Raw genomic sequence first — 113,950 nt, 5'->3', positions numbered from 1 at the left:
CCTACCGCCGAATTCGGGCTCAGAATCTGCTGCATGGGGTGGGCGTTGTTGCTCTTACGGCCCATGTTTCGGAAAGTGATCAAAACCGTATTCTCAAAGCTGGATTTTCCGAAGTTGCGACCAAACCTATCAGCCGCAAAGAGTTAGAAAAATTGGTTTCGCGTCATACAAGCGTTGAAACCGCCGGTCTTCGCTAAAAGTACATTTTAGAGATGCAGCCTAGCGGGGTTCTCTCGTTCAATTCAGGGGGCATCTGAGGCTCCCCGCCGTTGGGTTTTGGGCAAATTTTCAACGTTGGTGGCATAAACAAAGGTTGAAAAGCACCAGATTGAATTCACCGATGCCATTTCGTTTTTCGACCCAATAGCCTAGCTTGCGTTCATGATCTTGTCCGTTGGCCGCTCATATGTCTTTATTCATATCCCCAAGACCGGTGGCACCGCGCTGGCACTGGCGCTGGAGGCGCGCGCTAAAGCTGATGATATCATGTTGGGTGATACCCCCAAGGCGCGCAGACGTCGGCATCGAGTCAGAGATGTGCCGACCCGCGGACGTAAATGGAAACATTCGACACTGGCAGATATCGAAGGTCTGGTGCCAGATCAGACATTGCGAGGATTGTTTGCTTTTACCCTGGTGCGTAATCCCTGGGACCGAGCGGTGAGCTACTATCACTGGCTTGGAGAGCAGAGTTTTGAGCACCCAGCAGTTGGTTTGTCACGAGCTCTGAGCTTTTCAGAGTTTATTTGTCATCCGCAGATCAAGGCGACATTTCGAGCGACACCGGCTTCAAGCTACATGCGGCATGTTGATGGGGTAGAACAATGTCAGAAGTTTATCCGGCTCGAGCATTTTTCTTCTGACGCGCAGCCTCTGTTTGATCACTTGGGATTTGATCTGGACCTGCCTATGGCCAATAGTTCGGCACGGCTGCGCGACTGGCGGGGATATTATGATGATCGGTCGATTGAAGCAGTGGCACAAACTTGCGCAGAAGATATCAGACGATTTGAATACTCTTTTAACGATTAAGCTCTATCCCATGGATAAGAGACTGAACCGTTGCCGAACAACAGGCGTTTAAACCACTGCTTTTGCGTGTTTTAAATTCGCTTTGGTGACAATGACCCGGAGATGCCTTGTTTCGGCCCACTTGCGGCCTGAAAATCCGGCTTTTTAGGGTTAATAAGACTACAGCGCGCTTTTGCCGAGGGGCAGGGCCGTCTTTTTAGAAGGAAAAGGCGATGTTTGACTGGATCACCAAACGCAAGGGTACGCCCATGCCATCGGTACAAAGCACAAATTATCCCATGGTTGCGACGGGACAAGGTGGCTTCTTTGCCGGTACACATCTGGCCTCTAACTTAGGTTGGCGGCAGGTAGAAGCTTTGGGCGTTGGTGACAGGGTCCTTACGTTTGACCACGGCATGCAAGTCATTGTCGAAATGCATCGGGAAACTCTGCTGGTTCCCGAGGGAGATATGGCAGATACACAATGTCCGCTGCTGGTGCCGCAAGATGCGTTGAACAATCGTGTTTCGATGTGGGTGATGCCGGATCAGGGTATCTTGCTTGAAAGTGACCTGGCGGTGGATACGCAGGGAGATCCCTTTGTTGTTGTTCCTGCGTGTACCTTGGAAGGCTACCGTGGAATTCAACGAGCCCAGGCAGGGCAACGGTTGGAGTTGGTAATGCCGCGGTTTGCGCAGGATGAGGTGGTCTATTTGGAGGCTGGATTGCTGGCCTACAGCCCAACCCCCAATAGTATCCTTGAAACAGTAGGAACAGAGGCCAGCCTTTACCGTGTACTACCACAGGACGCTGCGCGTGCGTTAGTTATTGATATGATTGCAGAGGAAGATTTCTGGACAGTTGATCGACCTGTAGAAGCTGGTGGATTCAATGATGTTCAGTTTGTTTCTGTGCGATGAGCTAACTGAGAGATGTCGCTCAAGAGCGTCATACCTCAAAATAGCATGAATATGTAAAATCACCTGGAAAGCGGTAGCTGCTTTCCAGGTGATTTGTCGAGAAATGTAAAAGGCTATTTAGACCTAAATAGCCTGATTGTGCTAATCTGATGTGGTTCAGGCCGCTGTTTTTGCTGGATCAAACCGTTTGTAGAAGGTTTGCCCCTTGGCTGCCATTTCGCGCAAAAGCGGCGGGCAGGCGAAACGCTCGCCAAACTGCTCTTCTAGTTGGTCACATCGTTCGGCGGCGTAAGGTGTACCTAGAATGTCTAGCCAGCTGAGGGGACCTCCAGACCAAGGGGCGAAACCCCAGGCCAAAATTGCCCCAACATCGCCTTCGCGGATATCTTCTAAGACGCCTTCTTCCAGTGCGCGTACAGCCTCCAATACTTGAACAAACATCAACCGTTCCTGTACTGCAATCAGATCAGGCTGTTTATCCGCCATCGGATATTTTTCCTGCATTCCCTTCCAGTACTCAACGCGCTTGCCTTTGTCGTCGTACTCAAAGAAACCCGCATTGGCCTTGCGGCCCATCCGTCCCAGATCTTCCATCCAGAAAATCAGATCGTCGCCCGGGCTGTCGGGATAGTCGTCTCCCATTGCAGCCTTGGTGGCGCGGGCAATCTTAGCGCCCAGATCAATAGAGGTTTCATCGTTCAGCTGCACAGGTCCCACAGGGAAACCCAGTTGACGAGCTGCGTTGTCGATCAGGGCAGGTGAGACACCTTCGGTCAACATGCGCAGCCCCTCGTTGATATAGGGAATGATGCAGCGGTTGCAGTAGAAGAACCGTGCATCATTGACCACAATTGGCGTTTTGCGGATTTGGCGCACATAGTCCAAAGCCTTGGCAACGGCGCGATCCCCAGTCTTTCCACCCTTGATGATTTCCACCAGGAACATTTTCTCAACAGGTGAGAAGAAGTGGATGCCGATGAATTGTTCTGGGCGCACCGAGGCTTCGGCCAGATCGGTAATGGGCAGCGTCGAGGTGTTGGAGGCAAAGATGCAATCCTCGGGAATGATCGCTTCGACCTTTTTGGTCATCTCAGCCTTGACGCCGGGGTCTTCGAACACGGCTTCGATGATCAGGTCGCAACCTTTCAGCTGGTCCAGATCCGGTGTGGCAGTGATCCGCGCCAACAGGGCGTCTTTCTTCTCAGGGGTGGCTTTTCCGCGCTTGATCCCCTTGTCCATATAGGTCTCGGCGTAGGATTTACCTTTATCGGCAGCAGCTTGATCCCGGTCAATCAGAACCACTTCCATGCCAGCCTGGGCCGAGACTAGCGCAATACCAGCCCCCATCATGCCAGCACCAAGCACCCCAATTTTTTGCACGCTCTGGTCTGGGATGTCCTTGGGGCGAACCGCGCCTTTGTCCAAGGCTTCTTTGTTCAGAAACAGCGAGCGGATCATGGCGCCGGAAGACGGGTTCATCAACACTGATGTAAACCAGCGGGCTTCGATTTTTAGCGCTGTGTCGAAATCTACCAGTGCGCCTTCATAGACAGCACTGAGCAGGGCTTTGGCGGCGGGGAAGGCTCCTTGAGTTTTGCTATGAACCATGGCGCTGGCACCAACAAATGTCATGAAACCTGCTGGATGATAGGGCGCGCCACCGGGCATTTTATACCCTTTGGCATCCCAGGGTTTGACGATATCGACGGGTTTCGCATTCAACACCCAATCACGGGCTGCTGCCACCGGATCTGCGGTGACTTCATCCACCATGCCTGCACCTTTGGCCTTTTTGGCCTCTAGCATCTTACCTTCCAGTAGCAAGGGTGAGGCGGCCATAGCGCCAAGTTTGCGGACCAGGCGGGTGGTACCGCCAGCGCCGGGGAAAATGCCTACCATGATTTCAGGCAAGCCGTATTTTGCCTTTGGATTATCACTGACAAAGATCCGGTGGGTAGCGAATGGCAGTTCCATGCCAATACCAGCAGCGGTGCCGGGCAGGGCGCTGGCAATAGGTTTACCACCCTTTTTGGTTTTTGGGTCCATGCCTGCACGCTCAATTTTGCGCAGCAGAGCATGGATTTTCATGACGCCTTCAAACAATCCACGCGCAGGTTCGTCGCCTGCGTCATCCTTCATTTTGGCCAGCAGGTTGAGATCCATCCCGCCTGCAAAAGATCCATTCTTACCGGAGGTGATGACCACGCCTTTGATGTCATCATCCGCCAGCGCTTGATCAACACAGGTATCCAACTGCGCCAGACCTTCGAATGACATCACATTCATTGATTTTCCGGGCACATCCCAGGTGATTGTTCCAACACCGTCTGCGTCTTTGCTCAGAGTGAATTCGGTCATTGTTCGTCTCCGATCTGATCAGCCGTCAGGGGGCTGCCGTCTTTGCGGGTAAAGGCGAAACCGTCTGGGTCGACGGTCACCATCATGTCCAAATCGCTATAGTAAGCGGTCTCGTTTTCTGTACGCGTTCCAACAACCAGAAATGCGGCTGGTGCGTCTGTCTTGTTCACCAGATGGTGGCCATTGGCATCGCCAGCAGGAAAGCTGGCGCAATCACCCGGCAGCATGTCGTGTTCGCCGTCATCATCGATCAGGGTCAAAGCCCCTGTGGTGATCATCACAAACTCGTCCTGTTTCATGTGGTAGTGGCGCAGTGAAGACAAACCGCCGGGCTCAATATGCACCAGGTTGACGCCAAATTGGGTAATGCCACTGGCGTCTCCCAGTCGCTGACTACTGCGACCCGCCATTTGGGCGTCCAGTATGCCGGGGTAAACGGATCCGCCGCGGCGGCTGATATCTGCAAGGTTTAGTTTGGGCATTAGACGCGCTCGATTATTGTTGCGGCACCCATTCCGGATGCGATGCAGAGGGTGGCCAGGCCAGTTTCTTTGTCCTGACGTTCCAGTTCGTCCAGCAAGGTGCCGATGATGATTGCACCAGTCGCGCCCAGAGGGTGCCCCATGGCGATTGAACCACCGTTGACGTTGACGACATTTGGATCGACATCAAATGCCTGTTGAAAGCGTAGGACGACCGACGCGAAGGCCTCGTTGACTTCGAACAGATCAATGTCACCAATTGCCATGCCATTATCAGACAGAATTTTTTGTGTCACCGGAACCGGACCCGTCAGCATGATGGTGGGGTCTGTACCTATTTTGGCGGTGGCTTTGATGCGTGCACGCGGCGTCAGGCCATATTCTTCGCCAAATTCCTTGTTGCCGATCAGAACCGCAGCGGCCCCATCGACGATTCCGGAGGAGTTGCCAGCGTGGTGGATGTGATTGACCCGTTCCATATGCGGGTACTTCAGCATTGCGACCTTGTCGAAACCGGGCATCACTTCACCCATCATCTGGAACGCAGGGTTCAGCGCGCCCAAACTTTGCATGTCTGTGCCGGGACGCATGTATTCATCGCGGTCCAGGATCAGCAAGTCATTCTGATCTCGGACGGAGATCACTGACTTATCAAACCGCCCATTATCCCAGGCAGCTTTCGCGCGGCGTTGCGATTCAACAGCCAGCGCGTCAGCCTGATCACGAGAGAATCCGTACTCAGTAGCGATGATATCAGCTGAGATGCCCTGGGGCACAAAATAGCTGTCCATGGCCAGAGATGGATCCACCGCAATAGCAGCACCATCGCTGCCCATCCCCACGCGGCCCATCATTTCAACACCACCAGCGATGTAAGCGTTGCCTGCGCCACCTTTGATTTGGTTTGCCGCAAGGTTCACGGCTTCCATGCCTGAAGCACAAAAACGGTTGATAGACAGGCCGGGAATGGACTGGTCCAGATCCGATGCCAACACGGCCGAACGGGCCAGACAACCGCCTTGTTCCATCACCTGTGTAACATTGCCCCAGATCACGTCTTCGACAGCGTGGCCGTCCAGATTGTTCCTGTCTTTGACGGCGTTGAGTGTCAAAGCGGACAGGCGTAGCGAGGTCACTTCGTGCAGGCTGCCATCTTTGCGGCCCTTGCCACGCGGCGTGCGTAGCGCGTCATAGATATAGGCTTCGGTCATGTTGTTGCTCCGGCTTTGGATTTTTGTGCTATCCGGTTGAATAGGTTTGCCCGGTTAGAAGCATCAGGCATTCGAAACTACGTTAGGCTCTATCCGACGGATTGCCGGGCATTAAATCATATGGGTGTTTCCAGCCGGGCAGGTCGCTGATACGATTCAGCCAGGCGTCGATGTTGGGATAGTCTTTGCGATCAAAACCAAATGGCTCTTCGTAAAACAGGTAACCGCAACACGTCAGATCCGCATTGGTCAGCTCGTCGCCAACAATCCATTCGCGACCTTCCAGATGGTGGTTCAATGTCTTGAACGCGGCCCTAAGTCGCCCAAGCATGAAACCGATCACATCAGCAGGGCGCTTTTCCTCAGGTAAAAAGTTCATTAGAAAGCGGGTCATACCCACTTGGCTGGACAGCTTGTGATTGTCCCACAAGACCCAACGAAGCACCTCATACTTTTCCTCGGGTTTGCCGCCGAATTTGCCGGTTTTGTCTGTGATGTACTGTTGGATGACGCCAGATTGTGACAGAAGAACGTCTCCATCTATCATCACCGGGGCCTCGGCCATGACGTTCAGGTCTCGGTATTCACTCGTACGGTGAACGCCACTGAAGAAGTCGACAAAAACGGGTTCCCAATTTTGTCCTGCCAGTTCGAGTGCAAGCGCGGCTTTGTAGGAGTGGCCGCTTTCGCCAAAGCAATGTAGTTTAATCGTCATTGTGTACTCCTGAATCCTTCCTGGTGCAGGTTTTTGACCTGCGTTATTTTTAAAGGCTGCGAGAAATCAGTTCTTTCATGATTTCGTTGGTGCCGCCGTAGATCCGCTGCACCCGAGCGTCAGTCCACATCTCGCCAACGGCGTACTCTTGCATGAACCCATAGCCACCGTGCTGTTGCAAGCATTCGTCCAGCACTTCGCCCTGAGTATCGGTAATCCAGTATTTGGCCATTGCGGCTTTTTCGACGGTCAGTTCACCACGCAGATGGTCGGCCATACATTCATCGAAAAAGGCACGCGCGACTTTGGTTTTTGTCAGGCATTCAACCAGTTTGAAGCGGGTGTTCTGGAACTGGGTCAGTGGGCCGCCAAAGGCTTCACGTTCTTTGCAATAGGCGATGGTGCGTGCAACGGCACCTTCCATTGCGCCAATTGCACCAGCTGCGATGATCAGCCGTTCTTGTGGTAGCTGCTGCATCATCTGGTAGAACCCTTGACCCTCGGCATTGCCAAGGATGTTCTCGGGCGGGATTTCGACATTGTCGAAAAACAGTTCTGATGTGTCTGCCGCGTGTTGGCCAATTTTCTCAAGATTGCGGCCGCGCTGAAACCCCGTTGCCCCATCGGTTTCGACAACGACTAACGAGACGCCTTTGGATCCCAGTGATGGGTCAGTTTTGGCGGCGACGATGATCAGATTGGCATGTTGGCCATTGGTGATAAAGGTCTTTTGTCCGCTTAGCCGATAGGCATTTCCGTCGCGGATCGCCTTGGTTTTGATGCTTTGAACATCGGATCCGGTAGAAGGTTCGGTCATGGCCAAGGCGCCAACCTTTTCACCGGACACCATTTTTGGCAGCCAGCGCTGTTTTTGCTCTTCACTGCCGTAGGCGAGAATATAGTGCGCAACGATACCGGAGTGAATGCCGGCGCCCCAGCTTGCCAGGTTAGCTCGGCTACTTTCGATCAGGATTGCAGCTTCGTGGCCGAAATCGCCCCCCGCACCGCCATATTCTTCGGGGATGGAGGGACATAAGAGGCCCAATTCACCGGCCTGATCCCAGGTATTCCTGTCCAGCATACCCTGTTGGCGCCAAGTGTCGTATTTGGGCATCCATTCGTTGGTAATAAACTGGGCGGTCATGTCAGATAACATCTGATGTTCGTCGGTCATCCAGGCGGACTTTGTCACGGTCATTGATCTCATGTCTCTCCCTTAGGCGTGCTTGTGTCAGCACATGCCTATCTTTTTCTGTCGTCCAGATCGGCGTTGAACAGGCGCAGCCGGTGGGTCAGGTTTTCAGTATCGGTTACGCTGTCGAAGTTTTCGAACAAGAATGACAGCGCTTCACCTTCATCGAGCCCCGCATCTGAGGAAAATCGTTTGAGACGGCGATAGCCGTCTTCTGTCATGGCCACTGGAAAGCGGCGGGTCAGGCGGAACCGTTTAGGCATGTCTCATCCTTGGGCCGTGTGTGGAAGGGCGGGAATATCCCGCCATCCCGTTAAAAGTGAGCCGCATCCAGCGCCATAACTGTGTCAGCACCGCTGGTAATGCGGGTGAGATGCAGGGCTGTGGCAGGCAAGCGACGTGCCATGTAATAACGGCCAGTGACTAGTTTTGTCTCATAGAACGCCGCGTCAGAGGACCCGGCGTCAAGCGCGCTCTGTGCCGCTTTGGCCATCTGTGCCCACATCAGCCCCAAACACACATGACCAAACATATGCATGAAGTCATAGGACCCAGCCAAAGCATGGTTAGGGTTTTTCATCCCGTTTTGCATGAAATACATGCCAGCGGCCTGCAGGTCCTTGCTCGCCGATTTAAGCGGTTCAATAAAGTCGGTGGTAAAAGCTTCGGAAATGGTGCCGTTTTCCTTACAGAAGGTTTTGACCATTTCGAAAAATGCCATGACGTGCTTGCCGCCATCAACGGCCAGTTTGCGACCGACTAGATCCAATGCCTGAACGCCATTTGCACCTTCATAGATCTGGGCAATACGCGCATCACGCGTGAACTGGCTCATTCCATGTTCTTCGATATAGCCATGGCCGCCAAACACCTGCTGGGCGCGTACGGTCATGTCATAACCTTCGTCGGTTAGAAATCCCTTGATCACCGGTGTCAACAACGACACCAAACCGTCGGCGTCCTTGTCATTACTTCGGTGGGCCGCGTCGATCATGCTAGCCCCCCAGAACAGGAACGCGCGCCCCCCTTCGGTAAAGCTTTTCTGATCCATCAGTGAACGCCGGATGTCAGGATGCACGATCAGCGGATCGGCGGGCCCATCTGGATTCTTGGTGCCAGTCACATCTCGCCCCTGCAAACGATCCTTGGCGTAGACCACTGCATTTTGATAGGCAGCTTCGGCTTGAGATACGCCTTGCATACCAACGCCCAGCCGAGCCTCATTCATCATGGTGAACATGGCACGCATGCCTTTATGCGCCTCGCCCAGCAGGTAGCCGGTGGCGTCGTCATAGTTCATTACACAGGTTGAGTTCCCGTGGATGCCCATTTTCTTTTCGATATTGCCAACTGACACACCGTTGCGCGCGCCCAAGGTGCCATCATCCTTGACCAGAAATTTGGGAACAATAAACAGGCTGACACCTTTGATGCCATCTGGTCCACCGGGGATTTTGGCCAGTACCAAATGGATGATGTTGTCGGCCATGTCATGTTCACCGGCAGAGATGAAAATTTTCTGGCCCGAAATTTTATAGCTTCCGTTTTCTTGTGGCTCTGCCTTTGTACGCATCAGACCCAAATCGGTACCACAATGTGGTTCGGTCAGGTTCATGGTACCCGTCCAGTCACAGGAGACCATTTTCGGAAGATAGGTGTCCTTTTGGGCGTCTGTTCCATGAGCCAAAATGGCTGAGGCCGCGCCATGGGTCAGCCCCTGGTACATTGTAAACGCTTGGTTGGAGCCGGAAAACATTTCGCTTATTGCGGTGCCGATAACATATGGCATGTTCTGGCCACCGTATTGCTCGGGCATGTCTATCCCGGTCCAGCCGCCTTCTTTCATCTGATCAAATGCGGCCTTAAACCCAGAGGGTGTCCGGACCATACCATTCTCCAAGACGCAGCCTTCGGAATCACCAATGATGTTGAGCGGTTGTAGCACTTCACTTGAAATCTTGCCGGCTTCTTCCAGAATGGCATTGGTGAACTCTGGGTCCAAATCGCTGTAGCCAGGAACGTTGGAGGCAGTGACTTTCAAAACGTCGTGCAGCAAAAACTGCATGTCTTTTGTAGGGGCGGTGTAGATGGGCATTTGGTGCTCCCTCGTAACAAGATACGGTGGTATGTTAGTTGCCCCCCAGCAGGGTGGCTATTTATTGTGAGTAGGCTGGCCTATTCGGCGGCTTTTTTGCTAATTTTTGCCGAGGCGATGACTTTCTCACCCCACTTCAATTGCTGCTTCAGGTCTTCGATGGCTTCATTCAGCTCATCCCGCTGGCGTTCCATATCTGCCAAGCGGTCGCAGGCAATGTCGTAGGTGCGTGACAGCTGAGTGTGTTGTTGATCCCCCATGTGGTAGAGATCGAGCAGCTGCCGGATCTCTTCCAGGCTAAAACCAAAACGTTTGCCGCGAAGGATGAGTTTAAGACGGGCTCTGTCTCGCTTGGTGAACAGTCGTTTCTGGCCTTCACGAATTGGAAACAAGAGTTCCTTGGCTTCGTAGAATCGCAGGGTTCGTGGCGTTACATCGTATGCATCGCACATCTCGCGAATGGTCATGGTGTCTTCGGTCATCTTGATCCCTCTCGCTGCAATGCAGTCTTCATGCTGTGCACTTCGAGTGTAACATACAGTACAATCTTGACGTTTACGTAAGTTGTACGCAACGTCAGTTTGATTTGTGACGTTGGGTTCAATTGCGCCAGCCCTGCTTTCTAGGGCGATCACACCGTTAAAACACATAAAAGTGCCGCGCGCAGAGGCGATTAAGACTGTGGGTGGGTTCAAGAACCGAAAGAGGTATTGCCGAGTACTTGGTAGGCAATTGCATCTACAGTGTTACAAGACCAGATATCAGGTAATCTCGCGAGCTGCGGTCTCACGCAGGCTGGTCAGTTCACTCAAGGCTTCATCCAGCTGCTCACGTTGCGCTTTAAGCTCGATCATCTGGCGGTCGGCCATTTCCAAAAAAGCTTGGGCTTGGGCTTGATCGCCCTCATTTTCGTAGATCAGTAGCCACTGGCGAATCTCTTCCAGCTGAAAACCAAACTTGCGTCCACGCATGATCAACTTCATCCGGGCGCGTTCTCGGGCAGTATAGAATCGGGATCGGCCTTCGCGGTCGGGCTGGAGAAGTTCAATGTATTCATAATAGCGAAGGGTACGTGGCGTTACATCAAACGCCGCGCACATCTCTTTGAATGACAATCTGGCTTCGGTCATCCACGATCCTCCTTTTGAGGGCAACCTATGCACTTGCATTGTGTAGTGCAACAGGTGGGGTTGCTCATTCAGTCAGGTGCAGCGCATAAAGCTATGCGCAATTTGAAAGGGACAGCTACATGGGTGACAAAACGCAACTGGCCCGCCAGTTTATTCAGGCCATCCCTCATGCTCAGGAACTGGGCCTGGTGCTGACCGAAATTGGTGATGGTATGGCGAAAATCACCATGCCCTATGATACCAAGTTGATTGGCGATCCCAAAACTGGGGTTATTCATGGTGGTGCGGTGTCAGCTTTGATGGATACCTGTTGTGGTGCGGCAGTTATGAGCCATCCTTTGGCGCCTGGTGGTACAGCGACAATTGATTTGCGTATCGATTACATGCGCGCTGCAACGCCGGGACAGACCATTACCACCAAAGCCACCTGTCACCACATCAGTCGCAATGTTGCATTTGTGCGCGCAGTTGCTGTCGACGATGATGCTGAACGCCCGGTGGCTACCGCTTCGGGTGCGTTCTCGGTGGAGGCAGGGTTTTGAGCCGCCCCCGTCCGGAACCAATGCAGGTGGTCAAACAACGCCGTGACGCAGCGCTAACGGCATTGGTCGATTCGGTGCCCTATATTCGGTTTCTCGACATCAGTTTTGATCGTCGTGGCGACGAGCTGACCGGCCAGCTCAATTTTGACCAAAAACTGATCGGCAACCCCTATCTGCCAGCAATCCATGGAGGCGTAACTGCGGCCTTTCTAGAGGTCACAGCGGTGATGACGTTGAACTGGCTACATCTTTGGCCCAAGATTGAAGCCGGAGAATTAGATCCTTCAGAGATGGCAGCCGGTAAGCTGCCTCGACAGCCAAAAACCATCGATTTTACTGTGGACTATCTTCGCTCTGGTCTACCCCGCGATGCCTATGCGCGGGCCACAGTTGCACGTTCCGGTCGTCGTTTTGCCAGCGTCAGGGTCGAGGCCTGGCAAGATCACAAAGATAAGCTGTTTGCACAGGCAACGGGTCACTTTCTGATGCCTCAAGGGGGCGAGAAGAATGACGCAAACACGTCCTGAACCTGTGTTGGGGCATAGGCGGGTACTAAAGATTGCACTGCCGATAGTATTGTCCAACGCAACCGTCCCAATTTTGGGCGCGGTAGATACTGGCGTGGTAGGCCAGATGGGGGCAGCAGCGCCCATTGGGGCCGTCGGTCTGGGTGCGATCATTCTGGGTGCTCTCTACTGGATGTTCGGCTTTTTACGCATGGGCACCACCGGTCTGGCGGCTCAGGCGCTGGGCAAAGGCGACCATGGCGAGGTCGCTGCGTTGTTGACCCGCGGGTTGATGATTGCCGCCGCAGCTGGGCTGGCGCTGATTTTGTTACAATTGCCATTGATCTGGATGGCGTTTCACTTTGCGCCAGCCTCACCCGAGGTAGAGGGAATGGCGCGGGATTATTTGCAGATCCGGATCTGGTCAGCCCCTGCGGCGATTGGGTTGTTTGCCATCAATGGGTGGCTCATTGCGCAGGAGCGCACGGGTGCGGTGTTGGTTTTGCAGCTCTGGATGAATGGCATCAATATCGTGCTAGATCTGTGGTTTGTATTGGGGCTCGGCTGGGGTGTCAGTGGCGTCGCAGTTGCAACTTTACTTGCGGAAACTTCGGGATTGATGCTTGGGCTATGGTTGTGTCGGGCGATCTTTCGGCTGCCGGATTGGTGCAATTGGGCCCAAGTGTTCGACCGTGCGCGGTTGCGAACCATGGCTTTGGTCAACCGCGATATCCTGATCCGCTCACTGTTACTGGAGGCGATCGTAGTCTCATTCATGTTCTTTGGGGCCGGTTTCGGCGACGAGGTGCTGGCAGCCAATCAGGTTCTGCTACAATTTTTGATGATCACAGCCTATGGCATGGACGGGTTTGCTTTTGCAGCCGAAACGCTGGTCGGGCAGGCGATGGGCGCGCGCAAGCGCGCAGCCTTGCGGAGCAGCGCCCAACTGGCAGGTCTTTGGGGGTTGGGGCTTGGTCTGTTGACAGCCTTGGGGTTTGCGGTTTTTGGGGGCTGGATCATTGATCTGATGACCACGGCTGATCTGGTGCGCAGCGAGGCGCGGGCTTATCTTCCCTGGATGGTTGCGATGCCACTGCTGAGCGCAGCCGCATGGATATTTGATGGGATCTTCATAGGGGCCACTGCCACTCGCGACATGCGCAATATGATGCTGGTTAGTTTTGCAGTTTACGTTGTGGCAGTGGTTACGCTGGTTCCAATGCTGGGCAACCACGGGCTATGGCTGGCACTGATGATTTCGTTTGTGGCGCGTGGGATCAGCTTGGGTCTGCGTTATCCGGCGCTAGAGGCGCGTGCTGCCTGATTTTAAGTCGTGAAGTTCCACACCGCGAGCGTGAATAATGCGGTGTGGACAGGATTAAAGTAGGGCCTCGATTGCTTCAGTCGGGCGACCAATTGCGGCCCGGCTGCCAGATATGGCAATCGGTCGTTCGATCAGTGCCGGATCAGCTGCCATGGCTGTTTGCAGCTTGGCCTCGGAGCTGTCTTTACTCAGACCTAACTCTTTGAACCGCGCATCAGAGCTGCGCATCATTGAAATAGCAGATACACCAAGTGCGGATTGAACCTGTTTGATCTCCTCCAGGCTCGGTGGGTCCTGCAGATAAAGTCGAATTTGCACTTCAGCGCCTCGCTCTTGCAGCAGTGCCAACCCGGCGCGGGACTTTGAACAACGGGGGTTGTGCCAATAGGTAATCACAGCCAGTCCCCCCGTTTGCTGCCCACGGCCTGAGCGACATTGTCAAACCCATCGCGGGCCAGCAGATCGTCGAGCCCACGGGCAATGTCTCCGGCTAGCGACAAGCCCTGATAGATCATTGCGGTATACAGTTGCACCGCACTCGCTCCGGCGCAGATCTTGGCATAGGCCTGTTCCGGCGTGCTGATGCCACCAACACCGACAAGTGGCACCTTGCCATCCAGCAGCTGCGAGACTTGCGCCAGAACCCGGGTTGAACTCTCAAACAGCGGTGCACCGGACAATCCCCCGGCTTCACCCTTATGCGCGCTTTGCAGTCCAGTACGCGACAAAGTGGTATTGGTGGCGATCACCGCATCTACACCTGTTTCCACAGCAACAGCGGCGATATCTTGTATCTCATCCGCGTTCAAGTCAGGTGCAATTTTTAGAAACACTGGAATTTTGCGGTCAAGCTCGTTGCGGGTCTTAATCACACCCGACAACAGCGCCGAAAGGGCGGCCTTACCTTGTAGGTCACGCAATTTTTCTGTGTTGGGCGAGGAAACATTGACAGTGGCAAAGTCCAAATGAGCTCCGCAGTGTGCTAGTACCTTGGCAAAATCATTGGCCCGGTCTTCGCTGTCTTTGTTGGCACCTAGGTTCAGCCCAATCACCGCTCCCGTGGGACGCAAGGACAAGCGTCGCTCGATAAGGTCCATACCCTGGTTATTAAACCCAAACCGGTTTATGGCGGCTTTGTCTTCGGTCAGACGAAACAGTCTTGGTTGTGGGTTTCCAGGTTGTGGGCGAGGGGTGGCTGCTCCCACTTCGATGAAGCCAAAACCGGACTGGGACAAAGGTGTCAGGACTTCAGCATTTTTGTCAAAGCCTGCGGCGAGGCCCACAGGGTTGGGCAGATCAATTCCAGCCAACGTAGTTTTCAACCTTGCCGAGGTGACTGGGCCCGGTGCTGGAGATAGGCCCATCTTAAGTGCCTTGATGGCCAGCCCATGCGCGGTCTCAGGGTCGATGCGATGCAGGGCAGCTAACCCTATTTTCTCTACGAAGTTCATGCCAGGTCTGCCGGAAACTGATGGATGCCATCCACTAGCGGCAGTGGTTTTACCCAAAGCATTTCCGATAGTTTGAGGGGACGGTACAAATGTGGGAACAGCGCATTGCCGCGGGAGACTTCCCATTTAAGCGCTTCACCTAGTGTATCGGCACTATAGGCCAACAGCATCAGATCCGTTGCATCAGCAAAATGCTTGGCTGCGGTTTCAGCAGCTTGTTCAGCTGTTGAAAAATGAATGAACCCGTCGCTTAGGTCGATCGGTGCACCCAGAGTTTCCCCTTGGGATTCGAAGGCCGCCCATTCGTCGGCACGGAAAATTTTGTAAATCAGCATGTCAGCCTGATGCCCTGCGGGTGCAGCCGGGTCAAGAGATTGGCGTGCAAGATCAGAAAAACAACGGTTAAAGTGTCATAAGACCGTCGCGCTCATTGTCTAACTCGGGGTTACATTGGGCTTGCCGTGACAAGAGCCTTGCGATTCCGCAATCTGGGCGCGAATATGTCATATTCCCCAATGATGACGCCGATCGTCGCCATAGGGCGAGAAAAATAAGAACAGGGAGAACCTCAATTATGATGATGCGTATTCTAACTTCGGTCGCAGCCTTGGGGCTGACAGCTGGTATGGCTGCTGCTGACTATAATCTGACCATTCTACATACCAATGATTTCCATTCCCGCTTTGAACCCGTCAGCAAGTATGACAGCGGCTGCCGTGAAGGTGATAACGCAGAGGGGAAGTGTTTTGGTGGGTCTGCCCGTTTGGTGACAGCTATCGCTGATGCCCGCGCACGCAGCAATAATTCGATCCTTGTAGATGGTGGTGACCAATTCCAAGGTTCGCTGTTCTATACCTACTACAAGGGTAAAGTTGCGGCCGAGATGATGAACAAGCTGGAGTACGACGGTATGACCGTTGGTAACCACGAGTTCGACGACGGCCCAGAGGTTCTGCGTGGATTTATGGATTCGGTTGGCTTTCCCGTACTGATGTCCAACGCTGACGTCAGCGCCGAGCCTGCACTGGCTGATGTTCTGAAAAAATCCACCGTGATTGAGCGCGGCGGTGAAAAAATTGGTCTGATCGGTCTAACACCCGAAGACACCCCTGATCTCGCCAGTCCGGGTAAGAACATCACCTTTGGTGATCCGGTTGCAGCAGTTCAGGCCGAAGTAGACCGCCTGACAGCTGAAGGTGTGAACAAGATCATCGTGCTCAGTCACTCCGGTTATGTTGTCGACCAAAAGGTCGCAGCAGAGACAACCGGTGTTGACGTAATTGTTGGCGGCCACTCGAACAGCTACCTGTCGAACGTGTCCGACCGTGCTGTTGGTCCTTACCCAACAATGGTCAACGACACAGCGATTGTTCAGGCCTATGCTTATGGCAAGTTCCTGGGTGAATTGAACGTGACTTTTGACGATGCTGGCAATGTGGTTGAAGCCAAAGGTGAACCCTTGAGCATGGACGCCACCGTGGCCGAAGACGAAGCCACAGTTGCGCGTATTGCTGAGCTGGGCACACCGCTGGAAGAGATCCGCACCAAAGTTGTGGCTGAATCAGCTGAATCCATCAACGGTGACCGTGCTGTTTGCCGCATCCAGGAATGCCAGATGGGCAACCTTGTTGCTGACGCAATGTTGGCTCGGGTCAAGGATCAGGGCGTAACAATCGCGATCGCAAACTCAGGCGGCATTCGTGCCAGCATGGAGTCGGGCGAAGTCACCATGGGTGAAGTTCTGTCGGTTCTGCCGTTCCAGAACACCCTGTCGACCTTTGAACTGGATGGCGCAACGCTGGTTGCTGCCCTAGAAAACGGTGTGAGCCAAGTAGAAGAGGTCAAAGGTCGCTTCCCACAGGTTGCCGGTCTTAAGTTTAGCTGGGACGCAAGCGTTGCTGCCGGTGAAGGCCGTGTTCAGGACGTGATGGTTGCTGATGGTGACGGATACGTAGCTGTTGATCCGGCCAAGACCTACATGGTTGTAACCAACAATTATGTGCGTGGCGGCGGTGATGGCTACAAGATGTTCGCAGGTGACGACAAAAACGCCTACGATTTTGGCCCCGATCTGGCTGATGTTCTGGCTGAATACATGGCAACAAACTCGCCATATAAGCCTTACACAGACGGTCGTATCTCTCAGAAGTAAGAGTTTCGAAACTGAGATATTATGAGCAGAGATTAAGCCCAGCTGACCAATTCAGCGGGGCTTAATTGTACCGGGCGAATGCGTTCTGTTGAGTTTAGCTGGCCATCACAGATCATACTCGGGCCAGAGGTCGAAATCGAGTTCGTCCAGAAACGGCTTTAACTCATCCGCAGCCTGTTGCCAGCTTCCTATCGATTTCGTTGAAATCTTGTTCCGAACTTGGTCGACGCTGGCTGTTTTAACTGTACCTGTGTTCCGTTCGGGGGAGATCATTGCCGGGTCCCAGTTTATTCCACAGTGTTGCGCAATACGCTTACTCACATTCTCTGGGTCGCGAGTAAGCTGTTCATATTGAACATTGAGAATTTTGGATGCAAAAGTCGTCCGCCACAATTCCATGTAGCGACGATACAGATTTGCACTGTGAGCCATTGAAATGAGGTCATTTGCGTAGCGTATTCCGCCTACGGGGAAGCGCTGAATCCATGTTGAAAGAGCTGTGTCTCGGGGATCCCGTAGAATATTGACAATCTTGGCATTTGGGATGGCGGACAAAATATAACCCAGTATCTGATAGTTGTGGGGCATTTTGTCGACAGTTGCTAAGCTGTTTTCGGCTGGATTTGGTAGATTACTAAAATAATGTTGGGCCAACTCAGCCGCATCTGAAGCGTTGAACTGATGGTTGGACTCTTGAAAGGTTTTGCAAAACTGTCTGGCAGCGCCCAATTCACCGCAGCCATGGACCTGTTCGCAAGATGAAAGCATCATTTCCAGCAAAGTGGTTCCAGACCTTGGTTGGCCAACGATGAAAATTGGTATTCGTGCCTCTACTTCAGACAAGTTCACTGTTACGTTTTTCGTTGCGAATTGTTGCTCAGCGAAACTGAAGTCCTTGTTTTCCCTTTCCGCCTCGTAAGGGAGGTGGGAAAACCGGATTGCGTTGGCCCTAGCATATACCGGCAAGGCACTAGTTAGGCCTTTGGAAATTTTGATAAGATTGGCACGGGCGAAGTGCAATAGGTCCGCTTCCGGAACCTCATCTTCAGAAATCTGTTCAATTAGCGCTAAGAGTTTACCTGCATCCTTAGCTGTCGCTAGCAGAGAGAGGTCGTAAATCGCCTCGAGGTCTTTTGGATTTCTGCCTACAATTCCGGTTAGTACTTTCTTCGCCTCAGCTTGGGCACCTTTATGATGAAGGGCCTGTGCAAACAGTCGGGCGGCCATTGGATGTGTTGGTGACAGTTCATAAGCTGAGAGCCGGTCATTGAAGCTTTCATTATAAAGATTCAAACGGCTGTAAGCTGTGCCACGTAAAGTCAAAAGTTCAATTTTTTCAGGAAATACACTTAGGCTGTTTGTGGCGAATTCTACCAGCTCATTCCATCGTTCTTGCCGCGCCAACAGATTTCCGAGAAGGCTATAAGCGTGAAGTATGTCGGGATACCGAGCAATCGTTTGGGTTAGGTATTTTTCGGCTGCTGGTATTTGGTTTGACATCTCAAGAGCGGAGGTCAAATTTTCGATATCTTTTTCACTACGAGGCCGAATTTTGGCTGCCCCTAAAAAGAAAGGGACAGATTTTTTATATTGCCCTTCTGATTGTAGCACAAAGCCTGCCAGTGAACGGAAATCGGGGTCCTTAGGAAATTTTTTAACGCCTAGTTTTGCCTTTTTTAGGGCTTGGGAATTCTTAGCGTTCTCTATGTCGAGGAGTATCTTGGATTTCAGAGAGGCTGCGGGCGACGAAGGCATGAAAGTGAAATATCCTTGAAATTGGTCTGGACATAGTTTCGTTGGTTGTGGATTTTTGAACCATGTGCGGACGACTTGCAAACACTCTTCCCAATGATGCGATGGCTCAGCTGTTTGCTGCACAGCCTTCTAACAGCTTGCCCGAGATTCCCAATTTCAACGTTTGTCCAACAAACCCAGTGCATGTCGTACGTAGCGGAGAAAATGGACGCCACTTGATCCCTATGCGTTGGGGATTTGTACCACATTGGTACCAAAGTGTTTCTGCCGGTCCGCTGCTTATTAATGCACGGGCAGAGACCATTGCTAATAAACCAGCCTTTGGAGAGGCCTGTCGCAATCGCCGCTGCATTATTCCAGCGACCGGTTTTTTCGAATGGACCAAAGACCTACAGGACCGGAAATTACCATGGTACTTCCAGCGACGTGATCGCGCGCCTATCGCCTTTGCTGGTATTTGGCAGAGTTGGGGGCAAGAGGATCCAATCAACACCTGTGCCATAGTCACGACCCAAGCCAATCAGAACGTGTCTTCGATCCATCACCGGATGCCAGTGGTTCTGGAACAGAAGGATTGGCCGTTGTGGTTGGGGGAGGCGGGGAAAGGAGCCGCGACACTAATGCGACCCGGCGGTGAAGCCGTGCTGGAATTTCACCGGGTAGACCCGAGCGTAAACTCGAACCGTGCGTCGGGGCCAGAACTTATAGAACCCTTCGAAGCGGGAGATGACCGGGCTGACCCTCTTATTTAGAACCTGTTCTGTTATCGTCCGTCTTGTCCAGCCCGCGGTGGGGTGCCCGGCTTAAATCATTGCCAGCAAGTATTAATTTTTGCAGCAATGCCACGAACTGCGCTTGTTCTTGCGCGCTTAGTCCTGACAGAATGTCAGGCTGGGCGGCTTTCACCAATGGATGCGCTTTGCTCAGCAATGTCTCACCATCAGACGACAGGAACAGTTCACGCGCCCGCCGGTCTGATTTGGACACTTTGCGCAACACAAGTCCTCTCGCATCAAGACGGTCTATGACTTTGCCGAGTGTTGCCCTGTCGTAGGCAATCAACCCTGCAACGGATGCCTGATCAATACCGGGGTGGTCATGGATGGCGCAGAGAGCAGCAAATTGTACCGGCGTCAGGGACAACCCTGCGGCGGTGACGTGTTCCATGAATTGGGCAACCGAAATCTGGTTCAGCCGCCGGATCAGGTGGCCAGGCATGCTGTGAATGTCCAGGGGGGATAATTCCATTTTATACTCGCAGTAATAGCCTAGTTTTAGGGTGGAAGGGCACCCTTCGGAAGTATTGGTGAAAATACCTGCATTAAGATTACTTTTCATTACTTCGATTACGCAAGCTGCTTTTATCATATCGCGTAAAACGAGACTTTCCCTTACATCCTGCTGCGGCTAGAGGTGGCGCATGGCTTTGACATTCCCCTCGCTGCTCGACCTTTTGGATCACTCCTATGATAGTGTGATTGATGTCCGCAGTCCTGGTGAATTTGCTGAGGATCATATCCCCGGCGCAATCAGTCTGCCGGTTCTGGATAATAGTGAACGTGCTGAAGTTGGTACGATGTATGTCCAGAAAAGCCGGTTCCTGGCCCGCAAACTTGGTGCGGCAATGGTGTTTCGAAACTCTGCCCATCACATAGAAACCGCACTGGCGGAAAAGGATGGGGGGTGGCGACCCTTGGTCTATTGTTGGCGCGGTGGTCAGCGATCGGGCTCTTTCACCTGGCTTATGCAACAGGTTGGCTGGCGTGCTGAGTTGATCGAAGGCGGCTATCAAACCTACCGGAGATTGGTGAAGTCTTATCTGTACGACCAGCCGTTGCCGCACAGTCTGGTGGCATTAGATGGTTATACCGGCACCGCCAAAACCGATCTTTTGCAACTGGCAAAAGATCGGGGCGCGCAGGTGCTGGACTTGGAAGGCTTGGCGAACCACCGGGGGTCATTGCTGGGCGGTATGGCAGGACCTCAGCCAAGCCAAAAGGCGTTCGAGACCGGTATTGCGTCTTGCCTGGCACGGTTTGATCCAACACGCCCAGTTCTGGTGGAGGCTGAATCCAGTAAGATTGGTGATAGAGTCATTCCTCCATCGTTGTGGACCGCGATGAAAGCAGCCCCACGTATTCAGATCGATGTGCCTGTGGCAGCACGTTGTCGTTATCTGATGCAGGCCTATGATGATATCCTGTCTGACGCCGATAAGTTACGCCGCAAGCTGGAACCTCTACGCGCACATCGGTCCAATGCGGTGGTGGACGCTTGGCTTGAGATGATCCGCGAGGGCAACAAGGTCGCGTTGACGGAGTCGTTGATGGTTCACCACTATGATCTGGCCTATTCCAAATCACGCCAGTTGGTGGATGCTGAGATAGTGGCAGAGGTCCAGGTGGCAGACCTGGACGCCGCTGGGTTAGACGGTGCAGCAGACAGGATTACTGTTTTACTGCAGCAATTTGTACCTGCCTAAATCAGTTCTATCCGGTAATGCCCTGACGTCATTGTCCCAATCACGGCCGCTGATTCACCTGCGTGTTGCAGCTCTTTCAATAGCGTTTCGGCATCGTTTGCAGATACCGCAGCTAGTAACCCTCCAGAGGTTTGTGGATCAAACAACAGATCCTGCGCTGAAGAGGTTTGCAGATCAGGCGCCAGCGCTCGGTTGTCGGCAAACAGGGACGAGCGAATGCCCAGGTCGGCCAGTTGCGCAGCGCCTTGCATCAGCGGCACTGCACCGGTGTTCAACCGGGCCCCAAGGCCAGAGGCTTCGCAGATGCCAGACAGATGCCCATAAAGCCCAAACCCCGTCACGTCAGTCATGGCGTGGGCGCAGTTCAGGATCTCAGATGCCCGCGCTTGCGGGCGCGACATCTGCGCCAAGGCGGCAGAAACCCATTCTCCATTGGCCTGGCCTGCCATTTCCGCCGCCATGATCACACCTGATCCAATGGGTTTGGTCAGGATTAAAACATCCCCCGGCAGGGCTCCGGCCAGTGTGATCGCAGGGCGATGACATAGTCCGGTGACGGTGAAGCCAATGGTTAGTTCGTCACCAAGTGAGGTATGGCCTCCGACAATTTCAGCACCGGCCGCTCTCATCAATTGGCTGGCTGTGGCCATAATTTCTCGCAATGTACGTTCCTGTAGTTCGGAAGACATCCGGGGCAAGATCAGATTGGCTGTCGCCGCCTGAGGCTGCGCCCCCATAGCCCAAATGTCGCCCAGGGCATGTACCGCTGCGATGCGAGCCATTACCACAACGTCGTCGGTTAATGACCGCAGGTGATCCGAACTGATAACTTGTTGCACACCGCCGGTCATTAGCAGTGCGGCGTCGTCACCGGGCAGAGGTGTAATGTCGTTTCGTTCTGGGCTGGGCAGCGGGGCAAGGGCGGCGCGCAGGGCATTGCGCCCTACCTTGGCTCCGCAGCCGCCACACATTGGTTTGTCGCCGATGGCCTCCGACATGCCCAAGGTGTGAAGTGGGGGCAGGGTGGGTTGTTCCAGCACTGGATAGTCGCGAAACTTCGCCATGAATTTCTGATCGATCCGGTTCTTCCAACGCCACATCATTGGGCCGGACAGCGTTCGGCCCAGTCGTTCAGCCAAAGCCGATTTCTGCCCCAGTGAGATCAGCTTAAGATAGTCTTTTTGAGGCTGATAGGGGCGCAGCTTGCCGCCGCTCAATACCGCGCGCAGATTGTCGAACAGGACGGGGGCTTGACGTACGGCATAGACCCCGGCTTTCGGACGCGGCGCGTGGGTCAGATGGGCGCAATCACCGGTGGCGAATAGTGCTGGATCTGAACTTTTCAGGTTGGCATCCACGCTGATGAACCCTTCGTTCAAGGCCAGCCCGGTTTCAGAAATCCAACCATAAGGGCGCGCGCCTGCTGCGCCGGTGGTGAAATCAGAGAGCACCTCGCGACCATCTTGCAATCGGATATGGTCGGGTTGGATGCTTTCAACGCCAACCCCTTCGAGCAGTGTCACGCCTAGTTCTGTCAGTGCTGTACGTAGTTTGTTACGGGCCGTGGCACCAATTGCGGTTAGGGCTTCAGCGCTGTCTATCAGGGTGGCCTGAGCCAGCCGTCCCTGTGATTTTAGCGCATATGCCATTGCCAATACCAACTCAACACCAGCGACACCGCCGCCGATGACGGCAATGTGGGCTGGGACGAGACCAGCGCGAAAGGTATCCCACTTGGCGGCAAAAGCCCCCAATGGCTTAGCTGGAACTGCATGGGCCGCAAAACCGGGCAGGTTCGGCATTTCTGAGGTAATACCGATATCAACGGAGGCAACGTCATAGGCAATCGGTGCACGCCCGGGCACCCGTATCATGCGGGCAGCAGTGTCAATTCCATCGGCAGCGCCAAGCACCACCCGCGCCCCGGCAAAACGCGCAAGCTTTACCAGATCAATATCCAGATCCGAGCGCTGATAGTGGCCTGCTACAAATCCTGGCAGCATGCCGGAATAGGGTGCGGTGGGACCGGGGTTGATGACGGTCAGGCGGGCCCCAGGCAGGGGCGACATGCCCCATTTTTTCAGAACCAGCGCATGGGCATGACCGCCTCCGATTAAAACCAGATCTTTGGTCAACGGCAGCTGGGAGTTCTTCATCGTTAGATTGGCCTTATCGCGGGGCCCGCGCAGTGTATGCTTGGGTTGTCATGTGGAATTCGCCGGTGTAACCGCTTAACCCTCGTCTGTGTCTGGCAGGTTTTTAGTTGCCCAGGCTCCGTCTTCACCCGCTGTTGGCAAGCTATTGCGACTTTCCCTCTGGTGGATATGCACCTTGGCAATGAAATTCGCCGTAATAGGGGCTGTCAGTAGCAGGAAGAGGGTGATCATCAGTTCATGCACCGACAAGTACGGCCCGTTTGCATAGGCATTGGCCATTGAAGCGAGTAGAACGCCGCCAACCCCCAACGTGGTCGCCTTGGTGGGGGCATGCAGCCGTGACATCGCGTCATTCAACTTTAGAAGGCCAAACGAGCCAACCAGTCCAAACAGACCAGCCATGATCAGGAATGCGGTGATCAGCAGTTCGAAAAACTGTTCCATGTCGGTCTCACTCGATGATGTTGCCGCGCAGGATGAAACGCGCGTATGCAACCGTTGAAACAAAGCCAAGCATGGCAACAATCATTGCCGCTTCAAAATAGATCCCGGTGCCCAGGGCGATACCATAGAGCACCATCAGGGCGATGGCGTTGATGAACATGGTGTCCAAAGCCAGAATACGGTCGGCGATTGCATCAGCAAACAACACCTTCCAAAGGTTCATCAGAATGGCCAGTGCAAAACAGCCAAAGGCGAATATGGCGGCATAAAGGATCATTCGAAAATCTCCATCAGGCGGCGCTCGTAGCGCTGTTTGATATCGTCACGCACAGCTTCGGGGTCTGGGGCGTCGAGGCAATGCACCAGCAGGGCGTGCCCCTCGGCTGAGACATCAGCGGTCAGGGTACCGGGCGTCATGGTGATGGTCCCAGCCAGTGTTGTGATGGCTTCGGGGGTGCGCAGGTCCAGTGGGATTGTAACCCAGTTGGGCTGGCGGTTGGCGTTGGACTTAAACACCACAATCTTGGCCACCACCACATTGGCCACCACGATATCGTAAAGCACCAGCAGAATATACTGGATGACCTTCAGCGGTTTGACCAAACGGGGGCGATCAGGCCAAAACGGTTGAGTGAAAAACGGGATCACCAATCCTAGGCCAAATCCAAACACCAGCGAGTTGAGCGAGAATCCGTTCACCAACAGCAACCACGTCAGGGTCAGCAGCAGCGTCAGAATTGGGTGAGGTAACAGTCTTTGCAGCAATTTCATTGCTCAGCCCTCCTCAGAACGGCGTCAATGTAGATGTTTGGGTCAAACAACTGTGCGGCAGTGGCAGTTGTATAGTCCATCATGGGGCCGGCGAATATAGTCAGGAGGACCAGGCTTCCAACTAAGGCAAAGCACGCGACAAACGGCAGCGCCCTGGCATTGGGCGCAGGTTCCTCAGGAGGGACTTGTGTATCGTCATCAGCTATTTCTGGTTCTGCTTCACGGATGTGGCTGTCATCGTGACTTTTCCAGAATATCTCGGACCCGGCACGGGCCAGGCCGATGATGGTGATCAACGATCCTGCCAGAATAACCGCCCAGATGTACCAGACCAACTCATGATCCCGTGCCGCATCCATCACCAGCAGCTTGCCGACAAAGCCGGATAGTGGGGGCATACCAGCCATAGCGATGGCGCCGACAAAGAACAGGGTTGCAATCAACCCGGTCTGCGCCATTGGTCGTTGTGCGATGATGGCGCCGCCGCGGCGTTCAATTACAAGATCTGCAATAAGGAAGAGAAGCGCTGCGGCTAGAGTGGAGTGTACAGTATAGTACAAGGCTGCCGCGGTCGCCTGAGGTGTGAACAGGGCCACCGCAATCAAGAGTGTCCCCATCGAGGTTATGGCTCCAAAAGCGACCAGTCGACCTATTTCACGCGATCCCAGAACACCAAGAGCTCCAACGGCCAATGTGAGCATGGCTGCAGGTAGCAACCAGTCACCAACCAGGCCAGCCGTGGCTGCTACATCGGGTCCAAAAACCAGCGTGTACATCCGCAAGATGGCATAGGCCCCGACCTTGGTCATGATTGCAAATAGGGCTGCCACTGGAAGCGGAGCGTAGGCATAAGAGGCAGGCAACCAGAAGTGCAGTGGCAGAACGGCGGCTTTGATGGCAAACACCAGTAGCAGCATCACCGCACCCACGCGTAGTAGAGCTGTGTCATCTGGTGATAACTCGGCTACGCGTACAGCCAAATCAGCCATGTTCAGGGTGCCAGTCACAGCATACAGGGTGCCAAGCGCCAGCAAAAAAAGACTGGAGCCAAGCAAGTTGTAGACCACATATTGCACACCAGCCTGTAGCCGCTTGGCACCGCCACCGTGGATCATCAATCCGTAAGACGCGATCAGCAACACCTCAAAGAAGACAAACAGGTTGAACGCGTCACCGGTCAAAAACGCGCCCAAAATGCCCATCAGTTGGAACTGTAACAGCGCGTGAAAATGGCGACCACGAGCGTCCCAACCAGATCCGATCGCGTAGAGAACAACCGCAAGCGCGAGTCCGGATGTCAGCAGCAACATTAAGGCGGACAGCCGATCCAGCACCAGAACAATACCAAATGGCGCGGGCCAGTTGCCCAGCTCATAGACTTGAACAGTACCATCGGCAGCTTGCACTGCGAGAATCAGCGTGATGGCAAGGAGGGCCACGGTACAGGCGAGCGAGAATATCCGTTGCAGGCTAAGATGATGGCGCAGCACCATAATGATAAAGGGCGCAACAATGGCGGGCAGCACAACGGGCGCAATCAGCAAGTGGTTCATGCGTCGTCTCCTGCACCATCGGCATCTTCAATCATGTCGATATGGTCATCCTTGGCCGACAAGTAGGCGCCAAGCGCAATCATCACCACAACAGCTGTCATGCCAAAGGAAATCACGATAGCCGTCAGCACCAAGGCCTGTGGCAGTGGGTCAGTATAGGCAACTTCGGCATATTTGTTCAAAACCGGTGGGGCGTTGATCATCAACCGGCCGGTGGCAAATAAAAACACGTTAACCGCATAAGACAGTAGCGACAGCCCCAGGATAACCGGGAACGTACGCTTGCGAAGGATCAGATAAATCCCTGCAGCAGTCAGGACGCCAACAGCAGAAGCAAATAGGATCTCCATGCTCAGACCTCCTCTTTCAGTTTAGCCGCGTCATCGCGGGCCGGGTTGATATCCATGGCATGTTCCGAGTTCATTCCCGGCTGCCAAGCCAAGCGGGCGAGGCTTTCCAGTGTCAGCATCACGGCTCCAACCACAGCGAGGAAAACTCCGAGGTCGAACAGGGCAGCAGTGGCCCATTCGAACTCTTCCAGCGGCGCCCAGTGCAGGTACCCAAAGGCGCTGGTCAGGAAAGGCTGACCGGCCAACCAGGCACCCATACCGGTGGCAGCAGCGATCAGAACGCCTGAACCAATAATGCCGTGGTAGTACACCTTCTGCCGTTCAGCTGCCCAGCTAAAGCCAGAGGCCATGTACTGCATTAGCATCGCGATTGCGGCGATCAGACCGGCTATGAAACCACCGCCGGGCAGGTTGTGACCGCGGAAGAAGATATAGGCTGCAACCATCAGCGCCAATGGCATCATCACACGTGTAGCCACCACCATCATCAAGGGGTGAGGGTCGCCGTCCTGAGGTGAATCCGGTTTGCGGTTCAGCAAATAGGCTCGTACTTTTGAACCAAGGATAGCTTCGGTCAGGGCGTAGATCACCAGTGCGGCAATACCCAACACGATAATTTCGCCAAAAGTATCATACCCCCGGAAGTCAACAAGGATCACGTTGACCACATTGGTGCCACCACCGCCTTTGTATGAATTGGCGAGATGGAATTCCGAAATCGAAGGTGCACTGAAGTCGCGGGTCATCAGGGCGTAGATCAATCCACCAACGCCGGTACCGGCAACTATGGCAATAACAGCGTCCCGTGCTCGAATGGCAAGTGGGCTTTCGACCGGCGTTTCTTTTGGGAGGAAGTTCAAAGCGAGCAACATCAGAATGATTGTAACAACCTCAACCGAGATTTGGGTCAGGGCTAGATCGGGGGCCGAAAGATAGTTGAACGACAATGAAACGATCAGACCCACCACGCCAATGAGAACCAATGCTAGCAACCGGTTGCGGTGGTTGAGCACGATGAACCCGGTTGCGGAGACCAGACAAATCCAGCCTATCACCGGTAATGCGCCAGCTTGTTGAACGGCACGTGTGGCCTCAGACGCAACACCACTCTGGTAGGCATACAGCGATATCGCGATTGTGAAGGCCACCATGATGGCAGAGTAGCGGGTGATTGACCCGTTGTGCAGCGCGTCTGTTACGCCACGGCTGGCTCGGGTCAGGGTGCCAAGCAAAGAGTCGAAAATCACCTTGGCTTCCGGTCGTGGGGCTGCGTTCCACATCTTTGACAGACGAGGATGCAGCCACAGCAACAACAGACCACCAGTGACCGCCGCCAATGACATCCACAGGGCTGGGGTAAACCCATGCCACAGTTTCAGTGAGAAGTAGGGCAACTCACCACCAATCACCGCACCTGCGGCAACTGAAACCAGTGGTCCAACGATGTGGTTGGAGCCGATGCCAATTGCGATCACCAGGAACACCAAAAAGGCAGGGGCCAGCCAAAGCCCGGTGCCAGGATCGTGGGGATGGGCAGGATAGTCGTGGCGCTTGGGTCCTAGGAAGACATGGACGATGTAGCGGAATGAATAGGCCGCAGAAAACAGGGCTGCAAAAACAGCCAGACCGGGGATGAAATAAGGAGATCCCATCCAGCTGGTGTGAAAGGCCTCTTCCAGCATCATTTCCTTGGATAAGAAACCGTTGAAAGGCGGCAGACCTGCCATCGACAGACATGCAATTAAGGCGATGGTAAAGGTGATCGGCATCAGGAACCGCAATCCACCCAGACGTTTGATGTCGCGGGTATGGGTTTCGTGATCGATGATACCTGCGGACATGAACAGCGCTGCTTTGAAGGTGGCGTGGTTGATGATGTGGAACACCGCTGCCACCGCGGCGATCTTGGTACCAAAGCCCAGCAACATGGTGATCAGGCCTAGATGACTGACGGTAGAAAACGCAAGCAGTGCCTTAAGATCATCTTTGAACAGGGCAATCACTGCCCCCAGCACCATGGTGATCAAGCCCGTTGTGGCAACAATGTAGAACCATTCTGGTGTTCCGGCCAACACGGGCCACATTCGCGCCATCAAGAACAATCCAGCCTTCACCATGGTGGCCGAGTGTAAGTAAGCGGAGACCGGAGTTGGTGCGGCCATCGCGTGTGGTAGCCAAAAGTGGAACGGAAACTGCGCCGATTTGGTAAAGGCGCCTATCAGGATCAAGATCAACGCGGGCAGGTACAGCGGGGAAGCTTGGATCATCTCTTTGTGTTGCAAGATTACAGTAAGATCATAGGAACCTACGATATGGCCGAGAATTAGCATGCCAGCGATCATTGCCAGGCCACCAGATCCAGTTACCGCAAGCGCCATGCGGGCGCCTTGACGCCCTTCGGGTAAATGCTTCCAGTAACCGATTAGCAGGAAAGAACTGAGCGAGGTGAGTTCCCAGAACACCAGCAAGAGCAGGATGTTGTCGGAAAGGACGATGCCGACCATGGCGCCCTGAAACAGCAGCAGATATGTATAGAACTGCCCCATCGGATCCTCACGCGACAGGTAAAACCGTGCATAAAGGATGATAAGAAGGCCAATCCCCAATATCAGCCCGGCAAACAGTAAGCCCAACCCGTCGAGAAAGAAGTTGGTGTTCAACCCCAGGCCCGGCAACCAGTCCAGCCGTGCCTGTATCACTTCACCGCGAAGGACAGCAGGTGCGTTTAGCAGTAAGCCGACAAAGGCCAGAAACGTGGTGAAACCAGCCGAAGCCGCAGCGGCATTTCGCCCGGCGCGGATCAGCAACGCAGGAAACAGCGCGCCAAGAAAAGGCAGGGCCGCAATCAGAAACAGGGACACGTGATGTTCTCCGGGCTTGGGCAAGGCAAAGTTATAGTTGCCTAAGCAATTTTTGGCTTCTGTGCCAGCCCTTGCAGCCCTTGGAAGGGGCTGATTTTTTCTGACACGCCACGTTTTGATGAATTCTGCTGCTTAAGTGGTGTCGGTTGGCGACGTTGACAAGAACTTGATGACCTTGTCAGAGGCTTTTTCTGACCGGTGTCGCAGAACATGTTAGGTCGAAGCAATTCAAAGTGTTGATCCGGAGAGCCCATGTCGCAGTTTCACCTTTCCAGACGCCGCCTATTGGTTGGTGGCAGTGCAATGGTTGCAGTTGTGGCATTTGGCACTTGGTGGAGCAGACGGGCGCCGGATCACGACCGCCCACGGCTGACGGTAGCAGAGGCCTATCAACGGGCGCAGTCGGGTGAAATCACTCTGGTTGATATTCGCACCCCCCTCGAATGGCAAACTGTTGGGGTTCCGGTTGGCGGGCATCAAATAGATATGCGGCGCCGAGATTTCATTGATGCGGTCGCCGCAGTAGCCAGCGAAGACCTGTCCGCTCCTATCGCGCTGATCTGTGCACGCGGCGTACGTTCAGCGCGGATGACGCTGGCGTTGAGTGAAGCTGGGTTCACCAATATCATTGACATACCGGAAGGCATGCTTGGCTCACGCGCAGGTCCGGGTTGGGTGGCCAGCAACCTGCCGGTTGCACGGTGGCAGCAATGAAATGCATAGCATTGGCTCTGGCCTTGACACCTTTGGCCGGCGCTGCGGCGGCCGACTGCGCTGGCCAGCCAGGGATTTGCGAAATTAGCGGTGGGGAATACCATATCGCCTTACCCGAAGGAGCGCAGCGACCGGTGCCGGTGGTGATGTTCCTGCACGGGTATGGCGGGTCAGGTGCTGGCACGATGGGCAATTCCAGAATGGTCGATGCGCTAAAGGCGCGCGGTTACGCCGTCATCGCGCCCAATGCCACGCGTCGGCGCAATGGCAACCGGTCCTGGGTGTTCTTTCCTGGGTGGGAGGGGCGCGACGAAGCCGCCTTTTTGCGCGATGTCATGGCGGACGCTGGCGATCGGTTTGGCGTGTCGAAAACGGACACTGTTCTGGCGGGGTTTTCGGCGGGTGGCTTTATGGTCAACTATCTGGCCTGTTCCAACCCGGGCGACTTTGAAGGCTATGCGTCGATTTCAGGAGGGTTCTGGCGACCTCAGCCAGAAAGTTGTGCAGCGCCGGTACGGTTGTTTCATACCCATGGCTGGGCGGACAAAACCGTGCCGCTTGAGGGGCGTTACCTTGGTGGAAAGCAGTTCCAGCAGGGCGATATCAATGCTGGTTTAGAACTATGGCGCGACACCAACGGCTGTGAAACCCATGCGCCCGACAAGGCTTGGCAGGACGGCACTGTCCTGCGCCGCCGTTGGGTGTGTGGAGAGGGCGCAGACATTGAATTTGCGCTATTTCCGGGAGGGCATACCGTGCCTAACGGGTGGGCTGATTTGATGCTGGATTGGTTTGAGGCGAATTAGCGTTCCTGTTTAGAACAGGCGTCACTCGGTCAACTTGGCGTTCGATCCCCGGTTTAGTGAACCCAAAAACCCAATTGATCTTCCCGTCCTGAAATAAGGGCGCGCGCCACTTCTTAGGTTGGGTCGACAGCATAGCAGCCAACGGTTGCTGTGCTGTCGGATCTATCATTGCCGTGGGGAGCCTTTGAAATCTTAGGCCGTCAGCCTTCATTGATGAGCCGCTATTCTGCGGCGCTGGAACTTGGGCTGCCACCTTCGAGGATGTTTCTAAGGCTGGTTCTGTGCGTGCGGGCCGTGCGGGTTATCTGAGGTTCGGTGATCACCTCGCGGGTGCCCATCCAAAAATTGATCCGATGCAGAACCGGTAGTCCGGACAAAGCTGACAATGGCACCGCTAACACCAGAGATAGCGCAATTGGCAGCAGCCATAGTGAGACCATGCCAGTTAGAATTCCTGCCCATAACGCAATGCCGCTGATGGTTTCCAGGGCATGACAGATTATCAGAGTACGCCAACTGTACTGCCCGCCATCCCGGGCTTGGGGTGCCCAGCCTCGTTGCAACCCCAGTGTTGTCCGGATTACGGCAATCATCTGCTGCACCATCAGAATAGGCGCATAGAGAATAGCCAACAGTATTTCAGACACAAAGGACAAGGCAAAGGGGCCAGCCCCGCCATAGTCAGCAAAGCGACTACCCGTTAGTGGCAGGGCTGCAATTGCTAGCAGTTTGGGGGCGAGGAGCATGGCGTAGATGAGCAGGATCACCAGCACATGGCGTGGCTCGCTCATATCTGGCCAGGATGGCATCAGGGGATTGGCCTCGCTGAAATAGGTCAGCACCGAGGCCTCTTCGCCCCGACCAATCAGGGCCCAGATCACCAGAAGGGCAAACCAAATAGGGGCCATAAGGTAACCAATCGCACCGTGCAGGAGGTGGAACCTGGAAATGGCTCGAAACCCGCGTGAACCCAACAGGTTCAAATGTTGTAAGTTTCCCTGGCACCAGCGGCGATCACGTTGGATGTGATCTATCAGCGTTGGCGGAGTTTCTTCGTATGATCCGCGAATGCGGGGCAGAAAACGAACTGACCAGCCCGCGCGACGTAAAAGTCCAGCCTCTACAAAATCATGGCTCATTATTAGTTTACTTCCACGACCTAACCGGCTGTGCAAATGGGGAAGACCAGCGCAGGCCGCAAATGCGCGGGTGCGGATGATGGCGTTGTGGCCCCAGTAATTGCCTTCATGCCCGACCCAACGCGCCAAGCCTTCTGCCAGTGCTGCGCCATGCACGCCGTTGGCAAATTGTTGCATTCGACCAAACACCGATTGTGCTCCGATCAGTTGTGGAAAGCTTTGGATCAACCCAGCGCCGGGATCCCGGGACAGTGCATTGGCCAATCTGGTGATCGCACGCCCGGTCATCAGGCTGTCTGCATCCAGCACCAGCATGGCCTCATACCCAGAGCCCCATCGACCAACCCAATCGGCAATATTGCCGACCTTACGGTCGGTGTTTTGATCGCGTCGGCGATAATACAGTTCGATCTCTGGTGGCAGCATTGCACGCAGCGCATTCACTGAAATCAACTCTTGCGCCGCAATTGCATCGTCGCGGGTGTCAGATAGGATGAACATGGCGTAATCATGTACGCCGCCACGCCTGCGCAGCTCTTCGAGCATGGTTTGGGCATTTCCCAGAACATACCACGGCACCTCGTTATAGACTGGCATTAACAATGCCACCTTCATCTTGGTGGCGGGGGCTAAGCGACGAGTCTTGGGGCGTTGAGACAGCGAGTACAGACCCAGCAACACCGTAGATACGGTGAAACAGATCCAGAAAAAATTAAACGCGATCAGCACCAGAAGCACGATTTCCAACTCTGAAAAGCCGCCATCTGCAAACCAGTCCTGCATGACCCAGGTCAGCAGGCCAGTGCCGAGCATGGCAGGAGAAAATGCCAGCAGACGCCACAGCGCGACAGACTGCGGAGCGTTTTGATCTGGCGCCGCACTGTCGTGAAAATGCGTAGCAAAATCCTGAGTGGGCATTGCAAGTGGCTGCTCAGGTGGCATCAGGGCTGGGCGGCTCATGTGGTCCACCTGTATAACCAAACCTCAGAGGCCGCGGCTCCGTTTTTGCGGAGCTGTGCCCGCAATTCCACCAGGGTTTTCTCCTCAGGTTCAAATGAAAACGCCAGCCTCAAGCCGCCTGTTTCGGGGTTGCGTTGCAATACCCCTTTGCTGGTATCCACATGTGGAGAGGAGATAAGAAGGTCGAATTCGTCAGGGTTGCCATCAAGCAAAGGGTGATCGGCAAAATCCAGTGTCACGATACGACCAGGTGTGCCAAAAACTCGCGCGCCAGCCGCAGTGTTAATCACGCGTGGCAAATGCAGGTCTGGTTCATGCCCCCAGTGAAGCCGGTAAGACAGATCCACTTGCGTTCCTGCGGCATAGGCCTCTCGCGGGCGCCAGTAGGCGACGATGTTGTCATAAATCTCCTGGTCCGCTGGAATTTCGACCAGGGTCACAGCGCCTTGGCCCCAGTTGCCCTTGGGTTCGACCCAAAGGCAGGGTCGCTTGTGGTAATTGGCCTCAAGGTCCGCGAAGTCGGAAAACTTACGGGACCTCTGCATCAGACCAAAGCCATACGGGTTCTCATCAACGAAGGATGAGATTTGCAAATGTTTGGGGTTGGCGAGCTGTCGCCATAAGACCTCGCCGTTGCCATTGTGGATCAACAAACCTTCGCTGTCGTGCACAGCAGGGCGAAAGTCGTCAAAATGGTTACGGTTGGTCTGGTCAAACAGGAACATAGAAGTCAGAGGCCCCAATCCTACATGGGTCAGCTCATTGCGGGCAAACAGGGTTGCCTCGACATCCATTGTGCAGTTTTCGCCTGGCAGGATGTCAAACCGGTAGGCCCCGCTTACCGACGGGCTGTCCATCAGTGCGTGAAGCACAATGTTTCGCTGGCCGGGGGCAGGGGTTTCCAGCCAGAATTCGATGAATTCCGGGAACTCCTCTCCCATTGGGTCACCGGTTTTAAGGGCCAACCCGCGGGCGGACAATCCGTAGGTATTGGCGAGACCAATAGCTCTAAAATAGCTGGCCCCCTGAAACACGCAAAACTCGTTTTTTAGTCCGGGCTGGTCAAGCTCCGTACGCAAGCGAAGGCCTGAGTAACCCAGATTTCCCTTCTCGCTTAAGTCCGGCGCCTTGTCGGTTTTGTCGAATAGCGACAGGTCAAATGGCACCAGTTCAGAGGTATTGTTATCCACCGTATTGATCTGGACCGCGCGTGGGAAATACAGCCCCGGCAGGAAAAAATCGACATTATAGCTGCTTGGGGTACCCGCCCACAGGGCGTCACTGTTGCGGAACCATCTTGTCTGATAATCCTGATAAGAAATATCAAGCCAGTCCTGAGGAACCTTAGCCCGTGGCGCATAGCTGCGGGTGGCCAGTTCACGAGCAAGCGCGGTCACTGTGTCGCGTGAAAATGCCGGAATTCCCGTGGCATGGGCAGGCATTGCCAAGACAGATGTGCTGGCTAGAGCAGCAGCTAGAAACGAGCGGCGTGACAACGGGGTCATCGCTTTGCCCTCCAGGGTTGAGACTTGAACCAAGCAGCGGCAAAAGCGACTAAAATAATCAGACCATATCCAAGCAAGTTCGCAATGGCGGTGGTGGTGATCGTGCGATCCGTCTGATCCAGCGCGAAACCGATCAGACGGGCTAATGCCATCGAGAACACAAACACGGCCAGAGACTGTTGACCAACCTTGGTGATCAGTTTGAGCAACACAGCCCAGATCCGGGCCCCAAGGGAGTGACCAGACGCGATCAAGCGCTTGCCTCCGTCGCCAGCAATAACCCAGCCCAGATAGGCCAACGATAAAAAGTGGATAAACCGCAGAAGACCGAAATCGCTTTTGTTGCGCCATTCGCTGGTCAGTGACCAGACCGGGCGGATTGTATCTGCCAGATCTTGATTCCAGACTTCAACCCAGCGGAATACTTTCCAGGCACCAAACGGGGCCGAGAACACCACAAAACATATGGCCGCAGTAATGAGAAATTTGGTCACAGGCGGCTTGGGTAGCCAACCTTTCATGAAGGCAAAGCCAGTGAAGAACAGCAGCTGCCAACCAAATGGATTGAAAAACCATTTACGATCAGACCAGGGTTCAGCAGGCAAGGACAGCCCGTCTGGGCCCAGCCCAATGACGTAGGGATTGGCCGCCAGCCAGATCGCGATTGAGGTTGCAGCCACTGCCCATAGGCTAATTTTCTCCATAGCCATCAACAGTGGCATCAACCCCAGGACCACCAGATACATCGGTAGAATGTCAAAATAGTTCGGCACGTAGGTCAAGGTGAACAGCCCCACGAGTTGGGGCATCGTGTCTTTGAAGAAATGTCCAAGGTTTAGTGAATTGACATAGTTTTTCTCAAACCCGCCATAGGTATCCAGCGCTGCCATCATCATGGCAATAAGGAAAAACAACCCGATATGGGCCCAAAATACTTGCCAGACACGGAAACCAACACGGGCAGATCCCATCAACCAACCACGCCGGGAATAGGACCCGCCGAAAGCAATTGCAGAGGCCATACCTGAGCAAAACACAAAAATCTCGGTGGCATCAGAGAAACCAAACCGGGCCGGAATCCACCCGGTCCAGCGGTTGCCGGGGATATGGGCAGTCAGAATGATGAACATCGCGATGCCGCGATAAAAATCGAGTCTTGGATCGCGACTTCGAGTGGGGGTTTGTACCGGCGCCGCTGCCTGATTGGCGGCTGCGCTGGGCAGAGAGGTAACCTGAAGGTCTGGCTGAGGCAGTGGAGGGGCCATCTGAATTACATGCCTTTCAAATTATTCTGCAGGCATGCTGTGTGCACTATCAGTGCCACGACCTGCGGTAATCAAATTCCGTCGTGCCAATGCGTAATTGTCCTCAGCACCACCTCGTTTTGCACGGCGGTCATCCAAGAGTGTTTCAACTGCGTCCAGTCGTCCGGCGCGCAGGCCTGCGTCAATTGTGATGCGTTCAAACACATCACGTTGGGCATGGCTACCCCCAGCCAGCTGTAGCGACCCGTGGGCGCCAGATAGATGGTTGAAAGCACCGTTATAATCACCGTCCCCAAAGGCTTCGAGGCCAGACGCCATTGCGCACCCTGGGTCCGCCATGCGTTGTCCCATGTCGTCGGGACGGTTTTGCGCATCCGCATGGATACGCTTCACCAGTCGGTTGGTGGCGCTTTGCTGGTCGTGACCGACCAGCGCCAACAGATAATGCAGATCAGCAAATATCAAGCAGCCGTCCTCGGTTCGGTTGGCCGAAAGTTCTGACAGTTCTTCCCAACGGTTGCCGACGTTTATTCCGTCAAGTTGCAATCGCATCAGAAGTGAGGTGGCATTGGAAATGTCGCGATAGTCGTCGGTTTTGTCTTTGCGCACTTCGTGATCATACAGGTCAAACACATGGTCAAACTGGCCCAAATCCAGATGCATCAGCGCCTTATGCCACCAGACGTGGTAGCGAAAATTGTTGCAGTGCGCCCAGGCCGCTTCTCGCCCTTGCAGCCATTCCAGCCCAGCTGAGGCATTGCCAGTCATGTCATGTACATGCGCAACTGCATGTAATCCCCATGCGTCATCAGGTGCCATCCACAGCGCCTGTCGCCCAGCAATCCCAGCTTTTTCATACGATCCGGTTTCTTCCAGAGCAAAGGCGTGACATCCGAGCAGATACCCCCGTCCGGGGTGTTCTGGGGCATATGACGGCATGACCCGTTCAATGGAACGCCGCATGCCCGCTGCATCGCCAAGGATAAACCGGATCGAATGGCTCAATTTCATAGCCAGCGCATCTTCGGGGTGGTTGCGAAGTACGTGTTCCATTTTGGCGATGGCGCCCGAAGGCCGCCCGGACAGCCAGATTTCTAACGCTTCGATATACAGTCGTTCACGGGGGAGGGCACTATCATAACCTGCTTTAGCTGCGGTAAGAGCCTCTTGTGCTATGCTGATTAACTCTGAGCGCCCTAACAGCAAATAGAACATACCCTTGCAGGCCTGACCCAAGGCAAACCCTGGCTCTGCGGACAATAGGGCCATTAGATGTGTCGGCGTTGCGGCCGCATGGGCAAGAACCCCCATCTGCACGGAATTCCAGTCGCGAAGTGCAGACTGTTCTGTCAGGCTGGTGTCTTGTCCAAAGATATCTTGCATCATAATGGGTCCCATCTTTGCGAATACAGGTTTTGCTATTGTTTGAGAGAACTTTAAATCATGGCTGTGCTGCCGGCGACGCCCGCTCTCGCATTGGTGAAGGGGCGTGTGTATCTGCACCGAAATTGTTGCGGTTTATGTCAATGATAAGGGGTTTTACGCCAAAGCCGCGCCCCCTTACTGCATTTGCGTGCAGGCAGGGACGCGGCTTTGTTCATTTCTGTAACACTTGACCTGTTAAAATGTGACAGGCTGTTTGGGCTTAGATATCAAACGGACTTTCAGAAGACAGAATCTCGTCGCTGTCAGCGCCACAGCACTTCGGCGCATACCGATAGGTCACTGGGGTTCGCGAGAGCTTCAGCGGATTACCAATTAAATGTACGGGTCCAGCATCCGATTGCATTTCAATTTTCATACCGCGTGCTGCCACTTGATCCGAACTAAAGAGTGTCTCTAAATCCTGTACCGGTCCGGCAGGAACTTTGCGGGCTTCCATCGCAGTGATCATGTCTTGAGTTGTGTGGCGTTGTACGGCCGGGATCAAAACATCATCCAGCGCCAACCGATGTTCGAGCCGGGCCGGATTGGTTGCAAACCGAGGATCACCGGCCAACCCTTGAAGACCTAGAAATTCGAGGAACCGGCCAAACTGGCTGTCGTTTCCCACTGCCAGAATCACGTGACCATCAGCGGTCTGGTAAACTCCGTAGGGCACGATGTTTGGGTGACCGTTACCACGTCGTTGAGGCAGATCCCCTGAAGTCAAATAGTTGACGCCTTCGTTGATTAGCCAGGCAATCTGACTGTCCACCAACGCAATATCAACCTGCTGACCTTCGCCGGTTTGATCTTGGTGACGTAAGGCTGCAAGGATGCCAACGGTTGCATACATGCCGCACATCACATCCGCGATGCCTACACCAACCTTCATCGGTTCGCCCTTAGGCTCTCCAGTGAGTGACATGAGCCCGCCATACCCCTGCGCCATAAGATCGTAGCCAGGTTTATGGGAGTGCGGACCGGTCTGGCCGTATCCTGAAATTGAACAATAGATCAGCCGGGGAAATTCACCTTTGAGGCTATCATAATCCAAGCCGTATTTCTTCAACCCGCCGGGTTTGAAGTTTTCGATCAGTATGTCCGCTTGTGCGGCCAGCTTTCGGATGAACTGCTGCCCATCCGCACTGGCAATATCAATGGCCACAGATCGTTTGTTACGGTTGGCAGACATGAAATAGGCCGACATATCCGTGTCGTTGCCATCTTTATCCATTACATAGGGCGGGCCCCACTGGCGGGTGTCGTCACCGCCGGATTTTGGGTTTTCCACTTTGATCACCGTCGCACCAAGATCTCCCAGCAGTTGGGTGCAGGTTGGCCCAGCCAAAATACGCGACAGATCAAGGACCTTGATCCCGTGCAGTGCGCCATGAGGCAAGAGTTCAGATCCGGCCATCATAGCCTCCAGGTTCGATTTCTGCTGCAATTACAGTAAAGTGCTGCGCAGTCATGGCATCAGTCAAAGCTGCGCGCAACTCTTTGCGATTGCGTACCGTGACACCGTTACCGCCAAAGGCCCGTCCCATAGCTGCAAAGTCGTGACGACCAAAATCCACTGCTGCATTGGCCATTTGTCGTTGACGTTGTTTCAACTCAATCAGCGCAAGGCTGGCGTCGACAAAGACCAGAAAAATGGGTGCGATCTGCATTTCTGCTGCAGTGGCCAGCTCACCCGCCACCATCAGGAAACCAGCATCACCGGAAAAACTGATGACAGGCCTATCGGGCTGCGCCAGTTTGCGGCCAATGGCCATCGGCACTGCGCAGCCCATGGTGCACAGGCCGGAAGATTGTATCAATCCGCGCGGTTCTTCACAGTCCCACATTTGCGACAGAAGGATACGGTGGGCACCGCTGTCTGCAGTGGCCAGTGTCCCCTTCGGCAACACCGCACGGGATTCTGCGATGACGGCAGCTGGCCCCCAATTATCATCCTGAGGGAAAGCCTTTTTCAACGCGGCCTTGGCGGCTTCGGGCTGACCATCATCCCGAATAGCATGTGTCGTCGTTCCCGCGCCTAGCGCGGTTAGTGTGGGGGAGATGGCCGTGACAAAACTCAGCTGCGCCTGATGCATGTAGTGCAGGTTAGGCTCTGGGGTAATGTCGATGACGTTTTGCCGGGTTAAGTCCCAGACATCGCGCCAGCCGGGGCGCATTTCTATTGGGTCATAGCCAATACAAACCACCAGATCGGCATCATGCAGAAGGGGCAGAAGGTGGGTGTCGGCCAAAGGCGACAAGCCCGCTCCCCCCAAGCATAAGGCGTGGTCCTCGGGCAGGATACCCTTGGCCTTGTAGGTTGTGATAAAAGGAATCTGGAAGGTTTCCAGAAACGATTTGATTGCGTCGCCAGCATTTTCTTGCAACGCGTCCAGGCCAATAATAGCAATAGGTCGTTTGCTGCCGGATAGCCAATCACGCGCCTGCGCTAAGGCCGCGCTGTCTGGCACAGTAGCTCTTGCAGGCGCGCGGCGAATGCCGCCGTCTGTGGCGGGGGCATCGGCAACAGATATTGGGACATCAATATGAACGGGTCCGTTACGCGGGGTTGTTGCAATAGCAACGGCCTTGTCTGCGATCAAATCTGCGGCTTCGGCGTTGAGCCGAAACGTGGCCTTGGTGATCGGAGCAAACACGGCTTGATGGTCAAGCACCTGATGGGTGTAGTTGAGCTCTTCAGCGGCATCGACACATCCGGTCAGCACCAGCATTGGCACCCGGTCCTGATGAGCATTGGCAACCACATTGACACCGTTCAGCGCACCAGGGCCAAGGGTGGCAACCAAAATGGCTGGGGCACCATCACTGTGATGGACCGCTTCGCCCATAAATCCGGCGCAGTTTTCGTGTTTGGCCAAGTGGAACGTGATGCCAGCCGCTTGCAATGCATCCACAAGTGTTAGTACCTCACCTCCTGGCATTCCAAAGGCGTGACGGCAACCGGCTTGATACAGCCGCCGGGCCAAAACATCCGCTGCGCGGGTGGGGGTGGTCATTATGCGCTCTCCGTTGTTCGCTAGGGTGCGAGATTGCGGAGTAGCGACTTAGGTGCAAGCCCAATCACGTCAGTGTGACCAAATGTATGCATCGAAACGACATGGACCGGGCTTGTGTCGTGCGACATTTGTCGCTGGTTATGGTTCGTTATTCGACCGCTTGCTGAGTGATTGTGCTAAATTTTTGGTCCAGTTCATTTGCCAAAGTAACCAACTCAATACCACCTTCGCTGAAGTAGGGTGAAAAGACATGGCTGGGCATCTTGTAAGATAGGGTTGCATGGCCGTCAGTCTCTTCTGTGACATAAAGACGGATTGGGGCCTCAATCATGGCAGCCGTAGATGTGGCAAGGACCCTAACCGCAAAATCATTGTTGAAAATGCCAATGACCCGGTTACCCGGGATGGCTATTCCGCGATTTGCGGCGGCTTTGGTTGGACCTGCCTGAGTGACTATGCCCATGCCGTTTGATTTGGAGGCGGTTTTCACGTCGTCAATCAGTTGGCTATACGTTTTGGTGGTTTCCAGGACCACCCAACCCTCACGCGGTCGGAGATTGCCAGCCAAAGACCCGCTGGCAACAGCGCAAAGGAGCACTGTGGGTAAAAGGAATTTCAGGTTCATGGTGTAACTCCGAATAAGTCTTGCCATTTTATACAAAAAAGCAGGCCGCTTGGGTCACACATGCGTGTGGGGGCGTGAAGTCATAGACTGGGATTTTAGCTGGTTAGCTTAAAGCCTTCAATGAGCTGACGCAGGCCAATTGCAGCGCCGACGAAAATTGCCAGAAAGGTGACTGGTGCAGATATCGACAGTACCGAAAATGCAGATAACCCCTGTCCAATTGTACAGCCCATGGCGACCACCGCACCAACGCCCATGATAGCGGCCCCGATGATCTGGCGGCGTAACTCACGCGGATCATCGCAGGCTTCCCAGCGAAAATGGCCTTTGATCAATGATCCGACGAAGGCGCCAACCCAAACTCCTACGACCGATCCAACCGCAAAGGACAACGGTCGCAGGCTGCCGGTCATGGTCCATAAGATGGTTTCGCCCAATGGGGCTGAAAAAGAATGTGAGACAACCGGCAGCGCATCAAACCCGTTCAGGTGTATGTAATAACTGCCAGCCCAACCCGTAACGACGGCAACCCCAACAACGACCGACCAGAATATCGCGCTATAATCTTGGCGAAATTCAGCATTTGAGAGAGCGGCGATGACAATTACAAAACCGGCGCTGATACCAAGCCCGGCCAAAGGTAAACCGGTCAAGGTTGCCACATGGTGGATCAGGCCCGGCGGCAACTCAGACGTGACGGCTTCTTGCAAGAATAGGTAATTGCGCAGCGGTGCCAAAGGGCCGGCTAAAGCAACATAGGTGGAAACGCCCATCACCAATACAATGACAAAGCTGCGGAGATCTCCTCCGCCCAGCCGGGCAATCGCGCCATATCCACAGTTGCCGGACAGCGCCATGCCGTAGCCGAACATCAGACCACCCAAGATCGAGGCGGCAGGCATCCAGCGGATCGACAGGTAGAAAGTTTCAGTTTCGTCCAGCAGTCCTTGACTGATCAAGGAAAAGCTGCCGATTACGGCCACACCAATCGCCAGGACCCACATTCGCATACGTAGACTGGATCCGCCGTATAACAGATCTTCGATCGCACCAAGAGTGCAGAACCGTCCCAGTCGAGCTGCAAGACCCAGCAAAAGGCCGCCGATCAAACCAATAATGGCAACGGTTTGACTGTCAGTCAGGAAATCCAGCATGGACGGGGTCCCCCAGTAGGTGCCAAAATCATATCCAAGCACATAGTGCATTTTTTGAATGTTTGTTTGCAAGGTAGAGTTTTGGTGGATGACAGAATTTATGTCGGCCGCAGACAGGTCAGGGCCCTAATTGGTGATCAATTCCCCCAATTTAGCGGATTGTCTATTCAGGCAATCCAGCCCGGAGGGTGGAACAACCGCAGTTTTCGACTTGGTGATAGTTATGTGGTACGTGTGCCGTCCGCGAAGCGATATGAACCGCAGATCAAACGTGAAAAACTGGGGCTATGTCGGCTGACTTCCCAACCATCGGTTCAGTTGCCAAATTTTTACGCTATGGGGCGGCAGGGTATGGATATCCCTATTCGTGTTCCATTTTGCATTGGGTGGAAGGTGCCCCAATTGACGCTACCGCGTTGATTACAGATCCGATCTTAGCGCGCGATCTTGGCCAGTATCTCGGTAAGCTGCAGCAGAGCCCTACACTAACTGGTCTGCTGCCCGGAGTTGAAAACTTTTACCGTGGCGGAGATCTGCGAGTTTACGAAACTGAGACCCTGTCGGCCTTGAAACAACTTAAGACACAGTGTCAGGGCAGCTTATTACGGATCTGGGAGCAAGCCTTGACTAGCACTTGGCAGTCCCCACCTGTTTGGGTGCATGGAGATATAGCTCCCAGGAATTTGCTGACTACGAACGGGCGCTTGTCTGGCGTGATTGACTTCGGGTTGGTGGCGGTAGGTGATCCAGCTTGTGATCTGGTGATTGCCTGGACGCATCTGGACAAAACTTGCCGCAAAGAGTTTGCATCGGCTTTACCACTGGGGTTGGATTGCTGGCAGCGCGCTATGGGGTGGGCATTGTGGAACGCTGCGATTGTTCTGGCTGGGGAGGCCGCCCCTGCGGAGCAGACGGCTGTGGCCAAACGGGTTCTGGATCTGCTGGCCGAGGATCAGTCGTTTTTGCAGAACAATTCATAGACCACTTCAAGAATGCGCCGAGGGCGTTCATCTGCCAGCCGATAGTAAATCACTTTGCCGTCGCGGCGGGGAATCACCAATCCCTCGAGTCGCAACCGCGACAGTTGCTGCGATACGGCGGCCTGACGGGCTGACAGTAAATCTTCCAACTCGGTGACTGATTTCTCGCCTGTTACCAGATGGCACAGGATCATCAGGCGGCCTTCATGGCTGATCGCCTTCAAAAAATTGGAGGCCAGTGTTGCATTATCGACCATGGCGTCCAATTCGTCCGAAGCCATATCAGAGGAAAACTGAGGTAGTGCCATCTGTGTCTTCTCCTTATCTGGGCTCGCACTCGCCGTCAGACATGCGAAACGGTGCCATTAGCTGCCGGGATCCTTGGGTGTTGCATCCTCTGCAACATACCCGGCATGCTTACTTAACAACTGAGCGATCACCGGCCAAAAGAAATCTTCGCCTGGATAGCCTTCCAACCGGCCAATTTCACGTTGATCTTCAATAATCAAGAACGTTGGGGTGAAGTTAACTCGGCGTGCAACGTCTAGTTCACCGGGCAGATCACGCAGATCTACCCGCCGCAGTGGCGCAAAGCGGCCTTCACTGGTTTTGGGATAGATTGGGCCGATTTCCTCGTCCCAGCGTGCGCACCATTCACAGTTAGGCTGTTCTACCATCACCAATTCCGCGGCTTGAACGGGTAGGGTAAGCAGTATCCCAGCAGCCATTGCGGCGGTAAATGCTCGACGGGTGGTCGAGAGAACATTTGGAAAGACCATAGTCCACCTGTTGTCGTTTGTGGTTGCGCATTCCATGATGTAATTTGAATATGTGAATAATGCAAGCTGCCTCACGTCTCTGTTGGGTGGTCATTAGAGGAAACCCCGCATGCTGGAAATTACGCTGCTTGGCGCATTGTTCGCTGGTTTACTCAGCTTTTTTACGCCCTGCGTGCTGCCAATGGTCCCGTTCTACCTGTCTTATATGGGGGGGCTTACAGTGGGAGAGCTGCGTGATGATGGTGGGATAGTGCCTGGGGCCCAGCGGCGGTTATTGGTGTCGGCGATTAGCTTTGCGGCAGGTGTTACCAGTGTCTTTATGCTGCTGGGGATGGGGGCCACTGCACTGGGCCAGTTGTTTGGACAGTACTTAGATTCGTTGTCTTATGTGGCTGCTGCAATCCTGTTGATATTTGGTCTCCACTTTCTGGGCGTGATTCAAGTGCCGATGCTGTACCGAGAGGCGCGTCTTGAGAGTCGCATTCAGGCCACAACGGTTGGTGGGGCCTATATGATGGGATTGGCGTTTGGCTTTGGTTGGACGCCCTGTGTGGGGCCTGCATTGGCGGCAATCTTGATGATTGCATCAGGGCTGGGTGATATCTGGCGTGGCGCCCTGCTGCTGATGGTCTATGGAATCGGAATGACCTTTCCCTTTGTTCTGGCAGCGTTGTTCGCGCGACCATTTCTAGCCTGGGCGTCCCGTCATCGCAGCTTGGTCGTCATGGTGGAAAAGGCGATGGGCGCGATGCTGATTCTCTTTGCGGCGCTTATTGCTACTGGTGGCGTTCAATGGATTGCTTATGCCTTACTGGGCTGGCTGCCGGGGGCTTCCGCGCTGGGTTGAGCACAGTTCCGTCGCGTTACTGTTACCAGCGTTGATGTTTTTGTGAACAGTTCGAACCAATTCGAATTTGTGAATTTGTTGTTGCCTTCTAGCCTATCGGTAGCCTACGGTATGCAAAGCTAAGCACGTCAGACAGCGTGGCAGCTAACGGGAGGAACTATGAAACTTACATCTCTGACTTTGGCTGCGGCCCTTATTGGCGGCGCAGCACTGGCCGGCGAAGTAGCGCCGAAAGACGTTCAGTACGACGAATCTGGTGCGGTTGCAGCGTCGCTGACCGGCGGAGCTGGCGATGCCATAAATGGCGCCATGCTTGCAGGCACCAAATCCAAAGGCAACTGCGTAGCATGCCATGCCATCACCGCATTGGCTGATGTGCCATTCCACGGTGAAGTAGGCCCCTCGCTTGACGGTGCTGGAGAGCGCTGGAGCGAAGCGGAGCTGCGTGGTTTGCTAACCGATGCCAAAATGACATTCGACGGTACTGTGATGCCTGCATTCTACAAGGTGGATGGCTTCACCCGTCCAGGCAACGCTTATACCGGCAAAGCTGCTGAAGAGGCGCTGACGCCGATCCTGTCGGCGCAGGAGATCGAAGATGTCATCGCCTTTTTGGCGACACTAAAAGAAGAGTGATGCACTAGGGGTCCCCCTACAGCCTCTAATATTTCCAAAGGAGAGAGAATATGGAATTCTCACGTCGCGACACCCTGGCTCTGGGCCTGGGCGCAGCGGTTGTTACCGTGCTGCCATTCAGCGTTAATGCTGCAGCCGATGACGTCATCGCCACCTTCACCGGTGGTGCTGATATGGGTGATGCCGGTATCGATTTGACCGCACCTGAAATCGCAGAAAACGGCAACACTGTTCCCGTTGAAGTCAGCGCACCAGGCGCCAGCGCCATCTTGCTGGTCGCAACTGGTAACCCAACACCGGGCGTTGCTCAGTTCAATTTCGGTCCTTTGGCCGGTTCGCAATCAGCCTCTACCCGGATCCGTCTGGCCGGTACTCAGGATGTTGTTGCAATCGCCAAATTGGCAGATGGCTCTTTTGCCAAAGCCAGCTCGACCGTGAAAGTGACCATTGGGGGCTGTGGCGGCTGATCGCTGTCCAGTCACAGATCCCGAATTAAGGAGAATTAGATATGGCATCCGGTGTAAAACCCCGCGTCAAGGTCCCCAAAAAGGCCGCAGCTGGTGATGTTATCACCATCAAGTCCCTGATCAGCCACAAAATGGAAAGTGGTCAGCGCAAGGACAAAGAGGGCAACCTCATCCCGCGTTCGATCATCAACCGTTTCACGGTTGAATTTAACGGTCAGTCTGTTCTGGACATGACTATGGAACCGGCAATTTCGACCAACCCATACGTTCAGTTCGAGGCAACAGTGCCTGAGGCCGGTGACTTTGTGTTCACTTGGTATGACGATGACGGATCGGTCTACGACACTACGAAATCTGTCGCAATCGGCTGATTTCGCGGCTCAGGGAGGACTACGTATATGACAAAGCCAATGGGGAAAACCCTCACAGCCATCACTCTGGCAGCCGTTGCTTTCGGCTCAGTTGCCAGCGCAGACGAGACCGCCGAACTGGTTGTCAATGGTGACCTGAATATGGTCACCCGCACAGCTGCACCGGCGCACCTGTCCGATGTTCTGGACGAAATCAACTCGGGCTGGCTCTACCGTAAGGATGAGACCCAGTCGTTGCAGACTGACGATTTCGACAATCCGGGCATGATCTTTGTTGATCTGGCGCAGGACGAGTGGGACACTGTTGAAGGAACCGAAGACAAATCCTGTGCGTCGTGCCACGACGATGTCGAAGACTCGATGAAAGGTGTCCGCGCCGTCTATCCCAAGTGGAACGAAACCGCCGGCGAAGTTCGTACACTGGCCATGCAGATCAACGACTGCCGTGTGAACCAGATGGGTGCTGACAAATGGAAGTACACTGGTGGCGATATGGCAGGTATGGAGGCGCTGATCTCAGTTCAATCACGCGGGATGCCGGTTGATGTTGCTATCGATGGCCCTGCTCAGTCGACTTGGGAAGAGGGTAAAGAGATGTACTATACCCGTACTGGTCAGCTAGACCTGTCCTGCGCCAACTGTCACGAGGAAAACTATGGCAACATGATCCGCGCCGACCACTTGTCGCAGGGTCAGATCAACGGTTTCCCAACCTACCGTTTGAAAAATGCCAAGCTGAACACCTCGCATGCTCGCTTTAAGGGCTGTGTCCGTGATACACGTGCAGAAACATACAAACCTGGTTCTTCTGAGTTTGTTGCCCTTGAGCTCTATGTCGCTTCACGCGGCAATGGTCTCTCGGTCGAAGCACCAGCGGTCCGCAACTAAACACCTTACCCCGCGTTCCAATTTGGGATGCGGGGTATCCTCCTCTTATCAATATTCACACATGCGAATATGTAGCTTGTGTTAAAGTGAAGGCAGATCCCCATGATCTCACGTCGTGATTTTCTTCAGGTCTCAATGGCGGCTTCGGCCATGGTTGGTGCATCGGGCTTTGGCAATTGGTCACGCCTGGCGGCGCAACAATCGCTGACACAGGATCAATTGCTTCAGTTTGACACCTACGGCAACGTTAGCCTGATCCATGTCACAGACATACACGGTCAGCTCAACCCGATTTATTTCCGCGAGCCATCGGTCAACCTGGGGATCGGGGCCGCCAATGGTCAGATGCCACATATTACGGGTGCTGATTTCCGCAAAGCCTATGGAATCGCCGATGGGTCCCCTTCGGCCTATGCGCTGACTTATGACGACTTTTCCGCATTGGCACAGTCCTATGGTCGTGTTGGAGGGCTGGATCGCGTCTCAACCGTTATCAACTCAATCCGGGCGGAACGGCCTGACGCATTGTTGTTAGACGGTGGTGACACATGGCACGGCTCCTATACTTGTTACAAAACCGAAGGCCAGGACATGGTCAACGTGATGAACGCGCTTAAGCCAGACGCAATGACCTTTCACTGGGAATTCACGCTGGGGTCCGAGCGGGTCAACCAGATTGTCGAAGAGCTGCCGTTTGTCGCATTGGGGCAAAATATCTTTGATGCCGAGTGGGATGAACCAGCCGAGCTGTTCAAGCCTTACAAATTCTATGAGACTGGCGGTGTGAAGGTTGCGGTGATTGGTCAGGCCTTCCCCTATATGCCAATTGCCAATCCCGGTTGGATGTTCCCGGAATACTCGTTTGGTATCCGTGATGAAAACATGCAGAAAATGGTCGATGAGGTCCGTGCCAAAGGGGCTGAATGTGTCGTGGTGCTGTCGCACAACGGCTTTGACGTCGATAAAAAAATGGCAGGCATTGTCAGCGGTATTGATGTGATTCTGTCAGGCCATACCCATGACGCGTTGCCTGAGCCGGTGCTGGTTGGTCAAACCGTGATTGTGGCCTCTGGCTCCAATGGTAAATTCGTATCCCGCGTTGATCTCGACATTCGCGATGGCAAGATGATGGGCTATAAACACAAGCTGATCCCTATTTTTGCAGATGTCATTGCGCCAGATGCCACCGTAACCAAATTGATCGAAGAGCAGCGGGCGCCTTACTCGGCCGACCTGGAAGAGGTGATTGGCCATACGGACGATGACTCGCTGCTGTATCGTCGCGGCAACTTCAATGGCACATGGGACGACCTGATCTGTGATGCGCTGATGTCCGAACGTGAGGCCGATATTGCCATGTCGCCCGGCGTACGCTGGGGGCCATCGATCCTGCCGGGACAGGCGATCACACGCGAGGACATCTTTAACGTCACGTCGATGTCTTATGGCAAGGCCTATCGCACCGAAATGACCGGTGAGTTTATTCATGTCATTTTGGAAGACGTGGCTGACAACCTGTTCAATCCGGATCCTTATTACCAGCAGGGTGGCGATATGGTCCGTGTAGGTGGTCTTGGTTATCGCATTGATGTGACTAAGCCACAGGGCGATCGCATCACCGAGATGACGCTGCTGAAAACCGGTGAAAAAATTGACCCATCCAAGACCTACACCGTAGCGGGCTGGGCCAGCGTTAACGAAGATACTGAAGGTCCCCAGATTTGGGATGTGGTTGAAAACCACATCAAGAAACTCGGCACCATTTCAACTGTTCCCAATACCTCGGTTCAAGTCGAAGGCATCTAACCTCACTTTGGCCGGGATGCGGTGCCGCGTCTCGGTCAGTCAGTGATTTTTTTTACCCATACGAATTCACACATGTGAATTTGTCTCTAAACTTAGGAGGCCATCAAATGAGTGATAGCTCCAAACACAATTCTCCATCGCGCCGTCAGTTTCTGACTGGTGCGGCCGCTGCCGGGGCAGGGGCTGTGGCGGCGGGTGCTGCCAAGGCAGCTGGTCCTGATCCCTTGATCACAGAAGTTCAGGATTGGGCTTCGTCTTTCGGTGATGGCGTTGATGTAACGCCATATGGCCTGCCAATCCAGTTCGAACAGGACGTGGTACGGCGCAACGTGGAGTGGCTGACCGCCGATACGATTTCGTCGATCAACTTTACACCAATCCATGCATTGGACGGCACCATTACACCGCAGGGGTGTGCATTTGAGCGCCATCACTCGGGCGCAATCGAGATGCGCAAGGAAGACTACCGCCTGATGATCAATGGCTTGGTAGATCAGGAATTAGTGTTCACTTACGAGGATCTGGAACGGTTCCCACGGGAAAACCATGTCTACTTCTGTGAATGTGCTGCCAACACCGGCATGGAGTGGGCAGGGGCTCAGTTGAACGGGGCGCAGTTCACGCACGGTATGATCCACAACATGGAATATACCGGCGTATCGCTGCGAACTTTGCTAGAAGAGGTTGGCGTCAAACCTGAAGGCAAGTGGATCTATGTCGAAGGGGCGGATGCTTCGTCGAATGGCCGTTCCATTCCGATGGAGAAGGCACTGGACGATGTTCTGGTCGCGTTTAAGGCCAACGGCGAAGCTCTGCGCAAGGAACACGGATACCCTGTGCGATTGGTTGTACCGGGCTGGGAAGGCAACATGTGGATCAAGTGGCTCCGTCGTATCGAGGTCAAGGATGCCCCGGTGGAAAGTCGCGAAGAAACCAGCAAATACACAGACAATCTGGCCAATGGCATCGCGCGCAAATGGACCTGGGTTATGGATGCCAAGTCCATTATCACCTCGCCCAGCCCGCAAGCGCCGATCAAACACGGCACGGGTCCGCTGGTTATCACTGGCCTAGCCTGGTCTGGGAATGGGGCTATCACTGGCGTTGATGTTTCAGTTGACGGTGGCAAAAACTGGATCGAGGCACGTCTGGCTGCCCCGGGACAGGACAAGGCGATGACCCGGTTCTATCTGGACCACAATTGGGATGGTACGGAAATGTTCCTACAGGCGCGCGCCAAGGATGCTACCGGATATGTACAGCCAACCAAAACCCAGCTGCGCGACGTGCGCGGTCTGAACTCTATCTACCATAACAATTGCATCCAGACCTGGTGGGTCAAGGAAAGCGGAGAGGCCGAAAATGTCGAAGTATCATAAGCTTACCGTTATCGCCTCACTGATGACATTACTTGCAGCCCCAGCTTATTCCGAGACCTATGGTTTGGGTCGCCCGGCGTTGCCAGAAGAAGTTGCCGCTTGGGATTTGGATGTTAGCCCTGATGGCACTGGCCTGCCAGCTGGATCGGGATCTGTTCTGGATGGAGAAGATATCTTTGCCGAACAATGTGCCGTTTGCCATGGTGACTTTGCCGAAGGTGTTGGGAACTGGCCAAAGCTTGCCGGCGGGGCAGGGACGCTGGACCACGAGGACCCGCTGAAAACCGTTGGGTCTTACTGGCCGTACCTGTCGACCACATGGGACTACGTGAACCGGTCAATGCCGTTTGGCAATGCGCAGTCGCTTGAGCCGGACGAGGTCTATGCCATTGTTGCCTACATCCTGTATTCCAACGATCTGGTAGATGAGGATTTTGTATTGAACAAGGATAACTTCCTTGAGGTCGAAATGCCAAACGCTGGCGGCTTTATCTTGGATGACCGGGCCGAAGCCGAGTATGTAAATTTCAACGATGCTTGCATGACCAATTGTAAAGACAGCGTAGAAATCACCATGCGCGCACTGGTACTGGATGTAACGCCCGAAGAAACGGCTGCCAAATCCGGTACAGCAGCCGAAGACCAAGTGACTGAAGCCGATGCTGAACAGCCTGTGCAAGAGCCTGTGGTCGAAACTGTCGCTTTAGACCCAGAACTGGTGGCCAAGGGCGCCAAGGCGTTCAAAAAGTGCAAAGCCTGTCATCAGGTTGGCGAAGGGGCCAAAAATCGAACGGGTCCGATTTTGAACGGAATCATTGGCGCAACTGCTGGACAGGTCGACGGCTTCAAGTATTCCAAACCAATGATGGCTGCAGCCGAAAGTGGGCTGGTCTGGAATGAACAAGAGCTGGCAGCATTTTTGGCCAAACCCAAGAAATATATGAAGGGCACCAAGATGTCGTTCTCGGGGCTGAAAAAGGAAAAAGATATCGCAGCAATTCTTGCGTATCTGCAATCCGTTTCTCAGTGAGAAGCTAAGAGAATGAATAAGAAAACGAAAAGCCCCGAACCGCGTTCGGGGCTTTTCCATTCAAAGTCGAAAATTCACAATTGAGACCTGAACCCAAGCGAAAGGCTGGTTTTTTTACAGCCAACTGGTTGGTTGTTTCCGAGCTTTTTTAAACCGGTAGTTTGAATTCGTTTGCTTCGGCACGGCTCAGCTGCTCGCCCTGTTTGCGCTGCAATAGCACGTCGCGAGCGACAGCATATTCATCACCTTGCCAGAATATCAAACAGCCATTGCAGCCTTTGCCACAACAGCCTTGTGTGCCCACGCGGTTGGTTTTGAACCGCTTCTCGTTGGTGTCGGCCTCGATGGCCTCAACCAATGCATTGCGACGACGTTTATAGGCGGTCTCACCTGTGCTGTCGCGCACTTCCATAGCCTGCGCAGTCTTGTCCAGTTGCAGACGTTTCCACTGTTCATCGCTTAGCGCGCGTTCCTTGCGGATTACCGTGAAGGCAGGAAAGTTGCTGCGCAGATCGTTCTGGTCTTCTTGCTCGAACAGCGAGAAAGGGAGGCGGATCACGGATTTGGTCGACCCATGCACCACGTCTTTACGTTGGCCGCTGGCAGCGATTTCATAATCATAAGCCCGCAGCAGAATAGTATTGCGGGCTATGGGCGAGACCATCTCCAGTACATCACCGGGCTCCAACTTGTTCTTGACCTCAACCAAGAACGCATCTTCGGTTACTTCGCTCACAACACCTGCATACTCCCAAGTGGCAATTGCTGCGGTGTGTTCATATCCGTGGGACAGATTGGTCAGCCGGCCCTTGTGGAAGGCTAGTGTGTAGCCTCGGTTGCCGACGGTTTCCAATTCACCCATGTAGTCGGACGCATCCCAGTTTTCTGGATCGGCATAATAGTCATCAATCGCCATACGATAGGCGCGGGCTACAACTGCTGCATAGTACTCCGACTTGCCGCGACCTTCGACCTTTAGGCTATCCACACCGATGCGCAGATAATCGTCGAGTTTTGGCATCAGGCACAGGTCCTTGGAGTTCAGGATATAGCTGCCGCGCTCATCTTCCTGAATGGGCAGAAACTCTCCGGGTCGCACGCCTTCTTCCAGTAGGAATTCGAACATGTCGTGATTGCTGTCATCAACGATCAGCTCCTGCACGGTGCCGTCTTTCAGACGCATGTGGAACTTGTAGTTCCAGCGACAAGAATTGGCGCAGTTACCCTGATTGGCACCACGTTCCGCCATAAAGTTCGATAGCAGACATCGGCCAGAATAGGTCATGCACATGGCGCCGTGAACAAAGGCCTCGAGTTTGATATCAGGGCATTTTTCGCGGATTTCTTCCAGTTCAGGGAAAGACACCTCGCGCGCCAGAACCGCCAAATCGGCGCCTTGCTTCTGCCAGAACTGTACGGATAACCATGAACAGATATTAGCCTGGGTCGAGACATGCAGTGGGATTTCTGGCGCGCGTTCGCGGACATACTGAAAAACGCCTGGATCCGCGATGATTAACCCGTCTGGTTTCACCTGTCTCACGGTATCAATGTACTCATCCAGCTTGGGGATGTCTTTGTTGTGCGAGTACAGGTTCAAAGTCAGATAGGCGCGGCGCCCATGCTGATGGCAGAAATTGACACCTTCGATGACGTCTTCCAGAGAAAACTCGGATTTGGTCCGCAAGGACATATCAGGCGTGCCCAAATAAACGGCATCAGCCCCGTAGAGGATCGCAATTTTCAACTTACGCAGATTACCCGCAGGCATTAGCAGTTCGGAGCGGTGTTGGGACATGTGACCAGCCGGAGTAGGGATGAAAACCGCGTTTTAGGGTAGTTGCTGCAGCTTGTGAACCCAAATTTCCCGAACAGGACCGTTCCGCAAACGCGCCCAGAGCCTAACCTGAAAAAGTATGTTAGTCCTACTTTTTGTCGCGTGCGGCTTTCTCTTCTTTGGTTAGCTTGTTGTTCCAAGCGTTGTTGCTAATGCTCAACTCGCTTGGAAGAGGTTTGGTTTTACCAACGCTGACTTTGCCGCCTTTATTTAGAAATTCCTGAATAAGGGCATCGTCGGTAGTTTTTTTGGGTACATGTTTCATATGGCTGACCGTATCGCCTATCCAGAAACTAGGCAACATGAGCCGTGGGGTTTGGGACTATTGGATAATATTTGAACCTGAGAGCCTAAAGCGCGTCCGCCTGCAGCGCCATTTTTACTGCAGCAAAACTGTGTCTAAGCTCTTGGGACGGTTTCCAGCACGCGTTAAACCCTATAGAAACAGCTGCCCCATCCCGGTTGATCAAACGACGCGCGCAGGAAACATTGGCCACTTTTGATGCCGGCAGCAATGCTATGCCAATCCCTAACTGCGCCCATTTTTCCAGAATAGAATAGCCAAGCGCCTTACCTTCGTATTCAACCAATGGGATTTGATTGACATGAAATAAGGTGCGAATGGCGACGGATAGGCCACAGTCTTCTCCAACGAGTAGAATTTGTTTGCCTGACAGGGTCTCAAGTGTAGCCGGTTCGTCGGTCCGTTCACTTTGGGTGGCAGAGACATATAGCAGGGGCTCGCTGTAGATGGGTTTGGAAACCAGGCTGTCTTCGTCCCAAGGTTCAGGGCCAAGACCAAAGTCAATCTGACCGGTGTTTAGGGCAGGTTGGATGTCAGCCTTGTTCATTTCCGACAGGATAATGTTCAGGCCTCCATCTAAGTTTTCGATACGGGACAACATAGCTGCAACAAAGTCATCGCTGATCAGTGGTGAAATGCCGACCCTGACATTACGATCATCGCGCGTCAGATACTCGGATGCCCCTACCATCAGCTGAGATTTGGCATCAATAATGTGCCGAATGTCATTGATTAGTATTTGCCCAAAGTCAGTTAATGCGACTGACCGGGTTGTCCGATCAAACAGCTTGCCACCCAGTTCTTCTTCCAACTGCGCGATAGCGTTTGAAAGGGCGGGCTGCGTGACGCAACAAAGATCTGCTGCACTGGTGAACGAATGCGTCTCAGCGACGGCCACCACAAATCTAAGTTGTTGGAAATTCATGTTTCATCCCATCGTTCATCACGTAGTCACGTTAACGGTTTGACCGCGCCAGAATTAGTTCTTTCTGTGAATGATATCATTCACAGAAGCAATTTCTCTCTACGATGGCCGTCTGGCAGCCTGATTGGACTGAAACAGAATTTAAGGAATACGTCTATGACCCCACTTCTGAAGTCGATCGTGTTGAGTACGTCTCTCATGGCAACCTCAGCGTTTGCCGACCCGGGTTCGTTTTTGGAAATCACTTTGTCGATCGCACCGGAAAACCGGGCAGCGGCAGCGGCTATCTATGCGGAATACAAAGAGCCCTTCTTAAGCAGCATTGATGGGGCTGAAACAAAAACGCTGCTGGTACGGGATACTGATGTGCAAGTATTGCATGGGTTTGCAACAAACGAAGCAGCAGAGAAGTATCTCTCCAGTGACTTGTTTACCCAAGATGTTTTTGTCGCGCTGAAACCCTACGTCTTGGCTGACCCCGATATTCGTATTTATCAGGCCCATTGATCTAATTCAGATCAAGTCATAGCCAAGCGAAGTTTGAAGCAAATTTCAGAGTTCGTACAACTTCATTTACGACTACAAAAATTAGATCCAGCCCTTTCTGAAGAAGTGAGGGCTGGCCCCAAATTTGCGTTTGAACAAGCGAGAAAAATGTGTGGCGCTGTTGAAGCCAGAGGCTAGTGCAATCTCGGTTACGGACATCGATGTTTCGTTCATCAGACCGTAAGCATGGCTTAGGCGCATATCGGAATAGACCTGCATTGGGCTTTGGTCCAAATAGCGAGAAAACAGCCGCTCCAGTTGCCGTCGTGAAATATCCAGTTGATCGCAAAGTTCTATGATCGACAACGGGTCCTCGATGGCCTCCTGCATCAGCTGTAATGCAGTGAGTAACCTTTGGTTTCGACTGCCTATAGCCACAGCATAGTTAGATTTCTGCGGCGCCATCTGCCCCCCGGACCGCACATGCAGGCACATATCGGCAACGATGATGGCCAGTTTCTTGCCGTGGCGTTCCTGTATCAGATTGAGCATCATATCGGTAGCGGCATTGCCCCCCCCACAGGTCACTAGGCTGCTGGAGATTTCGTAGATATTGGGCGAGGGGTGAAGGTCGGGGAACATCTCCGAGAAACCGGGTTGGTTCTCCCAGTGTAGGGTGAATTCCTGCCCCCTCAGCAAACCAGCCTGGGCCAGAGCAAAAGCGCCAGTACATATACCGCCAAGACGGCGACCAAACCGGTGTTCCCGTCGCAACCAGTTTATTGTTGGCTCACCCGCCGCGTGTTGCGGCTCAACACCCGAGCATACAAACACCTCAGCGTCTTGTTGTAATTGTTCCAACGCCAGATCTGGTGTGACTGTCATTCCGTTTGAACAGGTGACTGGCGTGCCGTCTTCGCTCATGGTGTACCATCGGTACAGTTCTGTGTTGGTGACCTGGTTTGCAATGCGCAGTGGCTCTATCGCCGCCGCCACAGGTAACATCGTTGCCTTGGGAAGCAGCAGGAAGTAAAAGTCCTTTGGCGCACCACTAAAGGGGATCGCTAGTTTGGCGGCTGCGCCTTTTTGGACAAAGCTGTCAGTCTGCATGATGAGATCCTGTGGCGTCGGGCACTGTAATCAGTGGCTACAAGGCGTATCTAACAGCGTGGTAAACTGAACTTACGCAGACCAACCACCAGTTTGCGACGGCGAATTTGGGGAATGCGACGGAAATATTTCAACATCGGCGGTGAAATGCATTTTTTTTGCTCCCTCTTGCAGCCCTTTGGCCGCGATACTAAGAATCAAGTAACACTCTGTCGGGTATGGTCCCGATTACATTCAAAGCAGGCAGGCCCAAATGTTCGATCCAAAAGAAACCTACATGAACACCCTCGTCCCCATGGTTGTGGAGCAGACCAGCCGCGGTGAACGGGCATATGATATTTTCTCACGCCTGTTAAAAGAGCGGATCATTTTCCTGAATGGTCCGGTGCATGACGGCATGAGCTCACTTATCGTGGCGCAGCTGTTGCACCTTGAAGCGGAAAATCCATCCAAAGAAATTTCGATGTACATCAACAGCCCGGGTGGCGTGGTGACATCTGGCCTATCGATCTATGACACCATGCAATACATCAAACCCAAAGTTTCGACATTGGTGATTGGTCAGGCGGCATCAATGGGGTCGCTGTTGCTGACCGCAGGTGAAAAGGGCATGCGCTTTTCGCTGCCCAACTCGCGTGTCATGGTGCACCAGCCTTCTGGTGGGTTTCAAGGGCAGGCTACTGACATCATGATTCACGCCGAAGAGACGCTGAAACTGAAGCGCCGTCTGAACGAAATTTATGTGGAACATACCGGCCAAGAGCTGGACAAGGTCGAAGCCGCGCTGGAGCGCGATAATTTCATGTCACCTGAAGAAGCCAAAGAATTTGGCCTGATCGATGAAATCGTGGCTAACCGGCCCAAAGGTGATGACGAAGAGAGCTGAAGCTCTCTCTAGCTAACCACTGCGCCCCAGACAGGCTGGGGCGCACTTTACGATTGTAGCGGCTGAGGCACTGGCTTAAGCTGTTTTTGAAGCGGGAGACGCCTGTGGCGGGCAGCTCCTGGCGCGGACTGAAAGGTAGACCATGGCGACGAACTCGAGCGGCGACAGCAAAAATACGCTTTACTGCAGCTTCTGCGGCAAAAGCCAGCATGAGGTGCGCAAGCTGATTGCGGGCCCGACTGTGTTCATATGCGACGAATGTGTCGAATTGTGCATGGACATCATCCGCGAAGAGACCAAGGCCTCGGGGCTGAAAGCTACCGATGGTGTGCCGTCTCCTAAGGATATATGCGGCGTTCTGGATGACTATGTGATTGGTCAGGCAATGGCCAAGAAGGTGCTGTCAGTGGCGGTGCACAATCACTACAAGCGTCTGAACCACGCCCAGAAAGCGGGATCAGAACTTGAATTAGCGAAATCCAATATCTTGCTGATCGGCCCAACTGGTTGCGGTAAAACACTGTTGGCACAGACACTGGCCCGGATTTTGGATGTGCCATTCACAATGGCAGATGCGACCACTCTGACCGAAGCAGGATATGTGGGTGAAGATGTTGAAAACATCATTCTGAAACTTCTTCAGGCCTCTGAGTACAATGTTGAACGTGCCCAGCGTGGTATCGTCTACATTGATGAAGTCGATAAAATCACTCGTAAGTCTGAAAACCCTTCGATTACCCGCGATGTGTCGGGCGAGGGCGTACAGCAGGCTTTGCTGAAGCTGATGGAAGGTACCGTTGCCAGTGTTCCACCACAGGGCGGTCGCAAGCATCCGCAACAGGAATTTCTGCAGGTCGACACCACCAATATCCTGTTCATCTGTGGCGGCGCGTTTGCCGGTCTGGACAAGATCATCGCGGCACGTGGCAAGGGTTCAGCAATGGGCTTCGGTGCTGATGTGCGTGACAATGACGAACGTGGTGTCGGTGAGGTCTTTCAGGATCTGGAACCGGAAGACCTGCTAAAGTTTGGACTGATTCCAGAATTTGTTGGCCGTTTGCCTGTTCTGGCAACGCTGGAAGATCTGGACGAAGCTGCATTGGTCACCATACTGTCGGAACCCAAGAACGCGTTGGTTAAACAGTATCAGCGACTGTTCGAGCTTGAAGAGACCGAACTGGACTTTACCGACGATGCATTGAGCGCGATTGCTAAACGCGCCATCGAGCGTAAGACCGGTGCGCGTGGTTTGCGGTCAATCCTCGAAGATATCCTGCTCAACACTATGTTTGAGCTGCCCGGAATGGACAGCGTCACCAAGGTGGTGGTGAACGAAGAAGCGGTGAATTCAAAAGTTGAGCCGCTGATGATCCACGCAGATGCTGAAAAAGAGCCTGCGTCGGCCGGGTAAGCCATAGGGTACCTGACTTATCAAACACGGCGCGGTTTATCCCGCGCCGTTTCCTATTGGGAGAAGAGAAGTTGATCACACGTATTTCCTCGGGCGGTGAATTCGAGAGCAAAGTGGGCTATTGCCGCGCAGTTGTTGCAGGCGGGTTCGTACATGTGGCAGGAACTGTGGGGCAGGGGGAGGGAGCCCTGGAACAGTGCCGCTCAGCGCTTGAGATCATAGGTAAGGCACTGGATGAATCTGGCAGCAGTTTTGCCCAAGTCGTACGTGTAAACTACTACTTGCCTGACCGAACGGAGTTCGCGCCCTGCTGGCCGATTCTCGCGGAAACTTTTGGTGACAATCCGCCCGCCGCTACGATGATCGAATGTGGTCTGATTGATCCCAAATATCGCATTGAGATCGAGGTGACGGCGTTACTACCTTAACTGAAACTGGATCATCCCCTCATTTGCCGACTTGGACGTGGGAAAAAACAGGCGTCCTCTACGTCCTGCGTACTCTGAGAGGGCACAGCATCTGGACCTTGGCCCCAAACTAGGTCATATCAAGACTAACTTTGCGGAGATACCTATGGGAATTCTGAATACTCTTTTGCGCGCCGTTACCTGGTGGAACGGTCAGACACTGAACACTCAGCTTTTTACCGCCCGCAAGGGTATTAAGGTTGGCGATGATGATCAGGGCAACGTGTACTACCATAATGCTGATGACAGCAAACGCTGGGTCATCTTCAATGGTGAGATTGAGGCGACGCGGATAAATGCGGACTGGCACGGTTGGTTGCACCGCACCTTCGACGAATTGCCCTCTGAGAAACCTTTGAAACACAAGGATTGGGAAAAACCGCATCAAGAAAACTTGACCGGTACTGCTCTGGCCTACGCGCCTGTAGGATCGATTCGCCGGGCTGCAGAGCCTGCCTCTCGTCAGGACTATGAGGCATGGGTGCCGGAGTAATCCGCCCCCTGTAGAGGCGAAGTAATATGTCCCATAATACCACCGAAGTTTTGGTCGGCGGCGTTGTACTGGCTGCAGCAATAGGTTTCGCCGTTTTTGCAGGGCAGGCCACGGGATTGTCGCGTGGTGGTGAAGACTACCAACTTAATGCCTCGTTTCGCTCTATTGAAGGGGTCGGCGTCGGTACTGACGTCCGCTTGGCCGGCGTCAAGATCGGTACAGTTACAAACGTTGTCTTGAACCCACAGACATTTCGAGCGGACACTGGTTTCTCGGTGCTTCAGGGTATCGATATTCCTGATGACAGCGCTGTGGTGGTGTCATCCGAAGGTTTGTTGGGCGGCAACTTTGTTGAGATCATGCCTGGTGGTTCACCGTTCAGTTTTGAACCGGGGGATGAAATCGAGGACACTCAGGGCGCTGTCAGCTTAATTACTTTGTTGCTGAAATTTGTGTCCGGCAGCGGGGAAGAATCGTGATCCGATTGACGTTATGGTCCGGTCTGCTGTCGCTGGCACTGGGTTCAGCTGGCTTGGCACAAGACAATGGAGCCGTATCAGGAACTGGTGCGGTGTTGCGCGGTCTGGACAAGGTCAACGGTCGCACAACTGATGCCGAGCTGCCAATTGGTGGCAGCGCTGAACTTTTTGGTCTGTTGGTGACTGTCGCTGATTGTCGTTATCCGGCAGAAAACCCTACAGGGGATGCCTTTGCCTTTCTCACAATACGAGAGCCGGACACTGGTGCGGTCCAGTTTGAAGGTTGGATGATTGCCTCCAGCCCCGCACTTAGCGCGTTGGACCACAGCCGCTACGACATCTGGGTATTGCGCTGCAATAGCTCCTGAGCAGTGGGAAGCTCGGCAGTGGTGAAGCATTTTTGTTCCTGCACAGCCTCAAACAGCCGCCTGCGATAGGCTGCGCGGCTGATTTCTATCCCGCCCAGTGATGCTAGGTGTGTGGTCAGGAACTGAGTATCACACAGCGTAAATCCGGTCTGATTGAGACGATCAACCAAGTAGGCAAGTGCAAGTTTTGACGCATTGGTACGACGCGAAAACATGCTCTCTCCAAAAAATGCCGCCCCCACAGTGACGCCGTAGATACCGCCACTCAGCACACCATCCTGCCAAATCTCGAGCGAATGTGCGTGCCCCATTTCGTGCAACTCAATGTAGCGCTTGTGGATTTCATCGTTGATCCAGGTTTCTTCACGATCGGCGCAGGCTGTAACAACGGCCTGGAAGTCGCGGTTCACAGTCACTTGATAGGCTGTTCGTCGGATGTGCCGTCTAAGGGAGCGGGACATGTGAAAACCGTCCAGCGGAAGAATGCCACGGCGTTTGGGGTCCACCCAAAAAATTTCTGGATTGTCGCTGGTTTCGGCCATGGGGAATACACCCACAGAATAGGCGTGCAATAACAAATCTGCAGACAGCGTCATCATACCAGAACAAAGAGGTGGGTAGGGTGCGTGCTGGCACGCACCGCCACCAAGGTTTTAGCTGGCCAGATTATCGTCAAGCCAACGTTCCAGCCAGTGAATGTTGTAATTGCCAGACTGGACGTCCGCTTCGGCCAGTAAAGCATGAAACAGAGGAACCGTGGTATCGACTCCATCAACAATCAATTCGCCCAGGGCCCGGCTCAGGCGGGCAATGGCCTCATTTCGGTCGCGGCCGTGCACGATTAGCTTGCCGATCAGGCTGTCGTAATAGGGCGGGATCGAGTAGCCGTCATACAGCGCCGAATCCATCCGAACACCCAATCCGCCTGGGGCGTGGTATTGGGTGATTCTACCGGGGCAAGGGGCGAAGTTCGGAAGCTTCTCAGCGTTGATCCGTACCTCAATGGCGTGGCCATTGATTGTAAGATCGTCCTGAGCAAACGACATCGGCAAACCTTCGGCGACGCGAATTTGTTCACGTACCAGATCCACACCAAAAATGGCCTCGGTGACCGGGTGTTCCACCTGCAGGCGGGTGTTCATCTCGATAAAGTAGAACTCACCGTTTTCGTACAGGAACTCAATGGTGCCGGCGCCAATATAGTTGATATTGGCAACCGCATCGGCGCATATCTTACCGATCTTGGCGCGTTCCTCGGGGCTAATGCTGGGGCCGGGGGCCTCCTCAAACACCTTTTGGTGACGGCGTTGCAACGAGCAGTCGCGCTCGCCCAGATGCACAGCCTTGCCCTTACCGTCTCCGAACACCTGAATTTCGATGTGGCGCGGTGTGGTCAAATATTTCTCGATGTAGACTTCATCGTTGCCAAAGTTGGACTTGCCCTCAGCACGCGCGGTGCGAAAAGCCATTTCCATATCAGCCGCAGTATTGGCAACTTTCATGCCCTTGCCGCCGCCGCCAGCTGTCGCTTTGATGATAACGGGATAGCCGATATCAGCGCCAATTTTTTGCGCTGTTTCCAGATCTGGAACGCCACCATCTGAGCCGGGGACACAGGGTACGCCCAGTTCTTTCATGGTGTCCTTGGCTGTGATTTTATCGCCCATGGTGCGAATGTGCTGTGCAGTGGGGCCGATGAATGCCAGGCCGTGATCCTCGACGATCTGCACGAAATTGGCGTTTTCAGACAGAAAGCCATAGCCAGGATGGATTGCCTGCGCGCCAGTGATCTCACAGGCTGATATGATGGCCGGGATCGACAGGTAGCTGTTGATACTGGACGGCGGGCCAATGCAAACTGATTCATCAGCCATGCGCACATGCATGGCGTCGGCATCTGCAGTCGAGTGTACTGCAACCGATTTGATGCCCATTTCACGCGCCGCGCGGATCACGCGAAGGGCGATCTCACCGCGATTGGCAATCAGGATCTTGTCAAACATGTCTGATCCTTACTCGATGATGACCAGAGGCGTTCCGAATTCCACAGCAGCACCATCTTCGACCAGAATGCGTTTTACCGTTCCAGCCTTGGGGGCAGGGATGTGGTTCATGGTCTTCATGGCTTCGATGATCAGCAAGGTATCGCCTTCGCTGACTTTCGCGCCGACTGAGATAAAGGCTGGAGCACCCGGTTCTGCTTGAGTGTATACTGTACCGACCATGGGTGACGGAACCGCGCCAGGGTGGCTGGCGGGATCATCCGCTGGCGCCGCAGCAGGAGCCGCAGCCGCAGCGACTGGCGGCGCAGCTGGTGCGGCGGCAGGGACCGCTACCTGAACAGGAGGAGCAGGCATTGCGGCAACTTGACGAGAGACACGCACATTCAGGCTGTCGTCATCGCCATAGTCACGTTTGACCTGCAACTCGGTCAGGTCGTTGTCGCGCAGCATTTCGGCCAATGCCTTGATAAAGGCGACGTCTGCTTCGTGAGTTTTGTTTTTCATATTGTCCTCAGCCGGTTCTCAGAGACCTGCTGACAATGCAGGTCGAAATTTAACGCGCTTATAGGGCATGGTCGCCCGCAAGGAAAGCACCCTAACAGAGCGCTAACATGGGCTTTCAGCATCAGATTTGCAATCGGTCCTGATCTAAAGAGGCATACCTGTTAGTTTTGCCACCAATTCTGGAAGTTTTCGGGCTGCGAATTTCTTAAGCAGATTGGCCCGGTGGGTTTCAACTGTGCGGTAGGACAGGTCCAGCTCCACGCCGATTTCTTTTGCAGATAGACCGCGGCAAGTAAGAATCGCGACGTCACGTTCTCTGGGCGTTAGAGAAACCATCGGCCTATCGTCGGAAATGTCAGCAAATGACCATATTCCAGCGCGGAAAGGCTGATCTGGGGTCAGCGACCGACCGCGGACCCGACACCAGAACAATTCGCCAGTACATCTCCGCATAATGCGCTCATCATCGTACCGTCCGGCTTGAGCGTCCTCTTGCTGCAGCAGGTCACCGATCCGGTCAAAGTCCGCGCGGCTTGGGTACAAAGCGGAAATCTCCATGCCGATAAATCCTGCGGGTGTGTCCCCAAAGGTTTCGGCAAACTGCAGGTTGCAGCGTCGGATGAAGCGGTGCTCCAGTTGGGCTAGCCCGACGGGCGCAAGGTCAAAGGCTATATCAGTCATGGGGCATATGTGGACTGAATTTCCTCTTATGGAAAGGGTACACGCTGTGGCTGCGGGACGGGTTCTGGAAAACCTGACTTTATGTGCTGATGATTGCGGTGCTATGTGGTGTTTTTGTTTTGTTAGTTTTGGGTATTTGGATATGTCGGGCAATTTTGAGCAGTTGACGCATTTGGTTTACGAGGCGTCGTTGGATAATTCTCTATGGCCTGAATTGATACTTGAGCTGACAGAAGAAGTTCAGCGTGCGCGCGACAGTCGCTTTTTGGAACATAACGACAGTAAGGGGCTAGAGAACCTTTCACAGCACTTCCGACGAGCTTTTAGTATTTCCAAACGCATGGTCGATTTGCAAGAACGCGAGACCTATTTGTCGTCGGTCCTGAACAGTTTTGCCTTTGGAGTAGCGCTGTTCGGGGAAACAGGGCAGCTCTTGATGGCCAACCGGTCAATGCAGGAAACACTGCGGTTGGGGGCGATTTTGCCCAACGGTGAACTCCCGGGGCTCTTGAACGACAAAGGCGAACAATCGCTGGCCTCGCTGGTTGGGGCCTGCATACAGAACGAAGTATCGCATGAGTTCCAATTGCCTGGAAGCTGCCAAGAACCAATGATGGTTTTGCCACGCCAGGAAGCGGAAAGAATAGGATTTCCGTCAATTGCCTCAGCAGTTCTGATTTCTGCAGGACGAGGCAAAAATGATGCGCTGCGCAGCTTCTCTCACACTCATCATTTTTCTAGGCGGGAGGCTGAACTGTTAGGCGAGCTTAGTCAGAAGGGGGACCTGCGAAGTGCGGCCGTCGAGATGGGATTGTCCTATGAAAGTGCGCGTACGTATTTGAAGCGGATCTATGATAAAACGGGGTTTCATAATCAGGCCAGTCTGATCGCTGGGCTAGCAGCGACACCAATGTCTGCCCTGCGACGCAGTGAATTGTTTAAGGGGGAACGTCAGAACGTGCGGCGGATGATCACTCTTAGAGATGGCCGCAACCTTGAATACTTCTGCCTTGGCCCTGAAACCGGGGACCCTGTGTTGGTCTTCGATGCGCTGTCGGGGGTTGCAATCGATGTGGTCGGGTATCCGGATCTTTGTTCGCGCTATCTGGAAAGGCACAACATTCGTCTTATAACCCCCTGTCGCTCCGGCGCATTTCGGTCAGAGGCCAGAGATATGGACAGCCTGCGGGATTTCACATCAGATGTAGAACAGCTGATGGAACAACTGGACCTAGACAATGTAGGTATTCTGGCCCTGTCCTTCGGTTCAGGCAGCGCATTGGCCGTGGCGCATGGGTTAGGACCGCGTGTTAGAAAAATCGTGCTGTCTTCTGCTGCCTATCCTGTTTACCGCCACCCAAATTGGCGTGAGTTGGATCAGTTTTATCATATGTCCAGTATTTTAGGACGCCATTGGCCCGCGATGCTTCGGCAGGTGATCCCATTTCTGGTGCGATCAATTTTGCAGAACCGGGACAACTATTTTGACCGGTATTGTAAGCGTACACGCAGCGCTGACGATGTGGAAATTCTGTCGCATCCGGTGATTCGGCGCCGAACAGCAGAAATGCTGGCACAGCGCACCGCCATGGGCATGGAAGGCATGGTGGAAGAGAACCTGTTGAATGCTCAGGGCTGGGACTTCCCTGTGCAGGATATCACAGTTCCGGTTGAAATTTTTCAGGGTGATCTGGATAATGTAGCACCCGTGCAAGGGGCCGAGCTCTTGGCTCAGCACTTACCGGATGCACATCTGACTGCGATGGCTGACAAAGGGCACTATCACCACATTACGAACTGGCCTTGGCTGCTGGCGCGTGCGGCTGGACGCGATGTGGAGCCTGGCAGTGAAAGGTATAGTATTCCAGACCTTTGAGTGTTTTGTCCCCAAATGGGAATAGGTCGAAATAGCGAGGTTTTCTAGATACCGGACGTGGTTAACGAGTAACTTCTTTTTAAGGCCTGTCCAAAATGATTGTTGAAAACATCTATGACGTATTTGCGTCTCTGCCTGCACAGGTTTCCACTGGTTGTGGGGTAGTTGGGTTTCTCCTGTACCTGACCAACTACACGCTGGTGACCTTTCGCGTCATCGACAGCCAGGGGATAGCGTTCTTTCTGATCAATATATGTGGTGCATGCCTCATATTGATCAGCTTGGTGCAGAACTTCAATCTCGGCTCAATGTTGATCCAGGTTTTCTGGATTTGCCTGGGGATAATAGCAATTGCTATTCGCCTAAGGGCACGGGCGGCATGGCGTACCAGCAATGCGCAAATGGCGGACCGAACAGTAACAAACCGTTCTTTGGCTGAAACCAGTCATCATATTTGATCCAGCTCTCTCCCGGTTTGGATTAGATAGAACGGGAGCAATCGGACTGAATATTCTGGTCAGTTTACGACGATTTACCAACCTTCATGCGAACAAAAATAAGGCCGACCCTGGTAAGGTCGGCCTTATACACTTGTTACCGTAAAAACGGAATTTCATAGTGCCTTAGATCGCCAGATATTCGGCGCGCAGTTCTTCATTTTCCAACACCTCAGAGGCCACACCGTCAAACACGATACCTCCGGTGTCGAGGATCACAGCGCGGTCGGCCAGTTCCAGCGCCCGCACCGCGTTTTGCTCAACGATGATTGTCGTGATGCCCTGTTCCTTGATGTGGATGAGCGTCCGTTCGATCTCATCCACGATTACAGGTGCCAGGCCTTCATAAGGCTCGTCTAGCAGCAAAACTTTGATATCGCGGGCAAGTGCGCGGGCAATTGCAAGCATCTGCTGTTCGCCGCCCGATAGGGTGACGCCTTCTTGCTTGCGGCGTTCACCCAAGCGCGGGAACAGTTCGTACAGACGTTCAAGCGACCAGCCGATCGGCGGAGCGATCTGGGCCAGTTGCAGGTTTTCCTCGACTGTCAGACCTGGGATGATGCTGCGATCTTCTGGCACCAGGGCCAACCCGGCCGCCGAGGCCTGATAGCTCTGCATTGAGTGCAGAGGCTGGTGGTCTAGCCAGATTTCACCCTTGTTGATTTGAGGGTCGTCCATCCGGGCAATGGCGCGCAGAGTTGAGGTTTTGCCAGCACCGTTACGGCCAAGCAGGGCGAGGATCTCGCCTTCGTGCACGTTAAAGGAAATGCCCTGCACGATATAGCTTTCACCATAATAAGCATGCATGTCCCAAACCGACAGAAAGGCCGGGGCTGTGGTCGCCTGGTTGGCGTTCTTGGAGAAATTAGGTTTGACGTTCATTTGGTTCTCTCCTTAGCCCGACTCACCCAGGTACGCTTCGCGGACCTTGGGGTTGCCTCGGATGTTTTGTGGCTCATCTTCGACCAGTGGTGTGCCCTGGGCCAGAACGGTGATCCGGTCGGCCAGAGAGAACACAACATGCATGTCGTGTTCGATGATGGCGATGGTAATGTCGCGTTCGTCACTGATCTGTTTCAGCAGGTCGATTGTGTTGTTGGTATCAGCCCGTGCCATACCGGCAGTAGGTTCATCCAACAGCAGCAGACGAGGTTCCTGAGACAAGCACATGCCAATCTCAAGACGCCGCTTGTCACCACGCGACAGAGAGGCCGCGTTCATGTGCCGCTTGTCTGCCATGTTCATGTCTTTCAACATTTCCTCGGCTTTTACGATGATGTCTTTTTGGCTGAGAACAGACCCGATGGCGTTCATTTCAAACGCACCGTCGCGTTTGGCAAAGCAGGGGATCATCATGTTTTCCATCACCGAAAGTTCACCAAAGATCTCGGGTGTTTGGAACACACGGCTGATGCCCATCTGGTTGATCTCATAAGGCGCTCGGCCCAGCACCGATTGCCCGTCGAACATGACTGACCCAGTGTCGGGGATCAGCTTACCCACCAGACAGTTCAGTAGGGTGGATTTGCCTGCACCGTTTGGACCGATGATGGCATGGACCGAGTTTTCCTTGACGCTGAGGTTCACATCCCCCAACGCTTGGAGCCCGCCGAACCGCTTGTTTACGCCTTTGACTTCAAGAATTCCCATCTTGTGTCTCCTTATTCCGCAGGTTCGGTTGTGCTGGTGGGCTTGTTACCGCCCGCCTTTTTACTACGTATCCAAGCTGTAACGCGTTGGCCGCCTTCAACCAAACCACCGGGCAGGAACACCACAACCAGAACAAACAAGATGCCAAGCGTCATATGCCAGCCTTTGCCTACAAAGGGGTAGACCATGGTAACCAGCAGGTCCTCAAGCCCGTCGGGCAGCGCGCCAAACCAACTGTGGAGTACGCTTTCGTTGATCTTGGAGAAGATGTTTTCGAAGTACTTGATAAAGCCTGCGCCCAGAACCGGACCAATCAGGGTGCCGGCCCCGCCAAGGATCGTCATCAGAACCACTTCGCCAGAAGCTGTCCACTGCATACGTTCAGCGCCTGCCAGAGGATCCATCGAGGCCAACAAGCCACCGGCCAGACCAGCATACATACCTGAGATAACAAAGGCAGCCAGCGTGTAGGGGCGGGTGTTCAGCCCGGTGTAGTTCATCCGCTGCTGGTTCGATTTAACAGCTTTCAGCATCAGACCAAAGGGTGAGCGGAAGATTCGGATCGACAGATAGAAGACAGCCAGCAGGATCAGCGCACAGAGGTAGTACCCCGCGTTGAACTGGAAGGCCCATGGGCCAACGACCATTTCAAAAGTCGAACGCATTTCCAAACCAAACAGATTGGTAACCGGGATGGATCCATCTGCAGTCTGCGACACGCCCAGAACCCGAGGATCATCGAGGCTAAGTTGCAGACCAGTCTCACCATTGGTGATCGGGGTTAGCACTGAGTAGGCCAGGTTGAACGACATCTGTGCAAAGGCCAGCGTCAGGATCGAAAAGTAGATACCCGACCGTCGCAGCGAGACGTAGCCAATCAGCAGGGCAAACACACCTGCCATAACCACTGACAACAGGATGGCGGGGATGACGTTCATCGCCAGAAGTTTGAACATCCAAACCGCCGAGTAGGAGCCGACACCCAAAAAGGCTGCGTGGCCAAAGCTGAGATAGCCGGTGAGGCCAAACAGGATGTTGAAACCAATGGCAAAGATGCCAAAAATCACAAACCGCTGCATCAGATCCGGGTAACCGGCGTTGAACTGTGCCAATCCGCTGTCCGTGGGGAAGGGGTTCAGGATAAAGGGTGCTAGCATCGTCAATGCAGCGACGAGCAGCAGCATTGTGGTGTCGTTTTTGTTCATTCCGAGCATGTTTTTAGTCCTCCATCACGCCTTTGCGGCCCATCAGGCCTCGGGGGCGGGTGAGCAGAATGATGATTGCCACCACATAGATGATAATTTGGTCGATACCTGGAATGATTGATTTGATCTCATTCATCGAGGCAAAGCTTTCGAGAATTCCCAGCAGGAATCCTGCAAGTACCGCTCCGGGCAGCGAGCCCATGCCACCAACAACCACCACAACAAAGCTGAGAACAAGGAAGTCCATGCCCATGTGATAGTTCGGCGAGTTGATCGGGGTATACATCACACCAGCAAGACCCGCGACAGCAGCGGCGATGCCAAACATGACGGTGAAGCGTTTGTCGATGTTGATGCCCAGAAGACCCACGGTTTCACGGTCGGCCATACCGGCGCGCACAACCATACCAAAGGTGGTGAATTGCAGGAACGAGAAGATACCACCGATAACCAGAAGCGAGAACAAGAAGTAGACGACACGCCAGACAGGATAGACGATATCCATGCCTACGATGGCGCCGAGATTGACAATTCCGCTGAGTGCCTCAGGGGCAGGAGTCTGGATCGGGTTGGCACCGTAGAAATATTTGATCACTTCCTGCAACACGATGGCGAGGCCAAAGGTCACCAGGATCTGGTCGGCGTGTGGACGCTTGTAGAAGTGCTTGATCAGCCCGCGTTCCATCGCATAGCCAACAAAAACCATGATCGGGATGGCAAACAGGATCGCTAGTGGGACTGCCCAGTCGATGATCGCTCCACCCATCTGAGGGCCAAACCAGGCCTCGACATAGGGGGTTTTGACCTTCAGCGCATTGCCAAGAAAGTCGGTTTGGGTCTCATCAACTGTCTCGAAGCTGAGATTGAGGAGCCGTTGAAGGGTGACGGCGCAGAAGGCACCAATCATGAACAAGGCCCCATGGGCAAAGTTCACCACGCCAAGCGTGCCAAAAATGAGTGTCAGTCCCAGCGCGATCAGCGCATAGGCAGAGCCCTTGTCGAGCCCGTTCAAGATTTGCAATAGGATTGCGTCCATAGCCCCCACCTTTGGGTTTGTCGTCTTGTCTTTGTGAGTGTCCGGCGGCCTCGGGATGATTGTCCCGTATCGATCTACAAGATCCGGCTGCTGGGTGAAGGGGCCGGGCGCAGATTGCGCGCCCAGCCCGGCCATATGGCCTTAGCCTGCGTTACAAGAGCCCAGGGCTCCGCCTGCAAACATTGGGTGATCGATCGGGTAAGTAACCTGAGCCGCCGGAGTGACTTCGACAACTTCAAGAAGGTCGAACTCCGATGTTGGGTTTTCTTTACCGCGCACAACCAGCACGTCTTTGAAGCACTGGTGATCGCCAGCACGGTACAATGTTTTACCATTGCCCAGACCGTCGAACTCAAAGCCTTCCAGAGCTTCGCCAATACCACATGGGTTGAAGGTACCCGCGCGTGTGGCAGCATCGGCATACAGCAGTGTCTGACAGTATACAGTGTGCGCCGCCTGCGACGGTGGGAAGCCATATTTGGTGCCGAAGGATTTAACGAATGCCTTAGAAGCATCATCCTGCAGCGACCAGTGCCAGTTGGTGGAACCGTGGATGCCTTTAACGTTGGCACCGGCACCCTTGGCCATCAGACGTGAGTACAGCGGAACAACGATTTCGAAGTTCTTGCCGTTGACAACTTTTTCACGCAGACCAAACTGAACAGCGTTGGTCAGCGAGTTTACCATGTTGCCGCCGTAGTGGTTCAGCACCAGAACGTCAGCACCCGAATTCAGAACCGGAGCGATGTAGGAGGAGAAGTCAGTCGAGGCAAGCGGTGTGCGCACCTTGTTGACTGTGTTCCAACCCATGGCCTCGGTTGCGGCAGCGATCGACTCTTCCTGTGTCCAGCCCCAAGTGTAGTCAGCTGTCAGGTGATAGGCGCTACGGTCGGTGCCATACAGGTTCTTAAGAACCGGAGCCAAGGCCGCAGCAGACATGTAACCGTTAAAGAAGTGACGGAAACCATTGGCTTTCTTATCTTTACCGGTTGTGTCGTTCGAGTGGGTCAGGCCAGCCATGAAGATTACACCAGCTTCTTGACACAGACCTTGAACAGCAATCGCAACACCCGAGGATGAGCCACCAGTGATCATCACTGCGCCGTCTTTTTCGATCATCGACTTGGCCGATGCGCGTGCAGCGTCAGATTTGGTCTGCGTATCGCCTGTGACGAACTCGACCTTTTTGCCCAAGATGCCGTTGCCCTGCAGCTCTTTGGAGCTGAAGGTGTTCAGCATGCCGCCGTCGCCTTCTCCGTTCAGGTGCTCAACTGCCAACTGATATGCGCGCAGCTCGTCCGCGCCTTCGTCAGCGTAGGGGCCAGTTTGTGGTACGTTGAAACCCAAAGTGACAGAACTACCAGTGGGTTCATTGGTGTAAGCCGCGACGGACGACGCGGTAAAGATCGTTGGCAATGCAACACCTGCGCCGGCAACAGCGCTGGTTTTCAGCATGCCACGACGCGTGAAATTCGAATTGGACATATAATCCTCCCTTATATGATTGACGCGTCGCGGCTCCTCTACTTCCACGATGCGCAGGCACTATTGTGCAAATGCAGTATGAGGCAGTGTTGTAAAATTGCGCAATAATCGCCTTGTTTTTCTGAATAATTCTGTAAATAAATGCACAGAGGTGCGCTTGGAGTTGTAAAGTTTTTTATGTTGCAGCGCAGAAAACTGTTGAAAACGTATAGATCAATGAGGGCTGCAAAATGACAAGGGACACTTTGACGGGTAGTCGAATTCGTGAACGAAGGCTGTTTTTGGCGTTGCGACAGGCGGCGCTGGCGCGACAGGTCGACATATCTGCGTCTTATCTTAACCTAATTGAGCACAATCGCCGTAGAATCGGTGGCAAGCTATTGGTGGATATTGCCAGAGTGTTGGGGGTCGAACCTTCAATGCTTACCGAAGGCGCTGAAGTGGCACTGATCTCAACCCTGCGGGAGGCCGCTGCGGATGCCGAGAAGCCGGTGGCAGAGCTAGACCATGTGGATGAGTTTGCGGGAAGGTTCCCAGGCTGGGCTGAGGTGCTGGCTGGTGAACATCGTCGGGTGGCCACGCTGGAGCGAACAGTGCAAGTGCTGTCAGACCGGTTGACACATGACCCGCAACTGGCGGCGTCTCTGCATGAAGTGCTATCAACGGCTGCTGCAATTCGCTCCACCGCGTCAATCTTGGCGGAAACGGGAGAGCTTGAGCCGGAATGGCGGGATCGTTTCCATCAAAACCTCAATGTGGATTCACGTCGACTGGCCGAAAGCAGTAGGGCGCTGGTAAATTTCCTTGACGACAGTAGTACAAACACCACTCGACGTGGTGTGCCGCTGGAAGAAGTGGAAGCGTTCTTTAGTGCGCATGATTTTCATTTTGAAGCTATTGAACAGGGGCAGGTATCACCTGCGGAATTGGTAGCGGATGCGTCAGAGCTGCAAAGCGATGCAGCCAGAACGGACGCCATGGCTGCGTTGGAATTGTATCGCTTGGATGCTGAAAAGATGCCTTTGGATGAAATAACCCAAGCAGTTGCCAACGAAATTGATCCAATGGCCCTTGCCGAAACATTTAGCTGCGAACTGCCCTCAGTCTTGCGGCGCCTGGCAACGCTGCCTGAGGATGTTCTGGGCAAGCAGTCAGGGTTGATTTTTTGTGATGCGTCGGGGTCCATTCTTTTTCGCAAACCGATTGATGGATTTGCTCTTCCAAGGTTTGGAGCGTCCTGCCCGCTGTGGCCTCTATACACTGCATTGGCCCGGCCACAGGTTCCGCTACGTCGTCAGGTGGTACAGCATGGTCGCCATGCCACGGGCTTTGAATGCCTGGCCGTCGCTTGGCCACAGGCGCAAGTTGGATTTGATAAAGATCCCATGTACCGTGCAGTAATGTTGATCTTGCCGCAGACAGCCAGCCCGGCAGATGCGCTGGCGGTGGGGTCAAGCTGTCGGGTCTGTACAGCAAAGAACTGTCAGGCGCGGCGCGAGACATCAATCCTTGACGAAGAGTTTTGACAGTTATGTGACCTCAGGTCTAGTCTGGCCTGAACTAGGGGAATTAGCGCTAGGTCTTTGTGGGCCGGAAGTTGGCGTTGAGGGAGGAATTTCTGCATATGGGCAGGCATGTTGTGTTGATTGAGGATGAGCCAAATATTATTGAGGCGATCCGGTTTCTACTGACCCGGGAAGGCTGGACTGTTGAGGCTCATTCCGATGGGCAAAATGCGATTGAGGTGATCAAGGCGGCAAAACCAGATTTGGTCATTCTTGATCTTATGCTGCCAGGCAAAAGTGGAATGGAAATCATTAAGGATCTCCGGGAACAGGAAAAAATGACCGAACTGCCGGTGCTGATGTTGACAGCGCGCGGTCAGGCGAGAGATCGGGAAATGGCTGAGAAGGCTGGGGTCAGCCGTTTTATGACCAAGCCGTTTTCCAATACAGAAGTGCTAGCGGCAGTTCGGGATTTGCACGCGCAGGCCAATCAAGCATGAGCCACAGCGGCGACGACTGGGGCGAAGGCAGGCAGCGAACGGCGCTATTTGTTGAACGAAAGGCCTATCGGCGTCGTCGTCTTATGGACATTGCACGACTGCTACCTTTGTTTGGGGCGCTACTTTTTCTGGTGCCGCTGATGTGGCCAAATCCTGATCCCTATCCCGCACCGGATACGTCAGGTGGGAAACCTATTTCCGAAGCCATAACCTACCTGTTTACGATTTGGACGCTGTTGATTGCTGCCAGCTTTGTGTTTGGGGTGGCAGTACGCCGGTGGGCGGAAAACTGGACTGAAGGTACCGATAAACCTGGTGAGGAAGCGCCCTAATGGCTTCGCTGAATGTGCTCGTTGCGGTGTGTTTGGTCTATGTCGCTCTCTTGTTCATTGTGGCCTTTGCCGCTGACCGCAAGGCCAGTAGGGGACATCGGTCCGCCTGGTTGCGGTCACCGTTGATCTACACACTGTCGCTTTCGATCTATTGTACAGCTTGGACTTTTTACGGTGCCGTTGGGTATGCGGCGCGATCTGGGCTCGAGTTTATTACAATCTATCTAGGGCCAACGCTGGTAATGATCGGTTGGTGGTGGGGGTTGCGCAAACTGGTCCGAATAGGGCGCAGCCAGCGGGTCACTTCGATAGCTGACCTGATCTCCGCGCGCTACGGAAAGTCAAACACGCTTGCGATATGCGTAACCATCTTGGCCGTAATTGGCGTGACGCCGTATATTGCGTTGCAATTGCAGTCGATCACACTGTCATTTGCCACTTTTGCCGAGGCTGATCCCGCACGGCAGCTCTATGAAACCACAACAGTGTTCTGGGTTGCTGCGGGGTTGGCCGTGTTTGCCATTTTGTTTGGAACCCGTAACTTGAACGCAAACGAACGCCACCATGGGGTGGTGACTGCTGTGGCTCTGGAAGCAATGGTTAAGTTGGTGGCCTTGCTGGCGGTTGGAATTTTCGTGGTTTGGGGCCTGTCCGATGGAATTGGTGAAACCATGGCCCGCGTGGATGCCTCGCAGATCGGTCAATGGCAGATGCAAGGCGACCGCTGGGCCACCATAACGTTCTTGTCTGCAGCAGCCTTTGTCTGCCTGCCACGCATGTTTCAGGTTATGGTGGTTGAAAATGAAGATGAACGGCATCTGCGTGTCGCGGCATGGGCTTTTCCACTATATCTGCTCTTGATGAGCCTGTTTGTTGTCCCGATTGCTGCAATAGGGTTAGAACTGTTGCCGGTGGGGGCAAATCCCGATCTGTTTGTTTTGACCATCCCCCTTAGCCAGGGCCGTGATGGACTGGCTATGTTGTCTTTCTTGGGTGGGTTTTCGTCGGCGACCTCGATGGTCATTGTCGCGGCGATGGCACTGTCGACCATGGTTTCCAACCATATCGTGATGCCGATCTGGTTGCGGATGCAGGGGCATGGGGCTTCAGTCTCAGGCGATGTTCGCAATGTGGTTCTGCTTGCGCGCCGGGTGTCGATCGCAGTGATCATGGCTCTGGGGTATTTCTATTACAGGCTGGCTGGCCAGGACGCTGCACTGGCTTCGATTGGTCTGATCTCGTTTGCTGGGATTGCGCAAATTCTGCCTGCGCTGGTGGGGGGGCTGTTTTGGCGTGGCGCTACCCGGACGGGGGCACTGGCTGGGTTGTCTCTTGGGTTTTTGATTTGGCTTTATACAATGCTTCTTCCTGCGTTGGGGGGAGGCCTGTTGCCGGATGCAGTCCTGACTGATGGATTGTTTGGCTTTCCCTGGCTGCGCCCGCAGGCTCTATTTGGGATTGAGGGGCTGGATCCAATCGTTCATGCGGTCCTGTGGTCTATGGCGTTGAACGCAGCGGCTTTTTGCATTGTATCACTGGCAACGTTCCCCAACCCGTTAGAGCGGCTACAGGGCGCGCAATTCGTCAATGTTTTTGATCATTCAGCGGGGCCGCGTGGCTGGACCGGGTTGGTGGCGCAAAGCGAAGATTTGATGGTGATGTCGCAGCGGATTCTAGGGGCAGGCGAAGCACAGGACTTTTTCCAGAGCGAAGCCATCCGTCAAGGAAGCCACCGTGGGCTCCCAGAACCAACGCCAGCGTTTCTGGAGCGATTGGAGCGAGAGTTGAGTGGCTCGGTTGGTGCCGCAGCGGCGCACGCGATGGTGGGCCAGATCGCCGGAGGGTCGTCGGTCTCGGTAGAGGACCTTTTGGCTGTGGCGGATGAAACAGCACAGATGCTGGAATATTCTAGCCAGTTAGAAGTGCAATCCAAAGAATTATCGCGGACTGCCAAGAAGTTGAGGGAAACAAATGAAAAACTGACCCAGATCTCGCAGCAAAAGGACGCGTTTCTAAGCCAGGTGAGCCACGAATTGCGCACACCTATGACTTCGATCCGGGCGTTTTCAGAGATCCTGCGCGACACCGAAGGAGGGAGTGAAGAAGATACTGTTCGCCATGCGAGCATTATACATGATGAAGCCCTAAGGTTGACTCGATTGTTGAACGACCTGCTGGATCTGAGCGTTCTGGAAAGTGGTCAAGTGAGCCTAAACATGACTGTTGGTAGCTTGGGTGAGGTGCTTGACCATGCGGTGTCAACTGCGCTGGCAGGATCAGATAAGCCATTGAACGTCATTCGCGCACCTTCGACGGAAGTGGTGCGGATTTCGTCTGATTTGGACCGCTTGTCACAAGTTTTTATCAACCTGATCGCCAATGCACAGAAATATTGCGATGCTGAGAACCCGGAAATCAGCATCGTGGTGTCAACCAGATATGGGCGGCTGCGGATTGATTTTCTCGACAATGGCAGCGGAATACCGCGGGCTTCGCAACAACTTATTTTTGAGAAATTCTCGAGGGTTAGCCCCGAAAAGGCCGGTGGAGCAGGACTGGGCCTAGCGATTTGTCGTGAGATTATGCTGCGTTTGGGGGGCGATGTGCGTTACTTGTCCGGGCATCCTGGTGGCGCCTTTCGGGTTTCCTTGCCATTAGCACCAGATTTGGTCACCTAAGACGTCATTTATAAAGACTATAGTAACCAACTACGCGCTAAAAGATATCTAAAGGGGCGCAGAAGGTGTTGGTTGGGAGCCTATGTCAGACATTACAACAGCAGAAACAGCGGACGGCGGTGCAAGTGTTCTTGCACGCAAACTGGCTGTTGCACGCGAGGGGACCAGCGGAATTTCCAGCTCGGTCACTCTCAAGGCGTTGCGCCGTTCGCTTGCGAGAGCGGCTGCTGATCTGTGCGAACTCCCAGTTGCGGTCATTGCGGCGCGTCAGGTAAATTGTGCACCTGAAGACCTGAACCGACATCTGTCTGACGAAGATCTGCTGGTGGTGCTAGATGGCCCAAATGGGCGTATCGGTTCGGCAACGCTGGATGCTGCGACGGTTACAGCCCTTATACAGCAGCAGACCATGGGGCAGGTGATGGGCAAGGCGCCCTCTGAACGTCACTATACATCGACTGATGCAGCGATGACCGCCGAATTTATCGATCGGGCGTTTGCCAAAGCTGTGACGATGCTTGAAACTCAAGCTGACCTACCTCTGTTCGATGGATTCCGTTTTGGCGCCCGGATAGAAGATACGCGGAGCCTCTTGCTTGGTCTCGAAGCAGATGATTACCGTGTCATCGAAATGACTCTGGACTTGTCTTGCGGCGCTATGCAGGGCGCTATGACGCTGATCCTGCCCGAGCCAACAGACGAAGATTTAGGCAAAGATGGCCAAGCGAGTGCAATTGATTTTGGGCCGTCTCTTGGCAGCAATATGGGGAACATGCGGGTCGATTTGAGCGCAGTTTTGTGTAAGATGCAGGTCCCTTTAAACGAGTTCTCTAACCTCCAAGTTGGTGATGTGCTGTCTTTGGATCAGGCCTTTCTATATGAAACCGATCTTATTGCCATCAATGGGCAAAGCATTTCTGGGGGACGGTTAGGGCAAATTAACGGTGCCCGTGCTGTTAGATTGAATGATTCCGGTAGCGGCCTGGACGGAGGCAATGCCACAGAAGGACAAGCGTTTTCATCCGCGATCGGGTCTGATCTACCAATGGAACAAATCAACGAGCCCGCACCGCTTGATCTTGGCATCGCAGCTCAAGGTCTTCAAGATCCTGCGGATGGTCTTGGAATGGCACCGATGGGTGACTTACCAGCGGGCGATTTACCAATGGGTGACTTGCCGATGGGCGACCTTCCGATGGGTGATTTGCCAATGGGCGACCTACCATCAATGGGCGACCTACCACCAATGGGCGACCTACCACCAATGGGTGACTTACCAATGGCAGGTATGGACGATATGCCCGCCCTGTTGGGCACTGGCTCCGAGGGCGATCTGGGTGGTTTTGATCAGGGTGACGCGATGGCAGAAATTTCAGAATTGGCCGGTTTGGGCGATGGCCTTCCGGATCCTCTCTGACCGTTACCTAGATGTTCGGTAAATAGAAAACGCTCCGGCTGTTAAGTCCGAAGCGTTGCTTTGCTAAACAACAACAATAGATTAGCTTTTGACGTGCAACTCGTCCAAAGCCGGACGTAGGTTTTCCAGCTGATATCCTGCTGCGGCAGTCATATTCAAAATTGTGTCCGAATTCATCTCGCTTGCGTGACCTAGTGCCCAAACCACAGAACAGCGGGTGCCAGAGGCGCAATAGGCCAGCACAGGCCCGTCACAGACCTCTGCCAATCGCCGTTGTTTGTTTACATTGTCGGCCGTCATGGTTTGGTGTGTGAGCGGCAGTTCTTCAAACCTCAGCCCTGCGGCTTCAGCGGCAGCACGGATTCTCTCGGCCTGATGGCTAGGCGGCACCTCAGCATCGGGGCGGTTGCAAATCACTGCCTTGAAGCCAGCCTTGGCCAGCGCGGGCAGATCCTCGGCCGCAATCTGCGGCGAGACGAAATAGCGGGGGGTGATAGAACGTGGATCCATATCAGAACCTTTACGCCTTTGCCGCTATTTGGTCTAGTTGTTCGCCAATTTTAGGCGCAACTACCATGCCTGCAATCATTGAGAGCATGAACAACACGCCTTCCCACCCATTGTAGGTGATCGATGCGATCACAGGTCCGGGGCACAATCCCACCAGCCCCCAACCCATACCAAACATGACAGATCCGGTAATCAGCCGGTGGTCGAGTTCTGGACGGGCCGGTGATGGAAATGCACCGCCCAACAGTGGAGCACGCCCCTTGGTGAACCGCCAGGCAATGAACATTGGTATGATGGCGCCCCCCATTACAAATGCCAGAGTTGGATCCCAATCGCCAAATACGTCTAGCCATCCCTGTACCTTAATGGTGTCGGTCATGCCTGAGATAAAAAGACCAGCGCCAAATAGCCCGCCGGCCAGAAAAGAGAAAAACATCCGCATTAGATCACTCCCAGAACATGGCGAAAGAGAACCAGTGTCATGCCGCCTGCCAGAATATAGAAAACAGTGGCCACGATGCCGCGCAGTGACAGGCGTGAAATGCCACAAACCCCATGACCAGATGTGCAGCCATTGGCAATGCGGGTGCCAAGACCAACAAGCAGGCCTGCGGCAATGATGAGCGGCACGTTGCCGGTCATATGGGTATTGGTTTTGACCATGAACAGCGAAGACAGAACCAAAGGCAGTAAAATAACACCAGCGAGAAAAACCAGCTTTTCGGCCGCATCTTTGCGGCCACTGCCATCGACCAGCCCGCCCAGAATGCCACTTGCTCCCATGATGCGGCCATTGCCAAGCAGATAGACAGCGCCACCCATTCCGATAAGCCCGCCGCCAGCAAGCCCCCAGATCCAATCTGTTTCCATGACGTAAGTCCTTATTGTGCGCGAAGTTATGGTATTGTCCGGATTGACCGAGCTAGCGGTTAATCTCAATGTCGCGGGTACTAGATTTTGTTGATGGGCAACTTCAGAAACACATCACCCTGTTCATCAGGTTCAGGCATTTGACCTGCGCGCATGTTTACTTGTAACGAAGGCAAGATCAATTTTGGCATGCCCAAAGTTGCATCGCGCGAATCACGCATCTTGGTGAAATCTTCGATGCTGCGCCCATTGCCAATATGGACGTTTAGAGCTTTTTGCTCACCAACAGTTGTTTCCCAAGCAAACTCATCCCGGCCTGGTGCCTTATAGTCATGACAGACAAAAATCCGGGTCTCGTCAGGTAATGCCAGGATTTTTTGGATCGAGTCGTAAAGCTGTGCGGATGAACCGCCAGGGAAATCACAGCGCGCTGTGCCGAAATCTGGCATGAAGAGGGTGTCCCCCACAAAAGCGGCGTCGCCAATTACATATGTCATACAAGCTGGCGTATGTCCGGGTGTGTGCAGTACGTCTGCCTGCATCTGACCTATGTGAAAGCTGTCACCATGGGACAAAAGGGCGTCAAACTGACTGCCATCACGTTGGAATTCGGTGCCCTCGTTGAAGACCTTACCAAAGGTGTCCTGTACCACAGTAATGTTTGCGCCGATGCCAATTTTTCCACCTAGTTTTTCTTGTAAATAGGGGGCGGCAGATAGGTGATCGGCATGGACATGACTTTCCAGAACCCAGTCCAGTGTCAAGGCTTGTTCGGTGATCCAGTTGATGATGATGTCCGCCGAGGCTGTATTGGTGCGACCAGAAGCATGGTCAAAATCAAGCACCGGGTCGATGATGGCACATGCATTGCTTAGCGGATCGCGAGCGACATATGAGACTGTATTTGTAGCTTCGTCAAAAAATGCTTTTACAAGTGGCGTCATCGTCTCTCTCCGTTCAGTCAACTAATCATATAGCGATATCGGAATGTGTATCAAGAGGCATGTTAGGTAGGTAGAGCACAAAGGTGTCATTGGTCCCGCCAACAGAATGAACGGTCTGAAATTGTGACATTTGAATTAGCGGGCAGAGGGGATTTTCATCTTTCGTCGCAAGGCCATCGTAAATAAGGCCCATAATAGTGAAGAAGTCGTTGGATTTGTATTTTCAGTAGGAAACGGCGTGTCATTCTGAGTTGAAAAAAAGGAGGGGCCGTCAAATGAAGACAACCGAGCTAATGCAAGCCGCCGAAAGGCTAGAAGAGCGCATCGTTGGCGCCAGTATGACGGCCCGACAGGCCTTGCAGCCGGAATTCAATGAAGTATTGAGCCAATTGCGCGCGAGCGGCATAGAGGTGCCATCACGGTTGACTAAGCTGGATAGAGAATTGGGCGAAGAGGCGATCGAAGCTTATTTTGAGAGCTATACGGCGTGAAAAAGCTCAACCGAGTAAAACGCCAACTATGACCAGCATGAGACCTAACATCGAAAGTAGAAGGGCACCCAGGTTGTAGGGCAAAACCGACTGCACCACTGCGCGCAGCGTTTCGTCGTCCAATTTCTGTTTACGGGCCCGCATAACGCGTAGGATGCACCAGATCAGGCCAAGCAAACCGACTATGGAAATGGCGGCGCCTATCCAGACTAGAATTTCAAACATGGCCGGGCTCCTATGAACTGTCCGCGATCGCGCCTAAAGGATTGGCGAAGAACCTGCAAGGGCCGCCAGTCCAATCGCAGCTTGCAGTGACAGGTGATGGCCTGTATTCCGACCTCAAATTTCCTACCGCGACGGAGCTGATGATGGATGTGACCGAACAAGAAAAAAGCGACAGCTATCGTGTAACAGCCGGGGAGCTGCGCCAATTTGTCGAGCGGCTGGAACGGCTGGATTCTGAAAAGAAAGACCTTGCAGAGCAAATGAAAGAGGTCATGGCAGAGGCCAAAGGGCGCGGTTACGACACCAAAGTAATTCGCAAGTTGGTGGCGCTGCGCAAACGCGACAAGGATGACATTGCCGAAGAAGAGGCGGTGTTGGAGATGTATAAAGAAGCGTTGGGAATGTGAATTTCTGCGTTTGGTGTTTTGGGGCCTAAATTTCCCACGAAACACAACACACAATGCTTAGAAGGGCGGCCATTTAGGCCGTCCTTTTTTCTTGAAAGCAAGAGTTTGTGAGTCCTTCGATGTTTTAAGCTTGAAATATATTTTCAGATGCAGGATTACTGTAGGGGTAACACTGTGAAAGGAAGACGCGCCATGGCTACAATTTCTGTACACCCCGAAGGGTGGAAGGTGGCCAAGGGCTATGCCAATGGCATGATAGGCGAAGGTCGTGTTCTGTTTGTTGGTGGGCAAATCGGCTGGACTGCACAGCAGGTGTTTGAGGTGCAGGATTTTATCGGCCAGATGAGCCAAGCCTTGCGCAATATTCTGGATGTGGTCGAGACAGCAGGTGGAACGGCGAGTGATATTACCCGGCTCACATGGTACGTGACTGACAAAGCTGAATACATGGCGCACCAAGCCGAGGTTGGCCAAGCCTATAGAGCGGTGATGGGGTATCATTTCCCGGCGATGACAATGGTTGTGGTCGCGGGCCTAGTTGAAGATGAAGCCAAGATTGAGATCGAGGCGACGGCGATGTTGTCCCATTGATCGGGACATTGGCTTTCTGACCACTTTATTGTGATGCAGCTTTTGCAGGTCCGTCGTTGTACTTAACTCTGTGCAAATCAGATGGAGGATGTAATGCGGATCAATGCCGATTTTGAGCAACGTGCAGTGGTGCGTTTTGCTGATACCCCATGGGTGCCTAGCCCTGCAGCAGGGGTTGAGCGCAAGATGTTAGACCGTATTGGTGAGGAAGTGGCGCGAGCCACTACTATTGTACGCTTTACACCAGGGTCGTCATTTGATGCCCATACCCATGATGGCGGCGAAGAATACTTGGTTTTGGAAGGTGAGTTTCAGGACGAGACTGGCAACTTTCCTGTGGGGGCCTATGTTCGTAATCCTCCAACGTCGCGCCACACCCCAGCAGCGTCGAAGGGGGCAGTGATCTTGGTGAAGTTACATCAATTTGATCCTGCTGACCGGCTCACCGTCCATGTTGACAGCGACGCAAGCAATGATCCGGTTGTGGCGCTGTTTGAGGATGAAAGCGAACAGGTCAGTATAGAGACCTGGGAACCTGGGCAGCGTATTTCACGGCTGGCTCCGTCGGGAATGGAAGTCTTTGTTCTTGAGGGCGGGTGTCGCGAAGGAGATGATTTTCTGTCTCGCTGGGACTGGTTGCGCCTGCCTCCTGAGGGTGGATTTGAAGGACAGGCAGGTCCCGAAGGGGCCCGCGTGTGGATCAAAACGGGACATTTGTCGCAGATGGGCGAAAAATAGGTCATCCGTTTTGGTTTAGAAAACAGCTGGTTAGGATCTGAAGTCGGGTAGGTGTGGTAGGTTTTTCCCTGTTTCAAAATTTTACCAGTTGATAAAAAATTGAATTGTGGCACTCTGGATGCAACAAGAACACATCCAGGGAGACACCCAATGGCGAGTAGCCATCAGGCATCCGGCATTCAGGCAGGGCGTTTGTCCAGCCAAGATATTGTCGATAACTTCGGCGATTTGCATCCTGCTTATGACGCGCACGAGGCATCAGTCGCAGCAGATCGCTGCTACTTTTGTTATGATGCGCCTTGCATGACCGCATGCCCAACCAGCATTGATATCCCGCAATTCATTCGCGAGATTCAGACCGGAAACCCCGAGGCCGCCGCGCGTACGATTTTGGACCAGAATATCCTTGGCGGAATGTGTGCCCGTGTTTGCCCAACCGAGACGTTGTGCGAAGAGGTCTGTGTTCGGGAAACAGCCGAAGGCAAGCCGGTCGAGATTGGTCGCCTTCAACGTTATGCGACTGACGCATTGATGGCAAAAGGTGGGCACCCGTTCGCACGTGCTGCTAGCACTGGCAAGCGTGTTGCCGTTGTAGGCGCCGGCCCGGCCGGGCTGTCCGCCGCGCACCGCTTGGCGATGCTGGGGCACGAGGTTGTTGTTCATGAAGTGAAGGGCAAGTCTGGCGGGTTGAACGAATTTGGTATTGCTGCCTACAAAAGCACCAATGATTTCGCAGCGCGTGAGGTCAGCTGGCTGATGCAGATCGGCGGCATCAGCGTTAAACATGGCGATGGTCTGGGGGCTGGATTAACTCTGGACGCATTGAAAGCAGACTTCGATGCAGTGTTCCTGTCAATTGGACTGGCCGGTGTTAACGCATTACGCGCACCTGGTGAAAACAAAGACGGAAGCCGAGACGCAGTAGAGTTCATTGCTGAGCTACGCCAAGCAACCGATCTGTCTACATTGGCAGTTGGGCGCAACGTCGTGGTCATTGGCGGTGGTATGACAGCAGTTGATGCCGCGGTGCAGTCGAAGCTTCTTGGGGCGGAAAATGTTACTATAGCTTATCGCCGTGGACAGGACGCCATGGGGGCGAGCCGTTTTGAGCAAGATCTGGCGACGTCCAAAGGGGTGAAACTGATGTTCAACGTTATGCCTGTCGCGGTGCATGGCGAAGGCGCAGCCAGTGAGATCGAGTTAGAGTACACCAGTATTGTTGATGGTAAAGTGTCTGGCACCGGTGAAACATTGCGTCTGGCAGCTGATCAGGTGTTCAAGGCGATTGGTCAAACTCTGGAAGGTCAGCCGGAAGGTTTGGTTCTTGAGGCGCGCAAGATCAAGGTCAACGACACAGGCCGCACGTCGGTTGCAGAAGTCTGGGCAGGAGGCGACTGTGCTTCGGGCGGCGAGGACCTGACAGTGACAGCGGTTGCCGAAGGTCGCGATGCCGCAATGGATATTCATTCCAGCCTGATGGGCTGAGCAAGCCTTGGGGCCTGCTGAAGTGCCCCAAGCTAGCAATTCAAGGAGCAGATAAATGGCTGATCTGACATCAGAATTTTTAGGGATCAAATCTCCCAACCCGTTTTGGCTGGCCTCCGCGCCACCAACGGACAAGGAATACAACGTGCGCCGCGCCTTTGAAGCCGGATGGGGGGGCGTGGTTTGGAAAACGCTGGGTTCGGAAGGACCTCCGGTGGTTAACGTGAATGGCCCCCGCTATGGCGCGATCTTTGGCGCAGATCGTCGCTTGCTGGGGTTGAACAACATCGAGTTGATCACGGATCGACCGTTGGAGGTGAACCTGGAAGAGATCACCCGGGTCAAGAAAGACTATCCAGATCGGGCAATTATTGTCTCGCTGATGGTGCCCTGCGAAGAGCAGGCCTGGAAGGACATCTTGCCCAAGGTTGAAGCCACCGGTGCTGACGGCATTGAGCTGAACTTTGGCTGTCCGCATGGCATGGCCGAGCGCGGAATGGGGTCGGCTGTTGGCCAGGTCCCGGAATATATCCAGATGGTCACCGAATGGTGTAAAAAGTACTATTCTAAGCCAGTTATCGTAAAATTGACACCAAATATTACTGATATTCGTCAACCTGCCCGTGCGGCAAAGAACGGCGGAGCAGACGCTGTAAGCCTGATCAACACCATCAATTCGATTGTTTCCGTTGATCTGGATATCATGGCGCCTAATCCAACCATTGGTGATAAGGGGACGCACGGTGGGTACTGTGGACCAGCGGTTAAGCCGATTGCAATGAACATGGTTGCTGAAATTGCGCGCGACCCGCAGACCCATGGCCTCCCAATTTCGGCAATTGGTGGCGTGACCAACTGGCGCGATGCCGCTGAGTTCATTTCATTGGGCGCTGGCAATGTTCAGGTCTGCACCGCAGCGATGACATATGGATTCAAAGTTGTCGAAGAGATGATTTCCGGTTTGTCACAGTGGATGGACGAAAAAGGTCATGCGTCGATTGCGGATTTCATGGGGCAGGCGGTTCCGAATGTCACAGATTGGCAGTACCTGAACCTGAATTATGTCGCCAAGGCTGTGATCAATCAGGACGACTGCATCAGCTGTGGTCGTTGTTTTGCAGCATGTGAAGACACGTCGCATCAGGCGATCGCGATGTCCGAAGACCGAGTTTTCACTGTCAAGGATGATGAGTGTGTTGCTTGCAACCTGTGTGTGAGTGTTTGCCCGGTCGAGAACTGTATTACGATGGAACAAGTCGCCCCTGGCCAGTTGGATGAGCGGACGGGTGAAGTCGTTTCAGAAGACTATGCCAATTGGACCACTCATCCCAACAATCCCTCAGCAACTGCAGCCGAATAAGGGGAACGCTGATAGCCGCGGTTATCGGCAAAACCAACTCAGATGTAAGAAAGGGCGGTCCGAGAGGGTCGCCCTTTTTTGTTAGTTATCTGATGGAGTTAACATACGCCGATACAGGGTATCCAGATATTCGGGAGCTGCATCAAATGGATCTTCACCAGCCATTAAGGCACGAACCTGAACATCGAAATCTGCATAATGCTGCGTTAGCGACCAGATCGAAAACAACAGATGCTTTGGGTGTGCAGAGTTGATTTTTCCAGCTTGCATCCATCGTTGCAAAAGCGCGGATTTTTCTTCCACCAGAGCATTCAAATCAGTGGCAATTGTACCCAGTAGACGCGGGGCACCTTGTACGATCTCATTGGCATAAAGGCGGCTTTCACGCGGAAAATCGCGGCTCATTTGTAACTTTCTCTGAACATAGGCCAGGATTTCTTCCAATGGATCGCCATCGGGGTCTAGGGATCGCAAGGGGTCTAGCCAGGTGCCCAGAAGTTGGGCCATCAATTCGTTGAAAATGGCCTCTTTTGAAGGGAAATAGTACAACAGGTTTGGTTTGCTCAGCCCGGCTTCGGTAGCAATCTGATCCACCGTTGCACCGCGAAAACCGTGAGTTGAAAACACTTCCAGTGCAGCCTCGAGAATGGCAGCGCGATTCTTTTTTTGGATCCGGGTGGGTGCGCGGTCTTTGGTCATAGCAGTGTCTTTGGTCCTGACTCGGGCGGCGACCCAGTGATGCCTCAAAATTCAACATTTCCCCATGTTTTTTGGGGTTTTTCCAGCTGTAGCGCCGCAATTTCTTGACTAGTGCCTGACCCGTGATAGCGTGAGTTTTACCAGTTGGTCAAATCAAAGCCGCGACATGCGGATGGGCTAACAAAACAATACCGCCAAAAGGCGGACAGACGGGGAAGGATCACACCATGGCTGCGCTTGGTCAAAATCTAACAATCAACAGCGAACGGCTGTGGGACAGCCTGATGGATATGGCTAAGATCGGGCCCGGTGTCGCCGGGGGTAACAATCGCCAGACGCTGACAGATGAGGATGGTGAGGGGCGGGCCCTGTTCCAAAGTTGGTGCGAAGCTGCTGGCTGTACGATGGGGCTGGATCAGATGGGCAATATGTTTGCCCGCCGCGAAGGCTCAGACCCAGATGCGTTGCCGGTTTATGTTGGCTCACATCTCGATACCCAGCCAACGGGTGGTAAGTATGACGGAGTGTTAGGTGTGCTTGGCGGGTTGGAAGTCCTCCGGTCACTTAACGATATGAATATAAAAACAAAACACCCCATTGTGGTGACCAACTTTACCAACGAAGAAGGCACGCGATACGCGCCCGCGATGCTGTCATCTGGGGTGTTCGCCGGCATTCATACCCAAGACTGGGCCTATGATCGCGAAGATGCCGATGGCAAAAAGTTCGGCGATGAGCTGAGCCGCATTGGTTGGCGTGGCGACGAGGAAGTTGGTGCCCGCAAGATGCATGCCTTCTTTGAGTTGCATATTGAGCAAGGCCCAATTCTGGAAGCAGACGAGAAAGACATTGGGGTTGTGACCCATGGTCAGGGGCTCAGCTGGACCCAGGTGACTGTGACCGGCAAAGATGCACACACGGGGTCCACCCCGATGCCAATGCGCCGCAATGCCGGCCTTGCCATGGCGCGGATGCTGGAGGCGGTGGATGAGATTGCCTGGCGCAATGCCCCGCATGCTGTCGGTGCGGCAGGACATATCGATGTCTACCCCAACTCGCGCAATGTGATCCCCGGAAAGGTGGCCTTTACCGTCGATTTCCGCAGCCCCGAGCTGGAGGTGATCGAAGATATGGAACTGAATTTCCGCGAGCAGGCTCAGGACATTGCAGACGCTATGGGCGTAACGGTTGAGTTTGAAAAGGTTGGCGGATTTGATCCGGTCAAATTTGACGACACCTGTGTCACCGCGGTGCGTAATGCAGCGGACCGGCTGGGCTATTCTCATATCGATCTGATATCGGGGGCTGGCCACGACGCTTGCTGGATCAACCGTGTAGCCCCAACGGCGATGGTGATGTGCCCCTGTGTGGATGGGCTGAGCCATAATGAGGCAGAAGAGATTAGCCCGGATTGGGCAGCCGCTGGAACCAATGTGTTGTTCCATGCGGTGGTGGAGACGGCGGAAATTGTGGAGTGAACTCAATTTCTAAAGTTGTCGAAATCGACGGGAGTGCTGTTGTCGACTGGTCAAGTTTCCACGATCAGTTCTCGACCAAAATGGGGTTCCCGGCTTTCTATGGCCGAAACGGTAACGCTTGGATTGACTGTATGACTAGTGTGGATTGTCCGGAAGACGGGTTAAGTTCGGTTACGGTTATAAAAGGCGCTACGCTTACGCTGCAAGTTTCTGAAGCCTCGAGTTGGGCAACCCGCTGTCCAGAGGTATGGGCGGCATTTCAAGAAATGATTGCATTTGTGAACTGGCGGCGCATCGAACAAAATGAAGGGGCTGTACTGGCTCTTTCTTATTACGCTTAGGGGAGAGACCATCATGGTCACGAAAGTCATCAAAAATGGCACGATTGTTACTGCGGATCTCACTTACAAGGCAGACGTCTTAGTTGAAAACGGGGTGATCACCCAGATCGGCCCAAATCTAAAAGGCGACGAAGAGCTGGACGCAACCGGTTGTTACGTGATGCCCGGTGGGATTGATCCACACACCCATCTCGAGATGCCGTTTATGGGTACCTACAGCTCGGATGATTTTGAAAGCGGCACGCGGGCTGGTCTAGCTGGCGGCACCACTATGGTGGTGGACTTTGCCCTGCCAAGCCCCGGTGAGAGCCTGTTGGATGCGCTAAAGCGGTGGGACAATAAATCGACCCGTGCCAACTGTGACTATTCCTTCCACATGGCCGTGACCTGGTGGGGCGAGCAGGTGTTTGACGACATCAAAACCGTCATTCAGGAACGTGGCATCAACACCTTCAAACACTTTATGGCCTACAAGGGCGCGTTAATGGTGAATGACGATGAGTTGTATTCGTCATTCCAACGTCTGGCCGAGTTGGGCGGGATTGCCATGGTGCATGCCGAGAATGGCGATGTGGTGGCAGAACTGTCCGCTAAGCTGTTGGCAGCAGGCAATAATGGGCCCGAGGCACATGCCTATTCCCGTCCTCCACAAGTCGAAGGTGAAGCCACCAATCGGGCGATTATGATTGCTGATATGGCCGGTGTGCCGCTCTATGTAGTACACACATCCTGTGAGGACAGTCACGAGGCCATTCGCCGTGCACGGATGCAGGGCAAACGGGTTTGGGGTGAACCACTGATCCAGCACCTGACACTGGACGAGAGCGAGTATTTCAACCCGGATTGGGATCATGCTGCACGCCGCGTGATGTCGCCTCCGTTCCGTAACAAGCAGCATCAGGACAGTCTTTGGGCGGGTCTGCAGTCTGGGTCCTTGTCGGTTGTGGCAACTGACCACTGCGCCTTTACCACCGAGCAGAAACGCAATGGCATTGGCGACTTTACACAGATTCCCAATGGAACAGGCGGGTTAGAAGATCGGATGCCGATGCTGTGGACTCACGGTGTGGCCACAGGTCGCCTGACGCCTAATGAGTTTGTCGCGGTAACCTCGACCAATATTGCCAAGATCCTGAACTGCTATCCCAAAAAGGGCGCGGTTTTGGTTGGAGCAGACGCCGATCTGGTTGTCTGGGACCCCGAGAAAAGCAAAACTATTCAGGCCTCTACACAGCAAAGCTCGATAGATTACAATGTGTTTGAGGGTCATGAAGTTAAGGGTTTGCCGCGCTTTACTCTGACCAGGGGTCATGTTGCGGTACACGATGGCGAGATCCGGTGTCAGGAAGGCCACGGCAAGTTTGTGTCGCGCGAGGCAAATACAACGGTCAACAAGGCGTTGAGTTCCTGGAAAGAGCTGACAGCGCCACGCCCGGTGGAGCGTTCGGGCATTCCGGCAACTGGCGTTTAATCAGCGGCGGGTCGCTGGAAATGGCGGCCCAATACCCAGTGTTATCAAGGCAATAGAATGAATATTGAAACGACTACCCAGGCTGATGCTACCAACGCCGTCGTCGAAGCCCGGAATCTGGATCTGGTGTTCCCAACCAATGACGGACCGGTGCAGGCGCTGAAAGATGTGAACCTTACCATCAACAAGGGTGACTTTGTCAGCTTTATCGGGCCTTCGGGCTGCGGCAAGACCACGTTCCTGCGGGTTATGGCTGCGCTAGAGCAGCCCACAGGTGGTGAGATCACCGTCAATGGCATGACCCCGGACGAGGCCCGCCGTGAACGTGCCTATGGATATGTGTTTCAGGCCTCGGGGCTATACCCATGGCGCAACATCGCGCGTAACATCAAGCTGCCGCTAGAGATTATGGGATATTCGAAAGCGGAACAGGAGAAGCGCGTTAACGAAGTGTTAGAACTTGTTGAATTGTCAGGGTTTGGTGGCAAATACCCCTGGCAGTTGTCTGGCGGTATGCAGCAACGCGCCAGCATTGCACGGGCGTTGGCCTTTGATGCGGATATCCTGCTGATGGACGAACCGTTTGGCGCGTTGGATGAAATTGTGCGTGACCATCTGAACGAACAGCTGTTGAAACTCTGGGCGCGGACCAACAAGACCATTGGCTTTGTCACCCACTCGATCCCCGAGGCGGTGTATCTGTCGACCAAGATTGTTGTGATGAGCCCACGACCAGGGCGGATTACGGACGTCATCGAGAGCCCGCTGCCAAAAGAGCGGCCACTGGATATTCGTGACAGCCCAGAGTTTATCGAAATCGCCCATCGCGTGCGAGAAGGTTTGCGGGCAGGGCACTCGGATGACTGAGGTGCGTCGAGCAGAGCTGAGCGATGTCGCTGGGATGGCCGCCATCGTGAACGGTTGGATTGACCACACCGAGTGGATGCAGCGTGACTTACCGTCTGAAGAGATCGAGAACTCGCTGAGCAAAGGGTTAGCGCTGCGTGAAATCTGGGTGTCTGGTGATCCGGTCCAAGGATATCTCTCCTTGGAAGTGGAGATTAAGCATATCTGGGGTTTTTATTGCGCACATCCTGGTACTGGTGTTGGCAAGACGCTGTTGGATCAAGCCAAAAAAGGGCGAGATTTTCTATCACTGAACACCCACGTGCCAAACAAGCGTGCACAGCAGTTCTACCTGCGTGAAGGTTTTAAGCCAGTGGGCGAATTGGATGAAGGCAAGCCGAGCACCTTTTTTTCGCTTGAGGGGCGCGAGCCAACGGGTATCCGTGAGCTTCGGATGGAGTGGCATTCATGAAAACTTTGATAGCCGTCCTCACCGTTCTCTCTGTAATTATCGCTTTTTGGTATGCGGCCTGTCTGCCAATGAATATTAAAGGTGTCCTGACTGAAGCCGAACGCGCTGGCGCCGAAGTCACCCCAGCCGGCGCAAAAGAACGTCGGGACTTGGGAGAGTTTGGACTGGTGCTGGACAACCGCTTTGCCATCCCGGCCACTTGGGCACAGGATCGACCACGGCTGCCTGCTCCGCATCAGGTTGCGCAGGAATTGTGGAAGACGACCGGTGCTATGGTTCTGAAGGGAAAAATGATGTCCAAACGCAGCCTGTTCTATCATGGCTGGGTGACGCTGAGTGCCACATTACTGGGTTTTGCCATTGGCACCGGTTTGGGCATTCTGCTGGCGGTTGGCATCGTGCATTCGCGCGTTATGGATATGTCAGTGATGCCCTGGGCTATTGTCAGCCAGACCATTCCGATCATTGCGCTGGCGCCGATGATCATCGTGGTGCTCTATTCGGTTGGAGTACAAGGAATCCTACCCAAGGCGGTGATCTCGGCCTACCTCAGTTTCTTTCCTGTGGTTGTTGGCATGGTCAAGGGGCTGCGCAGTCCGGATGGAATGCAGCTGGACCTGCTGCGTACTTATAACGCCAGCACCAATCAAGGGTTCTGGAAGTTGCGGCTGCCTGCCTCGATGCCGTATCTGTTTGCTTCACTGAAAATCGGTATTGCGGCTTCGCTGGTCGGTGCAATCGTGGGTGAGCTGCCAACTGGGGCTGTGGCTGGATTGGGTGCGCGCCTGTTGGGCGGCAGCTATTATGGCCAGACAGTGCAGATTTGGTCGGCTCTGTTTGCAGCAGCCATTCTGGCAGCCTGTCTGGTGGCGCTGTTGGGATTGATTGAACGATCCGTTCTGAAACGGATGGGGATGGGCGCATGATCTTGGTTATCTTAGCAGTTCTCGTCTGGTGTGGCGGCTGGTGGTTGAACAGTCGTCTGGCCAATGGGTCTTATGCGGCAACACGTGAGGTGCAGCTTCTGGTCCCAGTGATTTTTGGCCTCACATTAGTGCTGGTTTGGCAACTGCTTGTTCGCGGGCTTATGGTTCCTTTGGTCATCTTGCCAGCGCCAACTGATATCGCATCCGCCTTTGGTGCCAATCTGCCCAAGCTGTGGGAAGATTTCTTACAGACCTTTGTGAAGGGCGCTCTGAGTGGTTACGTAATTGGTTGCTCTGCTGCGTTCCTGATGGCGATCGTGATGGACCGTAGCGATTTCCTGCGTCGTGGGCTGCTGCCGGTGGGCAACTTTGTTGCTGCCCTACCGATTGTGGGTACGGCACCCATTCTGGTGATGTGGTTTGGTTTTGACTGGCACTCCAAGGCGGCTGTTGTGGTTGTGATGGTGTTCTTTCCGGTTCTGGTGAACACAGTGGCTGGCCTGCGCGAAACCAGCGCCATGCAGCGGGACCTGATGCAGACCTATGCCGCCAGCTATTGGCAGAGCTTTTTCAAGCTGCGCCTGCCTGCAGCGCTGCCGTTTATCTTTAACGGCCTGAAGATCTCAACCACGCTTGCCTTGGTTGGCGCCATAGTGGCGGAATTCTTTGGTTCCCCAACGGTAGGTATGGGGTTCAGAATATCCACTAGCGTGGGGCAACTGGCGCTGGACATGGTCTGGGCTGAGATCGTTGTGGCGGCGCTGGCAGGGTCAATGTTCTACGGTGCGGTTGCGCTGGTCGAGAAGTCGCTAACATTCTGGCACCCGTCGCAGCGGCGTTGAGGATTGAGATACTACAGCGCCTTTGAGGAGGGGGGCTGTAGAACCGGTTGGGCACTCCGGAGTCGTTTTTCGGCTATTCGTGCTTAAAACACGGGCAAGGCAATAAGCGCTCTGCCATAGGGATAAGAAAAACTTTGAACGGATGGTCAAATTCTTGCAAGCTTTGACCATAACCACAGGGAGTAAATACCAATGAAACACATTTTGACAGCTGCTGCTGTAGCACTGGGTGCTGCGGGAACTGCGCAGGCCGCCGATGAGGTGCGTCTGCAGCTACAATGGGTGACACAGGCACAATTCGCTGGCTATTATGTCGCGCTGGATAAAGGATTCTATGGCGAGGAAGATCTGGACGTGACCATCCTGCCGGGTGGCCCGGACATTGCCCCGCCTCAGGTGCTTGCTGGTGGCGGCGCTGACGTAATGCTGAATTGGATGCCTTCGGCACTGGCTGCGCGTGAAAAAGGCCTGCCTGTGGTGAACATCGCCCAGCCTTTCAAAACCTCGGGACTGATGCTGACCTGCTGGAAAGACACCGGCATCACCAGCCCGGCGGATTTCAAGGGCAAGACAATTGGTGTGTGGTTCTATGGCAATGAGTACCCCTTCCTGAGCTGGATGAGCAAAGAGGGCATCAGCACCGATGGTGGTGAAGATGGTGTGACCGTACTGAAGCAGGGTTTCAACGTTGACCCACTGCTGCAGCGTCAGGCTGACTGTATTTCCACAATGACCTACAACGAATACGGTCAGGTTCTGGATTCTGGTGTGTCTGAGGACGAACTTGTGACCTTCAAGTATGAAGACCAGGGGGTAGCAACGCTGGAAGACGGTATCTATGCGCTAGAAGCCAATCTTGAAGATCCGGCATTCCAGGACAAAATGGTTCGGTTTGTACGGGCGTCGATGAAGGGGTGGAAATATGCAGAAGCCAACCCCAGCGAGGCCGCTGACATCGTATTGGACAACGATGCATCTGGTGCACAAACCGAGGCACATCAGCAGCGCATGATGGCGGAAATTGCCAAATTGACCGCTGGCAGCAACGGGTCTCTGGATCCTGCAGACTTTGACCGCACCGTATCTACATTGCTCGGCGGAGGTTCGGACCCAGTGATTACTAAAATACCGGAAGGTGCCTGGACGCATTCCATCACAGATGCTGCACTAAACTGAAGCCAATCAAAAACTGAGTAGTCTCAAATCGAACTGGCCCGCCGTGTTCCCTCACGGCGGGTCACTTGTCAAAAATCAACAAAAATTTGAATTTTTGGCACCGCACACCCTTGAGTTGCTAAAGATGAGTTCTAGATACGTTTAAAGCAGAGCGAACTATATCGTTCGCCTGAACTCGGGAAGTCTTTCAACCCAGAAGGGGGAAGCATGTCCGACTGGAAACGATCCGGTGTCTGTCTTTGCCATTCCAGCACGACCACTGGCAGTGATTTTTGCCTACGCGCGGGGGTTCGGAAACATAATTCAGCTGTTGATGTATATCATTCTACAGCTGGGGAAGCTGCCTTGCCTCTATTGGGACTATGCGAGGTGGCAATCGAAGAGCGTAAATCAGATCAGCGGACTCACATTTTGATATTGCATACTGAGGCCGGGCATTCTGACGTGAGCCAGGCGGAGTGGTTTAACAAATCAGCTTGGGTACATGCGGTTCAAATATGTAACTTAGAGCGGATCGGTCATGTGGACCTGTTGTTGGCCTTAGCGCTTGGGTTTGACTTTGTTTTTCTACAGAAACTGCCATTTGAGCATGGAGCGGCGGATCAGAGTAAAGAAGTTGAACTGGCTCAGATGATGGGAGGTGAAGAGCGGCTAGAGTTGTTTGTGTCCCAGTTGGAGCTCCGCAATTCTATGGCGAAACTGCCTAGGACTGGCGGACGCTGGCCCTATAGAAGGCCCGTTCCAGGCCCAAACCGCCGTGCAACAGCGCGGGCGTGTGCGACGGTATTGATGCCAGGGGTGCATCAGCCATTGAACCTTCCGCAGGATGCTCCCTATGGAACAGTGGAGCTAGATTTGTCGGCTTGCACAATGTGCCAAAGTTGCGTGTGGTTATGCCCAACCGATGCGCTCTCGATTGGCGAGCATAAGTGTGAGCTGGTATTCGTAGAAAGCCGCTGCATCCAATGTGGGATGTGCCAGTCCATCTGCCCCGAGGATGCGCTAAAATTAAGACCCAGGATTGATCCTAAACCAAGCGCGGACACACAGCAGGTATTACATCAGGTTGAGCCATTTAGATGTACATCCTGTGGCGTGCCTTTTGTTGCAAAATCTATGATGGATAGATTGTTAGCCCGGATTTGGGGGCGCAAAGGGGTGCGGGCTTCGGAGGAAGTCCAGGAATTGATCCCTCTGTGTCATTCCTGTCAAATTCAGAAACAACAGGGCGGCAACACAAAGCCCGCGCCACTGATGATCAAACCGCGGCAGGTGTCGCGGCAACTGCTATAGTGAACAGAAACGGAATATCAGTTCTGTTCTAAGAATCCGCCATAAAGCCCTTGTTTGAAAATTAGTCCCTTTCCAGGCCGGGTAGTGGCTGACAGAACTTCCCCTATCAGGATCGAATGATCTCCGCCTGGGTGGTGGGCAAAATGTCGGCAATCAAACCGTGCAATGCAATCAGGTAGTGTTGGAGTACCCACAGCGTTGGGCTGCCAGCTTACCGGTTCAAAATCTTCACCATTGCAAGCAAAATGCTTGGCCAGATCGAGTTGATTTTCGCCCATGATATGAATGGTGAAATGGTCTGCATCTATAAAGGCGTTGTGGCGCAGCGAGTTCTTTGCCGGGCACCACAACAGTAGAGGAGGGTCCATCGACACTGAGGTGAAACTATTTGCTGTGATGGCCAAAGGGCCACGGGGCGTCAGAGTTGTTACAACCGTTACGCCAGTGCCAAAACAGCCCAGTGCATCACGGTAAGCACGGACGGTGTCGGGTCCGGGCGTAAAATTGGATTCGGACATGCCGCGCGCTCTTCTTTGGTTCCACCAGCTGACCTGACATGAGGACAAAGGTTTGTCCACTATATTGAGGCTGATGCCAATACGGCCCCCATCAATGTGGGGGCCGTCAGCGTCAATTCATGGCTTGAGTTGTCAATGTAGCCATTGCTGCAGCAATGGTGCTGATCTCACCCATCGCGTCTACTGACTTCAACACTTCTTTGCCCTGATAGTAGGCAATCAGTGGGGCAGTTTGCGCGTGGTAAGCTTCCAGGCGCGATCCGACCGTTTCAGCGTTGTCGTCGGCGCGACGCTTCATCTGGGTGCTACCGCATTTGTCACAGGTGCCAGCCTTTGCCGGCGCCTTGAACGTGTCATGATACCCTTCCCCACAGCCGCCACAGGTGAAGCGACCAGAAATCCGGGTGACCATCGCAGCATCATCCACTTCGAGGCTGATCGCAGCATTGATCTGTTGGCCAGATTCGTCCAACAGATCATCCAGCGCCTGAGCCTGTACCGTGGTACGTGGGAAGCCATCAAGGATGACACCCTTTGCACAATCATCGGCATTCAGCCGGTCTCGCAGAATGTCGATGACAATTTGATCACTCACCAGATCGCCAGCTTCCATAACCGCCTTGGCTGCCTTGCCAGCTTCGGTGCCTTGGGCCACGGCGGCGCGAAGAAGATCGCCTGTGGATAGTTGAACCAGACCAAAACGCTCTTCTAGCATTCTAGCTTGAGTTCCTTTTCCAGCACCGGGGGGGCCGAGCAAGATTAGAACCGCGGGCGAAGTAATAACTTCCGCATCCATACTCATCCTCCTATTTTCCAGCCCGATTGGCGATCAAATCATCAACCACCGACGGGTCGGCAAGAGTGGATGTGTCCCCAAGGCTGCCAAAATCGTTCTCAGCGATTTTACGCAAGATCCGGCGCATGATCTTGCCTGAACGCGTTTTGGGCAGGCCAGGGGCCCATTGGATCACGTCTGGGCTGGCAATCGGGCCAATCTCGGTGCGTACCCAAGTCCGTAGCTCTTTCAGAAGGTCGTCGCTGGGCTCGGCATTGTTCATTAGGGTGACATAGCAATAGATGCCCTGACCCTTGATGTCATGCGGATAACCAACCACGGCAGCCTCGGCGACGGCAACATGGGCCACCAGGGCACTTTCCACTTCGGCAGTCCCCATGCGGTGACCGGATACGTTGATCACGTCATCAACACGGCCGGTGATCCAGTAGTCGCCATCTGCATCACGTTTGCAGCCGTCACCGGTAAAGTAGTAGCCCTTGTAATCGGCGAAATAGGTTTTCTGGAACCGCTCGTGGTCCCCCCAAACAGTGCGCATCTGGCCGGGCCAGCTGTCTTTGATGCACAACACGCCATCGACATCATTGCCTTTGATTTCAACGCCCGAGGTGGGGTCCAGAACAACTGGTTCGATTCCAAAAAAAGGCTTCATCGCAGAACCGGGCTTCATTGCATGGGCACCGGGCAGGGGGGTCATCAAATGACCGCCAGTTTCGGTCTGCCACCACGTGTCAACGATTGGGCAGCGACCGCCACCAACAACGTCATTGTACCAGGTCCAGGCTTCGGGATTGATCGGCTCACCCACGGTTCCCAGAGTGCGTAGGCTGGATAGGTCGCATTTTTCGACCCATTCGTTGCCTTGGCCCATCAAGGCGCGCAGCGCAGTGGGAGCGGTGTAGAACTGGTTCACCTTATGCTTTTCGCAGACCTGCCAGAACCGGCTGGCGTCAGGATAGGTGGGCACACCTTCAAACATCAGTGTGGTCGCACCGTTGGCCAATGGACCATAGACGATGTAGCTGTGTCCTGTAACCCAGCCTACATCAGCCGTACACCAGTAGATGTCGCCATCGTGGTAATCAAAGGTGATCTCGTGGGTCATGGCCGCATAGACCAAATAGCCACCAGTGGTGTGTACCACGCCCTTGGGTTGGCCGGTTGAACCCGAAGTATAAAGGATGAACAGCGGATCTTCGGCGTTCATTTCGACTGGTGCAAAGCTATCGTCTGCTGCAGCAGCCAATGCGTTGTAATCGTAGTCACGGCCCTCAATCCAAGTGGTTTGGCCACCTGTACGTTTGACCACCAGACATTTCACGTCTTCCTTACAATGCAACAACGCTGCATCAGCATTGGATTTCAACGGTGTTTGACGCCCGCCGCGTGGGGCGTGGTCTGCTGTGATGACAACTTTGGCATCAGAGCCGTTTACCCGCGCAGCCAGGGCGTCCGGGCTGAAGCCTGCAAAAACAATCGAGTGAATCGCGCCAATACGGGCACAGGCCAGCATGGCGTAGGCTGCCTCTGGGATCATCGGCATATAGATAATGACACGGTCGCCCCTAGTCACACCCATCGAGGTCAAAACATTGGCCATCCGGCACACAGAGCCGTGCAGTTGCTTGTAAGTGATGTTTTGGGCTGGCTCGTCTGGATTGTCAGGCTCAAAAATAATAGCAGTCTGATCGCCACGGGTCGCAAGATGGCGGTCGATGCAATTGGCGCTCACGTTCAGAGCGCCGTCTGAGTACCAGTTGATCGAGACCTCGCCAAAGTTGTAGTTGACGTCTTTCACCTGGCTATAGGGCTTAATCCAATCAATGCGCTTTCCCTGTTCGCCCCAAAACGCTTCAGGATCAGCAATCGAGGCCGCATACATCTGTTCATATCCGGCAGCATCTACATGCGCACGGGCAACGGTTTCGGCCGACGGCGGATAAACGACACTCTCGTGTTGCGTGGTCATCCTGGGTCCCTCCCTAATATTTTATCAGCTTACCAATCGACCGCTAATGAGCGGGGCTGGCAAACCGTTTCCATCCTCGGCGATGATCATAGAGCAGGTTGAAAATATGTGAATAAGCGACGGGAAAATAACGATTTGCTTGTAAACGATTTTCCGATGAATTCACTTGGCTGTAAACAAAATCTAAAAAGCGCTGAAATTTCCATGGTTTGCTAAAGAATTACCTGTCAATGAAATCTGGGGAAGCTGTTTTACAGCATTTACTCCACTAAGCCGTGGCCGGGTAAGAAACTGCAACCAAGCCGTGTGACATATTGTACGGGCTTATAGCTTCATTAGTTAGCCCAGAGGTTTATCTGCAGAAAAATTCAGCGAGTCGCAGGTGTTTGACCGACATTTGGCGGCAGCGCATTTAGTTTCAGTAGTTTCCCGGGCTTGGCAGCGGCTTGGCTAGTCGTTAGCTTACCCTCAAGCGCCCCACTATGAGGGTTCAAACCGGGAGAAAAAACTATGAATAAGATGTTGACCGCGGCCGTGATGGCCACAGCGGGATTTGCTGTTGCCTCTGAAGTTGCAGCCACTGAGTGGAATGTATCTGTTTGGGGTAAGCGTCGGGCCTTTACCGAGCATGTTGAGCGTCTTGCTGAGCTGGTTAGCGAAAAAACCAATGGTGAGTTCACTTTGAACATCTCATATGGTGGTCTGTCCAAGAACAAAGAAAACCTGGACGGTATTTCCATTGGTGCCTTTGAAATGGCGCAGTTCTGTGCCGGCTACCACCGTGACAAGAATCCAACAATTACTGTGTTGGAGCTGCCGTTTCTGGGTGTGAATACACTCGAAGAAGAAGTTGCGGTGGCCAATGCAGTATATGCGCATCCTGCAGTTCAGGCCGATCTGGCACGCTGGAATGCGAAACTGCTGATGACCTCACCAATGCCTCAGTATAATTTGGTTGGTACGGGTGATCCGCGCGATAGCTTGGCCGCGTTTAAAGATATGCGGGTCCGTGCCACTGGCGGTATCGGCAAAGCCTTTGCTGCTGTGGGGGCGGTTCCGACTTCGGTTACAGCAACCGAAGCCTATAACGCGATGGAATCAGGTGTTGTCGACACCGTTGCGTTTGCCCAGCACGCGCATCTGGCCTTTGGTACAATCAATCGTGCTGATTGGTGGACTGCAAACCTGAACCCCGGCACCGTGAACTGCCCTGTTGTGGTCAACACAGATGCCTATGACATGTTGAGTGATTCTGAGCGTGAAGCGCTGGACAGCTCGGTTAGCGAATCCATTGATCATTATCTGGCCAACTATGGCGAGCTGCTTGCCAAGTGGGACGATGTCCTGGTGGAAAAAGGCGTGACTAAGGTCGAAATTTCCGAAGACCAACTAGCCGAGTTCCGCACTGTGGCTGCTGACCCGATCCGCGAGCAGTGGATCGCGGACATGTCAGCTCAGGGCATTCCTGCGCAAGAACTGTATGATCTAGTGATGGATACACTGGCTGCTGAACGCAAGTAAGCGGTTTAACATGACCAAGGCCGGGCAGCAGTGCCCGGCCTTTTTGGTTTCTAAAATATAGGTAAGGATCTGTCCCATGGCGACAAGCGCTGCGGTATTGGAAGATGGCAGTCTGATTAGCCGGTTGGACGGTCAGCTGCTGCGGCTAGAACAATTGTTAGCGTTGGTCAGCGGAATAGCGGTGTTTTCTTTGATGGTGCTCGCGGTGGTTTCCGTGGGTGGGCGCAACGCAATGAACGCGCCGCTGCCCGGTTATGTGGACTGGATTGAACAGGTGATGCCATTGATCGCTTTCATGGGCATATCCTATGTGCAGCGCGACGGTGGTCATATCCGGATGGATATTCTTATTGGCTCGCTCCGAGGCCGCGCATTGTGGCTGTTTGAATTGATCTCGGTTATGCTGATCTTGCTGTTGATGATGGCCCTGGTCTGGGGCAGCTGGTCGCATTTTGGTCGGTCTTTCGATTTTGCGGTACCACTCTGGAGCCGAGACAGCTCGATTGATATCAGTCTGCCGATTTGGCCTGCCAAACTGTTGGTTCCGGTGGCGTTCTCAGTGCTGTGTCTGCGGTTGGTTTTGCAGATCTGGGGCTATGGCCGCGCGTTTGTGTTGGGGTTGGAAACCCCAGTGGCGGTGCCGCTAATCCAAAGTGCTGCAGCGCAGGCGGCAGCGGAGGCGGAACAGTTGAGTGACGCCGGCAATAACGGCTCACAGGGCTAAGGGGCAGAACGATGGAACCTATTGAAATTGGCCTTTGGGTCACTGGCTTTATGCTGGTCATGGTTGTTGCAGGTATGCGGGTGGCCTTTGCCGCCGCCATGGCTGGGCTGGTTGGTCTGATATGGATATTTTGGGCCAAGTTCGGCTACCAGCCGGATAAATTCATCAAGGCGCTAACCGTATCAGTCAAAGTTGCGGGGCAGGTGCCTCATTCCAAGGTGTCGAGCCAGGCGCTAAGCCTGATCCCAACCTTTATTCTGATTGGGTATTTGGCCTATTATGCAGGGCTGACGAAGGCCCTGTTTGAGGCCGCCAAGCGCTGGATTGCCTGGCTTCCCGGTGGATTGGCTGTATCGACGGTATTTGCGACAGCTGGTTTTGCTGCTGTGTCCGGCGCCTCGGTTGCGACTTCAGCGGTGTTTGCCCGTATCGCAATCCCGGAAATGCTGGCGATTGGGTATAATAAGCAATTCGCGGCTGGTGTGGTTGCTGCCGCAGGGACGCTGGCTTCGCTTATTCCTCCATCAGCGATCTTGGTGATCTATGCGATTATCGTGGAACAGGATGTGGGCAAGCTGCTGCTGGCTGGGTTCATTCCAGGGGCATTTAGCGCAATTGTGTATGTGACGTTGATTGTTGGCATTGCAGTGATCTTTAAAAACGTCGGCCCGCCGGTGACTGGGTTCACCTGGCGCCAGCGCTTTGAATCCTTGCCGGCCGCAATGCCGATTATATTTGTTGTCCTGATCATCATCTGTTTTGTCTATAATCCCTTCGGAGACGAAGCCTGGGGTACACCCACCGAAGGTGGCGCGCTGGGGGCTTTTGTCGTGTTCTGCATGGCCATTTACAATGGCATGAAATGGACGCAGCTGAAATCAGCACTGCTGGAAACAGCCAAGCTGACGGTGATGATCTTTACTATCATCTGGGGCGTCTTGATCTATGTGCGATTCCTTGGCTTTGCAGATCTGCCTGGAGCATTTTCTGACTGGATTACCAGCCTTGAAATGGCACCTATGCTGATCCTGATTTGCATTTTGCTGGCCTATGCGGTGCTGGGTATGTTCATGGATGCCATTGGTATGTTGTTGTTGACCCTGCCAGTTGTCTATCCTGCAGTAATGGCGCTGAACGGTGGCGAGAGTGTAGCGGCTGCTGACAGTGCCTTTGGCATGAGCGGCACAATGTGTGCGATCTGGTTTGGTATTTTGGTGGTGAAAATGGCTGAGTTCTGCCTGATCACCCCGCCGATCGGACTCAACTGCTTTGTTGTGGCAGGCGTGCGTGATGATCTTACGGTGCAGGATGTGTTCCGTGGTGTGATGCCATTCTTCATTGCTGATGGAGTGACCATTGCTCTGTTGGTCGCCTTTCCTAGCATCGTCCTTTATCTACCATCTTTGGTTGCATAACTAGACACCAAAAGGCGCCCTTTTACGGGGCGCCTTTTTAGTTCAGATGGACACTTATTGATCAGTATACGGCTATAACTGTTCAGGATATGGCAGCAGGCGCCCGTATCAAATCCACTACCTTGGCAGATTCAATCAACGGGTAGAAACACTCCAGAGATTGGTGGGAATGTGTAACCGGGAGTAAAGGCTCGCGGACCCTCCTATTCCGTTCCATAGCCCAACCTGCGCAATCCGCCCAATTTTTGTGTCCTCTCAGGAGGCGAAGCCCGGACGCTCCAGATAAGGTGTAATGATGCTAGCATGAAGGTGCGAAGCACACGGAAACCTGCAGCACAATTTTGAACATATTCAAACGGAGGGAGCTGGAGACACAAAACTGCCGTATTCTTGACCCTATCCCGCCCGGTTCACAGTCTAAAGATTAACAGCGGCCAGAACGGCGCGGGAAAAATCTATCTCTCGAACCGTGAAGTGACCGTAACCATGTCCATCATCAAAAAACTTGCCAAGCTATCGGGCCTCGCCATGCTTTTGTCCTCTGGTGCATCAGCAATGAGCGGATCTGTTCCTCATGTTTTGCTTCACTGCGATGCCAAACAACAGGCACCACTTTGCGCTGCACTGGCGCAGGCGATGACGGCTGAACTCCCGCAACACAGGCTCACCATATCCGCTGAGGTGGGTGAGGGCGCAGACCTAATTGTGCGTTACGTCGAAAAGCACCGAGAGGCTGACTGGCAGTCAGGATATCTGACCTGGCACAGTGATGATGGTCGCGATGGGGTCGGACCGGTTATCGAATACTCGGTTATGGACCGTCTCCTTGAACCAAAAGATTTAGTCCCATTTGCCCTGCAACTGGTTCGCTCATCAGAGCTACCACTCTAAAGCTGGATAGCTGAAAAGGAATGCGATATGTGTGAGCTTTGTGGAAATCCTGATCATAAAAACCCTTTGGACACTGCGGGCAGCAGTAGTTCTACCTCGCAAGATTCAGTCGCAAAACCTACCTATACCGTAGATCAAGTCGCGACGTATCTTACACAGGGTTATTGGGAAGACACAGGGCGGTCGCAGCGATCCTATGATGTTGAGCCAGGGGGGCAGATCACAGTCAATCTAAATGGGTTGAATGCTCATGGACAGACTACAGCGCGGCAGGCACTAGATAGTTGGACGGCAATTACTGGTATCGAGTTTGTTCAAAGCAGCTCGGCGCAGATAACGTTTGATGACAGCCAATCTGGCGCCTATGCGAGCTCCAGCGTTAGTGGCAGCACTGTCATTAGCACCAACATCAATGTCGCTACATCTTGGTCGAACTACGGCGACTATTATCTACAAACGTTCATTCATGAAATTGGACATGCTTTGGGGCTGGGCCACACTGGAAACTACAACGGTAGTGCCAGTTATGGGACGGATGCGGGTTTTGCCAACGACAGCTGGCAAATGTCGATTATGTCCTATTTCAGCCAAACTGAAAACACGTCCACAGATGCGTCATATTCCTTTTTGGCAACGGCTCAGTTGGCGGATATTGCAGCAGTTTATCAGCTGTATGGTACACCGACAAATGTTGAAACCGGTAACACGGTATATGGGGATGGGGAAACCACCGGTCGGGTTGGTATGGATCTATCCGGGACTTGGGCGGCTGCAATCGTAGATAGCGGCGGCATTGATTTGATTGATCTGGGGTCACGCGGCAGTGACCAGATGTTGAGCCTTGAGGTCGAAACCTATTCCAACCTGAACGGGCGAACAGGAAATTTCTCAATTGGGCGCGGGACAGTTATTGAAAATGCCATCGCCGGGTCCGGCGATGATACCATTATAGGCAACGACGCAGATAACCGGCTCGAAAGTGGTGCTGGGAATGATCTGATCGATGCTGGAGTGGGCAATGATATCCTGATCGGTGGAGCAGGTGCAGATATTCTGACCGGTGGGACTGGAGCAGATCGTTTTGTTTTCAACTCACTTGTTGATGCAGGTGACACTGTCACCGATTTTGATTTGGCTGCGGGGGATCGGGTTGATCTTGGCCAGTTGCTGCTAGATGTCGGATATGTCGGTGATGCAGCCGTCACAGACGGAGTAGTCTCGCTTGAAGCTGGGACTGGCGGGTCTTGGCTTGTTATTACCTATGGCGGCGAGACAACGCAACTGGCCTTTTTGACTGGCGTTTCGGCAGATGCTGATGTCGCTGAAATTATCAACAGCGGCGCTACACCTCCGCCGCCCCCACCACCAGAGCCGGTGTCGACTGATACGACCTATACATTTGACAACGATTTTGTCCGCAACTGGTCTACTTCATTGGCGACAGTGAGTGACAGTGACGGTGGGAACGACACGCTGGATCTTAGCGCTGTGACGTACAAAACACAGATAAGATTGGAGAGTGGTGGTTTCAGCAAAATCGGCTCCAAAGTTCTGACAATTGATCCTGACACGCCGATTGAGAACATCATTTTTGGCCGGGGCAATGACATCGGTTATGGCAACGATGCTGACAACTTGCTTCAGGGCAACGGTGGTGCCGACCGGCTGTATGGCGGCGCAGGCGCCGATACACTGGAAGGTGGCGTCGGATCTGACAAATTGTATGGCGAAGACGGGGACGATCTCCTGGACGGGGGAGACGGGTCCGACAAACTCTACGGCGGCGAGGGAGCTGACACTCTTCTCGGTGGAGGTAATAACGACTATCTGGACGGCGGCACAGGCAACGATGAGCTGCATGGCGGAGCGAGCCGCAATCAGATCTTTGGCAGAGAGGGCGATGACACCATTACTGCGGAAGATGGTGATAACAGAATAGATGGTGGCACAGGAAATAACTCTATCAGTGTTGGCGATGGTAAAAACCGGATCGCCAGCGGTACCGGGAACGACACCATCCTAGCGGGTGCGGGGGCCAATAGAATTGAAGTCGGCGATGGTGACAATCATACTACTGTCGGTGGCGGGAAAAACCGCATCGAATCGGGCAGCGGCCACGACACGATAATTGCCGGAGCAGGCAGCAACCGAATTGAAGTCGGCGATGGCCACAACTACGTTTCAACTGGTGGCGGTAGCAACCAGATCGAGTCTGGCAGCGGTAACGATACAATCATCACGGGCGGTGGTGCGGACAAAATCGAATCTGGCGGTGGGGATGACAGCATCAATGCCGGTGATGGTAAAAACAGGGTCACTGCCGGGGCGGGTGATGATACAGTTTCAACCGGAACGGGCCATGACAGGGTTGATGGTGGTGCCGGGAATGATCTGATTTCTGGCGGCGAGGGCACCAACCGACTGAATGGTGACGAAGGCGATGACACGCTGACTTCGGGGGCTGGATCTGACCGTCTTGATGGCGGTACTGGCAACGACAGCATCAACGCTGGCGACGGGAACAATATGGTTTTTGGTCGGGATGGTGATGATTGGATCCTGACCGGGGCTGGCAATGACAAAATCTATGGTGGTGAGGGCAATGATACCATCTTTGCCGGAGCAGGGGATGACCGGATTGACAGCGGTGCTGGCGATGACAGTATCTACGGCGGAGATGGAACTAACCTGATTTCAGCAGGGGAAGGCGCGGACTGGATCCAGGCGGGAACAGGGAATGACAGAATTTACGGCCGAGCAGGTGCAGACACGGTCAGTTCCGGGGATGGAAATGACCGTGTCTATGGTGGTGAGGGCGACGATGCACTTGATGCAGGCGGTGGCAACGACCGCGTGGCCGGTGATGAGGGAAATGACACCATCTCAGGTGGGAGTGGTGGAGATCAAATTGACGGCGGAGACGGTGACGACAGATTAACCGGTGGTGCCGGAGTGGATACCATCAGAGGCGGCGATGGGGCCGATGTATTTGTCTTCAACACAATCGCAGATGTCGGCGACTTGATCCGCGATTTTTCCGTCGAACAGGGCGATTTGCTGGATGTCACTGCCTTGTTGCAGGAACTTGGGACAGACGTGGAAACAGCCCTAGCGGCCGGTACGTTGAGTTTGGGTGGCACGAGGTCATCTGTTTGGCTTGAATATGATGCTGACGGGGCGGGAGATGCAGAAGCAATCCAGATCGCAAACATGTCTCGTGTCAGTCTGTCAGATAGTCTTTCAAGCGATTGGTTTGCATGAGTCAGATGTAGAAACTTGCAGCAAGCGGGGCAGAGGCAGATCCAGCAGCCCGGCTTGTTTCCTGGTGCTTCGTTTTTGTTTCTTCATGCTCGTGTTCCGGTGTTTAAACACCTTTGTTGGACCTTTCGCATAAGTGCCAACTGGCTTGCTTAAAGGTCCATCGGTGCTGCGGGAGATAGAGCGCCTTGAAACGCCCCAAAATCTCACCTTATTTCTGGAGGCGGACCCTAATACCATATTTGAGGTCAACACGTATGAGACCAAGCTGCAGCGCATTTTTGAGAAACTAGGTCCGGTACTTGGTTCAGGGCAGTCTCTTATGGTCTATGCTTGTGCCCATTGTTTCCGGCACTTTTCTATTTGGGATACAGCGGATATAGGGTTGCAGCATGTCAAGCCTATGAGGGCATACCGCAGGGTGTGCCAAAAACACAAAACGTCGCAAAACCCAGCAAAATAAGCTCCAAACAAGCCATTGTTTCGGTCAGCGGAGAGTGCCTAAATGATAGATAAGTCCTTAATAACAAAGGCCGCACGCCTATCCGTCGCACCGATGATGGACTGGACTGACCTAGCCTAAGTAGGCTTGTTTTACTGGGTGTTCCTTAGTGCATTTGGTATTGGCATACTTTTGGCATACCGGTTCATTGTATCGGTGATCAACCGATGATCTGAATGCTAAAACAAATGCGTTTTGAGCACAAATGTATGGCAACAATTTTCGAGCCATCAATGTATTTGGGCCTCCCTTAGGAAAGGGTAGGTTTGCTGGGTTTTTGAAGCAGATTAGTTGCTTACGCGGTGTCTTGGAAAAGACTGCAGAGTTTCAGCACGGTAGATGGGAATACGGATTGCGAGAAGTAAGCCCTCTAAGTTGCGTGTGGTTGCCAGAATTCAGGCAACTATGCGTTGAGTAATAACAGCTTAGGCCTTACTCAGATGATCAACTGTTGTGTCGAAGTGAAAAATACGTAGCTATTCAAACGAGAGGTTCGCAGAAATGTCTATTGATGGTTTTTTGACATTTTTTGGGTTCTTGGCGGCCGGTTTCGCTCTGCTTGACGAAGTATCCAAGCTGCGGCTCCTCCTGCATGTAAAGCGGCAAGTTTTGTGGTTTTTGTTTTCGTTCGCCTTGATCGGTGCGCTACTATTGCCCGAAGAACCCTCGAAAGATGTTCCTAGTTATTATCCTGGCCCCATCTCTAATTTTGTCAAATGGGCCGATAATACGGCCAGTGGTGCCGGTGGAATGGCATTTCTCATACTGATCCTCTGGGCAGTTGTTGCCGTTTTTCTTTACAAAACGGCATGGCCAACCTCCTCATCTTTGAAGAAGTTGAGCATACTAGCAAACAGATTGGCAACACAGGGAAGGTATCTAGAGCTGGTAGAAGTCGTGAAGCCTTACATTCCCTTGATACGTAGGGATTCAAGGCGAGATTTGTTTCTTCAGAGGATACATGATTGGCTTGCAGCAGGCGGGCCATTCGCTCTTTCGATCTCCGATTGGATGCAACTGGGCAAACAACCGAGCGGTTGGCTTAGACAAACGAAGCAAGCGGCTTTCAAATGGCTTAGGCGGGTGGGAAGGAAGATGATTTCAGCTCTTGCATTGTTTGTGCCAGCGAAACGTGAGGTTTCTCAAACGGCGACAGACCTTGAAATTTTGCTGCTACGGTCTGCTGGCTTGAGGGATTTTCTTACCAGTTCGCGCGCTGATTTCATTATCGACTTGATGGAGTTTGAACGGTTTTCAACGGAAGATTTCGTGACTGATATCATGAACCGCATGATGACTACGCCCAACAGCCACTTTTTTCGTGAGCTAAGGCTCATGGAAAGTACAAACGGGAGAGGTAGCTTTGTCTATGAAGATCAGCTTGTTCTCATGAAATCCTTTGTTTTAAATGGTGAATTTTCTTGCAACCATGGTGTTTGGAAGCCGATTGGGGATGGTGCGATAACCCAAATTAGCGAAGACCGAGAGTACCGTGAGAAGTTGTTGGACACACCACCAGAAAATGCCCAATTGTTTGATGATCCGACATTTTGCACAGTGCAGCTTTTTGCTGCGATGGTTGGCACTGCGGCTCGCGAGGGCATCGAGGATCACATGTGGCTTATGTACATGTCGATTATATCGAAAGAGCTTGTGGAAATGCACTCCCATTGGAGTGGGGCTGATCCAGAGGATGAATTTCCTACCCTTGCAATGCGGCTCATTTATGAAATCACGAACGCTCAGCAAGATTGGATCGATCTCCACAAGACTCTGCCAGATGACAACTACCACAATTCGAAAGAAGCAGTTAACGGTTGGGACAATGCGAGCATCGTAATGTGGTCAGTTCGCGATTATGCAAGAACGATCCGCTACATTGTCAGTTGTTCTCATTTGCCTGACCGCTTCAAATTTGACAGGTGGTCTTCGTATGTGCGGTTTATTTCGAAAATCCAAGCTGATGGAAGGTTCCGGTTCTTACGGAGTTCGCTCATCAACGAGGCTATCGAGCCACATGACTATTCAACGCTTGGAAACCTAACGGTTCAACTCAAGGTTATGCATTCCGAAATTGATTCTTTCCTTCGGTATGATGCAGAAGACGTCGGCGCAGCTTTGGGCAAATAACTTAGGTCAATTTGGCGGCGAGGCGCACTACCTCACCGGGATGCGGCTGCTGAGGGTTTCGAACGCAAAGTGGTAGTTGTAGTCGGAACCATGTTGATTGGATCATCTGTTTTGCCTTACGTCTTCTCTAGGCGGTATTTTTAGGAAATTCCGCTTTGTTCCTTCCCGATTCTATAGACTGTTGCGACTCCAATATTGGCCAACTTCGCGATCTGGCTAGGTGTCACTCCGGCTGACAACATTTTGATGACGGCCCCACGGTCAACTGTCCTTGGTTTACCTTTGTATTTCCCAGCTCTCTTGGCTTTCTCAATCCCTTCACGTTGCCGTTGTCGGATTAAGCATCGTTCAAATTCAGCGATTGCCCCTAGTACCTGCATCATCAATTTACCGGCAAAATCTTGTTTATCGCTGGAGAAGGTCAGGTTCTCTTTCAAGAAATGTACTGTAGCACCCTTGTCCACCATCTCATCGACAATGCTGGTCAGGTCTGTAAGTGACCGCGCCAAACGATCAATGCTGTAGATATGGATTTCGTCTCCAGGTTCGATCCGGCGCAGAAGATCAGCCAGTTCCACGCGCTCAGTCCTACCACCAGCAGATACCTTTTCCTCATACATGTTTTTGAAGGAGATGTCGCTTGGTAGCTCTTGACGGTCGGTGGATTGATCTTCCGACGAAACGCGCTTGTACCCAAGTTTTGCCATGATGCTCTTCTTTTTATCGTTTGACTCATAACTTAACTGATAATCGTTTCTATCAGTTTTAATTGGACCCAAATGATAGAATTTACCCTGATATGAACGCTTCTCGTTTGGGTGTACCCTAGTGAGGTAAGTGTCCTTAGAGCCGTAGTCTACTTGGCAGCCTAGCGGCAACGAGTAGCGTTATCTCGGCCTGACCTCCCTTACAATTAGCTCCCTTAGGAACCTAATATGAACCCAGGAACTGGATGCTGTACCCGCGTAGGATTATTGATTTCTTGCCTATAAGCCTTTGGTTGTGCTCTAATCTAAGCAGGGGGACGAAGGCCAACCACTCAGCCAGTGTAGGAGGTGACCGATGTTGCCCCAATTGGGAACTAGTCAATAGCTACGAACCCATTTGATTTATGCGTTTAGAACGGAGCTAATAAATGACTGAACCGACTCCCGAGGAGCAAATAATGTTGCAGCAACAAGAGGGGCATAAATTCTCCCGGATGGCTGCATTTTCAGTCTCCTTAATGTCTGGTTTCTTCGTCATTGGGTTGTTGGCCTATTTATTTTATACTGCTCATTTGCACTCAACACAGTTTTATGCTTTGACCGCGGCTCTTAAATCAGAGCCTGGCGAAGCAATACACCCCAGTCAATTGGAACTGGTGTACCAAAGAATGAAGGCGATGCGGTTCGGGGATGCGTTGATCTATCGTTTCTCATTGTCGGCTGCAGCGATTGTTGTCTCCTTGGCGACCATTGTGCTTGGCAGTGTTTTAATATTCGACCGTGTCGCCTCGGAAACTAAGAGTACTGCTGGGGTGAAGGCAGGTGACCAAGATGTCGCACTTAGCGCTGGAAGTCCTTTCCCCGGACTAATTATGGTTTTCATGGGATCTTTGACCCTCGCACTGAGTGTCTATTTCGGTGGGCCGGGGGCACCGGTAGTTAGAATTACTGACTTGCCCGTATTCACGTCAGATATTAATTTTAAGCGCAATGCGTTAGGCGTCCGATCAACGATGGCAATCAATCCAGATGAGCTCCCTTCAGGTGAGCCTGAAGGGAAATCGTCACTTTTGCCAAACGCAATGCTTGATGAAGAGTCTGCAACTTTCGATGATCCAGGCCTTGGAGGAAATTAGGACTTTGCCTCCTCACCTATTCCTTCCCGAGATAATATTCAATTGATTAGAAAGGTAGAACAATGCGCGTTCTTATTGTTGCTATTCTGTCGATGGCTTCATCCTCGTTGGAAGCAGAAACTGTTATTGAGAGAAGTGCTAGAGTGTGCCTTCATGAAACGACAGGGATATATTTTGATAGCAATTCCTGTAGGTCCTTCCGAAACGGCATTCGTTACGCGGAAAAAACTATGAGGCCTGGTGTTGCAGATGTTTCAGGCTTGGGTGTCAGGCAGACTTTACCAGGTGTCTGGGTCGTTCCTAATGAGAATATTATGCCTGTGCCGCCTGACAACTCCTGGAACGTCCCTGGTGAGAATTCCGTTCCTCTTCCGCCGAGCGCCCTAGAAGCACTTGAAGGCGCGGGTATAATAGTGGAACGGAAGAATTTTTTTACCACCTACGATCCCGGAGTTCTAGGGGGGGTAAATGGATTGGGAGTGATGCTCAATAATATGGCTCCAAGTACAAATGATTCATTGCGTTAAAACCAGAACAGAATTTTTGAATATTGAAAAATTCAATAGTAGCGGGATCGATACATGCTAACGCATTGATGAGATCACCGCCGAAATTATCAAGCGCGAAGGGGGATATGTGAATGATCCCGATGACCCTGGAGGGCCGACAAAATATGGCATCACAATTCACACATTGCGCAATGTAAGAGGGAAGGCAGATATTTCCGATGTCCGCTCATTAACAGTCGATGATGCTGTGGATGTATTCAAAAGGTATTATTTCCAAGAGCCTAGGATCGACTAGATTCCTTCTCCTTTGCAAGCCAGCGTTTACGACATGTATGTCAACTCTGGGGCCAAGACCGCCTACATCGAGCCAGGGTCTCCTTGGGAGAACGGATACTGCGAAAGTTTCAACGGGCGAATGCGAGACGAGTTGCTCAACGGCGAGATATTCTATTCCCTACGCGAAGCCCAAATAATCATTGAAAGCTGGAGGAAACACTACAACACCAAACGACCCCACAGTGCACTGGGCTATCGCCCACCGGCGCCTGAGGCCATCGTACCGGTGGACCAAAGGCCAACCGTGCACTAACTTTCAAATTGGACCACCCAAGTGGGGCTGCTCAATGGGAGAGCAGCGTATTGACTTGGCGTCAGGTGCTAATGACTTGCTCTGCTAAGGTCAGTGCTGGATTTTCAAGTGCGAAATAGAGGTTCAGAAAGTGAAAGTATCAAAAATTTCAACAGTTTCTGAATTATTAGCAGAAGTTTTCAACCGCGGGTGGTGGCGATGATCCGGTTGCGCCACCCAAAACCAATAGCGTCACTCTAACAGAAACAAGCCTGTGTTCTGGGTGGGAAAAGTAACTCTTAGGTGTTTTTGGCCAATTCTGGAAACAGGTTCAGTCCTGTTTTGTTCATTATTACGTAGGCAATAATGGTGAAGACAGTATCCACAATTTTTTGAGATAATACTAAGGTCATGAACCTAGTATACTTTATGGTCTGCCTAAATGCAGCCTGTTGCATGTGTAGAACTTGATCTGCGTATTCGGCGCTAATCTTCCCCGCCTCCAGAGAAAAACGTGTTTGAAGAGCGGCTTCAGCAAGAGACCTGAAGTAGCCTCCAACAACATCTGAATTTTCATTCAGCCACTCTTTCCCGACGTCTTTCACATCATCGAAAATTCTTTCAAGCAGGTCATCAACAGAATTAGGATCAAAATTTGAAAGGTCAGTCATTTCTATCTCACTTCATGGCTCGGACAGCGCGAACAGCTTGATCGCATTGAATGTCAACGGGTTGTGCTACGCCTGCCCCAGAAATGAGGCCACTTGAGCGGTGTAGATTGCTAAGATTGATTACTGCGGTTTCACACCCCTTAATCATTTCTAGTAATAATTGATTTGCTTCCATAGCTGGAGAATTCGAGCTGCTTGGTTCCCAAGATGCAATAATCAAGTAAGAGGACTTAAGGGAGGATATGGCTTGAGTGTAATTTTCTTCCTTATTCGAAAAACTATTTGGTTGAGCGCAGAGCCCTAAATCGACGCAAGCAGTTATTTTCGTTACATTTTCATATGCTTTTGAAATTAGGGTGTCTGCCTCTTTTTTGTATGGAGGCGCGAAAATCGAACATCCGGCCATGAATAAAACGCAGATCAATGAAGTGTATGTGTAGTTCATGCGAAAAGGTAGCAAAGCTGATTCCTTATGGGTAAATCCAAGTTATCGTCATTCAACCTTAGCATGTTTATTCATCGTGAAGGTCATTTTTTTGACGGGCTCTTTCATAACTCATTGTTATATAGATGAAGGGAGGTAGCGGCTTCCCTACGGCCCGCTGAGGAAAATCATCCGCTACGTTTGACTCTGTTACTGTTCGTACGCCATTGGTTGCTCTTTGGGCAATTTGGCTTCCAGTACCTCTTATGCATGTCCCATTTCATTGTGACGTTCGTCGATTAGTTGCTTGACCAGTTCAGACAGTACTCGGATCGATTTGTGTTGGGGGAAAGTGCTTTCCAGATAGTCAATATCGCCTGAAGTTAGGTCGAGAAAGCGTCGGTCTACTCCCAGTTTGTCGGCGTAGCCGTTGACAATTGAAGTGACCAGTGCCCTGACCTGATGTTGGTCTGGGGCTTTAATGGAATACACGGTGCACCGTGACAATAAGGGAGCAGGGATGCTATCCAGAGTATTCGCCGTGAATACCCATGAAACCCGGCTTGCATTCACTTCACTAGCTAAAAATTTTTCATACCAGTGTGAGTTTTCAGATGGTTCGAGCAAAGGAAGCAGAGCGCCGTGAAGGTCACCATTATGCGATCTGTCTGCTTTGTCGATTTCGGCAATCACCAGCATAGGATTGATCATCTGACCGTCAGCCATAGCAGCTGTGACGCAGCTAGGCGTGGCTGTTGACCAACCCGCGGACACTCCAAAAATGTTCGAATCCCGCATGCCTGCTACGTTAATAGTTGCCATGTGAACGCCAAGAACCTGGCCAATTTGGTGGAGCAATTGTGATTTCCCGATGCCGGGCGGTCCGACCAAGATCGTTGGTCGAAGTTGAATAGCATCTTGGCCAAAGTTCCAACTCCGAATTAGTTGTGAAGCCATGCCCTTGATCGCAAGTTCGGCATTTGGAAACGTATTCCTCAATGCCTCGAGCTCTTTAATTTGACCAATGCTATGGAGCTTTGCGACTTCTAAGGGCTTGAAGATGCGTTTGATGCGACTGTTTAGTTCCTTTTTTACTGTGCGCTCGAGTTCGTCTTCAGATTTCTTCAGATACAACTCAAATTGCAGGTCCGAAACAGTTTGATCCTGACGGATGATCGCTTTGCCTTGCAGGGCCGCCTCACGCTCTGCGACGATCTTCTTTAGAAACGACAATGGTGTCTTGCGGATTAATTGGCGCCAAGTCCGCCGCCAGGATAAAGGGCAGCCAGTTACCGCGATAACAGATCCGAGACTGGAGGCCATTTGCTCATTATCACCTGCCAAATGTGATGCCTCGAACTCTACCCAAGGATCCAAATTCGATTTGGATCGAAAGGCCTGCACCAATGTTGGTAGATCACATGTATCTAGAATTGCCGATCTGATCCATTCCAGATCGTGGTATTCTACTTCTTCAAAAATGTCGTTTAAGCGGACCTCATCGAACGGATCGCTTTCGGACCACAGCTCGATCAATTCAACCTAACGCGGGTCTTTGCTATTATCTGACGTGTCTGTGTTTTGGACCTGTCGCGGTTTGATGCCGCTCCTTTGATAGCATTTACTGCAACAAAGGAGACTGACTATGGGACTGAAG

General features: G+C 53.2%; 115 protein-coding genes and 1 pseudogene (1 of these 116 cut by a window edge). 59 read left to right on the top strand and 57 right to left on the bottom strand.

Features of this window, described 5'->3' with window-relative positions:
* From GO984_RS16935 to GO984_RS16925, 3 genes are all read left to right on the top strand, one after another.
* On the top strand, positions 1–197 hold the 3' end of the coding sequence (locus GO984_RS16935; protein ID WP_167740385.1) for a hybrid sensor histidine kinase/response regulator. The gene continues 1,855 nt to the left of window position 1, outside the view; the window shows 197 of its 2,052 coding nt (coding positions 1,856–2,052); its start codon lies off the left edge, out of view; it ends in the stop codon at positions 195–197.
* 184 nt (positions 198–381) lie between these two features.
* Positions 382–1,032, top strand: coding sequence for a sulfotransferase family 2 domain-containing protein (locus GO984_RS16930; protein WP_157023792.1), 651 nt, complete (start codon positions 382–384; stop codon positions 1,030–1,032).
* Between the two features lie 212 nt (positions 1,033–1,244).
* Positions 1,245–1,931 carry a Hint domain-containing protein gene (locus GO984_RS16925; protein ID WP_157023791.1) on the top strand — a complete coding sequence of 229 codons (687 nt, stop codon included), beginning with the start codon at positions 1,245–1,247 and terminating at the stop codon, positions 1,929–1,931.
* A 156-nt stretch (positions 1,932–2,087) separates the two neighbouring features.
* On the opposite strand, the gene GO984_RS16920 is transcribed toward GO984_RS16925, so the two are convergent.
* The 9 genes from GO984_RS16920 to GO984_RS16880 form a co-directional block, all read right to left on the bottom strand.
* Positions 2,088–4,289 (bottom strand): 3-hydroxyacyl-CoA dehydrogenase NAD-binding domain-containing protein, encoded by a 2,202-nt coding sequence (locus tag GO984_RS16920; protein WP_157023790.1) that lies wholly within the window; start codon positions 4,287–4,289, stop codon positions 2,088–2,090.
* A complete protein-coding gene (locus GO984_RS16915) occupies positions 4,286–4,771 on the bottom strand; it encodes a cupin domain-containing protein (RefSeq protein WP_157023789.1) in 486 nt (161 codons plus the stop codon). The genes GO984_RS16920 and GO984_RS16915 overlap by 4 nt, the downstream gene beginning before the upstream one ends.
* A complete protein-coding gene (locus GO984_RS16910; protein ID WP_157023788.1) occupies positions 4,771–5,982 on the bottom strand; it encodes an acetyl-CoA C-acetyltransferase in 1,212 nt (403 codons plus the stop codon). Before GO984_RS16910 ends, GO984_RS16915 begins: the two co-directional genes overlap by 1 nt.
* Before the next feature lie 82 nt (positions 5,983–6,064).
* Complete coding sequence (locus GO984_RS16905; protein ID WP_157023787.1) at positions 6,065–6,697, bottom strand: glutathione S-transferase family protein; 633 nt, start codon at positions 6,695–6,697, stop codon at positions 6,065–6,067.
* A 49-nt stretch (positions 6,698–6,746) separates the two neighbouring features.
* Positions 6,747–7,895, bottom strand: coding sequence for an acyl-CoA dehydrogenase family protein (locus GO984_RS16900; protein WP_157023786.1), 1,149 nt, complete (start codon positions 7,893–7,895; stop codon positions 6,747–6,749).
* A 44-nt stretch (positions 7,896–7,939) separates the two neighbouring features.
* Positions 7,940–8,152 (bottom strand): hypothetical protein, encoded by a 213-nt coding sequence (locus tag GO984_RS16895; RefSeq protein WP_138164101.1) that lies wholly within the window; start codon positions 8,150–8,152, stop codon positions 7,940–7,942.
* A gap of 50 nt (positions 8,153–8,202) precedes the next feature.
* Positions 8,203–9,984 (bottom strand): acyl-CoA dehydrogenase C-terminal domain-containing protein, encoded by a 1,782-nt coding sequence (locus GO984_RS16890; RefSeq protein ID WP_157023785.1) that lies wholly within the window; start codon positions 9,982–9,984, stop codon positions 8,203–8,205.
* Positions 9,985–10,064: 80 nt separating this feature from the next.
* Positions 10,065–10,466 carry a MerR family transcriptional regulator gene (locus GO984_RS16885; protein ID WP_138164103.1) on the bottom strand — a complete coding sequence of 134 codons (402 nt, stop codon included), beginning with the start codon at positions 10,464–10,466 and terminating at the stop codon, positions 10,065–10,067.
* A gap of 279 nt (positions 10,467–10,745) precedes the next feature.
* Positions 10,746–11,114 (bottom strand): MerR family transcriptional regulator, encoded by a 369-nt coding sequence (locus GO984_RS16880; protein ID WP_138164104.1) that lies wholly within the window; start codon positions 11,112–11,114, stop codon positions 10,746–10,748.
* Positions 11,115–11,233: 119 nt separating this feature from the next.
* Between GO984_RS16880 and GO984_RS16875 the strand changes: the two genes are divergently transcribed.
* The 3 genes from GO984_RS16875 to GO984_RS16865 are packed head-to-tail and all read left to right on the top strand — an operon-like array spanning position 11,234 to position 13,486.
* Complete coding sequence (locus GO984_RS16875; RefSeq protein ID WP_157023784.1) at positions 11,234–11,656, top strand: PaaI family thioesterase; 423 nt, start codon at positions 11,234–11,236, stop codon at positions 11,654–11,656.
* Positions 11,653–12,183, top strand: a complete 531-nt coding sequence (locus GO984_RS16870) for a PaaI family thioesterase (RefSeq protein ID WP_157023783.1) — start codon at positions 11,653–11,655, stop codon at positions 12,181–12,183. The genes GO984_RS16875 and GO984_RS16870 overlap by 4 nt, the downstream gene beginning before the upstream one ends.
* Positions 12,164–13,486 (top strand): MATE family efflux transporter, encoded by a 1,323-nt coding sequence (locus GO984_RS16865; RefSeq protein ID WP_157023782.1) that lies wholly within the window; start codon positions 12,164–12,166, stop codon positions 13,484–13,486. Before GO984_RS16870 ends, GO984_RS16865 begins: the two co-directional genes overlap by 20 nt.
* A gap of 54 nt (positions 13,487–13,540) precedes the next feature.
* On the opposite strand, the gene arsC is transcribed toward GO984_RS16865, so the two are convergent.
* The 3 genes from arsC to GO984_RS16850 are packed head-to-tail and all read right to left on the bottom strand — an operon-like array spanning position 13,541 to position 15,272.
* Positions 13,541–13,882: an arsenate reductase (glutaredoxin) gene (gene arsC / locus GO984_RS16860; protein WP_167740384.1), complete on the bottom strand. Its 342-nt coding sequence runs from the start codon at positions 13,880–13,882 to the stop codon at positions 13,541–13,543.
* Positions 13,879–14,937: a quinone-dependent dihydroorotate dehydrogenase gene (locus tag GO984_RS16855; protein ID WP_157023780.1), complete on the bottom strand. Its 1,059-nt coding sequence runs from the start codon at positions 14,935–14,937 to the stop codon at positions 13,879–13,881. Before GO984_RS16855 ends, arsC begins: the two co-directional genes overlap by 4 nt.
* Positions 14,934–15,272, bottom strand: coding sequence for a DUF952 domain-containing protein (locus GO984_RS16850; RefSeq protein ID WP_157023779.1), 339 nt, complete (start codon positions 15,270–15,272; stop codon positions 14,934–14,936). The genes GO984_RS16855 and GO984_RS16850 overlap by 4 nt, the downstream gene beginning before the upstream one ends.
* A gap of 239 nt (positions 15,273–15,511) precedes the next feature.
* On the opposite strand from GO984_RS16850, the gene GO984_RS16845 reads away from it, so the two are divergent.
* The gene (locus GO984_RS16845; protein WP_157023778.1) at positions 15,512–17,089 is read left to right on the top strand and encodes a bifunctional metallophosphatase/5'-nucleotidase; all 1,578 of its coding nucleotides are present in this window, start codon (positions 15,512–15,514) and stop codon (positions 17,087–17,089) included.
* A 105-nt stretch (positions 17,090–17,194) separates the two neighbouring features.
* Here the strand turns inward: GO984_RS16845 and GO984_RS16840 are convergent, their stop codons facing one another.
* Positions 17,195–18,844, bottom strand: coding sequence for a tetratricopeptide repeat-containing sulfotransferase family protein (locus tag GO984_RS16840; RefSeq protein WP_157023777.1), 1,650 nt, complete (start codon positions 18,842–18,844; stop codon positions 17,195–17,197).
* Positions 18,845–18,906: 62 nt separating this feature from the next.
* Here GO984_RS16840 and GO984_RS16835 point away from each other — a divergent pair, with 62 nt between their 5' ends.
* On the top strand, positions 18,907–19,596 hold the full coding sequence (locus GO984_RS16835; RefSeq protein WP_157023776.1) for an SOS response-associated peptidase: 690 nt from the start codon (positions 18,907–18,909) through the stop codon (positions 19,594–19,596).
* Here the strand turns inward: GO984_RS16835 and GO984_RS16830 are convergent.
* The gene (locus GO984_RS16830) at positions 19,589–20,092 is read right to left on the bottom strand and encodes a MarR family winged helix-turn-helix transcriptional regulator (protein ID WP_157023775.1); all 504 of its coding nucleotides are present in this window, start codon (positions 20,090–20,092) and stop codon (positions 19,589–19,591) included. The two genes, GO984_RS16835 and GO984_RS16830, sit on opposite strands and share 8 nt — an antisense overlap.
* Before the next feature lie 172 nt (positions 20,093–20,264).
* Here GO984_RS16830 and mnmH point away from each other — a divergent pair, with 172 nt between their 5' ends.
* Entirely contained in the window at positions 20,265–21,326 is a 1,062-nt protein-coding gene (gene mnmH, locus GO984_RS16825) for a tRNA 2-selenouridine(34) synthase MnmH (RefSeq protein WP_157023774.1), read from the top strand.
* Here mnmH and selD read toward each other — a convergent pair.
* From selD to GO984_RS16790, 7 genes are all read right to left on the bottom strand, one after another.
* Positions 21,323–23,482 carry a selenide, water dikinase SelD gene (gene selD, locus GO984_RS16820; RefSeq protein ID WP_157023773.1) on the bottom strand — a complete coding sequence of 720 codons (2,160 nt, stop codon included), beginning with the start codon at positions 23,480–23,482 and terminating at the stop codon, positions 21,323–21,325. The genes mnmH and selD overlap by 4 nt on opposite strands.
* 75 nt (positions 23,483–23,557) lie before the next feature.
* Positions 23,558–23,926 (bottom strand): Na+/H+ antiporter subunit G, encoded by a 369-nt coding sequence (locus tag GO984_RS16815; RefSeq protein WP_157023772.1) that lies wholly within the window; start codon positions 23,924–23,926, stop codon positions 23,558–23,560.
* A gap of 7 nt (positions 23,927–23,933) precedes the next feature.
* Entirely contained in the window at positions 23,934–24,203 is a 270-nt protein-coding gene (locus GO984_RS16810; RefSeq protein ID WP_138164118.1) for a K+/H+ antiporter subunit F, read from the bottom strand.
* A complete protein-coding gene (locus GO984_RS16805) occupies positions 24,200–24,697 on the bottom strand; it encodes a Na+/H+ antiporter subunit E (RefSeq protein WP_157023771.1) in 498 nt (165 codons plus the stop codon). Before GO984_RS16805 ends, GO984_RS16810 begins: the two co-directional genes overlap by 4 nt.
* Positions 24,694–26,250: a monovalent cation/H+ antiporter subunit D gene (locus tag GO984_RS16800; protein ID WP_157023770.1), complete on the bottom strand. Its 1,557-nt coding sequence runs from the start codon at positions 26,248–26,250 to the stop codon at positions 24,694–24,696. Before GO984_RS16800 ends, GO984_RS16805 begins: the two co-directional genes overlap by 4 nt.
* The gene (locus GO984_RS16795) at positions 26,247–26,600 is read right to left on the bottom strand and encodes a Na+/H+ antiporter subunit C (protein WP_138164121.1); all 354 of its coding nucleotides are present in this window, start codon (positions 26,598–26,600) and stop codon (positions 26,247–26,249) included. The genes GO984_RS16800 and GO984_RS16795 overlap by 4 nt, the downstream gene beginning before the upstream one ends.
* Positions 26,601–26,602: 2 nt before the next feature.
* Positions 26,603–29,461, bottom strand: coding sequence for a monovalent cation/H+ antiporter subunit A (locus tag GO984_RS16790; RefSeq protein WP_167740383.1), 2,859 nt, complete (start codon positions 29,459–29,461; stop codon positions 26,603–26,605).
* 252 nt (positions 29,462–29,713) lie between these two features.
* Here GO984_RS16790 and GO984_RS16785 point away from each other — a divergent pair, with 252 nt between their 5' ends.
* Both GO984_RS16785 and GO984_RS16780 read left to right on the top strand, forming a co-directional pair.
* Positions 29,714–30,175, top strand: a complete 462-nt coding sequence (locus GO984_RS16785) for a rhodanese-like domain-containing protein (protein ID WP_138164123.1) — start codon at positions 29,714–29,716, stop codon at positions 30,173–30,175.
* Entirely contained in the window at positions 30,172–30,981 is an 810-nt protein-coding gene (locus tag GO984_RS16780) for a CE1 family esterase (protein WP_157023768.1), read from the top strand. The genes GO984_RS16785 and GO984_RS16780 overlap by 4 nt, the downstream gene beginning before the upstream one ends.
* 221 nt (positions 30,982–31,202) lie before the next feature.
* Here GO984_RS16780 and mdoH read toward each other — a convergent pair whose 3' ends face one another.
* The 8 genes from mdoH to GO984_RS16740 form a co-directional block, all read right to left on the bottom strand.
* A complete protein-coding gene (gene mdoH, locus GO984_RS16775; RefSeq protein ID WP_157023767.1) occupies positions 31,203–33,080 on the bottom strand; it encodes a glucans biosynthesis glucosyltransferase MdoH in 1,878 nt (625 codons plus the stop codon).
* A complete protein-coding gene (locus tag GO984_RS16770) occupies positions 33,077–34,585 on the bottom strand; it encodes an OpgD/OpgG family glucan biosynthesis protein (protein WP_157023766.1) in 1,509 nt (502 codons plus the stop codon). The genes mdoH and GO984_RS16770 overlap by 4 nt, the downstream gene beginning before the upstream one ends.
* A complete protein-coding gene (locus GO984_RS16765; protein ID WP_157023765.1) occupies positions 34,582–35,850 on the bottom strand; it encodes an OpgC family protein in 1,269 nt (422 codons plus the stop codon). Before GO984_RS16765 ends, GO984_RS16770 begins: the two co-directional genes overlap by 4 nt.
* A 21-nt stretch (positions 35,851–35,871) precedes the next feature.
* Complete coding sequence (locus GO984_RS16760; RefSeq protein ID WP_157023764.1) at positions 35,872–37,236, bottom strand: tetratricopeptide repeat protein; 1,365 nt, start codon at positions 37,234–37,236, stop codon at positions 35,872–35,874.
* Between the two features lie 259 nt (positions 37,237–37,495).
* Complete coding sequence (locus GO984_RS16755; RefSeq protein ID WP_157023815.1) at positions 37,496–38,692, bottom strand: CaiB/BaiF CoA transferase family protein; 1,197 nt, start codon at positions 38,690–38,692, stop codon at positions 37,496–37,498.
* Complete coding sequence (locus tag GO984_RS16750) at positions 38,679–40,292, bottom strand: thiamine pyrophosphate-binding protein (RefSeq protein WP_157023763.1); 1,614 nt, start codon at positions 40,290–40,292, stop codon at positions 38,679–38,681. The genes GO984_RS16755 and GO984_RS16750 overlap by 14 nt, the downstream gene beginning before the upstream one ends.
* 148 nt (positions 40,293–40,440) lie before the next feature.
* A complete protein-coding gene (locus GO984_RS16745) occupies positions 40,441–40,917 on the bottom strand; it encodes a DUF302 domain-containing protein (protein WP_157023762.1) in 477 nt (158 codons plus the stop codon).
* Between the two features lie 95 nt (positions 40,918–41,012).
* Positions 41,013–42,071: a YeeE/YedE family protein gene (locus GO984_RS16740; protein ID WP_157023814.1), complete on the bottom strand. Its 1,059-nt coding sequence runs from the start codon at positions 42,069–42,071 to the stop codon at positions 41,013–41,015.
* 287 nt (positions 42,072–42,358) lie between these two features.
* Between GO984_RS16740 and GO984_RS16735 the strand changes: the two genes are divergently transcribed.
* Positions 42,359–43,051 carry a phosphotransferase gene (locus tag GO984_RS16735; RefSeq protein WP_157023761.1) on the top strand — a complete coding sequence of 231 codons (693 nt, stop codon included), beginning with the start codon at positions 42,359–42,361 and terminating at the stop codon, positions 43,049–43,051.
* On the opposite strand, the gene GO984_RS16730 is transcribed toward GO984_RS16735, so the two are convergent.
* Both GO984_RS16730 and GO984_RS16725 read right to left on the bottom strand, forming a co-directional pair.
* Complete coding sequence (locus GO984_RS16730; RefSeq protein ID WP_138164134.1) at positions 43,024–43,359, bottom strand: ArsR/SmtB family transcription factor; 336 nt, start codon at positions 43,357–43,359, stop codon at positions 43,024–43,026. The genes GO984_RS16735 and GO984_RS16730 overlap by 28 nt on opposite strands.
* A 57-nt stretch (positions 43,360–43,416) precedes the next feature.
* Positions 43,417–43,830: a hypothetical protein gene (locus GO984_RS16725; RefSeq protein ID WP_157023760.1), complete on the bottom strand. Its 414-nt coding sequence runs from the start codon at positions 43,828–43,830 to the stop codon at positions 43,417–43,419.
* A 109-nt stretch (positions 43,831–43,939) separates the two neighbouring features.
* Between GO984_RS16725 and GO984_RS16720 the strand changes: the two genes are divergently transcribed.
* From GO984_RS16720 to GO984_RS16685, 8 genes are all read left to right on the top strand, one after another.
* Positions 43,940–44,677 carry a cytochrome c biogenesis CcdA family protein gene (locus GO984_RS16720; protein WP_157023759.1) on the top strand — a complete coding sequence of 246 codons (738 nt, stop codon included), beginning with the start codon at positions 43,940–43,942 and terminating at the stop codon, positions 44,675–44,677.
* 159 nt (positions 44,678–44,836) lie between these two features.
* Entirely contained in the window at positions 44,837–45,313 is a 477-nt protein-coding gene (soxX, locus tag GO984_RS16715; protein ID WP_157023758.1) for a sulfur oxidation c-type cytochrome SoxX, read from the top strand.
* Positions 45,314–45,363: 50 nt separating this feature from the next.
* Entirely contained in the window at positions 45,364–45,780 is a 417-nt protein-coding gene (gene soxY, locus GO984_RS16710; RefSeq protein ID WP_157023757.1) for a thiosulfate oxidation carrier protein SoxY, read from the top strand.
* A gap of 41 nt (positions 45,781–45,821) precedes the next feature.
* Positions 45,822–46,151: a thiosulfate oxidation carrier complex protein SoxZ gene (soxZ, locus tag GO984_RS16705; protein ID WP_138164139.1), complete on the top strand. Its 330-nt coding sequence runs from the start codon at positions 45,822–45,824 to the stop codon at positions 46,149–46,151.
* 27 nt (positions 46,152–46,178) lie between these two features.
* Complete coding sequence (soxA, locus tag GO984_RS16700; RefSeq protein ID WP_425339657.1) at positions 46,179–47,039, top strand: sulfur oxidation c-type cytochrome SoxA; 861 nt, start codon at positions 46,179–46,181, stop codon at positions 47,037–47,039.
* A 102-nt stretch (positions 47,040–47,141) separates the two neighbouring features.
* Positions 47,142–48,845, top strand: a complete 1,704-nt coding sequence (gene soxB / locus GO984_RS16695) for a thiosulfohydrolase SoxB (protein ID WP_157023756.1) — start codon at positions 47,142–47,144, stop codon at positions 48,843–48,845.
* 107 nt (positions 48,846–48,952) lie between these two features.
* Positions 48,953–50,224 carry a sulfite dehydrogenase gene (gene soxC / locus GO984_RS16690; RefSeq protein ID WP_157023755.1) on the top strand — a complete coding sequence of 424 codons (1,272 nt, stop codon included), beginning with the start codon at positions 48,953–48,955 and terminating at the stop codon, positions 50,222–50,224.
* A complete protein-coding gene (locus GO984_RS16685; protein ID WP_157023754.1) occupies positions 50,208–51,254 on the top strand; it encodes a c-type cytochrome in 1,047 nt (348 codons plus the stop codon). The genes soxC and GO984_RS16685 overlap by 17 nt, the downstream gene beginning before the upstream one ends.
* A gap of 148 nt (positions 51,255–51,402) precedes the next feature.
* On the opposite strand, the gene GO984_RS16680 is transcribed toward GO984_RS16685, so the two are convergent.
* From GO984_RS16680 to GO984_RS16675, 3 genes are all read right to left on the bottom strand, one after another.
* Positions 51,403–53,052, bottom strand: coding sequence for a U32 family peptidase (locus tag GO984_RS16680; RefSeq protein WP_157023753.1), 1,650 nt, complete (start codon positions 53,050–53,052; stop codon positions 51,403–51,405).
* 127 nt (positions 53,053–53,179) lie between these two features.
* Positions 53,180–53,356 (bottom strand): hypothetical protein, encoded by a 177-nt coding sequence (locus GO984_RS23385; RefSeq protein ID WP_167740382.1) that lies wholly within the window; start codon positions 53,354–53,356, stop codon positions 53,180–53,182.
* A gap of 85 nt (positions 53,357–53,441) precedes the next feature.
* Positions 53,442–54,320, bottom strand: coding sequence for a LysR family transcriptional regulator (locus GO984_RS16675; RefSeq protein ID WP_157023752.1), 879 nt, complete (start codon positions 54,318–54,320; stop codon positions 53,442–53,444).
* Positions 54,321–54,476: 156 nt separating this feature from the next.
* On the opposite strand from GO984_RS16675, the gene GO984_RS16670 reads away from it, so the two are divergent.
* The gene (locus GO984_RS16670) at positions 54,477–54,827 is read left to right on the top strand and encodes a hypothetical protein (RefSeq protein WP_245226999.1); all 351 of its coding nucleotides are present in this window, start codon (positions 54,477–54,479) and stop codon (positions 54,825–54,827) included.
* Between the two features lie 81 nt (positions 54,828–54,908).
* On the opposite strand, the gene GO984_RS16665 is transcribed toward GO984_RS16670, so the two are convergent.
* The gene (locus GO984_RS16665) at positions 54,909–55,916 is read right to left on the bottom strand and encodes a GlxA family transcriptional regulator (RefSeq protein ID WP_157023751.1); all 1,008 of its coding nucleotides are present in this window, start codon (positions 55,914–55,916) and stop codon (positions 54,909–54,911) included.
* A 253-nt stretch (positions 55,917–56,169) separates the two neighbouring features.
* Here GO984_RS16665 and GO984_RS16660 point away from each other — a divergent pair, with 253 nt between their 5' ends.
* The 6 genes from GO984_RS16660 to GO984_RS16635 all read left to right on the top strand — a co-directional run bounded on the left by GO984_RS16660 (position 56,170) and on the right by GO984_RS16635 (position 60,020).
* Entirely contained in the window at positions 56,170–56,802 is a 633-nt protein-coding gene (locus tag GO984_RS16660; protein ID WP_138164146.1) for an ATP-dependent Clp protease proteolytic subunit, read from the top strand.
* Between the two features lie 142 nt (positions 56,803–56,944).
* Positions 56,945–58,213 (top strand): ATP-dependent Clp protease ATP-binding subunit ClpX, encoded by a 1,269-nt coding sequence (clpX, locus tag GO984_RS16655; protein ID WP_157023750.1) that lies wholly within the window; start codon positions 56,945–56,947, stop codon positions 58,211–58,213.
* Positions 58,214–58,284: 71 nt separating this feature from the next.
* Positions 58,285–58,641, top strand: a complete 357-nt coding sequence (locus GO984_RS16650) for a RidA family protein (RefSeq protein WP_157023749.1) — start codon at positions 58,285–58,287, stop codon at positions 58,639–58,641.
* 145 nt (positions 58,642–58,786) lie between these two features.
* Entirely contained in the window at positions 58,787–59,173 is a 387-nt protein-coding gene (locus GO984_RS16645) for an NADH:ubiquinone oxidoreductase subunit NDUFA12 (RefSeq protein WP_157023748.1), read from the top strand.
* A gap of 26 nt (positions 59,174–59,199) precedes the next feature.
* Positions 59,200–59,652 (top strand): outer membrane lipid asymmetry maintenance protein MlaD, encoded by a 453-nt coding sequence (gene mlaD, locus GO984_RS16640; RefSeq protein WP_138164150.1) that lies wholly within the window; start codon positions 59,200–59,202, stop codon positions 59,650–59,652.
* Between the two features lie 5 nt (positions 59,653–59,657).
* Complete coding sequence (locus GO984_RS16635) at positions 59,658–60,020, top strand: DUF2155 domain-containing protein (protein WP_157023811.1); 363 nt, start codon at positions 59,658–59,660, stop codon at positions 60,018–60,020.
* Here GO984_RS16635 and aat read toward each other — a convergent pair.
* The 4 genes from aat to GO984_RS16615 form a co-directional block, all read right to left on the bottom strand.
* A complete protein-coding gene (aat, locus tag GO984_RS16630) occupies positions 59,984–60,616 on the bottom strand; it encodes a leucyl/phenylalanyl-tRNA--protein transferase (RefSeq protein ID WP_157023810.1) in 633 nt (210 codons plus the stop codon). The two genes, GO984_RS16635 and aat, sit on opposite strands and share 37 nt — an antisense overlap.
* Positions 60,617–60,673: 57 nt before the next feature.
* Positions 60,674–62,023 (bottom strand): acetyl-CoA carboxylase biotin carboxylase subunit, encoded by a 1,350-nt coding sequence (accC, locus tag GO984_RS16625; RefSeq protein WP_157023747.1) that lies wholly within the window; start codon positions 62,021–62,023, stop codon positions 60,674–60,676.
* A gap of 9 nt (positions 62,024–62,032) precedes the next feature.
* Positions 62,033–62,527, bottom strand: a complete 495-nt coding sequence (accB, locus tag GO984_RS16620) for an acetyl-CoA carboxylase biotin carboxyl carrier protein (protein ID WP_157023746.1) — start codon at positions 62,525–62,527, stop codon at positions 62,033–62,035.
* Between the two features lie 144 nt (positions 62,528–62,671).
* Positions 62,672–63,208 (bottom strand): PAS and helix-turn-helix domain-containing protein, encoded by a 537-nt coding sequence (locus tag GO984_RS16615; protein WP_157023745.1) that lies wholly within the window; start codon positions 63,206–63,208, stop codon positions 62,672–62,674.
* 28 nt (positions 63,209–63,236) lie between these two features.
* Between GO984_RS16615 and GO984_RS16610 the strand changes: the two genes are divergently transcribed.
* Together GO984_RS16610 and GO984_RS16605 are read left to right on the top strand one after the other, a co-directional pair.
* Positions 63,237–65,084, top strand: coding sequence for an alpha/beta fold hydrolase (locus GO984_RS16610; RefSeq protein WP_167740381.1), 1,848 nt, complete (start codon positions 63,237–63,239; stop codon positions 65,082–65,084).
* A 95-nt stretch (positions 65,085–65,179) separates the two neighbouring features.
* Positions 65,180–65,542: a CBU_0592 family membrane protein gene (locus GO984_RS16605; protein WP_209120778.1), complete on the top strand. Its 363-nt coding sequence runs from the start codon at positions 65,180–65,182 to the stop codon at positions 65,540–65,542.
* A 165-nt stretch (positions 65,543–65,707) separates the two neighbouring features.
* Here GO984_RS16605 and GO984_RS16600 read toward each other — a convergent pair whose 3' ends face one another.
* The 5 genes from GO984_RS16600 to GO984_RS16580 form a co-directional block, all read right to left on the bottom strand.
* Positions 65,708–66,463 carry an ABC transporter ATP-binding protein gene (locus GO984_RS16600; protein ID WP_157023743.1) on the bottom strand — a complete coding sequence of 252 codons (756 nt, stop codon included), beginning with the start codon at positions 66,461–66,463 and terminating at the stop codon, positions 65,708–65,710.
* Positions 66,464–66,475: 12 nt separating this feature from the next.
* Positions 66,476–67,231: an ABC transporter ATP-binding protein gene (locus tag GO984_RS16595; RefSeq protein ID WP_157023742.1), complete on the bottom strand. Its 756-nt coding sequence runs from the start codon at positions 67,229–67,231 to the stop codon at positions 66,476–66,478.
* An 11-nt stretch (positions 67,232–67,242) separates the two neighbouring features.
* A complete protein-coding gene (locus tag GO984_RS16590; RefSeq protein ID WP_157023741.1) occupies positions 67,243–68,445 on the bottom strand; it encodes a branched-chain amino acid ABC transporter permease in 1,203 nt (400 codons plus the stop codon).
* Between the two features lie 4 nt (positions 68,446–68,449).
* A complete protein-coding gene (locus GO984_RS16585) occupies positions 68,450–69,472 on the bottom strand; it encodes a branched-chain amino acid ABC transporter permease (RefSeq protein WP_157023740.1) in 1,023 nt (340 codons plus the stop codon).
* Positions 69,473–69,613: 141 nt separating this feature from the next.
* Positions 69,614–70,957 (bottom strand): substrate-binding protein, encoded by a 1,344-nt coding sequence (locus GO984_RS16580; RefSeq protein WP_157023739.1) that lies wholly within the window; start codon positions 70,955–70,957, stop codon positions 69,614–69,616.
* 230 nt (positions 70,958–71,187) lie between these two features.
* Between GO984_RS16580 and GO984_RS16575 the strand changes: the two genes are divergently transcribed.
* From GO984_RS16575 to GO984_RS16555, 5 genes are all read left to right on the top strand, one after another.
* Positions 71,188–72,483 (top strand): helix-turn-helix domain-containing protein, encoded by a 1,296-nt coding sequence (locus GO984_RS16575; protein WP_157023738.1) that lies wholly within the window; start codon positions 71,188–71,190, stop codon positions 72,481–72,483.
* Positions 72,484–72,581: 98 nt separating this feature from the next.
* Complete coding sequence (locus tag GO984_RS16570; RefSeq protein ID WP_157023737.1) at positions 72,582–72,962, top strand: response regulator transcription factor; 381 nt, start codon at positions 72,582–72,584, stop codon at positions 72,960–72,962.
* Complete coding sequence (locus GO984_RS16565) at positions 72,959–73,294, top strand: hypothetical protein (protein ID WP_157023736.1); 336 nt, start codon at positions 72,959–72,961, stop codon at positions 73,292–73,294. The genes GO984_RS16570 and GO984_RS16565 overlap by 4 nt, the downstream gene beginning before the upstream one ends.
* On the top strand, positions 73,294–75,972 hold the full coding sequence (locus tag GO984_RS16560) for an ATP-binding protein (protein WP_157023735.1): 2,679 nt from the start codon (positions 73,294–73,296) through the stop codon (positions 75,970–75,972). Before GO984_RS16565 ends, GO984_RS16560 begins: the two co-directional genes overlap by 1 nt.
* A gap of 82 nt (positions 75,973–76,054) precedes the next feature.
* Entirely contained in the window at positions 76,055–77,389 is a 1,335-nt protein-coding gene (locus GO984_RS16555; RefSeq protein WP_157023734.1) for a FliM/FliN family flagellar motor switch protein, read from the top strand.
* 81 nt (positions 77,390–77,470) lie between these two features.
* Here GO984_RS16555 and GO984_RS16550 read toward each other — a convergent pair whose 3' ends face one another.
* The 4 genes from GO984_RS16550 to GO984_RS16535 are packed head-to-tail and all read right to left on the bottom strand — an operon-like array spanning position 77,471 to position 79,713.
* Entirely contained in the window at positions 77,471–77,899 is a 429-nt protein-coding gene (locus GO984_RS16550; RefSeq protein ID WP_157023733.1) for a protein tyrosine phosphatase family protein, read from the bottom strand.
* A gap of 10 nt (positions 77,900–77,909) precedes the next feature.
* The gene (locus tag GO984_RS16545; RefSeq protein ID WP_157023732.1) at positions 77,910–78,341 is read right to left on the bottom strand and encodes a DUF6691 family protein; all 432 of its coding nucleotides are present in this window, start codon (positions 78,339–78,341) and stop codon (positions 77,910–77,912) included.
* Positions 78,341–78,838 carry a YeeE/YedE family protein gene (locus tag GO984_RS16540; protein WP_483414168.1) on the bottom strand — a complete coding sequence of 166 codons (498 nt, stop codon included), beginning with the start codon at positions 78,836–78,838 and terminating at the stop codon, positions 78,341–78,343. Before GO984_RS16540 ends, GO984_RS16545 begins: the two co-directional genes overlap by 1 nt.
* Before the next feature lie 11 nt (positions 78,839–78,849).
* Positions 78,850–79,713 carry an MBL fold metallo-hydrolase gene (locus GO984_RS16535; RefSeq protein ID WP_157023730.1) on the bottom strand — a complete coding sequence of 288 codons (864 nt, stop codon included), beginning with the start codon at positions 79,711–79,713 and terminating at the stop codon, positions 78,850–78,852.
* A gap of 275 nt (positions 79,714–79,988) precedes the next feature.
* On the opposite strand from GO984_RS16535, the gene GO984_RS16530 reads away from it, so the two are divergent.
* Positions 79,989–80,204: a hypothetical protein gene (locus tag GO984_RS16530; protein WP_157023729.1), complete on the top strand. Its 216-nt coding sequence runs from the start codon at positions 79,989–79,991 to the stop codon at positions 80,202–80,204.
* 6 nt (positions 80,205–80,210) lie between these two features.
* Here the strand turns inward: GO984_RS16530 and GO984_RS16525 are convergent, their stop codons facing one another.
* A complete protein-coding gene (locus GO984_RS16525; RefSeq protein WP_157023728.1) occupies positions 80,211–80,429 on the bottom strand; it encodes a hypothetical protein in 219 nt (72 codons plus the stop codon).
* Between the two features lie 143 nt (positions 80,430–80,572).
* Between GO984_RS16525 and GO984_RS16520 the strand changes: the two genes are divergently transcribed.
* The 5 genes from GO984_RS16520 (at position 80,573) to preA (ending at position 85,010) form a co-directional block, all read left to right on the top strand.
* Positions 80,573–80,836, top strand: a complete 264-nt coding sequence (locus GO984_RS16520) for a DUF2312 domain-containing protein (protein WP_138164265.1) — start codon at positions 80,573–80,575, stop codon at positions 80,834–80,836.
* A gap of 192 nt (positions 80,837–81,028) precedes the next feature.
* The gene (locus GO984_RS16515; protein ID WP_157023727.1) at positions 81,029–81,427 is read left to right on the top strand and encodes a RidA family protein; all 399 of its coding nucleotides are present in this window, start codon (positions 81,029–81,031) and stop codon (positions 81,425–81,427) included.
* A gap of 93 nt (positions 81,428–81,520) precedes the next feature.
* The gene (locus tag GO984_RS16510; RefSeq protein WP_157023726.1) at positions 81,521–82,165 is read left to right on the top strand and encodes a cupin domain-containing protein; all 645 of its coding nucleotides are present in this window, start codon (positions 81,521–81,523) and stop codon (positions 82,163–82,165) included.
* Between the two features lie 150 nt (positions 82,166–82,315).
* Positions 82,316–83,650: an NAD(P)-dependent oxidoreductase gene (locus tag GO984_RS16505; protein WP_157023725.1), complete on the top strand. Its 1,335-nt coding sequence runs from the start codon at positions 82,316–82,318 to the stop codon at positions 83,648–83,650.
* A gap of 55 nt (positions 83,651–83,705) precedes the next feature.
* Positions 83,706–85,010, top strand: coding sequence for an NAD-dependent dihydropyrimidine dehydrogenase subunit PreA (preA, locus tag GO984_RS16500; protein WP_157023724.1), 1,305 nt, complete (start codon positions 83,706–83,708; stop codon positions 85,008–85,010).
* 81 nt (positions 85,011–85,091) lie between these two features.
* On the opposite strand, the gene GO984_RS16495 is transcribed toward preA, so the two are convergent.
* Positions 85,092–85,709, bottom strand: coding sequence for a TetR family transcriptional regulator C-terminal domain-containing protein (locus tag GO984_RS16495; RefSeq protein WP_157023723.1), 618 nt, complete (start codon positions 85,707–85,709; stop codon positions 85,092–85,094).
* A 227-nt stretch (positions 85,710–85,936) separates the two neighbouring features.
* On the opposite strand from GO984_RS16495, the gene GO984_RS16490 reads away from it, so the two are divergent.
* The 9 genes from GO984_RS16490 (at position 85,937) to GO984_RS24000 (ending at position 94,554) form a co-directional block, all read left to right on the top strand.
* Positions 85,937–87,187, top strand: coding sequence for a Zn-dependent hydrolase (locus tag GO984_RS16490; protein WP_157023722.1), 1,251 nt, complete (start codon positions 85,937–85,939; stop codon positions 87,185–87,187).
* Positions 87,184–87,528, top strand: coding sequence for a barstar family protein (locus GO984_RS23850; protein WP_342448103.1), 345 nt, complete (start codon positions 87,184–87,186; stop codon positions 87,526–87,528). Before GO984_RS16490 ends, GO984_RS23850 begins: the two co-directional genes overlap by 4 nt.
* 13 nt (positions 87,529–87,541) lie before the next feature.
* On the top strand, positions 87,542–88,999 hold the full coding sequence (hydA, locus tag GO984_RS16480) for a dihydropyrimidinase (RefSeq protein ID WP_157023720.1): 1,458 nt from the start codon (positions 87,542–87,544) through the stop codon (positions 88,997–88,999).
* Positions 89,000–89,056: 57 nt separating this feature from the next.
* Complete coding sequence (locus GO984_RS16475) at positions 89,057–89,866, top strand: ABC transporter ATP-binding protein (RefSeq protein WP_157023719.1); 810 nt, start codon at positions 89,057–89,059, stop codon at positions 89,864–89,866.
* Positions 89,859–90,317 carry a GNAT family N-acetyltransferase gene (locus GO984_RS16470; RefSeq protein WP_209279431.1) on the top strand — a complete coding sequence of 153 codons (459 nt, stop codon included), beginning with the start codon at positions 89,859–89,861 and terminating at the stop codon, positions 90,315–90,317. The genes GO984_RS16475 and GO984_RS16470 overlap by 8 nt, the downstream gene beginning before the upstream one ends.
* Positions 90,314–91,243, top strand: coding sequence for an ABC transporter permease (locus tag GO984_RS16465; RefSeq protein WP_157023718.1), 930 nt, complete (start codon positions 90,314–90,316; stop codon positions 91,241–91,243). Before GO984_RS16470 ends, GO984_RS16465 begins: the two co-directional genes overlap by 4 nt.
* Positions 91,240–92,085, top strand: a complete 846-nt coding sequence (locus GO984_RS16460) for an ABC transporter permease (RefSeq protein ID WP_157023717.1) — start codon at positions 91,240–91,242, stop codon at positions 92,083–92,085. Before GO984_RS16465 ends, GO984_RS16460 begins: the two co-directional genes overlap by 4 nt.
* A 192-nt stretch (positions 92,086–92,277) precedes the next feature.
* On the top strand, positions 92,278–93,261 hold the full coding sequence (locus GO984_RS16455) for an ABC transporter substrate-binding protein (protein WP_157023716.1): 984 nt from the start codon (positions 92,278–92,280) through the stop codon (positions 93,259–93,261).
* A 207-nt stretch (positions 93,262–93,468) separates the two neighbouring features.
* Complete coding sequence (locus GO984_RS24000; protein ID WP_157023715.1) at positions 93,469–94,554, top strand: 4Fe-4S binding protein; 1,086 nt, start codon at positions 93,469–93,471, stop codon at positions 94,552–94,554.
* Between the two features lie 17 nt (positions 94,555–94,571).
* Here the strand turns inward: GO984_RS24000 and GO984_RS16445 are convergent, their stop codons facing one another.
* From GO984_RS16445 to acs, 3 genes are all read right to left on the bottom strand, one after another.
* Positions 94,572–95,072, bottom strand: coding sequence for a flavin reductase family protein (locus GO984_RS16445; protein WP_157023714.1), 501 nt, complete (start codon positions 95,070–95,072; stop codon positions 94,572–94,574).
* A 112-nt stretch (positions 95,073–95,184) separates the two neighbouring features.
* Positions 95,185–95,868: an adenylate kinase gene (locus GO984_RS16440; protein ID WP_157023713.1), complete on the bottom strand. Its 684-nt coding sequence runs from the start codon at positions 95,866–95,868 to the stop codon at positions 95,185–95,187.
* A 10-nt stretch (positions 95,869–95,878) separates the two neighbouring features.
* Positions 95,879–97,837, bottom strand: coding sequence for an acetate--CoA ligase (acs, locus tag GO984_RS16435; protein WP_157023712.1), 1,959 nt, complete (start codon positions 97,835–97,837; stop codon positions 95,879–95,881).
* A 510-nt stretch (positions 97,838–98,347) separates the two neighbouring features.
* Here acs and GO984_RS16430 point away from each other — a divergent pair.
* From GO984_RS16430 to GO984_RS16405, 6 genes are all read left to right on the top strand, one after another.
* Positions 98,348–99,358 carry a C4-dicarboxylate TRAP transporter substrate-binding protein gene (locus GO984_RS16430; protein WP_157023711.1) on the top strand — a complete coding sequence of 337 codons (1,011 nt, stop codon included), beginning with the start codon at positions 98,348–98,350 and terminating at the stop codon, positions 99,356–99,358.
* 76 nt (positions 99,359–99,434) lie between these two features.
* A complete protein-coding gene (locus tag GO984_RS16425; protein WP_157023710.1) occupies positions 99,435–100,082 on the top strand; it encodes a TRAP transporter small permease subunit in 648 nt (215 codons plus the stop codon).
* Positions 100,083–100,093: 11 nt separating this feature from the next.
* Positions 100,094–101,497, top strand: a complete 1,404-nt coding sequence (locus GO984_RS16420) for a TRAP transporter large permease (RefSeq protein ID WP_157023709.1) — start codon at positions 100,094–100,096, stop codon at positions 101,495–101,497.
* A 390-nt stretch (positions 101,498–101,887) separates the two neighbouring features.
* Entirely contained in the window at positions 101,888–102,388 is a 501-nt protein-coding gene (locus GO984_RS16415; protein ID WP_157023708.1) for a hypothetical protein, read from the top strand.
* A gap of 27 nt (positions 102,389–102,415) precedes the next feature.
* Entirely contained in the window at positions 102,416–105,649 is a 3,234-nt protein-coding gene (locus GO984_RS16410) for a M10 family metallopeptidase C-terminal domain-containing protein (RefSeq protein ID WP_157023707.1), read from the top strand.
* 1,000 nt (positions 105,650–106,649) lie between these two features.
* Positions 106,650–108,278 carry a hypothetical protein gene (locus tag GO984_RS16405; RefSeq protein WP_157023706.1) on the top strand — a complete coding sequence of 543 codons (1,629 nt, stop codon included), beginning with the start codon at positions 106,650–106,652 and terminating at the stop codon, positions 108,276–108,278.
* Between the two features lie 140 nt (positions 108,279–108,418).
* On the opposite strand, the gene GO984_RS16400 is transcribed toward GO984_RS16405, so the two are convergent.
* Positions 108,419–109,057, bottom strand: a complete 639-nt coding sequence (locus GO984_RS16400) for a recombinase family protein (RefSeq protein WP_245231149.1) — start codon at positions 109,055–109,057, stop codon at positions 108,419–108,421.
* A gap of 356 nt (positions 109,058–109,413) precedes the next feature.
* On the opposite strand from GO984_RS16400, the gene GO984_RS16395 reads away from it, so the two are divergent.
* The 4 genes and pseudogenes from GO984_RS16395 to GO984_RS23990 all read left to right on the top strand — a co-directional run.
* Entirely contained in the window at positions 109,414–110,121 is a 708-nt protein-coding gene (locus tag GO984_RS16395) for a hypothetical protein (RefSeq protein ID WP_157023705.1), read from the top strand.
* Between the two features lie 62 nt (positions 110,122–110,183).
* Positions 110,184–110,648, top strand: a complete 465-nt coding sequence (locus GO984_RS16390; RefSeq protein WP_157023704.1) for a hypothetical protein — start codon at positions 110,184–110,186, stop codon at positions 110,646–110,648.
* A 64-nt stretch (positions 110,649–110,712) separates the two neighbouring features.
* Positions 110,713–110,925: a glycosyl hydrolase 108 family protein gene (locus GO984_RS23995; protein WP_167740387.1), complete on the top strand. Its 213-nt coding sequence runs from the start codon at positions 110,713–110,715 to the stop codon at positions 110,923–110,925.
* Between the two features lie 48 nt (positions 110,926–110,973).
* Positions 110,974–111,219 (top strand): annotated as a pseudogene (locus tag GO984_RS23990) (integrase core domain-containing protein); the annotation flags it as partial.
* A 278-nt stretch (positions 111,220–111,497) separates the two neighbouring features.
* On the opposite strand, the gene GO984_RS16375 reads toward GO984_RS23990, so the two are convergent.
* The 3 genes from GO984_RS16375 to GO984_RS16365 all read right to left on the bottom strand — a co-directional run bounded on the left by GO984_RS16375 (position 111,498) and on the right by GO984_RS16365 (position 113,829).
* A complete protein-coding gene (locus tag GO984_RS16375) occupies positions 111,498–111,869 on the bottom strand; it encodes a hypothetical protein (protein WP_157023703.1) in 372 nt (123 codons plus the stop codon).
* A gap of 7 nt (positions 111,870–111,876) precedes the next feature.
* Positions 111,877–112,314, bottom strand: a complete 438-nt coding sequence (locus tag GO984_RS16370) for a hypothetical protein (RefSeq protein WP_157023702.1) — start codon at positions 112,312–112,314, stop codon at positions 111,877–111,879.
* A 243-nt stretch (positions 112,315–112,557) separates the two neighbouring features.
* Positions 112,558–113,829: an AAA family ATPase gene (locus GO984_RS16365; RefSeq protein ID WP_157023701.1), complete on the bottom strand. Its 1,272-nt coding sequence runs from the start codon at positions 113,827–113,829 to the stop codon at positions 112,558–112,560.
* Between the last annotated feature and the right edge of the window lie 121 nt (positions 113,830–113,950).

Source organism: Parasedimentitalea huanghaiensis (assembly GCF_009753675.1).
In the GTDB taxonomy this organism is placed as follows: Bacteria; Pseudomonadota; Alphaproteobacteria; order Rhodobacterales; family Rhodobacteraceae; genus Parasedimentitalea; species Parasedimentitalea huanghaiensis.
Note: the sequence above shows the minus strand (reverse complement) of the source record. Positions and strands in the feature narration are given on the sequence as shown.

Bases quoted from the DNA above. Each gene is read 5' to 3' on its own strand.
- GO984_RS16930 (WP_157023792.1), top strand. From the start codon at position 382: ATGATCTTGTCCGTTGGCCGCTCATATGTCTTTATTCATATCCCCAAG.
- GO984_RS16925 (WP_157023791.1), top strand. From the start codon at position 1,245: ATGTTTGACTGGATCACCAAACGCAAGGGTACGCCCATGCCATCGGTA.
- GO984_RS16920 (WP_157023790.1), bottom strand. From the start codon at position 4,289: ATGACCGAATTCACTCTGAGCAAAGACGCAGACGGTGTTGGAACAATC.
- GO984_RS16915 (WP_157023789.1), bottom strand. From the start codon at position 4,771: ATGCCCAAACTAAACCTTGCAGATATCAGCCGCCGCGGCGGATCCGTT.
- GO984_RS16910 (WP_157023788.1), bottom strand. From the start codon at position 5,982: ATGACCGAAGCCTATATCTATGACGCGCTACGCACGCCGCGTGGCAAG.
- GO984_RS16905 (WP_157023787.1), bottom strand. From the start codon at position 6,697: ATGACGATTAAACTACATTGCTTTGGCGAAAGCGGCCACTCCTACAAA.
- GO984_RS16900 (WP_157023786.1), bottom strand. From the start codon at position 7,895: ATGACCGTGACAAAGTCCGCCTGGATGACCGACGAACATCAGATGTTA.
- GO984_RS16895 (WP_138164101.1), bottom strand. From the start codon at position 8,152: ATGCCTAAACGGTTCCGCCTGACCCGCCGCTTTCCAGTGGCCATGACA.
- GO984_RS16890 (WP_157023785.1), bottom strand. From the start codon at position 9,984: ATGCCCATCTACACCGCCCCTACAAAAGACATGCAGTTTTTGCTGCAC.
- GO984_RS16885 (WP_138164103.1), bottom strand. From the start codon at position 10,466: ATGACCGAAGACACCATGACCATTCGCGAGATGTGCGATGCATACGAT.
- GO984_RS16880 (WP_138164104.1), bottom strand. From the start codon at position 11,114: ATGACCGAAGCCAGATTGTCATTCAAAGAGATGTGCGCGGCGTTTGAT.
- GO984_RS16875 (WP_157023784.1), top strand. From the start codon at position 11,234: ATGGGTGACAAAACGCAACTGGCCCGCCAGTTTATTCAGGCCATCCCT.
- GO984_RS16865 (WP_157023782.1), top strand. From the start codon at position 12,164: ATGACGCAAACACGTCCTGAACCTGTGTTGGGGCATAGGCGGGTACTA.
- GO984_RS16855 (WP_157023780.1), bottom strand. From the start codon at position 14,937: ATGAACTTCGTAGAGAAAATAGGGTTAGCTGCCCTGCATCGCATCGAC.
- GO984_RS16850 (WP_157023779.1), bottom strand. From the start codon at position 15,272: ATGCTGATTTACAAAATTTTCCGTGCCGACGAATGGGCGGCCTTCGAA.
- GO984_RS16845 (WP_157023778.1), top strand. From the start codon at position 15,512: ATGATGATGCGTATTCTAACTTCGGTCGCAGCCTTGGGGCTGACAGCT.
- GO984_RS16840 (WP_157023777.1), bottom strand. From the start codon at position 18,844: ATGCCTTCGTCGCCCGCAGCCTCTCTGAAATCCAAGATACTCCTCGAC.
- GO984_RS16835 (WP_157023776.1), top strand. From the start codon at position 18,907: ATGTGCGGACGACTTGCAAACACTCTTCCCAATGATGCGATGGCTCAG.
- GO984_RS16830 (WP_157023775.1), bottom strand. From the start codon at position 20,092: ATGGAATTATCCCCCCTGGACATTCACAGCATGCCTGGCCACCTGATC.
- mnmH (WP_157023774.1), top strand. From the start codon at position 20,265: ATGGCTTTGACATTCCCCTCGCTGCTCGACCTTTTGGATCACTCCTAT.
- selD (WP_157023773.1), bottom strand. From the start codon at position 23,482: ATGAAGAACTCCCAGCTGCCGTTGACCAAAGATCTGGTTTTAATCGGA.
- GO984_RS16815 (WP_157023772.1), bottom strand. From the start codon at position 23,926: ATGGAACAGTTTTTCGAACTGCTGATCACCGCATTCCTGATCATGGCT.
- GO984_RS16810 (WP_138164118.1), bottom strand. From the start codon at position 24,203: ATGATCCTTTATGCCGCCATATTCGCCTTTGGCTGTTTTGCACTGGCC.
- GO984_RS16805 (WP_157023771.1), bottom strand. From the start codon at position 24,697: ATGAAATTGCTGCAAAGACTGTTACCTCACCCAATTCTGACGCTGCTG.
- GO984_RS16800 (WP_157023770.1), bottom strand. From the start codon at position 26,250: ATGAACCACTTGCTGATTGCGCCCGTTGTGCTGCCCGCCATTGTTGCG.
- GO984_RS16795 (WP_138164121.1), bottom strand. From the start codon at position 26,600: ATGGAGATCCTATTTGCTTCTGCTGTTGGCGTCCTGACTGCTGCAGGG.
- GO984_RS16785 (WP_138164123.1), top strand. From the start codon at position 29,714: ATGTCGCAGTTTCACCTTTCCAGACGCCGCCTATTGGTTGGTGGCAGT.
- GO984_RS16780 (WP_157023768.1), top strand. From the start codon at position 30,172: ATGAAATGCATAGCATTGGCTCTGGCCTTGACACCTTTGGCCGGCGCT.
- mdoH (WP_157023767.1), bottom strand. From the start codon at position 33,080: ATGAGCCGCCCAGCCCTGATGCCACCTGAGCAGCCACTTGCAATGCCC.
- GO984_RS16770 (WP_157023766.1), bottom strand. From the start codon at position 34,585: ATGACCCCGTTGTCACGCCGCTCGTTTCTAGCTGCTGCTCTAGCCAGC.
- GO984_RS16765 (WP_157023765.1), bottom strand. From the start codon at position 35,850: ATGGCCCCTCCACTGCCTCAGCCAGACCTTCAGGTTACCTCTCTGCCC.
- GO984_RS16760 (WP_157023764.1), bottom strand. From the start codon at position 37,236: ATGATGCAAGATATCTTTGGACAAGACACCAGCCTGACAGAACAGTCT.
- GO984_RS16755 (WP_157023815.1), bottom strand. From the start codon at position 38,692: ATGGCCGGATCTGAACTCTTGCCTCATGGCGCACTGCACGGGATCAAG.
- GO984_RS16750 (WP_157023763.1), bottom strand. From the start codon at position 40,292: ATGACCACCCCCACCCGCGCAGCGGATGTTTTGGCCCGGCGGCTGTAT.
- GO984_RS16745 (WP_157023762.1), bottom strand. From the start codon at position 40,917: ATGAACCTGAAATTCCTTTTACCCACAGTGCTCCTTTGCGCTGTTGCC.
- GO984_RS16740 (WP_157023814.1), bottom strand. From the start codon at position 42,071: ATGCTGGATTTCCTGACTGACAGTCAAACCGTTGCCATTATTGGTTTG.
- GO984_RS16735 (WP_157023761.1), top strand. From the start codon at position 42,359: ATGTCGGCTGACTTCCCAACCATCGGTTCAGTTGCCAAATTTTTACGC.
- GO984_RS16730 (WP_138164134.1), bottom strand. From the start codon at position 43,359: ATGGCACTACCTCAGTTTTCCTCTGATATGGCTTCGGACGAATTGGAC.
- GO984_RS16725 (WP_157023760.1), bottom strand. From the start codon at position 43,830: ATGGTCTTTCCAAATGTTCTCTCGACCACCCGTCGAGCATTTACCGCC.
- GO984_RS16720 (WP_157023759.1), top strand. From the start codon at position 43,940: ATGCTGGAAATTACGCTGCTTGGCGCATTGTTCGCTGGTTTACTCAGC.
- soxX (WP_157023758.1), top strand. From the start codon at position 44,837: ATGAAACTTACATCTCTGACTTTGGCTGCGGCCCTTATTGGCGGCGCA.
- soxY (WP_157023757.1), top strand. From the start codon at position 45,364: ATGGAATTCTCACGTCGCGACACCCTGGCTCTGGGCCTGGGCGCAGCG.
- soxZ (WP_138164139.1), top strand. From the start codon at position 45,822: ATGGCATCCGGTGTAAAACCCCGCGTCAAGGTCCCCAAAAAGGCCGCA.
- soxA (WP_425339657.1), top strand. From the start codon at position 46,179: ATGACAAAGCCAATGGGGAAAACCCTCACAGCCATCACTCTGGCAGCC.
- soxB (WP_157023756.1), top strand. From the start codon at position 47,142: ATGATCTCACGTCGTGATTTTCTTCAGGTCTCAATGGCGGCTTCGGCC.
- soxC (WP_157023755.1), top strand. From the start codon at position 48,953: ATGAGTGATAGCTCCAAACACAATTCTCCATCGCGCCGTCAGTTTCTG.
- GO984_RS16685 (WP_157023754.1), top strand. From the start codon at position 50,208: ATGTCGAAGTATCATAAGCTTACCGTTATCGCCTCACTGATGACATTA.
- GO984_RS16680 (WP_157023753.1), bottom strand. From the start codon at position 53,052: ATGTCCCAACACCGCTCCGAACTGCTAATGCCTGCGGGTAATCTGCGT.
- GO984_RS23385 (WP_167740382.1), bottom strand. From the start codon at position 53,356: ATGAAACATGTACCCAAAAAAACTACCGACGATGCCCTTATTCAGGAA.
- GO984_RS16675 (WP_157023752.1), bottom strand. From the start codon at position 54,320: ATGAATTTCCAACAACTTAGATTTGTGGTGGCCGTCGCTGAGACGCAT.
- GO984_RS16670 (WP_245226999.1), top strand. From the start codon at position 54,477: ATGACCCCACTTCTGAAGTCGATCGTGTTGAGTACGTCTCTCATGGCA.
- GO984_RS16665 (WP_157023751.1), bottom strand. From the start codon at position 55,916: ATGCAGACTGACAGCTTTGTCCAAAAAGGCGCAGCCGCCAAACTAGCG.
- GO984_RS16660 (WP_138164146.1), top strand. From the start codon at position 56,170: ATGTTCGATCCAAAAGAAACCTACATGAACACCCTCGTCCCCATGGTT.
- clpX (WP_157023750.1), top strand. From the start codon at position 56,945: ATGGCGACGAACTCGAGCGGCGACAGCAAAAATACGCTTTACTGCAGC.
- GO984_RS16645 (WP_157023748.1), top strand. From the start codon at position 58,787: ATGGGAATTCTGAATACTCTTTTGCGCGCCGTTACCTGGTGGAACGGT.
- mlaD (WP_138164150.1), top strand. From the start codon at position 59,200: ATGTCCCATAATACCACCGAAGTTTTGGTCGGCGGCGTTGTACTGGCT.
- aat (WP_157023810.1), bottom strand. From the start codon at position 60,616: ATGACGCTGTCTGCAGATTTGTTATTGCACGCCTATTCTGTGGGTGTA.
- accC (WP_157023747.1), bottom strand. From the start codon at position 62,023: ATGTTTGACAAGATCCTGATTGCCAATCGCGGTGAGATCGCCCTTCGC.
- accB (WP_157023746.1), bottom strand. From the start codon at position 62,527: ATGAAAAACAAAACTCACGAAGCAGACGTCGCCTTTATCAAGGCATTG.
- GO984_RS16615 (WP_157023745.1), bottom strand. From the start codon at position 63,208: ATGACTGATATAGCCTTTGACCTTGCGCCCGTCGGGCTAGCCCAACTG.
- GO984_RS16610 (WP_167740381.1), top strand. From the start codon at position 63,237: ATGGAAAGGGTACACGCTGTGGCTGCGGGACGGGTTCTGGAAAACCTG.
- GO984_RS16605 (WP_209120778.1), top strand. From the start codon at position 65,180: ATGATTGTTGAAAACATCTATGACGTATTTGCGTCTCTGCCTGCACAG.
- GO984_RS16600 (WP_157023743.1), bottom strand. From the start codon at position 66,463: ATGAACGTCAAACCTAATTTCTCCAAGAACGCCAACCAGGCGACCACA.
- GO984_RS16595 (WP_157023742.1), bottom strand. From the start codon at position 67,231: ATGGGAATTCTTGAAGTCAAAGGCGTAAACAAGCGGTTCGGCGGGCTC.
- GO984_RS16590 (WP_157023741.1), bottom strand. From the start codon at position 68,445: ATGCTCGGAATGAACAAAAACGACACCACAATGCTGCTGCTCGTCGCT.
- GO984_RS16585 (WP_157023740.1), bottom strand. From the start codon at position 69,472: ATGGACGCAATCCTATTGCAAATCTTGAACGGGCTCGACAAGGGCTCT.
- GO984_RS16580 (WP_157023739.1), bottom strand. From the start codon at position 70,957: ATGTCCAATTCGAATTTCACGCGTCGTGGCATGCTGAAAACCAGCGCT.
- GO984_RS16575 (WP_157023738.1), top strand. From the start codon at position 71,188: ATGACAAGGGACACTTTGACGGGTAGTCGAATTCGTGAACGAAGGCTG.
- GO984_RS16570 (WP_157023737.1), top strand. From the start codon at position 72,582: ATGGGCAGGCATGTTGTGTTGATTGAGGATGAGCCAAATATTATTGAG.
- GO984_RS16565 (WP_157023736.1), top strand. From the start codon at position 72,959: ATGAGCCACAGCGGCGACGACTGGGGCGAAGGCAGGCAGCGAACGGCG.
- GO984_RS16560 (WP_157023735.1), top strand. From the start codon at position 73,294: ATGGCTTCGCTGAATGTGCTCGTTGCGGTGTGTTTGGTCTATGTCGCT.
- GO984_RS16555 (WP_157023734.1), top strand. From the start codon at position 76,055: ATGTCAGACATTACAACAGCAGAAACAGCGGACGGCGGTGCAAGTGTT.
- GO984_RS16550 (WP_157023733.1), bottom strand. From the start codon at position 77,899: ATGGATCCACGTTCTATCACCCCCCGCTATTTCGTCTCGCCGCAGATT.
- GO984_RS16545 (WP_157023732.1), bottom strand. From the start codon at position 78,341: ATGCGGATGTTTTTCTCTTTTCTGGCCGGCGGGCTATTTGGCGCTGGT.
- GO984_RS16535 (WP_157023730.1), bottom strand. From the start codon at position 79,713: ATGACGCCACTTGTAAAAGCATTTTTTGACGAAGCTACAAATACAGTC.
- GO984_RS16530 (WP_157023729.1), top strand. From the start codon at position 79,989: ATGAAGACAACCGAGCTAATGCAAGCCGCCGAAAGGCTAGAAGAGCGC.
- GO984_RS16525 (WP_157023728.1), bottom strand. From the start codon at position 80,429: ATGTTTGAAATTCTAGTCTGGATAGGCGCCGCCATTTCCATAGTCGGT.
- GO984_RS16520 (WP_138164265.1), top strand. From the start codon at position 80,573: ATGGATGTGACCGAACAAGAAAAAAGCGACAGCTATCGTGTAACAGCC.
- GO984_RS16515 (WP_157023727.1), top strand. From the start codon at position 81,029: ATGGCTACAATTTCTGTACACCCCGAAGGGTGGAAGGTGGCCAAGGGC.
- GO984_RS16510 (WP_157023726.1), top strand. From the start codon at position 81,521: ATGCGGATCAATGCCGATTTTGAGCAACGTGCAGTGGTGCGTTTTGCT.
- GO984_RS16505 (WP_157023725.1), top strand. From the start codon at position 82,316: ATGGCGAGTAGCCATCAGGCATCCGGCATTCAGGCAGGGCGTTTGTCC.
- preA (WP_157023724.1), top strand. From the start codon at position 83,706: ATGGCTGATCTGACATCAGAATTTTTAGGGATCAAATCTCCCAACCCG.
- GO984_RS16495 (WP_157023723.1), bottom strand. From the start codon at position 85,709: ATGACCAAAGACCGCGCACCCACCCGGATCCAAAAAAAGAATCGCGCT.
- GO984_RS16490 (WP_157023722.1), top strand. From the start codon at position 85,937: ATGGCTGCGCTTGGTCAAAATCTAACAATCAACAGCGAACGGCTGTGG.
- hydA (WP_157023720.1), top strand. From the start codon at position 87,542: ATGGTCACGAAAGTCATCAAAAATGGCACGATTGTTACTGCGGATCTC.
- GO984_RS16475 (WP_157023719.1), top strand. From the start codon at position 89,057: ATGAATATTGAAACGACTACCCAGGCTGATGCTACCAACGCCGTCGTC.
- GO984_RS16470 (WP_209279431.1), top strand. From the start codon at position 89,859: ATGACTGAGGTGCGTCGAGCAGAGCTGAGCGATGTCGCTGGGATGGCC.
- GO984_RS16465 (WP_157023718.1), top strand. From the start codon at position 90,314: ATGAAAACTTTGATAGCCGTCCTCACCGTTCTCTCTGTAATTATCGCT.
- GO984_RS16460 (WP_157023717.1), top strand. From the start codon at position 91,240: ATGATCTTGGTTATCTTAGCAGTTCTCGTCTGGTGTGGCGGCTGGTGG.
- GO984_RS16455 (WP_157023716.1), top strand. From the start codon at position 92,278: ATGAAACACATTTTGACAGCTGCTGCTGTAGCACTGGGTGCTGCGGGA.
- GO984_RS24000 (WP_157023715.1), top strand. From the start codon at position 93,469: ATGTCCGACTGGAAACGATCCGGTGTCTGTCTTTGCCATTCCAGCACG.
- GO984_RS16445 (WP_157023714.1), bottom strand. From the start codon at position 95,072: ATGTCCGAATCCAATTTTACGCCCGGACCCGACACCGTCCGTGCTTAC.
- GO984_RS16440 (WP_157023713.1), bottom strand. From the start codon at position 95,868: ATGGATGCGGAAGTTATTACTTCGCCCGCGGTTCTAATCTTGCTCGGC.
- acs (WP_157023712.1), bottom strand. From the start codon at position 97,837: ATGACCACGCAACACGAGAGTGTCGTTTATCCGCCGTCGGCCGAAACC.
- GO984_RS16430 (WP_157023711.1), top strand. From the start codon at position 98,348: ATGAATAAGATGTTGACCGCGGCCGTGATGGCCACAGCGGGATTTGCT.
- GO984_RS16425 (WP_157023710.1), top strand. From the start codon at position 99,435: ATGGCGACAAGCGCTGCGGTATTGGAAGATGGCAGTCTGATTAGCCGG.
- GO984_RS16420 (WP_157023709.1), top strand. From the start codon at position 100,094: ATGGAACCTATTGAAATTGGCCTTTGGGTCACTGGCTTTATGCTGGTC.
- GO984_RS16410 (WP_157023707.1), top strand. From the start codon at position 102,416: ATGTGTGAGCTTTGTGGAAATCCTGATCATAAAAACCCTTTGGACACT.
- GO984_RS16405 (WP_157023706.1), top strand. From the start codon at position 106,650: ATGTCTATTGATGGTTTTTTGACATTTTTTGGGTTCTTGGCGGCCGGT.
- GO984_RS16395 (WP_157023705.1), top strand. From the start codon at position 109,414: ATGACTGAACCGACTCCCGAGGAGCAAATAATGTTGCAGCAACAAGAG.
- GO984_RS16390 (WP_157023704.1), top strand. From the start codon at position 110,184: ATGCGCGTTCTTATTGTTGCTATTCTGTCGATGGCTTCATCCTCGTTG.
- GO984_RS16375 (WP_157023703.1), bottom strand. From the start codon at position 111,869: ATGACTGACCTTTCAAATTTTGATCCTAATTCTGTTGATGACCTGCTT.
- GO984_RS16370 (WP_157023702.1), bottom strand. From the start codon at position 112,314: ATGAACTACACATACACTTCATTGATCTGCGTTTTATTCATGGCCGGA.